The 105,371-nt window shown below is 42.8% G+C and carries 87 protein-coding genes; 35 read left to right on the plus strand and 52 right to left on the minus strand.

What is annotated here, in order from left to right:
* Positions 1-495: 495 nt before the first annotated feature.
* On the plus strand, positions 496-1,770 hold the full coding sequence (locus GW828_RS15065; protein ID WP_273058617.1) for a CinA family nicotinamide mononucleotide deamidase-related protein: 1,275 nt from the start codon (positions 496-498) through the stop codon (positions 1,768-1,770).
* Positions 1,771-1,820: 50 nt separating this feature from the next.
* On the opposite strand, the gene GW828_RS15070 is transcribed toward GW828_RS15065, so the two are convergent.
* The 4 genes from GW828_RS15070 to argE form a co-directional block, all read right to left on the minus strand.
* Positions 1,821-4,880, minus strand: a complete 3,060-nt coding sequence (locus GW828_RS15070) for a DUF2339 domain-containing protein (RefSeq protein ID WP_273058619.1) — start codon at positions 4,878-4,880, stop codon at positions 1,821-1,823.
* A 185-nt stretch (positions 4,881-5,065) separates the two neighbouring features.
* Complete coding sequence (locus tag GW828_RS15075; protein ID WP_124018199.1) at positions 5,066-5,605, minus strand: YceB family lipoprotein; 540 nt, start codon at positions 5,603-5,605, stop codon at positions 5,066-5,068.
* Positions 5,602-8,250 (minus strand): phosphoenolpyruvate carboxylase, encoded by a 2,649-nt coding sequence (gene ppc / locus GW828_RS15080; protein WP_124018200.1) that lies wholly within the window; start codon positions 8,248-8,250, stop codon positions 5,602-5,604. Before ppc ends, GW828_RS15075 begins: the two co-directional genes overlap by 4 nt.
* A 151-nt stretch (positions 8,251-8,401) precedes the next feature.
* Positions 8,402-9,553, minus strand: coding sequence for an acetylornithine deacetylase (gene argE / locus GW828_RS15085; protein WP_273058621.1), 1,152 nt, complete (start codon positions 9,551-9,553; stop codon positions 8,402-8,404).
* Between the two features lie 261 nt (positions 9,554-9,814).
* On the opposite strand from argE, the gene argC reads away from it, so the two are divergent.
* The 7 genes from argC (at position 9,815) to GW828_RS15120 (ending at position 18,006) form a co-directional block, all read left to right on the plus strand.
* The gene (gene argC / locus GW828_RS15090; protein WP_182722983.1) at positions 9,815-10,795 is read left to right on the plus strand and encodes an N-acetyl-gamma-glutamyl-phosphate reductase; all 981 of its coding nucleotides are present in this window, start codon (positions 9,815-9,817) and stop codon (positions 10,793-10,795) included.
* A gap of 18 nt (positions 10,796-10,813) precedes the next feature.
* Positions 10,814-11,596: an acetylglutamate kinase gene (gene argB / locus GW828_RS15095; protein ID WP_124018203.1), complete on the plus strand. Its 783-nt coding sequence runs from the start codon at positions 10,814-10,816 to the stop codon at positions 11,594-11,596.
* A gap of 14 nt (positions 11,597-11,610) precedes the next feature.
* On the plus strand, positions 11,611-12,516 hold the full coding sequence (locus tag GW828_RS15100; RefSeq protein ID WP_124018204.1) for an ornithine carbamoyltransferase: 906 nt from the start codon (positions 11,611-11,613) through the stop codon (positions 12,514-12,516).
* Between the two features lie 93 nt (positions 12,517-12,609).
* Entirely contained in the window at positions 12,610-13,833 is a 1,224-nt protein-coding gene (locus GW828_RS15105; RefSeq protein ID WP_124018205.1) for an argininosuccinate synthase, read from the plus strand.
* Between the two features lie 155 nt (positions 13,834-13,988).
* The gene (argH, locus tag GW828_RS15110) at positions 13,989-15,353 is read left to right on the plus strand and encodes an argininosuccinate lyase (protein WP_273058720.1); all 1,365 of its coding nucleotides are present in this window, start codon (positions 13,989-13,991) and stop codon (positions 15,351-15,353) included.
* A 541-nt stretch (positions 15,354-15,894) separates the two neighbouring features.
* On the plus strand, positions 15,895-16,944 hold the full coding sequence (locus GW828_RS15115; protein WP_182722984.1) for a hypothetical protein: 1,050 nt from the start codon (positions 15,895-15,897) through the stop codon (positions 16,942-16,944).
* A 6-nt stretch (positions 16,945-16,950) separates the two neighbouring features.
* Positions 16,951-18,006, plus strand: a complete 1,056-nt coding sequence (locus tag GW828_RS15120; RefSeq protein WP_273058625.1) for a hypothetical protein — start codon at positions 16,951-16,953, stop codon at positions 18,004-18,006.
* 279 nt (positions 18,007-18,285) lie between these two features.
* Here GW828_RS15120 and GW828_RS15125 read toward each other — a convergent pair whose 3' ends face one another.
* From GW828_RS15125 to GW828_RS15135, 3 genes are read right to left on the minus strand one after another with little or no spacing between them, the layout of a single operon-like run.
* Entirely contained in the window at positions 18,286-20,589 is a 2,304-nt protein-coding gene (locus GW828_RS15125) for a xanthine dehydrogenase family protein molybdopterin-binding subunit (protein WP_182697648.1), read from the minus strand.
* A complete protein-coding gene (locus GW828_RS15130) occupies positions 20,573-21,052 on the minus strand; it encodes a (2Fe-2S)-binding protein (protein ID WP_101084828.1) in 480 nt (159 codons plus the stop codon). The genes GW828_RS15125 and GW828_RS15130 overlap by 17 nt, the downstream gene beginning before the upstream one ends.
* A gap of 18 nt (positions 21,053-21,070) precedes the next feature.
* A complete protein-coding gene (locus GW828_RS15135; RefSeq protein ID WP_124018212.1) occupies positions 21,071-22,369 on the minus strand; it encodes a cytochrome c in 1,299 nt (432 codons plus the stop codon).
* A 677-nt stretch (positions 22,370-23,046) separates the two neighbouring features.
* On the opposite strand from GW828_RS15135, the gene GW828_RS15140 reads away from it, so the two are divergent.
* Genes GW828_RS15140 through GW828_RS15150 form a run of 3 tightly spaced genes read left to right on the plus strand, consistent with a single transcriptional unit; the run spans position 23,047 to position 25,229 of the window.
* Positions 23,047-23,364: a hypothetical protein gene (locus tag GW828_RS15140; protein WP_124018213.1), complete on the plus strand. Its 318-nt coding sequence runs from the start codon at positions 23,047-23,049 to the stop codon at positions 23,362-23,364.
* A gap of 2 nt (positions 23,365-23,366) precedes the next feature.
* Complete coding sequence (locus tag GW828_RS15145) at positions 23,367-23,624, plus strand: hypothetical protein (protein ID WP_273058630.1); 258 nt, start codon at positions 23,367-23,369, stop codon at positions 23,622-23,624.
* Between the two features lie 15 nt (positions 23,625-23,639).
* Positions 23,640-25,229: a PepSY-associated TM helix domain-containing protein gene (locus GW828_RS15150; protein WP_273058632.1), complete on the plus strand. Its 1,590-nt coding sequence runs from the start codon at positions 23,640-23,642 to the stop codon at positions 25,227-25,229.
* A 68-nt stretch (positions 25,230-25,297) separates the two neighbouring features.
* Here the strand turns inward: GW828_RS15150 and GW828_RS15155 are convergent, their stop codons facing one another.
* Both GW828_RS15155 and GW828_RS15160 read right to left on the minus strand, forming a co-directional pair.
* Positions 25,298-25,993 (minus strand): pirin family protein, encoded by a 696-nt coding sequence (locus GW828_RS15155; protein WP_273058634.1) that lies wholly within the window; start codon positions 25,991-25,993, stop codon positions 25,298-25,300.
* A 45-nt stretch (positions 25,994-26,038) separates the two neighbouring features.
* The gene (locus tag GW828_RS15160) at positions 26,039-26,485 is read right to left on the minus strand and encodes a DoxX family protein (RefSeq protein ID WP_273058636.1); all 447 of its coding nucleotides are present in this window, start codon (positions 26,483-26,485) and stop codon (positions 26,039-26,041) included.
* Positions 26,486-26,634: 149 nt separating this feature from the next.
* Between GW828_RS15160 and GW828_RS15165 the strand changes: the two genes are divergently transcribed.
* The gene (locus GW828_RS15165; protein ID WP_273058638.1) at positions 26,635-27,528 is read left to right on the plus strand and encodes a LysR family transcriptional regulator; all 894 of its coding nucleotides are present in this window, start codon (positions 26,635-26,637) and stop codon (positions 27,526-27,528) included.
* Between the two features lie 153 nt (positions 27,529-27,681).
* Here the strand turns inward: GW828_RS15165 and GW828_RS15170 are convergent, their stop codons facing one another.
* Positions 27,682-28,884: an MFS transporter gene (locus GW828_RS15170; protein WP_273058640.1), complete on the minus strand. Its 1,203-nt coding sequence runs from the start codon at positions 28,882-28,884 to the stop codon at positions 27,682-27,684.
* A 179-nt stretch (positions 28,885-29,063) separates the two neighbouring features.
* On the opposite strand from GW828_RS15170, the gene GW828_RS15175 reads away from it, so the two are divergent.
* The 3 genes from GW828_RS15175 to GW828_RS15185 all read left to right on the plus strand — a co-directional run bounded on the left by GW828_RS15175 (position 29,064) and on the right by GW828_RS15185 (position 31,051).
* A complete protein-coding gene (locus GW828_RS15175) occupies positions 29,064-29,945 on the plus strand; it encodes a LysR family transcriptional regulator (RefSeq protein WP_273058642.1) in 882 nt (293 codons plus the stop codon).
* A gap of 89 nt (positions 29,946-30,034) precedes the next feature.
* The gene (locus GW828_RS15180) at positions 30,035-30,547 is read left to right on the plus strand and encodes a DUF2937 family protein (RefSeq protein WP_182741576.1); all 513 of its coding nucleotides are present in this window, start codon (positions 30,035-30,037) and stop codon (positions 30,545-30,547) included.
* 30 nt (positions 30,548-30,577) lie between these two features.
* Entirely contained in the window at positions 30,578-31,051 is a 474-nt protein-coding gene (locus GW828_RS15185; protein ID WP_124018220.1) for a peroxiredoxin, read from the plus strand.
* 81 nt (positions 31,052-31,132) lie between these two features.
* Here GW828_RS15185 and GW828_RS15190 read toward each other — a convergent pair whose 3' ends face one another.
* The 6 genes from GW828_RS15190 to GW828_RS15215 all read right to left on the minus strand — a co-directional run bounded on the left by GW828_RS15190 (position 31,133) and on the right by GW828_RS15215 (position 39,815).
* The gene (locus GW828_RS15190) at positions 31,133-33,088 is read right to left on the minus strand and encodes a methyl-accepting chemotaxis protein (protein ID WP_273058645.1); all 1,956 of its coding nucleotides are present in this window, start codon (positions 33,086-33,088) and stop codon (positions 31,133-31,135) included.
* Positions 33,089-33,212: 124 nt separating this feature from the next.
* Positions 33,213-34,544 carry a two-component system sensor histidine kinase EnvZ gene (envZ, locus tag GW828_RS15195; RefSeq protein ID WP_124018222.1) on the minus strand — a complete coding sequence of 444 codons (1,332 nt, stop codon included), beginning with the start codon at positions 34,542-34,544 and terminating at the stop codon, positions 33,213-33,215.
* 3 nt (positions 34,545-34,547) lie between these two features.
* Positions 34,548-35,273, minus strand: a complete 726-nt coding sequence (gene ompR, locus GW828_RS15200; protein WP_182697654.1) for an osmolarity response regulator transcription factor OmpR — start codon at positions 35,271-35,273, stop codon at positions 34,548-34,550.
* Positions 35,274-35,478: 205 nt separating this feature from the next.
* Entirely contained in the window at positions 35,479-37,854 is a 2,376-nt protein-coding gene (locus GW828_RS15205) for an ADOP family protein (protein ID WP_273058649.1), read from the minus strand.
* Positions 37,844-38,551 carry an ABC transporter ATP-binding protein gene (locus GW828_RS15210; protein WP_273058651.1) on the minus strand — a complete coding sequence of 236 codons (708 nt, stop codon included), beginning with the start codon at positions 38,549-38,551 and terminating at the stop codon, positions 37,844-37,846. Before GW828_RS15210 ends, GW828_RS15205 begins: the two co-directional genes overlap by 11 nt.
* Positions 38,544-39,815, minus strand: coding sequence for an efflux RND transporter periplasmic adaptor subunit (locus GW828_RS15215; protein ID WP_273058653.1), 1,272 nt, complete (start codon positions 39,813-39,815; stop codon positions 38,544-38,546). Before GW828_RS15215 ends, GW828_RS15210 begins: the two co-directional genes overlap by 8 nt.
* Before the next feature lie 259 nt (positions 39,816-40,074).
* Between GW828_RS15215 and GW828_RS15220 the strand changes: the two genes are divergently transcribed.
* Entirely contained in the window at positions 40,075-40,560 is a 486-nt protein-coding gene (locus GW828_RS15220; RefSeq protein WP_273058655.1) for a hypothetical protein, read from the plus strand.
* Between the two features lie 60 nt (positions 40,561-40,620).
* Here GW828_RS15220 and GW828_RS15225 read toward each other — a convergent pair whose 3' ends face one another.
* The 7 genes from GW828_RS15225 to GW828_RS15255 all read right to left on the minus strand — a co-directional run bounded on the left by GW828_RS15225 (position 40,621) and on the right by GW828_RS15255 (position 47,098).
* On the minus strand, positions 40,621-41,430 hold the full coding sequence (locus GW828_RS15225; protein WP_273058657.1) for a hypothetical protein: 810 nt from the start codon (positions 41,428-41,430) through the stop codon (positions 40,621-40,623).
* 239 nt (positions 41,431-41,669) lie between these two features.
* Positions 41,670-42,602 carry a heme o synthase gene (cyoE, locus tag GW828_RS15230; RefSeq protein WP_273058659.1) on the minus strand — a complete coding sequence of 311 codons (933 nt, stop codon included), beginning with the start codon at positions 42,600-42,602 and terminating at the stop codon, positions 41,670-41,672.
* 13 nt (positions 42,603-42,615) lie between these two features.
* Positions 42,616-42,945, minus strand: coding sequence for a cytochrome o ubiquinol oxidase subunit IV (cyoD, locus tag GW828_RS15235; protein WP_182697660.1), 330 nt, complete (start codon positions 42,943-42,945; stop codon positions 42,616-42,618).
* Positions 42,945-43,568 carry a cytochrome o ubiquinol oxidase subunit III gene (cyoC, locus tag GW828_RS15240; protein ID WP_124018231.1) on the minus strand — a complete coding sequence of 208 codons (624 nt, stop codon included), beginning with the start codon at positions 43,566-43,568 and terminating at the stop codon, positions 42,945-42,947. The genes cyoD and cyoC overlap by 1 nt, the downstream gene beginning before the upstream one ends.
* Positions 43,568-45,550 (minus strand): cytochrome o ubiquinol oxidase subunit I, encoded by a 1,983-nt coding sequence (gene cyoB / locus GW828_RS15245; RefSeq protein WP_124018232.1) that lies wholly within the window; start codon positions 45,548-45,550, stop codon positions 43,568-43,570. Before cyoB ends, cyoC begins: the two co-directional genes overlap by 1 nt.
* A gap of 2 nt (positions 45,551-45,552) precedes the next feature.
* Positions 45,553-46,590 carry a ubiquinol oxidase subunit II gene (cyoA, locus tag GW828_RS15250; RefSeq protein WP_124018233.1) on the minus strand — a complete coding sequence of 346 codons (1,038 nt, stop codon included), beginning with the start codon at positions 46,588-46,590 and terminating at the stop codon, positions 45,553-45,555.
* 175 nt (positions 46,591-46,765) lie between these two features.
* Positions 46,766-47,098: a hypothetical protein gene (locus GW828_RS15255; RefSeq protein ID WP_243640999.1), complete on the minus strand. Its 333-nt coding sequence runs from the start codon at positions 47,096-47,098 to the stop codon at positions 46,766-46,768.
* An 800-nt stretch (positions 47,099-47,898) separates the two neighbouring features.
* On the opposite strand from GW828_RS15255, the gene GW828_RS15260 reads away from it, so the two are divergent.
* Together GW828_RS15260 and GW828_RS15265 are read left to right on the plus strand one after the other, a co-directional pair.
* Positions 47,899-48,714 carry a RecX family transcriptional regulator gene (locus GW828_RS15260; protein ID WP_273058665.1) on the plus strand — a complete coding sequence of 272 codons (816 nt, stop codon included), beginning with the start codon at positions 47,899-47,901 and terminating at the stop codon, positions 48,712-48,714.
* 167 nt (positions 48,715-48,881) lie between these two features.
* Entirely contained in the window at positions 48,882-50,408 is a 1,527-nt protein-coding gene (locus GW828_RS15265) for an EAL domain-containing protein (protein WP_273058667.1), read from the plus strand.
* Between the two features lie 162 nt (positions 50,409-50,570).
* Here GW828_RS15265 and GW828_RS15270 read toward each other — a convergent pair whose 3' ends face one another.
* On the minus strand, positions 50,571-51,947 hold the full coding sequence (locus GW828_RS15270; RefSeq protein WP_273058669.1) for a lyase family protein: 1,377 nt from the start codon (positions 51,945-51,947) through the stop codon (positions 50,571-50,573).
* A 92-nt stretch (positions 51,948-52,039) separates the two neighbouring features.
* Between GW828_RS15270 and acnA the strand changes: the two genes are divergently transcribed.
* Positions 52,040-54,775, plus strand: coding sequence for an aconitate hydratase AcnA (gene acnA / locus GW828_RS15275; protein ID WP_273058671.1), 2,736 nt, complete (start codon positions 52,040-52,042; stop codon positions 54,773-54,775).
* A 199-nt stretch (positions 54,776-54,974) separates the two neighbouring features.
* On the opposite strand, the gene GW828_RS15280 is transcribed toward acnA, so the two are convergent.
* Positions 54,975-56,519 carry a methyl-accepting chemotaxis protein gene (locus GW828_RS15280; RefSeq protein WP_182697665.1) on the minus strand — a complete coding sequence of 515 codons (1,545 nt, stop codon included), beginning with the start codon at positions 56,517-56,519 and terminating at the stop codon, positions 54,975-54,977.
* Positions 56,520-56,805: 286 nt separating this feature from the next.
* Positions 56,806-57,702, minus strand: coding sequence for a LysR family transcriptional regulator (locus GW828_RS15285; protein ID WP_124018240.1), 897 nt, complete (start codon positions 57,700-57,702; stop codon positions 56,806-56,808).
* Between the two features lie 97 nt (positions 57,703-57,799).
* On the opposite strand from GW828_RS15285, the gene GW828_RS15290 reads away from it, so the two are divergent.
* Together GW828_RS15290 and GW828_RS15295 are read left to right on the plus strand one after the other, a co-directional pair.
* Positions 57,800-59,392: an NADH-quinone oxidoreductase subunit L gene (locus tag GW828_RS15290; protein WP_220492549.1), complete on the plus strand. Its 1,593-nt coding sequence runs from the start codon at positions 57,800-57,802 to the stop codon at positions 59,390-59,392.
* Between the two features lie 2 nt (positions 59,393-59,394).
* Positions 59,395-61,815, plus strand: a complete 2,421-nt coding sequence (locus GW828_RS15295) for a YbcC family protein (protein ID WP_273058674.1) — start codon at positions 59,395-59,397, stop codon at positions 61,813-61,815.
* 121 nt (positions 61,816-61,936) lie between these two features.
* On the opposite strand, the gene GW828_RS15300 is transcribed toward GW828_RS15295, so the two are convergent.
* The 7 genes from GW828_RS15300 to GW828_RS15330 form a co-directional block, all read right to left on the minus strand.
* On the minus strand, positions 61,937-62,476 hold the full coding sequence (locus tag GW828_RS15300) for a hypothetical protein (protein WP_273058675.1): 540 nt from the start codon (positions 62,474-62,476) through the stop codon (positions 61,937-61,939).
* Positions 62,477-62,684: 208 nt separating this feature from the next.
* Complete coding sequence (locus GW828_RS15305; protein WP_273058677.1) at positions 62,685-62,966, minus strand: YceK/YidQ family lipoprotein; 282 nt, start codon at positions 62,964-62,966, stop codon at positions 62,685-62,687.
* 389 nt (positions 62,967-63,355) lie between these two features.
* On the minus strand, positions 63,356-63,778 hold the full coding sequence (locus GW828_RS15310; protein ID WP_273058679.1) for a copper resistance protein CopC: 423 nt from the start codon (positions 63,776-63,778) through the stop codon (positions 63,356-63,358).
* A 99-nt stretch (positions 63,779-63,877) separates the two neighbouring features.
* The gene (locus GW828_RS15315) at positions 63,878-64,183 is read right to left on the minus strand and encodes a DUF3240 family protein (RefSeq protein WP_182723011.1); all 306 of its coding nucleotides are present in this window, start codon (positions 64,181-64,183) and stop codon (positions 63,878-63,880) included.
* Complete coding sequence (locus GW828_RS15320) at positions 64,180-67,233, minus strand: efflux RND transporter permease subunit (RefSeq protein ID WP_273058681.1); 3,054 nt, start codon at positions 67,231-67,233, stop codon at positions 64,180-64,182. The genes GW828_RS15315 and GW828_RS15320 overlap by 4 nt, the downstream gene beginning before the upstream one ends.
* Position 67,234: 1 nt before the next feature.
* Positions 67,235-68,266, minus strand: coding sequence for an efflux RND transporter periplasmic adaptor subunit (locus GW828_RS15325; protein ID WP_273058683.1), 1,032 nt, complete (start codon positions 68,264-68,266; stop codon positions 67,235-67,237).
* The gene (locus tag GW828_RS15330) at positions 68,263-69,507 is read right to left on the minus strand and encodes a TolC family protein (RefSeq protein ID WP_273058685.1); all 1,245 of its coding nucleotides are present in this window, start codon (positions 69,505-69,507) and stop codon (positions 68,263-68,265) included. The genes GW828_RS15325 and GW828_RS15330 overlap by 4 nt, the downstream gene beginning before the upstream one ends.
* A gap of 192 nt (positions 69,508-69,699) precedes the next feature.
* Between GW828_RS15330 and GW828_RS15335 the strand changes: the two genes are divergently transcribed.
* On the plus strand, positions 69,700-70,197 hold the full coding sequence (locus GW828_RS15335; protein ID WP_124018249.1) for a helix-turn-helix transcriptional regulator: 498 nt from the start codon (positions 69,700-69,702) through the stop codon (positions 70,195-70,197).
* A gap of 124 nt (positions 70,198-70,321) precedes the next feature.
* On the opposite strand, the gene GW828_RS15340 is transcribed toward GW828_RS15335, so the two are convergent.
* Both GW828_RS15340 and greB read right to left on the minus strand, forming a co-directional pair.
* Entirely contained in the window at positions 70,322-71,125 is an 804-nt protein-coding gene (locus GW828_RS15340; RefSeq protein WP_182697675.1) for a sulfite exporter TauE/SafE family protein, read from the minus strand.
* Positions 71,126-71,422: 297 nt separating this feature from the next.
* Positions 71,423-71,902 carry a transcription elongation factor GreB gene (greB, locus tag GW828_RS15345; protein ID WP_124018251.1) on the minus strand — a complete coding sequence of 160 codons (480 nt, stop codon included), beginning with the start codon at positions 71,900-71,902 and terminating at the stop codon, positions 71,423-71,425.
* A 227-nt stretch (positions 71,903-72,129) separates the two neighbouring features.
* Between greB and GW828_RS15350 the strand changes: the two genes are divergently transcribed.
* The 6 genes from GW828_RS15350 (at position 72,130) to GW828_RS15375 (ending at position 81,457) form a co-directional block, all read left to right on the plus strand.
* Positions 72,130-74,502: a Tex family protein gene (locus tag GW828_RS15350; protein ID WP_273058687.1), complete on the plus strand. Its 2,373-nt coding sequence runs from the start codon at positions 72,130-72,132 to the stop codon at positions 74,500-74,502.
* A gap of 206 nt (positions 74,503-74,708) precedes the next feature.
* Positions 74,709-76,379 (plus strand): phosphoethanolamine transferase, encoded by a 1,671-nt coding sequence (locus GW828_RS15355; protein WP_273058689.1) that lies wholly within the window; start codon positions 74,709-74,711, stop codon positions 76,377-76,379.
* A gap of 13 nt (positions 76,380-76,392) precedes the next feature.
* Entirely contained in the window at positions 76,393-76,818 is a 426-nt protein-coding gene (locus GW828_RS15360; RefSeq protein ID WP_420542436.1) for a diacylglycerol kinase, read from the plus strand.
* 134 nt (positions 76,819-76,952) lie between these two features.
* Positions 76,953-77,630: a response regulator transcription factor gene (locus GW828_RS15365; protein ID WP_124018253.1), complete on the plus strand. Its 678-nt coding sequence runs from the start codon at positions 76,953-76,955 to the stop codon at positions 77,628-77,630.
* Positions 77,627-79,072: a sensor histidine kinase gene (locus GW828_RS15370; protein WP_273058691.1), complete on the plus strand. Its 1,446-nt coding sequence runs from the start codon at positions 77,627-77,629 to the stop codon at positions 79,070-79,072. The genes GW828_RS15365 and GW828_RS15370 overlap by 4 nt, the downstream gene beginning before the upstream one ends.
* Before the next feature lie 447 nt (positions 79,073-79,519).
* Positions 79,520-81,457, plus strand: a complete 1,938-nt coding sequence (locus GW828_RS15375; protein WP_243641000.1) for an LTA synthase family protein — start codon at positions 79,520-79,522, stop codon at positions 81,455-81,457.
* Here the strand turns inward: GW828_RS15375 and GW828_RS15380 are convergent.
* Together GW828_RS15380 and bioH are read right to left on the minus strand one after the other, a co-directional pair.
* On the minus strand, positions 81,449-81,952 hold the full coding sequence (locus GW828_RS15380; RefSeq protein ID WP_182697678.1) for a hypothetical protein: 504 nt from the start codon (positions 81,950-81,952) through the stop codon (positions 81,449-81,451). The genes GW828_RS15375 and GW828_RS15380 overlap by 9 nt on opposite strands.
* Before the next feature lie 71 nt (positions 81,953-82,023).
* The gene (gene bioH, locus GW828_RS15385; protein WP_273058694.1) at positions 82,024-82,818 is read right to left on the minus strand and encodes a pimeloyl-ACP methyl ester esterase BioH; all 795 of its coding nucleotides are present in this window, start codon (positions 82,816-82,818) and stop codon (positions 82,024-82,026) included.
* 43 nt (positions 82,819-82,861) lie between these two features.
* On the opposite strand from bioH, the gene GW828_RS15390 reads away from it, so the two are divergent.
* Both GW828_RS15390 and nfuA read left to right on the plus strand, forming a co-directional pair.
* Positions 82,862-83,668, plus strand: coding sequence for a ComF family protein (locus tag GW828_RS15390; protein WP_182755997.1), 807 nt, complete (start codon positions 82,862-82,864; stop codon positions 83,666-83,668).
* Positions 83,669-83,918: 250 nt separating this feature from the next.
* A complete protein-coding gene (gene nfuA / locus GW828_RS15395; RefSeq protein ID WP_124018258.1) occupies positions 83,919-84,497 on the plus strand; it encodes a Fe-S biogenesis protein NfuA in 579 nt (192 codons plus the stop codon).
* Between the two features lie 79 nt (positions 84,498-84,576).
* On the opposite strand, the gene GW828_RS15400 is transcribed toward nfuA, so the two are convergent.
* The 3 genes from GW828_RS15400 to dinF all read right to left on the minus strand — a co-directional run bounded on the left by GW828_RS15400 (position 84,577) and on the right by dinF (position 88,307).
* The gene (locus tag GW828_RS15400) at positions 84,577-84,906 is read right to left on the minus strand and encodes an FKBP-type peptidyl-prolyl cis-trans isomerase (protein ID WP_124018259.1); all 330 of its coding nucleotides are present in this window, start codon (positions 84,904-84,906) and stop codon (positions 84,577-84,579) included.
* Positions 84,907-84,955: 49 nt separating this feature from the next.
* Positions 84,956-86,893, minus strand: coding sequence for an alpha/beta hydrolase family protein (locus GW828_RS15405; protein ID WP_273058699.1), 1,938 nt, complete (start codon positions 86,891-86,893; stop codon positions 84,956-84,958).
* A gap of 70 nt (positions 86,894-86,963) precedes the next feature.
* Positions 86,964-88,307, minus strand: coding sequence for an MATE family efflux transporter DinF (dinF, locus tag GW828_RS15410; RefSeq protein ID WP_182697682.1), 1,344 nt, complete (start codon positions 88,305-88,307; stop codon positions 86,964-86,966).
* A 14-nt stretch (positions 88,308-88,321) separates the two neighbouring features.
* Between dinF and GW828_RS15415 the strand changes: the two genes are divergently transcribed.
* Positions 88,322-89,380, plus strand: coding sequence for a polysaccharide deacetylase family protein (locus tag GW828_RS15415; RefSeq protein WP_273058701.1), 1,059 nt, complete (start codon positions 88,322-88,324; stop codon positions 89,378-89,380).
* 41 nt (positions 89,381-89,421) lie between these two features.
* Here the strand turns inward: GW828_RS15415 and GW828_RS15420 are convergent, their stop codons facing one another.
* From GW828_RS15420 to GW828_RS15440, 5 genes are read right to left on the minus strand one after another with little or no spacing between them, the layout of a single operon-like run.
* On the minus strand, positions 89,422-90,048 hold the full coding sequence (locus GW828_RS15420) for an SCO family protein (RefSeq protein WP_273058724.1): 627 nt from the start codon (positions 90,046-90,048) through the stop codon (positions 89,422-89,424).
* A 15-nt stretch (positions 90,049-90,063) separates the two neighbouring features.
* Complete coding sequence (cyoE, locus tag GW828_RS15425; protein WP_124018264.1) at positions 90,064-90,975, minus strand: heme o synthase; 912 nt, start codon at positions 90,973-90,975, stop codon at positions 90,064-90,066.
* A gap of 13 nt (positions 90,976-90,988) precedes the next feature.
* Complete coding sequence (locus tag GW828_RS15430) at positions 90,989-91,969, minus strand: COX15/CtaA family protein (RefSeq protein WP_124018265.1); 981 nt, start codon at positions 91,967-91,969, stop codon at positions 90,989-90,991.
* A complete protein-coding gene (locus GW828_RS15435; RefSeq protein ID WP_124018266.1) occupies positions 91,969-92,520 on the minus strand; it encodes a hypothetical protein in 552 nt (183 codons plus the stop codon). The genes GW828_RS15430 and GW828_RS15435 overlap by 1 nt, the downstream gene beginning before the upstream one ends.
* Positions 92,521-92,577: 57 nt before the next feature.
* Positions 92,578-93,321: an SURF1 family protein gene (locus GW828_RS15440; protein WP_235781657.1), complete on the minus strand. Its 744-nt coding sequence runs from the start codon at positions 93,319-93,321 to the stop codon at positions 92,578-92,580.
* Positions 93,322-93,346: 25 nt separating this feature from the next.
* Here GW828_RS15440 and GW828_RS15445 point away from each other — a divergent pair, with 25 nt between their 5' ends.
* Positions 93,347-93,565, plus strand: a complete 219-nt coding sequence (locus GW828_RS15445) for a DUF2909 family protein (RefSeq protein WP_124018268.1) — start codon at positions 93,347-93,349, stop codon at positions 93,563-93,565.
* A 7-nt stretch (positions 93,566-93,572) separates the two neighbouring features.
* Here GW828_RS15445 and GW828_RS15450 read toward each other — a convergent pair whose 3' ends face one another.
* The 6 genes from GW828_RS15450 to lexA form a co-directional block, all read right to left on the minus strand.
* Positions 93,573-94,448 (minus strand): cytochrome c oxidase subunit 3, encoded by an 876-nt coding sequence (locus GW828_RS15450; RefSeq protein WP_124018269.1) that lies wholly within the window; start codon positions 94,446-94,448, stop codon positions 93,573-93,575.
* The gene (locus GW828_RS15455) at positions 94,445-95,008 is read right to left on the minus strand and encodes a cytochrome c oxidase assembly protein (protein WP_124018270.1); all 564 of its coding nucleotides are present in this window, start codon (positions 95,006-95,008) and stop codon (positions 94,445-94,447) included. Before GW828_RS15455 ends, GW828_RS15450 begins: the two co-directional genes overlap by 4 nt.
* 1 nt (position 95,009) lies before the next feature.
* A complete protein-coding gene (gene ctaD, locus GW828_RS15460; protein ID WP_124018271.1) occupies positions 95,010-96,605 on the minus strand; it encodes a cytochrome c oxidase subunit I in 1,596 nt (531 codons plus the stop codon).
* A 9-nt stretch (positions 96,606-96,614) separates the two neighbouring features.
* Positions 96,615-98,204, minus strand: a complete 1,590-nt coding sequence (gene coxB / locus GW828_RS15465) for a cytochrome c oxidase subunit II (protein WP_273058707.1) — start codon at positions 98,202-98,204, stop codon at positions 96,615-96,617.
* Between the two features lie 396 nt (positions 98,205-98,600).
* Complete coding sequence (locus tag GW828_RS15470; RefSeq protein ID WP_124018273.1) at positions 98,601-99,107, minus strand: cell division inhibitor SulA; 507 nt, start codon at positions 99,105-99,107, stop codon at positions 98,601-98,603.
* Positions 99,104-99,718: a transcriptional repressor LexA gene (lexA, locus tag GW828_RS15475; RefSeq protein WP_124018274.1), complete on the minus strand. Its 615-nt coding sequence runs from the start codon at positions 99,716-99,718 to the stop codon at positions 99,104-99,106. The genes GW828_RS15470 and lexA overlap by 4 nt, the downstream gene beginning before the upstream one ends.
* Positions 99,719-99,982: 264 nt before the next feature.
* Here lexA and plsB point away from each other — a divergent pair, with 264 nt between their 5' ends.
* The 3 genes from plsB to GW828_RS15490 all read left to right on the plus strand — a co-directional run bounded on the left by plsB (position 99,983) and on the right by GW828_RS15490 (position 104,205).
* The gene (gene plsB, locus GW828_RS15480; RefSeq protein WP_273058711.1) at positions 99,983-102,406 is read left to right on the plus strand and encodes a glycerol-3-phosphate 1-O-acyltransferase PlsB; all 2,424 of its coding nucleotides are present in this window, start codon (positions 99,983-99,985) and stop codon (positions 102,404-102,406) included.
* On the plus strand, positions 102,406-103,662 hold the full coding sequence (gene mtr / locus GW828_RS15485; RefSeq protein WP_273058713.1) for a tryptophan permease: 1,257 nt from the start codon (positions 102,406-102,408) through the stop codon (positions 103,660-103,662). The genes plsB and mtr overlap by 1 nt, the downstream gene beginning before the upstream one ends.
* Before the next feature lie 270 nt (positions 103,663-103,932).
* A complete protein-coding gene (locus GW828_RS15490) occupies positions 103,933-104,205 on the plus strand; it encodes a hypothetical protein (protein ID WP_273058715.1) in 273 nt (90 codons plus the stop codon).
* 832 nt (positions 104,206-105,037) lie between these two features.
* Here GW828_RS15490 and GW828_RS15495 read toward each other — a convergent pair.
* Positions 105,038-105,370: a cytosolic protein gene (locus GW828_RS15495; RefSeq protein ID WP_273086167.1), complete on the minus strand. Its 333-nt coding sequence runs from the start codon at positions 105,368-105,370 to the stop codon at positions 105,038-105,040.
* Position 105,371: the final 1 nt, after the last annotated feature.

A 105,371-nucleotide genomic window follows, 5' to 3' on the forward strand; every position in this document is an offset into this window, starting at 1 on the left:
GTTAGAATACCGGCCTGTCACGCCGGGGGTCGCGGGTTCGAGTCCCGTCCGCTCCGCCAACTTAAGATGAAAGCCCTAGCAGAAATGCTAGGGCCTTTTTCGTTGGGCGATAAAAAGAGAACAACATAAAATCCCGCGGCGGTTCGTTGAAGTGACAAGGTTGCGAGATTGTAGTACTTGACCCATCCATGGCTTGTTAGCCTCTTTATGAACAGACAGCGGCTTGTCTTTGTCGCAAAGACTCACGGATTAAGCTCCCGTTCGCTCCGGCAACGTAAGCGGAAGGCTGTTGCTGTAACCTACTTTGGCAACATAGTGCCAACCTCATTGGTATTGTCTGTTTATCTCCTTTAATTGTTTTGAGCTATTTCTGTTGATTTGTTGTAATCCATTCATCTACTTATGATTTAATTTTCTCTTATTTCGATCTATTTTCTTGCCATTCAGATGTTGGACGCCTAAGTTAGTGCCAATGAAAGGGTATAGGAAATAATGATGAAGCTAGAAATGATTTGCACGGGTGAAGAAGTATTATCTGGTCAGATAGTCGATACTAATGCTGCTTGGGTTGCTAATACTATGATGGAAATAGGTATTGAGATGCAGCATAGGGTAACCGTTGGCGATCGAATGGAAGATCTCATTGCCGTATTCCAAGAACGTAGTAAGCATGCAGATGTGATTATTGTGAATGGTGGTTTAGGGCCTACTAGTGACGATATGTCGGCATTAGCGATGGCTAAAGCTAAAGGCGAAGAGCTTGTCGAAAATGTGCAGTGGCGTGAGCATTTAGAAGACTGGTTTACGCGTAATAACCGGGTGATGGCGAAGAGTAACTTAAAACAAGCTTGGTTACCTGCCTCGGCTATTATGATCGATAATCCTGTCGGTACAGCTTGTGGCTTTCGTGTGAAGTTGAATAATGCATGGCTATTTTTTACTCCTGGTGTGCCATTTGAATTAAAGCACATGATCACCGAACAGTTTATTCCATTTATTATCGAAGAGTTTGGTGCTCAACAAAAGTCAGCTTTAGAAAAGTTACTCACAATTGGTCATGGCGAGTCATCTTTAGCGGACACCTTATCTGAGCTGAATTTACCTGAAGGTATCGAGTTAGGTTATCGTTCATCAATGCCACACATTGAAATTAAAATTTTTGCTCGTGGTGAAAAAGCTATCCGTCAGCTATCCAAAGTAACAAAGCAGGTTAAAGCCTTGTTAGGGTATGCAGTTGTCGCTGAGAATCGACCAACATTAGCAGCTGAAATTCATCATCGCTTATATCAGTCAGGCCTGAGTTTAAGTGTCGCAGAGTCTTGTACTGGTGGAATGATTACCAGTCAGTTAATCGACTTTGCTGGCAGTTCATCATACTTACACCATGGATTGGTGACCTATAGCAATGAATCTAAAGTGAGAGTTTTAGGTGTTAACCCACAAATATTGGACGATCATGGTGCTGTCTCTATTGCTACTGTTGAGGCGATGGCACAAGGCGTACGCGCTATTCTTGATAGTGATTACGCATTAGCCACTAGCGGTATTGCTGGCCCAGATGGTGGATCTGATGATAAGCCCGTTGGGACTGTGGCGATAGCATTAGCAACTAAACATGGCGTATACAGTCAAATGGTGAAATTACCAAAGCGTTCACGCCAGCTTGTAAGAAGTATGAGTACCGCAATTGCTTACGATATGCTTCGTCGTGCATTGCTTGAAGAAGCTGTTATTGTCGATTACCCGTCAATTCCACGGTTTGCCAAGTAAGTTTATGTCGAGCTTGCTTACCTCTGGTGTAAGCAAGCTCGATGTAATGACTAGGCTGTAAGGTCATCAGGCAATTGATTGTTTTTCGCCTTTTGATAAAAGTAAGCAACCGTCAGCAAAATAACGCCAATCAAAATAAAGGCGACGATTTTTTGAATTAATTCAAATGACGCCATATCAACAAAAATCACCTTGATACAAGCCAGAGCAAATAGCAGTGCAGCTAGCCTAACCAGGTTCGCTTGCTGAGGCCGTAGGCTTATAAACATCACCACACAGGCATGCACAACTAACAGTATTGCACTCATTGGTGCTGCAATACTCTGGTCGAATTGATAGCTCCACAGCAAGTAACTTATTACTAATAATGCATGCCAAGCCCACTTAAGCGCGTCATAAGAGATAATTTTTCTGTGTGCTCTAATGCCTAATCTTGCCGTTAACAAATAACGACCTAATAACATCAGCACTCCAAGCTCTGCTAAATTAATCAGCACATTATCAGTATTAAAGGTGAGCTGTGTTTCGCTGTGAAATAGGATAGGTAAAATCGCACAAGTAAAAATCATACAATATGCCAAGCTATAGCTTGGTGCTAAAGCCTGCTTAAAATGTTGACCGATACGTGTGTTTCTTTCGCCAATAACACTAAAATATCCACAGATAATTAACGCTGTAATTGCCCATGATGGATGGAACAAGTTGGTGATGGTTTGGCTTAACACGGCTATCACTAAGGCAATATAGTATGGCGCAATGTGCCATTGTAGCGTGGTAATGTGTTGCCATTTTTTGGGTAGTTGTTCATAACGTAAGCTAATAAATCCGAGAAATAGCAAGCCTAGGACCAATGCTGCAAGTCCTTGCCACTGTTCTGCTAGACACATTGCTGCGGTGATCATGGTTGCTAGGATCGTGAGTATTTGCGTCTCATAGTGAAGACTTTTGTGCTTAACAAAGTAAGCCAAACCTAGACTCATCAAACTGCTCAGCCACAATGAGATAGCAATGTAGTCAGGATAGCTACGTATGATTTTGGGCAATATTAGTAACGGTAGCACTAGGTAACAAATTAACTGAACATAGTAAGCAAAGCGGATTAACTTGGCATCAGCATAGTATTTTTTGTACCAATAATACGCCAGTAATAATCCACCAAAGAGCTCAACTCGGGCTAATTTAGCGTTGATTGCTTGGTCGGCAAAGCTAAGGCTATCAGCGTCTACCATGCCAAAAATAACTAACCCTAATAACGGCAGTTGCAATAACCAGGCTAATACTTCGCTAAAGCGTAAGGTGTGTTTAGCGCTCATGTACAGCAGCAATAAGCTGATGAATGGCAATGTATTAAGCCAATATTGCTCGGTGATGAAAAAGCTCACCAGCAATAAGGTGATTGTATAAAGCACCCCAAGTAACTCGCGGATAAATCGCACAGCTAAGTGTTCTAATTTCATTAAGTCAGCTAGATGGCGGCTAAGCAGCTTTTGCGCCGCAAAAGTCATCGCGCAGGTTAGTGCCATCGATATACTCAATAATGCTTGATATCCTAATAGACCATCATTGTCATAGTTCGACTGTGTTAGTACATCAAAGACGTTAGCAAAGCTGCTGATTATGCCTAGTATAAGTAAGACATAGGCTTCAGCTCTAATAGGGCTAAATAGCTGTTTACAGCCAATCCACAGTAACAGCAAACCTTCTAACAGCAGCACTAGTCCTAGCAGTTCTACGCTAAGTAAAAACAGTGCAGCAAAACCAGCAAAGCTTCCTGCAAAAGCCAAAGCTAGGGCTGCAATATCTTTATCGCGTTTAATCACCCAATATAACAAGCCACACAGTAATGCATTAAGTGCAAAAATCTCTCCAGCAAAAACGTTCCATTGCGTCAGGGCGTAAAGGATAAAGGCCATTAGTGCGATTGGAACCGCTAGCAGTCTTGGTGTTAAAGCTGATTTTATGACAAATAATAAACTGGCAATACTGTAGAGGTAGAACAACCCATTGATCATCAGTAATGCTAAGCCGCTTTGCCAATCGATAACAGGTAAAGGCAATTGAATAGCTAAGCTCAATATCTGTACGCAAGCAATGTGGAGTAATGCGGTGACTTCGATAAGTATCGGCCAAGCTAATTTGTGGCTTTGGACCATCGAGCAGATGCCGATAAGCATCAAATAGGGTAGGTATAATAAAGGTGTTTGACCGCCGTCAAGTAACATCAATGGCGCAAGTGAGCCGCCAATTAAGGCGATAATTGCCACTACTTTGGTGTCGAGTTTACTTGAAAGGCCATAACCTAATATCGTATTGAGAAATAGCAAACCAAAGCAGGCAACATCGGCAATAAGATTAAAATATGGTCCTAGGAAATACAAACACAAGTAGTTAAGAATGAGCCCAAGACCGACGAGTCCGGAACCAAAATCTTGCATCCCCGGGCGTTTTTGCCGAATAAACACTCCGCCGACAATAATGCTATTTGCGACCCCGATTCCTAGTAAGGCTTTACCCAACTCTGAAAACCAGTTGTTGATTGAAAACTGCAGTAAATAACCAAAGCCTAGTGTCAGAGTAATGATGCCCGCCACTGTCATCAAAAATACTGGGCCTAAGCCTTTAGCTTGGTAATGCTGATAAAAGCCTTTTGCTTGTTCGGCTAACACAGACAAAGGTGCAAGTGCAGATGCACTGAACTCACCAATAGCTTCAGCTAACTGGGTGATCATGGCACTAAGGGCGCTTTGTCTGGCTGGTGACTTTGTGACTACCGAAGTTTGTTGTGCCGATATCGATGCTGCTGACACCGAATGACTTGTGTCTGAAGGTTGGCGCTCCCAAGCGGAAGATGAGTATTGAGGCTTATCGGCAACAATATTGCTGCTCGAATCGTTTGCTCGACTCTCATGCACAGGAATATGTAAGTTTTCTGCAGACAAGCTAAGCGGTTGTTGATTATTACTTTGCGCCTGTACTTGCTGGGCTAAAGCATCAAGTTGCTGAGCGAACCGAGCCAATTGTTGATTTACATCGGCCTGTTGTGCACCTTGCTGTGAGACTAGCTCCGCCAGTTGTGCTTTTAATTTGGCTACGTCATCCATTAACGGCATCATTCATCCCATGATTATTATGCACTCCAATATTGCCAAGTTATTGTACGTGGTTATGATTGAATAGGAAATGCTCAGTTTTTTGATATTTGAGAGGTTGAGCCTTTATTGATTATGTGGATGTACAGAGATTTGAAGCAATAAAAAAGCACCCGCAGGTGCTTTTTATTACGATGATGATAGTGCTAAAACTTAACCACCAGTTTGCCCTGTTGTACGGCAATCTCTTTGGTCATTTTCGCCATTAGCGCTTGATTGCTGTCGCGAGTGTCTAAGGTATACACTGGCTGATTTTCAAGATAACTACGTAAAAAGCCCATTAATTGTGGCGTAGCTTGGCTGATGTAACGCTCAATATCAGCGGGTTCAGACTCAACTTTGACTAAGTTTAACTGTCGTAGATACACGCTCTTAGTGTCAGTATCGTACCAAGGCACTGCTTCAAATGTCGTTTTTAATTTAGCGTGAATGGGCAGTAATGGGTTATTAACAGTGATCATAGTTGCTGCTGTTACTGCCATAGTATTTGGCTTAGCGCCTAATACTACCTGCATATCATTTAGCTTAAGCGACACTCCAATTAACTTATTGCCCTGCTTGACCTCAAAATGCATGTCTTTATTAAGGTATTGTTCTATTTCAGACTCAGTGATGCTGTACTGACTGGCACAGCCAGTCAGTAACAATAACAATCCAAGTCCAAGGGTTTTAACCAAGGTTATCATCCAGTATTTCTCATTCCTGCAGCAACGCCGGCAATAGTCAGCATCAATGCTAACTGAACATGCGCCGATGGCTCTACCTCTCTACGTGTACGCGCTAATAGCTCGGTTTGTAAAAAGTTAAGTGGGTCGATATAAGGATTGCGCAGTTTAACAGATTCACGGCTCCAAGGAGTATGTGCCATTAACTCTGTTGCTTGGGTTAATGACAATACAGCATCAATACCCAGTTGCAGACGTTGACGCAACTTTTCGCCTAAATGATGCAGTTCTGGTTTAACTAAACATAGCTCGTAATACTTAGCTAAGTTAGGTTCTGCTTTGGTGTAAACCATCTCTAGCATTGAAATACGAGTTTCAAAGAAAGGCCATTGGTCTTCCATCTCGCGTAATAGTTCAAGCTCGCCGCGATCCGCAGCATCTTGTAATGCTTCACCAGCCCCCAACCAAGCCGGTAACATTAAGCGGTTTTGTGACCAAGCAAAAATCCACGGAATAGCACGGAGACTTTCAATGCCACCATCGACTTTTCGTTTCGCTGGGCGGCTGCCTAATGGCAGTTTACCGAGTTCAACTTCTGGCGTAGCGGATCTAAAGTACGCAACAAAGTCTGGTTCTTCACGAACAATACCGCGGTAATGCGCTACTGACTCTGCAGCGATGCGCTGCATACAATCACGCCATGCCTTTTTAGGCTCGGGTGGCGGCAGTAGTGTCGCTTCCATTACGGCCGAAGTGTACAGCGCTAAACTTTGCACTGCTAATTTGGGTAACCCAAATTTAAAGCGGATCATTTCGCCTTGCTCTGTCACACGAATGCGACCATCTACCGAACCTGGTGGTTGCGATAAAATGGCTTTGTGAGCTGGTCCACCCCCACGGCCAATTGAGCCACCACGACCATGGAACAGCATCAACTTAACGTCAGCCTTTTTACAGACAGCAACGAGTTGCTCTTGAGCACGATATTGTGCCCAAGCGGCTGCCATAACCCCAGCATCTTTTGCAGAGTCAGAATAACCAATCATGACTTCTTGCATGCCTTTAGTGTAACCACGATACCAATCAATGTTGAGCAGCGCTGTCATACAATCAGCTGCACTTTCAAGGTCTGCTAATGTTTCAAATAACGGTACCACTCGCATTGGGTTAGTGCAGCCAGCTTCTTTTAGCAGTAACAACACTGTGAGTACATCAGATGGCTTACTGGCCATAGAGATCACATACGACCCTAATGCATTAACGGGTTGTTGGGCGACTAAGTTGCAGGTTCTTACAACTTCTGCCACATCATCACTTGGTTGCCAATTTGCAGGGATCAGCGGGCGTTTACTGGTGAGTTCACGCAGTAAAAAGGCTTGTTTTTCATTTTCGTCCCAGTGGTTGTAATCGCCCATACCTAAATAACGGGTCAGTTCGGCGATTACGTCGCTGTGGCGTGATGCATCTTGACGGATATCGAGGCGCAGCATGTGAATACCAAAGCAGGCTAAACGACGCAAGATGTCGAGTAACAGGCCGTTGGCAATTAACTTCATGCCGCAATCGGTCAAGCTTTTATAAAGTAACTGAAGCGGTTCAAGTAAATCTGTTTTATGCCAAATAAGCTCGCGAGTATCGACGTCAGGTTTTTTACCTTCAAGGCGAGCGTTAAGGTAATCGATAGTGTTACGTAACTGACAGCGCAACTTGCGTAACACATCACGGTACGGTTCTTTACTGTTATCGGTTAACGCTGATAATTCAGCATTAGCGTGTTCCATCGACAATTCGCCGAGTAAGGTCACAATATCTTTTAGATACAGTCTGGCTGCCGCGTGACGATTACGGTCAAGCACTTCTTGAGTCACGGTAGAGGTCACAAATGGATTGCCGTCGCGGTCACCACCCATCCAGCTCGAAAATCGCACAGGAGATACATCAATAGGTAACTGCTGGCCGGTTTTATGCTCAACTTGATCATTTAATTGACGTAAAAAGTCAGGGATCGCTTGCCACAATGAAGTTTCAATCGTGCTCAAGCCCCAGCGTGCTTCATCAACAGGTGTTGGGCGTTCGCTGCGGATTTCGTTGGTATGCCAAATTTGAGCAATCAGCTGACGAAGACGCAGTGTGCTTTGTTCACGTTCGCGATCGGTAAGCTGAGAATTTTCTTGCTCGGTTAAGCAATCTACAACGGCGGCGTATTTTTGGATTAAGGTGCGACGAGATATTTCTGTTGGATGTGCCGTTAATACTAAATCAATGTCTAAGTTTTTTAAGCACTTTATGACATCTTTTTTATCTAAATCAGTGTCTAGCATTCGCCCGAGCAGTTGCTCCACAGGGTCCGGAACACACACTAGCTCGTCGCAATTGCGGCTAATGGTATGGAATTGTTCTGCGATATTGGCTAAGTTTAAAAATTGGTTGAAGGCTTTCGCGAAAGGCACTAGCTCTTCGTCTGGTAACGCGGTTAATAATGCTAGCATTTGCTCACGAGAGGCTTCGTCACCCTGGCGAGATTTTTTGGCTAAAATACGAATTTGTTCTACTTTTTCTAAGAATGCATCACCTAAGTGGGTTTGCATTGTTTCGCCTAATATCTGGCCTAGATGCCCCACATTTGATCGAAGTGATGCATACATATCTGCCGTTTGCTCTGTCATACTTACTCCCGAAAAATGAACGATTTTTCCAATATCTCTTACATCACAATACCCAGCGTATCAATATCGGTCAATACACGGGCAGTGTGTTTCGTAATTTTATTTCGTAAAAATGTTACATTTATATCGTTAAAAAACCTAACTGCGCCGATTACTTGATACAAGCGTGATAAATCATTTTTTTGATCAATTCAACCGTAGGTGTGAGGTATTCTAAGCCAATAAATTCGTCTGGCTGGTGGGCTTGGTTAATACTTCCTGGGCCCAATACTAAGGTTTGGCAACCGAGTTTATTGATGTATGGTGCCTCAGTAGAATAGTTGACCACTTCAGCTTCATTACCTGATAATTGTGCCACTAATTTGGTCCACGGGTTATCTGCTTTTCCTGCAAATGATTCAGCCCCTGGATACAAAGTACTGACGCTAATACTGCCAGGATACTCTTTACTGATGTCAGATAAGTAGTTTAATACCATTAATTCCAGATCAGCTAGCTCCATACCCGGTAATGGGCGAATATCTAAATGCAAGTCGCAGCAACCACAAATGCGGTTAGCAGCATCACCACCATGAATATGGCCAAAGTTCATCGTAGGATAAGGCACGGTAAACGCATCTTCGCGGTAATTTTCACTTAAATGCTGTTTGAGTAGCATTAGTTTGCTAATGACTTTGTGCATCACTTCAATGGCATTGAGGCCGCGTGCTGGATCAGATGAATGGCCACTGCGACCAATGACGCGGATCCCTTGGGCTAAATGCCCCTTATGCATGTAGACAGGTTTCAAGCTGGTGGGCTCACCGATAATCGCATAATCTGGCGCGATAACAGCAGAGTCAGCAAATGCCTTGGCGCCACTCATAGTGGTTTCTTCGTCAGCGCTGGCAAAAATAGTTAAAGGTCGCTTAAATTGATCGAGTGGCATGTCTTTTAATGCTTCAAGTACTAGCGCAAAAAAGCCTTTCATGTCGCAAGTACCTAAGCCGTACCAACGATTATTTTTTTCAACCATCTCAAATGGGCTTTGGCTCCAGCGGCCTTCATCAAATGGCACGGTATCGGTATGGCCTGCTAATAATAGTCCGCCGCTACCTGAACCTATTCGAGCAATAAGATTTTGCTTATTACGCGAATCTTCTACTGTAGGGGTTTCACATTCAAAACCAAGCTCGCCAAACCAGTTTTGCAACAAGTTGATAACTGCATGGTTACTCATATCATGTTCAGCTTCGAGTGCACTGACTGATGGCGCTGCAATCAGCTGTGTAAAACAACTTTTTAGATTTGGGAGTGTGCTCATGGGTTATCCTAAAAATAACATGTAAAATACTTATTCACATATATTGCATAATTAATGTTGTGTGGTAGTCTAGCAAACAGCATTAACCGACACCATAAATTGAACATTAGAAATGAAAATAAATATGTGCATTCTCGCTGCTAAATCCACTATATCAATAATCATCGCTAACTTCCTGCGACGATAGTTCTAAATTAGGCGGCTCCCGTCTAAATAGGCTATGCTGACACTTTCTCTCATTATCAAAAAGAAACCAAACTTATGAAAAGCATCGCAATTATTGGCGCCAGTGGCTACACAGGTGCACAAATCACCTCGTTAATTAATGCAGACACTAATCTAAGCGTTCAAGGTTTGTATGTATCAGAAAATAGTTTAGATAAAGGTCGTAAATTAGCTGATCTATACCCGGTATATAGCCACATGGCTTATACACTATCGCCATTATCTGATGATGCTAAAAAACGAATTGTAGCCGAAGCTGATGCAGTAGTATTAGCGACTGAGCATTCAGTGAGCCTAGAGCTTGCGGCATGGTTTTACCAGCAGGGTTTGGCTGTATTCGATTTAAGTGGTGCTTATCGTTTTGCTGATGTGGCGCAGTACCCTAAATGGTATGGCTTTGAGCATACTCATCCTGATGTGTTAGCTCAGGCAGTGTATGGCTTAGCTGAGTGGAATAGCGAACAAATTAAACAAACCAGAATGATTGCGGTACCTGGTTGTTATCCTACGGCATCACTTACTGCACTAAAACCGCTTAAACCATTTTTAACTGAAATGTACCCAGTGATTAATGCGGTTAGTGGTGTCACGGGAGCGGGACGTAAAGCGCAACTGCATACTAATTTTTGTGAAGTCAGCTTAACCCCATACGGTGTGTTAGGCCACAGACATCAGCCTGAAATTGCCACACACTTGGGTCAAGAAGTGATCTTCACGCCGCATTTAGGTAACTTTAAGCGCGGCATTTTAGCGACGATAACCGTACAGCTAAAGCCGGGCACTACCGAAGCGGATGTGATCAAGGCTTACAGCGTCTACGATAACGCCCCAATCGTAACGGTTAAGCACAACCAGTTTCCTAAAGTCGATGATGTAGTCAATACAGCCAATTGTCATTTAGGTTGGAAATATGATGCTAAAAGTGGTTATTTAGTGGTCGCCAGTGCGATTGATAATTTAATGAAAGGCGCTGCCAGCCAAGGGCTTCAGTGTATTAAAATCCATTTCGATGTGTAAGCGGATTAAGGAATAATAATAATGACTACAAAATCAGTGTTAGTGCTTAAAGTCGGTGGTGCTTTACTACAATGCGAAATGGGTATGGCGCGCTTAATGGATGCCGCTGCTGAAATGATTGCCGCGGGTCAACAAGTGATATTGGTACACGGTGGTGGGTGTTTAGTTGATGAGCAACTGACTGCAAATGGTAAAGAAACTATTAAATTAGACGGTTTACGCGTTACGCCTGCCGATCAAATTGCAATCGTGGTAGGTGCACTCGCTGGCTCGTCGAATAAAATTCTACAAGCCGCAGCCGCTAAAGCTGGCATTGTCAGTATCGGCATGAGCCTAGGAGACGGCAATGTCGTTACGGCTAAAATTAAAGATGAACGTTTAGGGCTGGTGGGCGAAGTTGAGCCAAAAGATGCTACCTATTTAAACTTTATTTTAAGCCAAGGTTGGATGCCAATTTGCAGTTCTATTGCCATTTCTAGCCAAGGCGAGATGTTAAATGTGAATGCTGACCAAGCCGCAACGGCACTTGCTAAATTAGTAAATGGCACCCTAGTGCTATTGTCAGATGTATCGGGTGTATTAGACGGTAAAGGGCAATTAATTCATAGTTTAAATAAAAGCGAAATTGAACACTTAGTCGCCCAAGGGGTGATTGAAAAAGGCATGAAAGTGAAAGTGGAAGCGGCACTAGAAGTTGCTCAGTGGATGGGGAAACCTGTGCAAGTGGCTTCGTGGCGCGACGCGGAACAATTAAAAACCTTAGTCAAAGGTGGGTCCGTCGGGACTCAAATACAACCTTAATGGAGTAGTCGTATATGCAGCACCTATTGTCGATAAAAGAGTTAACTCAATCTCAGCTATTAGCCATCATTGAATTGGCTAAAAAAATTAAGCACAACCCAGCTGAGTACCGTCGTGCCTTAGATGGAAAAAGTGTGGTGATGTTATTTGAAAAGCCATCACTGCGCACCCGAGTCAGCTTTGACATTGGCATTAATAAATTAGGTGGTCACTGCTTATACTTAGACCAACAAAATGGCGCCTTAGGTCAACGTGAAACCGTGGCAGACTTTGCAACTAATATTTCATGTTGGGCTGATGCCATTGTCGCGAGAACTTACTCGCATACGACTATCGAACAGCTCGCGCTGCATGGCACAGTACCAGTGATTAATGCATTGTCTGACTTATATCATCCTTGCCAGGCTCTGGCCGATTTTTTAACCTTATCCGAGCAGTTTGATGATGTAAGCCAAGCAAAATTAGCTTATGTTGGCGATGGTAATAACGTCACCCACTCACTCATTTATGGTGCGGCGATTTTAGGTATGACCATGACAGTGATATGCCCTGAAGGTGCATTCCCTGATGCATTAGTGGTCACCGAAGCACAAGCGTTAGCGCAAAAAAATGGTGGTAAGTTAACGTTGAGTGCTGACATTAATGCTATAGAAGGTCATGATGCTGTTTATACCGATACGTGGATTTCTATGGGCGATGACACTCCGCTTGCTGACATAAAAGCCCGTTTTGCACCGTACCAAGTTAACAGTGAGCTAATGGCTCAAGCTGGTGCTAAATTCTTTATGCATTGCTTACCAGCACATCGTGGCGTAGAAGTAACCGACGAGGTAATGGATGGTCAAGGCTCGTTGATTTTACATCAAGCAGAAAATCGCATGCATGCGCAAAATGCAGTTTTAGTGACTTTATTAAGTTAGACACCTTATTTAAGTTATTCAAAAAATTAAGACAATAATGCCTCTGGCGTTATTTAAATTGAACATATACGTAATCGATTCTAGGAATTAAACATGTCTAGTGCAGTGAAAAAAACCGGCGTTAAAAAAGTGGTATTGGCATATTCAGGTGGTTTAGATACTTCAGCCATTATCCCGTGGTTAAAAGAAACCTATGATAACTGCGAAATCATCGCATTCTGTGCCGATGTAGGCCAAGGCGAAGAAGAGCTCGTTGGCTTAACCGAAAAGGCATTAGCCTCTGGTGCTTCTGAGTGCCATATTGTTGATCTAAAAGAAGAGTTTGTTGCCGATTATATTTACCCAACTATCGCCACGGGCGCTATTTACGAAGGCACTTACTTATTAGGCACTTCGATGGCGCGGCCGATTATTGCTAAAGCGCAAGTTGAAGTGGCCCGTAAAGTCGGCGCCGATGCGGTATGTCACGGCTGCACAGGTAAAGGTAACGACCAAGTGCGTTTTGAAGGTTGTTTTGCCGCATTAGCCCCAGACTTAAAAGTCATCGCGCCATGGCGTGAGTGGGAAATGCGTAGCCGTGAAGACTTGTTGGCTTACCTTGCTGAGCGCGGCATTAAAACCAGCGCCTCAGCGACTAAAATTTATAGCCGTGATGCCAACGCATGGCATATTTCACATGAAGGCGGTGAGTTAGAAGATCCGTGGAACGAGCCATCAAAAGGTGTATGGACGCTAACAGTCGCGCCAGAAGATGCACCAAATGAAGCAGAATATGTGTCGTTAGCGATTAAAAATGGTCGTGTTACCCATGTCAATGACGAGGCATTATCACCATATGCAGCATTAATGACGTTAAATGATATTGCTGCTAAGCACGGTGTTGGTCGTATCGACATTACTGAAAACCGTTTAGTGGGCATGAAGTCACGTGGTTGTTATGAAACCCCTGGTGGCACAGTGATGTTTGCTGGTTTACGTGCCATTGAAGAATTGGTATTAGATAAAACCAGCCGTACCTGGCGCGAGCAGATTGCAGCCCAAATGTCGCACCTAGTGTACGACGGTCGTTGGTTTACGCCTTTATGTAAGTCACTTATCGCAGCATCTGAATCATTAGCGGAGTCAGTTAACGGTGATGTAGTGATTAAGCTGTATAAAGGCCAAGCAACAGCAGTTAAAAAGCGTTCACCAAACAGCTTGTATTCAGAAGCTTTCGCTACCTTTGGTGAAGATGACGTATACGATCAAAAACACGCTGAAGGCTTTATCCGTTTGTATTCTTTAGCTAGCCGTATTCGCGCACTCAATACTAAATAACCAATACGGCAACCATATAAAGGCGCTGCAAAGCGCCTTTCTTATAATGACTTTTGGGCTAATGGCAGAGTCATTACAAGAAAGAGAATATGATTTACAGCTATATTATTGAACACCCAGTTCTTAACACAGTTTTTAATACAGAGGATACCGACATGGCGTTATGGGGCGGAAGATTTCAAGGTGAAACCAGTGCACTTTTCAAGTTATTTAATGACTCACTGCCGGTTGATTATCGCTTATTTGAACAAGACGTTGTTGGATCAATCGCATGGGCTGATGCTATTGCCAGCGTAGGCATTATTACTGCTCAAGAATGTACTGATTTAAAAGCGGCCCTCAATGAATTGCTGGTGGAAGTGGGTAATGATCCCCAAGCTATCATCAGCAATGGCGCAGAAGATATTCACAGTTTTGTTGAACAAAAGCTGATTGCTAAAGTCGGTGATTTGGGTAAAAAACTCCATACAGGCCGTTCACGTAACGACCAAGTCGCTACCGATTTAAAACTGTGGTGTAAAAAAGAAGGTGCAGCGCTGCTAGCGCGTTTAGGCACATTACACGCAGAATTAATTGCCCTTGCAGAGCGTGAAGTCGATGCAGTAATGCCTGGTTATACTCATTTACAGCGCGCACAACCAGTCACTTTTGGTCACTGGGCGTTAGCCTATGTCGAAATGTTCGAGCGTGATATTAGCCGTCTGCAAGATGCATTGGGGCGTGCCGATTCATGTCCATTAGGTTCAGGCGCACTTGCTGGTACCGCGTATCCTATTGACCGTCACGCACTCGCAGCAGCATTGAACTTTGCCCGCCCGACATTAAACAGTTTAGACAGTGTGTCAGATCGCGATCACGTGGTTGAATTATGTAGCACAGCGTCTATCAGTATGATGCATTTAAGCCGGATGGCCGAAGACTTAATTTTCTTCAATTCTGGTGAAGCTAATTTTATCTCGTTAAGCGATCAAGTTACCTCTGGCTCATCATTAATGCCACAAAAGAAAAACCCAGATGCATTAGAGCTTATTCGTGGTAAAACCGGCCGTGTTTATGGCAGTTTAGTGGGGATTCTCACTACCATGAAAGCCTTACCTTTGGCTTACAACAAAGACATGCAAGAAGACAAAGAAGGCTTGTTTGATGTGGTCGACAGCTGGGCTATTTGCTTAGACATGGCTGCATTAGTGTTGTCGGGCTTAACCGTTAACCGCCCGCAAGCTTTGGTCGCGGCGCAGCAAGGTTACGCTAATGCCACTGAACTAGCCGACTACCTTGTGGCTAAAGGCATGCCATTTCGTGAAGCACATCATGTCGTCGGTGAGGTGGTGGTATTTGCCATTGGTGAGCAAAAGCCGATTGAAGACTTAAGCGTGGCTGAGTTGCAACAATTTGCTAAAGTGATCAGCGATGATGTGTATCCAAACCTTACGATTGAAGCGTGTTTAGAAAAGCGTGATGTATTAGGCGGCACCGCCATTAATCAAGTACAAGCCGCCATAGCGGCTAAAAAAGCGTAACCAATCTCATAAGATGAAGTGAGCAAAATAATCTGGCGGTTTGTCTTTGGCAGACAGTCTGTAAAGCCCTATGGATGCAAGTCTATAGGGCTTTTTTATGTCTAACACTGCTTATAGATAACCAGCATTCGGGATAAGAGTGCAGCTTATCTATTATGTTTTGATCTGAGTCAGCGTAAATATCAGTAAATTTTTTGCACATACTTTGATTCTTGAGCATCTCAAACAGGTGAACTAAGTTTTTATCTAATATTGGAGTAAAAGCTTAAAACATATGTGTTAGTGCTTACTGCCATTGTTAAATCCTTGTTATCGCCTATTGGTAAGATCTGCTCTCGATATCGACCACTTATCGATTGTTTTGATTCAAACACTCGGGTGTTTTTGGTGTAAAAATCTTGATTTTTAAGAGTTGCATTGTTTTATTTCTGCTCTATGTTGATGTTGGTGCTGGAGTGAAATGCATCAATTCGGTAACAAAAATATAAAAAAACACGCACACGGCGCAGGCTGATGTAGCGGAAAATATAAGGATATTGCGATGAAAAAATCTCTATTTTTATTATTAGCGGGTTTATTAACTGGTGCAGCACAAGCATCTGTGGGGGGATACCCTGTGGTGTTAGTGCACGGCTTTCAGCCCGATAACTTACAAAGCAAACCGACTGGGGAGAAGGTAAGCGAAAATGGTGGCCAATATTGGGCACAGTATTGGCGTGATCGCGCAGACGAACGTATTGATTGGCCTTCGCAAGAGCGCATTGCCAATAAAATTACCAGCCAATATGTATGGCCTAAACTACAGCAATTATCGCGTTCAGGGACATGTGACAGTGGTTGTGTATTTGTCACCCATTCTACTGGTGATTTAGTGATGCGCTATATTATTGATAACCAAGCGTTATGGTTACAAAATGCCGGTTTAAAACCGCTTAATATCGTCGCCACATTTGATTTTTCTGGTGCCGGCGGTGGTGTTGAGCTGGCAGATTTAGCCGCGAATGTTGCCAGTGGCTCAGGTTTACTGGATAGCACATTAAAACTGGCAGTATCACTATGGTTAGGTGAGCTGCCGTCGTCATCCAATATTGGGGTATTGAATGACTTACGTGTAAATACTGCACGTCAATTGGCCGCGTTTCCTGACAGTCGAGTTCCACGTTTGCGTTTTGCTGGTGCAGGTTCTGACTTTCTCGGTGTCACGGGGGCATTTTTACCCGGCGAAGATGATGGTGTTGTTGCCAGTCACTCGAGTTGCGGTGCTGCATCAGTTGGCAGTTACAACAGTTGCTCACGCAGCGTGGCATTTGATGGCAAGCTCACTTCAACAAATGGCCCAAGTGGATTTATGCCTTATCACTATCCTATGTTAATGAGTAAAGGGTATAGCCATGGCGATACTATTTTAAATAGCGCTAAAGATGAAGTGACTTCTGCTAATAGTCGTGCCAATTATCTCAATGGCGATAACTTACAATTCAGCACCTATGATGAAAAACGTGGCTGGTGGATATTTAGTTCGCGTTATAGATTGGTGAGTAATTCGAATAAAACCAGTATGTCAGCACTGGTATATCAAGCAGCTAACTAAGCGTATATGAAATATAAAAAACTCGCTATAACCATTACCCTACTTGTTGTAGCGGTAGGGTATGGGATATACCGCTATACCGCAGAGCCGACACTTAAGCCGTCTCTGGCGGTTGCTGTAGCGCCGGTTGATCTTGTGTCTGTTCAGTCCAAGGTGCCCTCGATGAAGCCAAAGCAGATAACCGTAGTTGAAAAGCTGCCTCTATCGATCAGCGACAGCTTTCAGCTTATGGCTCAGGCTTATGCTAGTGACCTGACTTTGCCCGCTTATTCGATACCACTGTCAGCTAATGACAGTACCTTGCTTAACCCTAATGCTTATATCCCACAAGCGGTTTTGTTACAAGATGGCGCCAGCGCCAGTATCGTGTTACCACAATACCGCTTTAGTTTTCCAGAACCTGTGGTGGTAAAGCTTGAAGTAAAGGGATTAGCGGTTAATGGTGCAAGTGTATCGTTACGTAGCGAGCTTGCAGGTGGAACAGAGGTATTAGTGGCTAAAACCATGCTAGGGAGTGATGGAGAATGGGCGATAACTCTCGATGCCGAAGAGGATTGGGATGGCCCAATAGAGATCAGTGTAACCTTTAGTGCTAAGGGCAAAAAGCAAACGCTAAAAACCGGTATAGAATATAGTCATCCTACTGCAACCATAACTGGAGTCGGGGATATTCGTGCAGAAGGCAGTGATATGTTGATCCCGGTTAAAGTGGATGTCGAGCTAGCGGGCTATTATCGTTTACGTGCCAATTTATATACAGCAGATAAGCAGCCGATTGCCTTGCTAACTGGCTCAGACAAGCTGACACAAGGCTCAGTGGTGTTGGATCTTAAAGCCTATAAAGAAGTGTTAGCACAATATAAAGGCCCTTATGTTCTAAGCACATTTGTATTGGAGCGTCGTCCAGCTGTGCCCGGTGAATTAACTCAGTACGGCCATAGTGAGGAACCTGCCTATGAGCTAGGTGACTTTGCCGTTGAGTCGTTATCTGATGAGCCATGGCAACCCGATGAGCAAGAAATGCAGCGACTTGAGTTTTTGCAACAAATGGCAGGAGACTAAGGTTTAGCCATTGTTACTTACATTATCTAAAAAACCGCATTAGTAAATAGTGCGTTTTTTTTGTGTATAAATAACGTCAAATTAGCCATGTATGCAGCATGAAATTGTGCAGGTAATCCGATTAGTTTTTTCGTTTTTTAAGCGTTTCAAGGTATTTTTTAATCAGTTCTATACTGAAATTGGCTTCACTGTCTATTCAAGCAATGGCAATGATGAGGTTAAGTGGGTATAAAAAAGCCCAGTCATTATGATAAAGACTGGGCTATTAGTGCAGATAAATTATGCTTTAGTTAACGCGCTTTTCACGTCGCTAGGTTTCATCGGAATTTTACGTAAACGCACACCAACTGCTTGGTAGATTGCATTGGCAATCGCTGGCGCAACAGGAGTTACCGCCGGTTCACCTAATCCAGAGGGTGGCATTTTGCTCGGGATAAACTCGATTTTAACGTCTGGAGTTTGACCTAAACGCAGCGGGGTATAAGTATCGAAGTTTGAGTCTTTATACTGACCATTAAGCAGTTCAGTACCTTCATACAAGGCCATCGATAATCCCCATAATGCCGCACCCTGACACTGCGCTTCAGCACCATTAGGGTCAACAATAATACCAGCATCGATAGCGATATACAGTTTCTGAACATTGACAATACCGTTGCTTTTGTCGACATGAACTTGTACTGCACACGATACCCATGTTGGCATGTCACGCTCTTGGCCAAAGGTTGATGCAATTCCAAGCGCTGTATCTTTGGCTTGTGGAGTACCCCAACCAATCATCTCAGCAGCTTTCTTAAGTACTGCGGCTTGGCGAGCCGCGCCACCTTCAGCAACGGGTGTGCTACCAGCATTTCGGCCTTCGGCAATGAGCATGTCTAGGCGGAACTGCAATGGATCTTTACCCGCGTGATGTGCCGCTTCATCCATAAAGCTTTCAACAGCCCAACCTGTCCAACCTGGTCCAACTGAACGTAACCAACCTGGTCTGAAGGTCGCAATCGCAAGATCATTGGATACCGCACGTACTTTTTGAGCTCCAACAGTGTACCAATGGTCTGCGCCGGCAATCGAGAACGGATCATACGGTTCACCATTGGTGCCTTTAGGCATAAATCCTGGGGCTAATACTTGAGTTGGCCAACCTGCTGTGGCGTGATGTTCCATTGCGGTAACCGCTTTTTTGTCATCAAATGCCATTTTTAGCTGTTGAACTGATGCAGAACGTGCGCTATCAAATAACATGTCTTGTGGACGCATCATCACCATTTTAACCGGTTTACCGCCTAATGCTTTAGAGGTCAATGCCGCTGGAATGGTGTAGTCGCCGTTAAGTCTGCGGCCAAAGCCGCCGCCTAACATGTAGCTACGAATAACAATGTTAGCTTCTTCTTCACCTAATGCTGTTGCTAATACGGGTAGGGTAAGTGATTGCCACTGACAACCTGAATGCACTTCCCATATACCGTCTTGGTTTTTAAATACCAAGGCATTAAGCGGTTCCATTTGCGCATGTAATACCGTACTGGTGATGTATTCTTCTGCAATGGTGCTTTTGGCACTGGCAAATGCTGGCTCAGTGTCAGCATTGCCCGTGTCTAAAATACTGCCTTTGGTTTGATCGCCAAGTAATTTTTGACCATGAGCAATTATGTCTGCTTCAGACACGTTGGCCGTTTTACCCGCATCCCATGTAACCTTTACCAGCTTCGAGGCTTTTTGGGCGGCATTGAAGCTGCTGGCGATAACCATTAACCATCCTGGCACACTGCCACTGGCATCATCTAGTACGATAGTTTGTTGATAGCCCTTTACTGCTTTTGCTGCAGAGTCATCAAACTTAACGACTTTAGAGCCATAACGTGTAGGAGGCAGAATAGGGTTGGCGTACACCATGCCATCAACTTTCGCATCGATACCAAATATGGTTTTACCATTGGTTTTGTTGGCGATATCAAGAGACGTTACCTGTTGACCAACAAGTTTAAGATCGGCATTAGGTTTCAGCGGCAGGGTTTTCAGTTCTTCTTCAGTAAACTGACGTGTTAAGCCCATGGTGACTAATTCACCGTAAGATAGCTCGCCTTTAGTTGAGATAATTTTACCGTTACTGGCTTTACAGTCTTTTGCAGCGATGCCCCATTTTTTAGCCGCAGCTTCAATTAACGCTGTACGACCAGCAGCACCTGCTTGACGGTACACAGGCCAACTTTGCGAAATAGACCAGCTGCCACCCGTAACCATGTAACCCCAGCGTGGATCACTGTCGACATGGATAATTTCAATATCATCCCATGACGCTTCTAGTTCATCAGCAAGAATACGAGCAATAGCAGTACCGACATGTTGGCCCATTTCTGAGCGCATAATGTTGACTTTAATTTTGCCGGCGGTATCGATTGAGTACCATAAAGACGGTTCGTAAATGTCGCCTTCACTTGGTAATACTTTACCGTCAGGGCTAGCCGGATCCATTGCCGCCATTAAATGGCGAGGAAAACCAAAGCTGACACCTACCGCTGTCATGGCAATTAAAAAACCGCGGCGGGTTATCCCAGCCGATCCACGTTTAGGCAGTCTGCTCATCGTTGCTCTCCTTGATTGCGTTTGCTGCTTCATGAATGGCGCTACGAATACGAACGTAGGTCATACAACGACATAAGTTTCCGCCCATCACAGCGTCAATGTCTTTGTCTGAAGGCTCTGGAATGTCTTTTAGTAGTGCTGCAGCTTGCATAATTTGGCCCGACTGGCAGTAACCACACTGTGGTACTTGCAGTTTTTGCCAAGAAATTTGCAATGGATGATCGCCCTTTTCAGAAAGTCCTTCAATCGTGGTGATTTCAGCTCCTTCAACTGACGATATCGGGGTTATACACGAACGTGTAGCTCGGCCGCCAACATGGACTGTACAGGCACCACAGGTACCAATACCACAGCCAAATTTGGTGCCTGTCATATCCAGTTCATCACGAATAACCCACAGTAGAGGAGTATCACTCTCTACGTCGGCAGTCATCGGTTTGCCGTTTAAAATAAATTTTGCCATTGTCACTTCTCCAGTGAATTAGTGCTCAAATCGGGGTTGATTGCGGATCTCGCCCACTTTTTGTTGTAGTTTCGGCCAGGTGTTTTCCCCAGCTGCTTGACGCAAATAGGCTGCTATAGCGGTAATATCATCATCGTTAAGTGCATCGCGGAATCCTGGCATTACAACGCCGCTAATCCCTTGGTCGCTGCGTACGCCATCCAGTATTACGTTAATCAGGTTGCTTGGATCATTAAGATGTGTTGCTGAGCCAATAGTAATCAATGGTCGCCCTTTCACTAATTGGTCGCTGTTGTAGTGGCATGCTTGGCAAGCCGTCGCATATAAACGTGCACCTTGATCAATCCGCTGATCCGGTTGTTGATCTTGTGCCGCTATTGCTGCCTGTAAGGTGCTACTTGAGTCAGGCTCGTCGGTATTATTGGTACCGGCAATCTCAGCAAAGTATCCACTAATGGCTTCTATGTCACTGTCAGGTAGAGCTGACAGACCTTTGTGCATAACCGGCGCCATTGGGCCTGCCGCACTACCATGGTAAGGCGAGTTACCAGTAGTAAGATATTCGTAAAAGTCTTGCGCGCGCCATGGCAGAGGTGAAGTACTCGTTGATGTTAATGATGGTGCTATCCAACCATCAATGGCAGCCCCTTGATACATTTGTGCATATTTTTCGCCGCCCAACGCATTACGTGGTGTATGACATGCACCACAGTGAGCAATACCTTCAGCTAAGTAAGCCCCACGGTTCCATTCTGCAGATTGCTGGCTGTTGATCTCAAAAGGTTGGGTGTCAGCAAACAGCAGTTTCCAACCCGCTTGAAACCAGCGGATGTTGAGTGGAAATGGAATACCGTTGTCTTTTTTGGCTTGGTTAACTGCCGGAACTGACGTCATGATGTACGCGTAAATCGCGTTTATGTCATCGTCGGTCATTTTATTAAAGTGTTCATAAGGGAACGCAGGCAATAAATGATGTCCATCGCGGCTCACACCAGTGCGCATGGCTCGAGCAAAAGCGGCTTGCGACCAGCTACCAATGCCTGTTTCGACATCAGGAGTGATGTTACTTGAATAAATGGTGCCAAAGTCAGTATGCATTTCATAGTTACCAGCATAGGCGGTGCCACCCGGTGGTGTATGACAAGTACTGCAATAGCCTGCTGCGGCTAAGACTTTACCTTGTTCTATAACGTGTGGAGAGTAATCTGTTTGAGTAGGTTCGACGGGATCAATTGCTGGGTGCCAAGCATATATACTGAATATACCTAATCCAACAATAGCTGCGCCACATACGCCGTAAACGATGCGCTTTAGCATATAACATTGCCTTATTTTAAATAAAAAATGATATTAGAGAAGGGAATATCTCATTTAACATTCCCTGTTCGACTTTGTATTATTATTGTGATTGGTCAAATATTAATCCTAAGCAAGGGATAGCCCTTTGTCCAGCATTGATAATGACGGATCTTGTATTGCATTAGAATAAAATAATACAGCACTGTGCTTACAAGTAACATTGAGTACGGTAAAAAAAATATTATAGTTAATTTTATGTTAGTTAACCGTTTTTTAGGTTTACTCTATGTTGCGTTAATCATAGCGTTCTATGACAAATGTGACAGGTACAACAAGATTGATGAGCGAGTGGACGTGCGGTCTTAACCCCCCCCTATTTTCTGACTGACTCCTTTATATATTAAGTGGCCTTCATTTGCCTATGACTGACTTGTTCCATGATTATATAAGGTCGTAACCATGTGATTACCTCTAAGGTGGCTTGTTTCAAGGCGGTAATTCTCTTAGCAACTCTGCCTTTCACCTGGAGATACCATTGTGGCAGTGGTATCGCTAAGTGGATAAAGCGCTTTTAGATTGCCGATCCAGAGTTATTGTTAAGCCTGATTGACATTCTACTTGTAATAACCGAGTACATTTAGGATAATTAATGCAAATCATTATCATTTGCGTTAATCGGCTTGGGATTGTATCAAATGGAACTTGTCAGTGTATCTTCTTTATGGCTTGGTTGTTTGTTTGCCTATTTGGCATCTGACAAACAGCAGCTCATTAGTTTGCCTTTCCCTAAATTATTAGCTTGGAGCTTGTGCTGTTTAGCGGTGTTATTTTCTGTGTGGGGATTTAGTCATACATACAGTGTATTAGTTGCCAGTTTAGTGGTGCTGATTTGCATGATGACCATGTGGATATTGCTGGTGCTGGTGGCCTCGCACTATAAAGGTCGAAGCATCTGGGTCAGTTCGCTAGGCTTTGCATTGTTTGTCAGTATCCTCCTTATTGGGGTTAAATAACCATGTGGCCTAAATCTGTTGCTGCATTTTTATGGGGATTAGTACTGGCCATCAGTTTAATGCTCATCGTCTTTCGGATATTGCCGGCTGCTGTTGATGTAAAACTATTTGTGGGGCTAATGCTGGGTTTTTGTGTGTGGGTTGGGATGATGACATTTTGTTATAGCCGCAATAGTGCAAAGGCGGCCAGTGTCGTATGTGTAAAATGGCTTATGGCCAGTAGCCTTATCAATGCGTTGTTATTTTTTTCTCAAACTTAAGTCATGAATACCTCAATGAAGTCTGATTATCCCGTTAAGCACAAGGTCATTAAAAATCTTATCGAAGCCCATAGCTGGCTTGGACTAATTATTTCACCGTTATTATTTTTGGTTTTTTGGGCTGGAGCCGTAACCTTATTTCACGATGAGATCACTCAATGGGCCGTCACCCCGCATCATCCAATTGATCCTACTCAAGTCGATATTCCTTTAGCAAAACTTGTCGAGCAAAAAAGGGCTGAATACCCAATGGATCAAACTGGCCGTTTTCGGATTAATATGCCGACCCAGCTAGTACCTTATTATATTTTTTACTTTGACAAAGTGAGAGACGATCCACAATCAGCATCTCAGTCAATGGCGATACTGGTTGATCCTAAAAGCGGTGAAACTGTGGCTGATAAGGATGACTTTTATTTATCACAATTTATTTACCGCCTGCATTACAACCTTGATCTGCCTGGCGGCAGTTATTTAATTGGTGTGGTGACGCTGATTTTTCTATTTGCGTTAGTCTCGGGTATTTTTATCCATGCGCGTAAATTACTGAAACATTTCTTTTTGTATCGTGTCGATAAACAACGCCGGGATAAATTACTTGATCTTCATACTGTTGTTGGGGTGATGACACTACCTTTTACTTTGATGTATGCGTTGAGTGGCTTGATCCTTAACTTGGCCATAGTGTTTCAGCTGGCTTTTGTGGTGTTTATTTATCAGGGCGATCGACAAGCTTTGTTTAATGATGCCGGTTTTAACCGTAGCAGCGAACCTCGCAGTGAAATGCCACTGAATATGAGCAATGCGTTTACCTTAATTGAACACACTACACAGCAAGCGAATTTTGAATTACGGAATATTATTTTCCACCATTACGGCGCCGATAATGCTCTGGTACAAGTACGTGGAACCGACACGGTTAATTTTGCCCAACGAGATGAAGTGACCTATCGGGTTCAGGACGGCACTGTGATGGATAAGGTTAATGCCGATAATTACAATGTGTTTCGTCAAGGTAGAGATGTATTAGTGACATTGCATTTTAGTAACTTTGCAGGCTTAGATATCCGTATTTTGTACTTTATTTTGGCGCTAGCTATCAGTGCCATGATTGTGACAGGCAATATGCTATGGATTAATAAACGCAGTGCTCAGCGCCAGTCTTCTGCGCGCAGTATTGCTCTCGTAACTGCCATGACGATTGGCGGCTGTGGTGGCATTATTGTGGCGACAGCAGTTGGTTTTTTGTGTGAACGACTATTACCCACAGCCTTAATAGGGCGAGGAGAATGGCTGGTGGGTTGTTTTGTAACGTCACTGTTGGCCGTCATGTTGTACAGTCTAAAAGTGAGTGATATTAAGCGTCATATCAGTCAGTTGCTGTTACTCACCAGTGGCATATTAGTCATCACTGTTGTGGCAGATTGGTTGTTGTTTTCTGAGCAAATATTAGCATTATGGCAAGGTGGTTATCATGGCGTCATCGGCATCCAAGTCGGCATGATACTGATAACAGTAGTGTGTTTATGGACTGCTAGTCAGTTAAGAGCATCACCTTGTTCGCTGCCAACAATGGCTAAAAATATCACAGCTGCCAATGGATAATGGATTGATATAAATTGATTAAACCTGTGAACAACACTATCACAGGCTTAATCATTAACCAGGCTGATCTAGGGCAAATCAAAAATCAGTGCTGTTGACTGAGTGTCCGCTGGATTAACCAAGGTCACTGTGGTGATGTCGGTGAGTTTAGCACCGTCTCCTGCACTCAGATTTTGCTCATCAATACTTAGCTCTCCAGCCACCTGATGCACGTATACTTTGCGTCCAACAGCGACCTGATAGGTTATTTCAGAGTTAGGCGCCAGAATCAGTTGTGACAATGTCGCATTTTGCTTGATTTGCAAGGTACCTTTATCACCCGTTGGCGTAGCTATCGTCGTTAGTCCTACTGCTTGACCAAAGTTTTTTTGTTGGTATCCAGGCGTGTTACCTAAGGTATTTGGCTGGATCCAAATTTGCAAAAACTTCAGTGATTCAGTTTTTGATGCATTGTATTCACTGTGACTAATACCGCTACCGGCTGACATCAATTGAAATTCCCCAGCGGGCAATACTTCAACATTGCCTTCGCTGTCTTTATGGGCGATAGAGCCTTCAAGTACGTAACTGATAATTTCCATGTCACGGTGGCCATGAGTAGCAAATCCTGCACCTGGAGTGACGCTGTCATCATTGATGACGCGTAGCGCTGAAAAGCCCATGTGCTCTGGATCGTAATAGCTACCAAATGAAAAGCTGTGCTTACTGTCTAACCAGCCAAAATTAGCTTTACCGCGTTCACTTGCAAGTCGTAATGTAATCATAATGTGCTCCTAAAGCGTGATCTAAATACAGAATATAAGCTTGGCTTACTTAGCTAATTTCGCGGCAATGGCGTTATCTATCCCAACTCTGCCTGAACCCGATATTGCCAGTGACACTGTGATAGCCAACAGTGCTAACGCAAATTCATAACCGTTATTTGCCATAAATAAACCGTTACTGATGTGTACGCTAGCAATGGCGATGACCATAGTGAACGCTAACACCACCGCAGCTGGACGAGTCAGTAAGCCTAATAGAATGAACAAGCCACCGAAAAGCTCTGCACTGCCAGCCATAAACGCCATTAATACGCCTGGTTCCATGCCTATCGATGTCATCCATTGTCCTGTGCCTTCTAAACCATAACCGCCAAACCAACCAAACAATTTTTGTGCACCGTGAGCCATAAAAATAATCCCAACTGGTACACGTAATGCCAAGGTACTGAAACCAGCGGTAGAGCGAGTGATATTTTTGATTAGTGCTTTCATGATAGTTATCCTCAATAAATTTAAACATAATATAAATACTGTTGTGAGTAGTTCTCACCGATTGATAATGAGTATATTGAGACTTGATTGAATAAAAAATCGGAATAAACTGAGCTCATAGTTCAAAATAATTGAATATGGAGTTAGCCATGCACCATGCCATTACGATTGATGCATTACGGGCGCTAGATGCCATAGAGCGTAAAGGCAGTTTTGCTGCTGCGGCCGCGTCACTGTATCGGGTTCCGTCAGCATTGACCTATACCATCAAAAAACTTGAAGATGATATGGGCACGGCATTATTTGACCGAACAAAACAAAAAGCCCAGCTGACGCCGGCAGGCAAAATTGTGCTGGAACAAGGACGGCAAATCTTACTCGCCACTAATCGGCTGATTGATTCAGTGCAGCAGTTAGAGTCAGGTTGGGAAACCGAAATTCGGCTGTCGCGCGATACTGTCATTCCTCAAGCGCCACTGTTCCAGTTGATTGAGCAATTTAACCAATTAGATCATTCAGTCGACATTAGTATCGATGTCGAAGCCGTCGGCGGAGGCTGGGATGCATTACACAGTCGCCGTGCCGATATTGTCATTGGTGCATCTGGCGAGTTACCTCGAGGCGTATTTCAAACCCATAAAATCGGTGAAATTGAATTTGTATTTGCAGTAGCACCGCATCATCCATTGGCGTTTGTTGATGGCGTGTTAGAAGCTGACAAGCTCACTGAATACGCTTCAGTGGTGGTTGCTGATACCGCACAAGTTTTGCCGACACGCAGCAGTGGCCTGTTTAAAAGTAAGCAGGTGATTAAAGTGAACACCATGGAAACCAAGATAGCTGCCCAATTGCAAGGGCTCGGGATTGGCTTTTTACCTAAGCATATGGTGCAATGCTACTTTGACAGTGGTGAATTAATTGAAAAAAAATGTTCAATTCCAAGGCCAAATCAGAGTTTGTATCTTGCCTGGCATAAAGATCATCAAGGTCGCGCTTTTGACTGGTTTGTGGAGCATTTACCTAACGCCGACTGGGGTTTGTAGCATCTGATGAGAACACAGTAACGACCAATGCGAGGTCGCAGATACGAGCTCACATTGGCGTTAATCAATCTAATCAGCATAATTGTGATATTGAATATCGACGTTGATGTCGTTGCTAAACAACTCGCTTAACTATTCCTAATTCCTATTCCTTTAACTAGTCGCTTGAACACTCATTTGAACATTCTTGCTAACGTTAGTTTTCTTGTCCAGAAAGCCACTGAAACGTGTTAATCCTAGCGCTATAACCACAATCACAGCACCAACCCAAGGGGTATGCATTAGTCCTGCCTTAGCAACAATTAGCCCACCTCCCCAAGATCCAAGAGCAATTCCGACATTAAAAGCGGCAATATTTAATCCTGAAGCCACATCAACAGCATCGGGGGTGTACTTCTGCGCAAGTGACACCACGTAAACTTGTAGCCCGGGTACATTACCAAATGCAAAAGCGCCCCAGATTAAAATAGTGATCACAGCAGCAATAGGGTTAACCGCAGTAAAGTTAAATACCACTAATATGGTCGCAAGACCGCTGAAAATAATGCTTAACGCTTTAATTGGGCCCATTTTATCGGCCATTTTTCCGCCCCAAATATTACCAATGGCAACCGATATCCCGTATACCAACATGATTAGGCCAATAGATTGAGCTTCAAAACCAGACACTTGCTCTAAAATGGGGGCTAAAAAAGTAAAGGCCGTGAATGTGCCGCCATAACCTAGCGTAGTAATGGCATAGACCAGTAATAACCTTGGTTGAGTCAGTACTTTTAATTGCGATGATAATTTTGCCGCTGGTGGCTGGCTTAAATTACTCGGTACCAGCAAGCTGCTGCCAATCAAGGCCACAAACCCAAGGATTGCGACAGTTAAGAAAGTAGCTTGCCAGCCAAAGGTTTGGCCAATGTAAGTGCCCAAAGGAACTCCTGTCACCAAGGCGACGGTTAATCCGGTAAACATAATGGCAATTGCACTGGCGGCTTTCTCTTTTGGCACTAACCCTGTGGCAATAGTTGAGCCAATAGAGAAAAACACTCCGTGGGCTAGCCCTGTGATAATACGTGCGGCGATTAAGGTTTCGTAACCGGGCGCTTGCCAAGCTAGTAGGTTACCAGCCACAAACAGTACCATTACTGACAGCAATACATGTTTGCGATTCCATTTTCCTGTTAATGCCGTTAGTACCGGTGCACCTATCGCAACACCAAGAGCATATAAGCTAACGAGTAACCCGGCGGAGGGTAAAGACACGTTAAGGTCTTGCGCCATCGTGGGTAGCAATCCCACAATGACAAATTCTGTTGTTCCTATGGCAAAGGCGCTAAGCGTCAGTGCAAGTAAAGCTAACGGCATGGTGTAGTCCTCTTTGAGTCATCAGTTAAATTGCTTGTCTGTTAATAGCGGCTATTATTGATTAGATTTTTGTTGCCAAAAACAGTATTTTTAGCAAATGACTTTTGTAATAAATAACAGTAATTGATACTAATAACCTCCAATCGGGATAACCCTTGAGGTTAATGAATGGGGTAGCCATGTTGACGCGATCTGATGACTTAGATATTTTATTAACTGTGGTCGACAGTGGCGGGTTTTCTGCTGCGGCAGACTCACTCAATATTCAAGTTGCGCGGGTGTCTCGTGCAGTGAGTAAAATTGAGCAACAACTTGGGGTGACCATATTAAATCGCACCACGCGGCGGATTGAATTAACCGATGAAGGGCGGCAATTTGTTGAGTCTGTTCGTTGCGGTTTATTGCAGTTGCAGCAAGCTGAGGATGATTTGGTTCGCCGTGGTGAACTACCGCAAGGGCGTTTGCGCGTCGATGCTGCCAGCCCATTTGTGTTCCATCAGTTAGTGCCGTTAGTACAAAATTTTCGCGCAACCTATCCAGATATCGAACTTGTGCTGACCTCTAATGAAGGTTATGTCGATTTATTAGAAAAACGCACCGATGTGGCAATTCGTATTGGAAAATTAGCAGATTCAAGCTTGTACGCGCGGCCATTAGGTCACAGCGCGTTACATATCGTTGCCTCGGCAGACTATTTAGCACGTCGTGGAGTACCGCAAAAGGTAGCCGATTTAGCCAATCATGATTTGCTTGGTTTTACCGAACCTAAAGTGCTGAATCAATGGCCACTAAAGGGCTGCGATGCGATTACTCCAACGATCAGCACCAGCAATGGCGAAACCCTGCGCCAACTGGTATTAGCGGGTAATGGTATCGCATGTTTATCGGGATTTATGATCAAAAATGACCTCGCCGCAGGGCGATTAGTGCCAATGCTCATGAATGAAAAAATCATCGCAACAGAACGTGAACAAATTAATGCTGTGTATTATAAGTCGTCAATAGTGGCTAGGCGGATCTCGGCATTTATTGAGTTTATTCAGCCAAGGTTAACCTTGTAAATTAACATCCCTTTATACAAGATGCTTAGTTAACTGAGAGGTGATATTGTGGTGTTTGTGAATTTATTTTTATCGTAACCGATGACATCATGATAAAACATTTAATGGACTACCTTCGTTTAGTGCTGTTTGTTTGTGGAGTATTGATTGGCATTCAAGTTCCCGGCTTTGTTGACCAATACGGCCAACGCCTAGAAGCGCATCAGTTAGAGGCAAAGCAGAGTTTGGGTGAGTTTCAGCATGACGCCAACCGTTTTTTTGGTGGTGATATCAATAAACTGATCCGTCATTATCGACAAAATAACGACCCAGTGTTCAGTGCTGGTGGTGAGAGTATTGAGTCTATCTACCAGCGTTATGTACTACTAACTGATGCATTAACTCGTTTTCGTCAACATAGTTATAGTCCTTACCAGCAAGTGTTTCTCGCACCACAAACAGACATTCAGGCTGAAGTATGGCAAAACTATTCGCATGTTATTTTGTTAAAACCAGAAGCCATTGCGGTAGGTATGTTGTTAGGACTATTGATCTCGATTCTATGTGAATCAGTATTATCTATTCTATATTTGGGCTGCCGTAAAGTATTGGCGCCAAGATAACCCTTCTTATTTAACTGTTAAGGAAATATTATGATCGCGAAAGGACAATCTCTACCAAAAGCTACCCTAAGCCAACTGACTAAAGACGGTATGGTTAACCATGATGTAACTGAATTATTTGCCGGTAAAAAAGTGGTCTTATTTGCCGTGCCGGGTGCATTTACCCCAACGTGTTCAGAAGCGCATTTGCCTGGTTTTGTTGTATTAGCTGACGAGTTCAAAGCTAAAGGTGTTGATCTTATTGCTTGTGTTGCTGTAAATGATGCATTCGTTATGAAAGCGTGGGGCGAAGCGCAAAATGCATCTGAATTGATGATGCTTGCAGATGGTGATGCCAGCTTTACTAAAGCATTAGGCTTAGAAATGGATACCGCAGGTTTTGGTGGCATTCGTTCACAACGTTATGCAATGGTCATTGACAATGGCGTGGTGACTTTACTGAACGTTGAAGAAGGTAAGTCATTTGAAGTCAGCACTGCAGAAGCGGTAATGGCTGCACTATAATCTGTTCATAACAGCTTGATGATATGACAAAAGGGTGCCGAATGTGGCACCCTTTTTACATTTGAAAAGCCTGTTAGAGATTTAAACCTTACTCGCACCAATCCCCAAGTTTTGTTCGATATTATCGACACTGTTGCTCACTTCTAATGCAATGGTCTCACTTTGTTCAAAGGCATGCTTTGCCCGCTGGAGTAAATTGTCCATGGCTGCTACAAACTCATCAAGATGATGCACTTGTTGGTTAGCGTGTTCACTGCCTTGGCTGGCACTCTTTGCCATAGTACTGGCTTGTTGCTGTACTTGCTTAGCCACTGTTAACAAGCTTTGCGCGCGTATTTTTTGTTGTTCAGATGCTTGGCTAATGTCATTAACGCTGCTACTGAGCGCAGCATTAGAGGCCGTTAATTGGGTCAATATCGCCATAATATCTTTAAGCGATAACTGGGTTCGATGAGATAAGTTACGCACCTCATCGGCTACGACCGCAAATCCACGGCCTTGTTCGCCTGCTCTTGCGGCTTCAATAGCAGCATTGAGTGCTAACAAGTTAGTTTGATCGGCAATATTACCAATCACATCAACAATTTTAGCGGCATCAGTGACAGAGGTACTTAGCTGGGTTAGTGAACGGTTACATTGGTTGACTGTCGTCAGAGTATTTTCGGTTGCCGTCAACACACCTTGCGCCTCTTGCTGGCTGGCTAGCATGTCATTCATGGTCTGTTGGGCGCTGTCCGTTAACTCGCTAGACGACCGGTTTACTAATTCTGCTAGCGCAATTAAATCAGCGGTTTGCCCTTGTGCTTGCTGCACCACGGTTTGCGTTTGCTGGGTGCTATTTGATAATGAGCCTATTCTGGCAACTAATTCGCTTAATGAGTGCGACACTTGAGTCATATTGTGTTTTTGCTGCTCATCCTCTTGCTCAAATCGTTGCAGTAGTCGATTAAAATGCGCCGCAATTTGGCCTGTCTCACATTGGCTTGTTACGGGGAGCGGTTCACGTTGGTTAGACTCACTTAACATAGAAAAAGCACGATTTAAGCGTTTTAACGGCGCCACAACTCTGCGCTGTTGTAAGATTAAATAAATCACCGAAAACAGTGCCAGCAAGGTCACCATGCCATACAGCAACCATTGTAAGTTGCGCTTTAATTGTTGGTCAGTTGCTGTCTGTATATCGGCCAGAGACACTAATTGCTGCTCGACTTGGCTAGTCGCATTCATTAGCGCCTTTTGTACCGCTTGAATATCGGTTTGCATTTGCTTGGTATTGGCAACCTCTTTACTGTAGCGCTGGGTTAAGCTGAGTAATTCTGAGCGAGGCGTTTCGCCAATTTCAACTCGCTTGGGCTCATCATCACCTAAGGCAAACTCATCGACTTCCTCAGTGCGGTAAATGCCTAATAATGGCAGTTTTTGCAAATCATCATGCCAAGTATTAAGCGCACTTATAGAGAAGTTAACACTGTTGATTACGCCCGTATCTTGGTCTATTAGTAAGGTTTGGGTTAGCTGTGATAATTGATAAACCAAGCTGGGTAATTCCAGCGTAAGCGCTAAATATTGCTGAGCATCGCTGTTGTCTTGTGGGGCCGATTGAGCATAGCGGGTTAGGCTGCGAGCGTAGTTGAGCATTTCTGATTCAGCAAATGCTAACAATTGACGTGGATTACCTGCTAGTTTGCCGGCAGCACGATATTTAGTGTCTAAGTCGCTGATCAGCTGGGTCATTAACTCAGTTAACGAGGTGCTATCTAGCTGCGGATGTGCCTGATGTAATTGGTTAATGCTGTTGGTGATACCTATAATATCGGTACGCGCTTGTTCGAGGTAGTTGCTTTGCCCAGTTTGCAGGTAGTTACTTATATTATTGCGTACATCGAACTGAAAGGTGTGTTGGATTTGCTGTAAATTTTGATTGAGCTGTTCGCTCACTTGTCGTTGCTGGTTACTCCATAGCACTGTTGCCGCTAATAAGGCTGCAAGTATTAGTAATAATGCCGATGCACCGAGGGATAAAGTTGATATTTTCATGCTATCCAAACTTAACAGAAAGACCATTATGTGTATTTTATGGCGCTAATGTTACAGTTTGTGTTGCGCAGTGAAGGTTGTTTAAGATAGGCCGAAAATAGGTCATAACATCAGTTTAGTGATATTAGTTTTTATCGATTATCGGCAGTGATACGAGTGCTTTCAGGCCGCCTTGGGGGCGATTAGACAACTGAATATTGCCATGATGACGATCAACAATGCGCTTAATAATGGCTAAACCTAAGCCTGAGCCCACACTGCCACGAGCTGAGTCGCCTTGGGTAAAGGGTTGAAACAGTGACTCGACTTTAGTTTCATCAATGCCGGGGCCATTATCTTCAACACTAAAACATACTGTATTACCTTGATGATAAGAGCTTATTTTTATCCAGCCATTGCCATAACGGAAAGCATTTTCAACCAAATTACTCAGCACCCGTTTGATCGCTACACTATTAATGGCGATGTCAGGACAATCGGCTAATGATAATTCGAGGGTTTCTTCACGATGTGACTCTTGTTGGCTAATTTCTTGGATTAAGCGGTTTATTTGGTCAGGCTCACGAACGCCTTCTTGGTCGTTACGAATGTATGCAATAAATTGGTTAATAATCGCATCCATGTCTTCAATATCGGTGACTATGCCTTCTTTTAGATACTGATCATCTTCTACCATCATTTCAGATGCTAAGCGAATGCGGGTTAACGGAGTGCGTAAATCGTGAGAAATTCCAGCCATCAGTAAGGCACGGTCTTGCTCAAGTTGCTTCATGCTGTTGGCCATTTGGTTAAATGCATGAGTTACTTCAACAATCTCGGTAGAGCCGCTTAATGGTAACGTTGGCGGAAAATCACCTTTAGATACCGCGACGGCAGCTTTTTGCAGTCGTTTTAACGGTCTGTTTTGTCGCCGTGCAAACAACCAGCCTCCGGCGACACTGAGCCCACCAATAACTAATAAATACAGCGTTAATGGCGATAAATCTGACTCGTTAATACTGCTCAGCGGCACTTTAATCCATAACGTCGGTGCTTGTGGTGGCTTAATCCACACATTGAGTTTTTCACCTTGCGAAAAACGCACTTCAGCTTCACCGCCCAGATATACCGACATTTGCTCAGATAAAAAGCTGTAATAAGTGGCTTGGTTCAGTCCCGCTTCTTGAGCTTGTTTAAGATTATAAACCGTCATACCATCGTCACGCACTTTGGCATTTAAGGCATCAACCATGGTGAGATGTTCACGGCCAACATCAACACCATCGACAAATAAAATATTGATTTGGCGTGCGATCAGTTGGTTAATTTGTTCATAACTGGGTTTGATAAAGTAAACGGCGACAGACCAATAAGACACCAATTGATTGATCAGCAGTAAACTGCCAATCAACAATACGGTCTGGCTAAAAGCGCTGCGGGGTAAAAAGCGTTGCCACCATTTTAACTTAAGTTCCATGACTTATTTACGTGTGGTGCCGTCGGGGACAAATACATAACCTAAGCCCCAAACCGTTTGGATATAGCGTGGGTTAGCAGCATCTTTCTCAATTAAACGGCGTAGGCGTGAAACCTGCACATCAATAGAACGTTCAAGTGCCGAATAATCACGCCCTCGAGCAAGGTTCATCAGCTTGTCACGCGATAATGGCTCTCTAGGGTGGTTAACCAGTACTTTAAGTACTGCAAATTCACCGCTGGTTAGGGCAATGCTTTCATCACCATGAAACATTTCACGGGTGGCAAGATTTAGTGAAAACTCACCAAATTCAATCATTTCTTCTTGTTGAGCTGGTGCTCCAGGGACTTCGATTATTTGACGACGCATTACCGCTTTAATGCGCGCTAACAATTCACGCGGGTTAAAGGGTTTTGGTAAGTAGTCATCTGCGCCCAGTTCTAGGCCGATAATTCGGTCTACTTCATCGCCTTTGGCGGTTAACATCACAATCGGAATAGGGTTTTCTTGTTGGCGCAAGCGGCGACAAATCGATAAACCATCTTCACCGGGTAGCATCAGATCAAGTACTAAAAGGTGAAAGTTTTCGCGCTCAAGTAATCTATCCATTTGTTCCGCATTCGCAGCACTACGAACTTGGAAGCCTTGCTCTATCAAGTAACGTTCTAATAATGAACGTAATCTCATGTCGTCATCGACAACGAGAATCTTCGAGGTTTCTTGGCCCATGACATATCCTTTAAACACTAAATTGATACCAGCAATGACTCAGTATGAAGTGTAATCGCTTAAATTTGAATAGCTGATTGTGGCAGAAATTGTAACTAAATAGCTGTAAATGTTTGTTTATCGCATAAATAGTACTGGATAGTTACATAAGTTGTCTTTCATTAAACTATTTAGGGTTAATGAGGTGATGGATAACGACTTATCATTATCCTTGTAATAACCGACTAATACTGTGGCGTAAGATGCGTTTAGCGGCCAAAAATGTAATTGCAATAATCAGTAAAGTGCAAAACACAATCCCATATAGCCATAACATAGGTTGCCACATTGATACCCCTAATAGGCTTATGCTGTAGTCATCTATTGCGAGCATCAGTATGCCTGCACACAGAGCTGCAATCGCCATTAGACTGACGTTGAGCCGAATGATGTGCAACATAAGTGTATTTTTTTGTCCACCGACAGCCAGTAAAATTGCCAACTTGAGTTGCTGTACTTTAACGGCAAAATGAAAACGATAGTACAAGGTGAAAACAACCAGAAGACATATCATTATCGCCATTGCAAACGAGGTCATAAATAATAATTTGCCTGCAGGATCGGTATTGATAATTTGTTGTGCCAAAGTGCCATTGGATATATAGCTTAAATGAGTCGATTGTAAAGAGGCCCATTCATTTATACGCGACCCAACGAGTTCAGGGTTGGCTGTACGACTATAAAAAACTGGCGCAATGCGATGAGCGAACAGCGGGTTTTGCGCACTTAAATGTAAATACATGACAGGTGATGGACTTTGATTAAGGCCAAAATGAAGTTGATCTTCAACAATGGCTGTAATGGTGAATTGTTTTTGGTAATAAAACCCCGTCACATTGAGTGTTATCCCTTGTATGTCTTGCCAATGATTTAAGTTTAATTCGTCGGCTAGCTGGCTTGCCATCGTTCGATTTACTGTCACGCTATTAGTCGTTAGTGTTGCCGGGATAAGATATTTTATGCCCAGCAAGTCAAAAAAATTACTTGAGACATAAAGGCCATTTATTGGCTTGCTGATCCCTGAATTATTCGACGTATTATATTGTAATCCTTGATCACCTAAGGCGGTGAACCTCGCCGAGGACAAAGCCACTGCTTTGCCTGCAACTTGCCATTGCCCCTCTAATTGCTGCGCAGTAAGTGCTAACGATAATGGACTGGTTACCTTGGGCTCGTAACTGTATAGATCGGGTAAAAAGCTGACTTTCTGATATTTCTGCCATTCAGAAAAAGACAGCACCAAGGATAAGATGATAACGCTTACTATCACAGTGAGTTGAGCCACTAAGGTTAACTGGCTCATACGCTGTTGTGCTTTGGTCATTTGTCCGCGTTGGCCTCGGCTAAACTGCGTGGTCATAATACCCAGCATCGGAATTTGTGCACAAAGCCAATATAAACTAACCGATATCGTTACTGCCGCGACCCATAAACCGAGATTAAATGATAAACCAGTAACGAAATAGCTTCGGTAAACAGGAATATGACTGACATATTGCAAAATGCCATAACCTAATATTGGCGCAATAATAATCAGAGAAGCGAATGCGGGAATATTTTCTTTAAACAACTGACTTATTAGTTGTTTTTTATCGCCACCTAATGCCAACTTTAACTGCATTTCAGATTGACGCACTATCCCTTGCTGCATGTAGGCCGACACTATGCTGCTAAAAATAATAAACCCAAAACAGACTAATAAAACCATTAATATCCAAGCCTGTTTATGCAACATGTCACGTTCAATTGGCTTAAGCTCTACACCGTCAATTAACCATGATGTAAATTGACTATCAATAAACCCACCTTGCGGACGCGGCGTTTGTTGTCTTAGGGTTGAATATGCTTGCTGTAACTGAGTAATAGGAATCGCTTTATTCAATAAAGCGAAACCATATCTATTCCCCTTACTATTGATATAAAGCGCTGGATTATCAGTAAACATTTGTGGCACATCTAACAGTAAATAGCTGTCTGGTAACCATAGGTCAATTTGAATATTACCCAATTTATCCATTGATGCAGGCGCCACACCCGCAATAGGTAATACTTGGTTTTGATAATACAGTGACAGCTGCGATAGTGCTTTGGCATTGGTATGTTTGTGCCAAAACTGCGACGAGAGTATAGCCTTTTTGGCTTCAAATCCTTGTTGCGAAAAAGGCTCTGGTAAGCCAAGTAACGGCAATAAGGTGTCGGTGTAAAAGCCAATCCGTAAACCAGGTATTTCTTTTATCCCGACAGTGACCACTGCTGTTTGTACCGCCACGCTAGCGACAGTTTGTACTGCTGATAATTGCTGCAATAAGGCAATATCATATTCAGATGTTGGTTGAAGGTTGCCATTAAAATCTTGATTCGCCACGGTTATCAAGGGTGAAGTTTGGTTTACCCATTGCGGTCTATCACTACTTAATAACCACAGTAGGTTAGTCACAAAACCAATTAAACTGCAAAAAAAGCATAGGCTGATGATTAATACTGCCCATATACCACGCTGGCCACGCCATTTTCGCCAGCCATATTTGACATCAAACAACACGTCTATACTCCTCATCTTCAAGAGGAGAAAGCTCACCATCATGCATTTTATAAGCTTTTTGACAGCATGCAGCGACAGTGTTGTCGTGGGTTATAATCAATACTGTTTTGCCTTCTTTATGCAGATTTCCTAATAAAGTCATAATTTTTGCGGCGTTGTTTGAATCCAAATTACCTGTAGGTTCGTCGCATAATAAAATATCAGGTTGGCAGATCAGTGCCCTAGCAATGGCAACACGCTGTTGTTGTCCACCAGAGAGCTGATCAGGATAAAACGAGGCTCGATCACTTAAACCGACTTTGGCCAGAACATCATTTATTCGTTCAGAGTATTGAGTTGCTTTGATGGCGGGGTTAAAACGTAACGGTACTGCGAGATTTTCAGCGACTGTCATATCGGCAATCAGATTGAAATTTTGAAATACCCAGCCAATATGTTGATTTCGTAATTGGCTTAATTGATATGCTGATAATGCACTTACGTCTTGATTGCACAGTTGGTAACTCCCCGTATCAGCTACATCGAGTAATCCAAGAATAGACAGTAAGGTAGATTTTCCACTGCCAGAAGCCCCCAGAATCGCAATCATTTCACCGGTTTTTATCTGTAAGCTAATTTGCTTTAATACCGAGTTGTCACCTGAATGATGCTGAAACGACTTATTCAATCCAGTTAGGCTAATCACGGTGTTAGTCATATAGTTCTCCTTCACTAAACTGAATTCTATCTTGTAGGCGCCCTGGTACTTGCAATAAAAGACGTTCGCCTTGATGAAGTCCTGTGGTGACTTGTGCTTGCTCCCCAGCAATATCACCTATGCTGATGTCACGCCTTTCAAATTGTTCAAGTTCATCATTTAGGACAAAGAAAGAATATTGACGATGCCCACGAATAACCCCAACAGGGCGTTTAATCACTAAAGTATTTTGGTGGTTTGCTATTTCAATGATGGCATTGACATCAATATTGGGTCTCACAGAGGAAGGTAAGTTGCCGTTAAAGCTAATGTCTATTTCAACGCTGCCATTATTAACTGTAGGTTCTACTCGGGTAACATTTCCGACAATATCAATGCCTTTTATGGCTACTTTTGCAGGTAAACCAGGGATTACAAATTCAGCATCATTAGCGGTAATGTTGATCCGAGCATAGTATTGCGACAAGTCGGCAATCATACCCACAATCTGACCTTCTTCTAAATGCCTGCCAATGTCTAGATCGCTGGCCAGTTCGGTTAGCATGCCATCCATACTGGCTCTAATCGACAGTTGTTCGACTTCCGACACTAGTAGTTCTCGCTGTTTTTGTGCTTTTTCTAAGCGGTATTGTGCTGAGTTATTGATGGCTTTACGAGTTTGCTGCAGCGTGTCTAATCGGCTTGTTTCCATTTGTAAAATAGCATTGTCTTGCTCCCAAGCGACTTGTGCCTTATGAAGATCCAGTACTGAAATCACTTGGCTTTGTTTTAATTTTTCATGGGCACTAAGTTCTGCTTGAGCCAAGGCCAAGCGCACTTTAGCTAAACGCATTTTTCCTTGTTGGTCATCTAATGCTTGGCGCGATTCGGCCATAATCTGTATAAGGTTAGACTGCTGCTCAAGTAAAGCTAATTCACTGGTTTCCATTGTGCGTTGTAGTTTAGGATTATTCAGCTGAATGATCACATCGCCTTTATTAACCACATTTCCAGGTTGCTGTAACACTTCAATAATGTGGCCGCTACTCATGGTATTGATGCCGCGTTGGGTTTTAGGGACTAACTTGCCATAACCTGAAACTGTGACGAGCATAGGCCCTTGATTGACTTCAGTGAGTGAACCAGGTGAATTTGATGATGAACTTGAAAGGGCATTTTTACCGAAAAACAATGCAATAAAACTGAGTGAAATGCATGTGATAATAATAATCGAGATCGTTTTTATATGCGCAAAACGGTTTTTGTCCTTGGGGATTTCAAACATTCTATAATTCCATTTATATTGTTTTTATTCGTTAACGATAACGCAGGTAGGCGAATAAAGCACTTAATTTCATGCTTAAAAACTAAGCTAATTCTTGGTTGACAGAAAAAAAATAGCCTATAAGCTCTAACAGCGAGAAGGTTTATTTATTATATACTTACAAAAGGATTTGCTATGTTGACCCAACTTTCATCGATTAGTATTTCACCTCATAGTCCTCTAGATTTGATTGGCCCTCGCCATGCTTGGAGGCACGATCATGCATAATAAAGGTATCGCTTTTTTACTGTTCGGTGTTGTAGCCATAACCAGTGGTCTGGCGACTGCAGCAGACATAACGCCTTTAGGTAGTCACTTAAAGGGGGCTCTTTATTCTGAGGTGTCTAGCCAAACGGCTAAGCCGCAGTTTCCTGCGCTATATCTCTATGATGTAAAGACGCAGCAGTTTCTGAGTAAACAAGACGCAGAATCTTACCTCAGCAGATTAAACGATCAACCGCTATGGATTGAGGTGATGCAGCAATGGGTTAAAGATAGCAGTCACTTTAACACGACAAATAAAGCGTTTAAGCAAGCTGTTCCACTGCTAGATTTTACGCAGGAGTACATCATTTTTTTCGATAACTTACCGGAACCCATGTTAGAGCAGTTTGCTGCAATGGATCCTAATTTGGTGGCGAGAGACAGTTTAGTTAAATCGGTTTTGGCTCAATTAGATAATGCAAATAGCTACACTACCTATTAAACGTTAACGTGGTTTACCTGTTATTAACCGCGTTTTATGCAATTTCATATTCGGTTTGAGCTAACGTCGATATCGTTGATTAATCCCGATGTCATCAGGATTGGCCTCCATCATAAAAGATAACGTCAATTGCTGTTTGCTAGGCTGATAAACAATGCTCGAAATGGCGCTTAATAAGCTTGATGTTTGTTGTGGATGGCTATTAAACATGGGCTCAATGATCAGCTGCTTTTGTTGCAGTACAAATCGCCCCCATTGTAGATGGGTGAAGTGCTCATTAGCTTGTGGGTCTTGGTGTAGGTTAATCTTCACCATGGCGTAATAGCCATTATCGAACAGCACCAAGCTACTCAGTGCCGGGCTCGACAACTGATGCCAGACACCATAGACAGATTGGCTTGGAGTGATGTCATAGTGATGTTGTTCATCGGCAACGCTGTCACCATTAGTGTCGATACTAAAGACTAACCGGGCTGACTCGACAGTAAGTGCTATGTGCAATTTAGGATGAGCTATTTGATAGGCAACTAGACCCTGTTGTTGATTACTACTGTAGCTTGGGAAAAAGTGAACATCTGCTTGCTGGATATCTATTCGACCCCATTCAGCAACGCTGTTTTGTGGCTCAATTAAGTTTAATTGTATGTATAAGTAACTCTGGTCACGAGTTAACTGTAACAGCGTGATTTGTTCTGGGCTATCAATGATCCAGTTACCAAAAATAGTCGCTGTAGGCGGCGATTGTGGGGCCGCATAAAGTGATTTGACCGTGATCAAAGCGCACACTAGCAACAACAATCGCGGAACGATATTTTTGACTCTATTAAGTGCAAGCGCTGGATGCTGACTTGGGCGTGACATGATAAACATAAGATCCCTTTATGTTTGCCTTTACAGTTCGGTGTGATTCTTATTGAACCGTGAGAGGTCTAGCTAGTGTATTTTAGCCCCAAATCTTAGCGAGTACTAAGCTTAGGCCTTAGTGTTAAATCCTATTTGATGGCTTAATTTTTAGAGTTTAAGCCTAGTAAAATATTCTGATTAATCAAATAAAAAAGCCCATTGCGTTATGCAATGGGCTTAAGAATGGTTAATTTTTGCTGAGGGACTTAAGGCGCTAATGTTAGCAGTGCAGGTTGGGCTACAACTTGAAAGTCCAATGCCATGGTCACGCTTAATGCGGTAATGGTAATAATGGAAAATCCAAATACTTGCCTAGCCCAAGACTGTAAGTTGATGTCGCGACGATAACCTTTTAACGCCATGGCTAACCACCATAAACTGGTGGCAAAGGTCACGGCCATAAAGGCAATACCTGTATAACCCGCCAGCGGTAATAGTGCGCTAACCAATGCAAACACGGCAATGTAGAGCACTATATGCAGTTTTGCTTTGGCCATACCTTCAGCAACAGGTAACACCGGAATGTTGGCTGCGGCATAGTCATCAAAGCGAAATATTGCAATCGCATACGAGTGTGGCATTTGCCATAAACTGAACATCAGTAGCAAAATGATTGCACCTGTGTCCATTTGTCCACTGACCGCACAATAGCCTACAACTGGTGGCACAGCACCTGAGAAACTACCCACTAAGGTGCCGTAAACCGAGTTGCGCTTCATGTATAGACTGTACACGCCGACATAAACCACATAACCGATAGCGGCAAATAATACCGCTAAATTGTTAGTGAACATGGCTAGCATGGTAAAGCCAATAATCCCCAGACCAATGCCAAAGCTCAATACAGCTTGTACCGATATTTCACCGGTAACGGTAACTCGGTTACGAGTACGCTGCATTTTGGCGTCGATATCGCGATCAATACAATTATTGACAGCGCAACCAGACGCCACCACTAAAGAGAGCCCTATCATGGTTGCAAACATCAAGGTCCAATCTACGTTACCTTGTGCGGCGAGTAAAAACCCGCCGGCGACGGAAATTAAATTGCCCATGATGATGCCAGGCTTAGTTACCTGAACATATCCTCGTAAGCGTGATGTTAATTGTGCTGACATAGATTGACCTTGATTATTCATGATAGCTGTCTAATTACATCATCAATTCGTTAGCTGCGTAGATAATCCACACAGATAAACCCACTACCATGACAATAATCAGTGCAGTGAATAAGAAAGAGAATGTATTGATCCTGCCTTCTTTAGAAAAATCTAAATGAAGGAAGTACTTTAAGTGCACCACGATTTGTACTATTGCCGCAGCAACCACAATCCATAAGGTGGTTGTATGGTCAAAGCTGTGAGTCATTACCGACCAAAATGGAATACCGGTTAAGATCACCGATAACACAAAGCCGACTAAATATGACTTAACACTGGCGCCAAAGTCGCCCTCGCCGTGGCTTGAATGTGCATTGCTCATCACAAGACTCCTAACAAATAAACAACGGTAAACACACACACCCACACGATGTCTAAGAAATGCCAGAACAAACTTAAGCAACTTAGGCGAGTGATACTACGATTATTTAAACCGCACTTGATAACTTCGACCATCATGATCAGCATCCAAATTAAGCCCGCGGTAACATGCAAACCATGCATGCCGACTAAGGCAAAAAATGCTGATAAAAAGGCGCTGCGATCTGGGCCATTGCCGTGTTCAATCAGATGATGGAACTCGTACACTTCCATCGTGATAAACACACAACCTAACGCGAAGGTGATTAACAACCACGCTAATGTCGCCGCTTTCTTTTGGTGTCTAGCGCAAATCATGGCAAAGCCATAAGTAATACTACTGACTAGTAAGGCGGCGGTTTCGATAAGCACGAAGTCTAATTCGAAAATATCTTTGCCCGACACCCCACCATCAGTGTTCATGAATAACACTGCATAAGTCGCAAAAACGGATGCGAACAAAATACAGTCGGTCATTAGATAAATCCAAAAACCGAATAAGGTGTTACCACTGGTATCGTGGTGTTCATCATGGTGCTCAGCAGAATGAGCGTCGTGTAAATCTGCTTTAATAGCAATACTCATTATCTGCCCCTTGCTACGTTATCTATATGTGCATTTTCAATACGCGCGATTTCGTCTGGTTGCACGTAGTAGTCAACATCATTGTCGTAAGCACGCATTAAGAACAATACAAACGCACCTGCAAATCCAACAATGGCTAACCACCAAATATGCCAAATTGCGGCAAATCCCATTGCGGTAATCGCAGCGGCCATAAATATCCCACTGGCGGTATTTTTAGGCATATGAATCGGCTGGTATGTTTCACGACGTTGATAGGCAGTGCCTTTTTCTTTCATGTCGGTGAACGCATCAATGTCTGTTACTGGATCTAACTGGGCATAGTTATAGAACTGTGGTGGTGAAGAGGTTGACCACTCAAGCGTATGGCCATTCCATGGATCACCAGTAGTATCTAAGTTTTGCTCACGATCACGGAAGCTGACATACAATTGTACAAACTGTAAAATAATACCCACAAGGATGATAAACGCGCCGACCACGGCAAAGTAAAGCCAGAAGTTCCACGCTGGGTTATCTGTGTGGTTAATACGACGAGTCATGCCCATAAAACCAAGCACATATAACGGCATAAAGGCGATATAGAAGCCAATCTGCCAACACCAAAATGATGCCTTACCTAAACGTTCGTTAAGGTGGAAGCCCATTGCTTTAGGGAACCAGTAGGCAAAACCAGCCATGTAACCAAATACCGCACCACCAATAATGGTGTTATGGAAATGGGCGATTAAAAACAAGCTGTTATGTAGTACATAATCTGCGCCAGGTAATGCTAACAATACTCCGGTCATGCCGCCGATGGTGAAGGTCACCATAAAGCCTAAAGACCACAATACTGGCACGGTGAAACGTAAACGGCCGCGATAAATGGTAAATAACCAGTTAAACAGTTTTACCCCAGTCGGCACCGCAATCACCATGGTCATCACCCCGAAGAAGGCGTTAACGTTAGCGCTCGACCCCATGGTAAAGAAATGGTGTAACCACACAATAAAGCCAAGTACAGAAATCGCACCCGTTGCCCACACCATTGAGGTGTAACCAAATAAGCGCTTAGAAGTAAAGGTTGAAAACACTTCAGAGAAAATACCGAAAGCCGGTAATACCAAAATGTATACTTCAGGATGACCCCAAGCCCAAAACAGGTTGATGTACATCATGGCGTTCCCGCCACCGTCATTGGTAAAGAAATGGAAATCTAAATAACGGTCTAAGGTTAATAAACCTAACACAGCGGTTAAAATTGGGAACGATGCAACGATTAACACGTTTGCCCAAGTACAGGCCCAAGTGAAAATTGGCATTTGCATTAGCTTCATGCCCGGAGCGCGCATTTTTAACACAGTGGCGATAAAGTTCACCCCGGTTAAGGTTGTCCCGATGCCGGATATTTGCAAGGCCCAGATGTAATAATCAACCCCCACCCCCGGACTGTATGCGAGTTCTGACAATGGCGGATAAGCCACCCAACCCGTTTTGGCAAATTCACCTAATCCAAGTGATATATTGATTAATATCGCCCCAGAGGTCGTTAGCCAAAAGCTTAAATTGTTTAAGAACGGGAACGCGACATCACGAGCACCAATTTGCAATGGTACGACCAAGTTCATCAGACCAATCATAAATGGCATTGCCATAAAGATAATCATGATCACGCCATGGGCAGTGAAGATTTGGTCGTAATGTTCAGGTGGTAAATACCCCGCAGCGCCATTGGTGGCAAGTGCTTGCTGAGTTCGCATCATAATCGCGTCAGAGAAACCGCGGATCAGCATTACCATTGCTAACACGATATACATAATACCGAGTTTTTTATGGTCAACCGAGGTTAACCAGTCATGCCAGAGCACGCCCCATTTTTGATACTTAGTCATTAATGCCGCGATAATGAATCCAATAATGGCAACCGCAGCAAGGGTCACCATAATAATCGGTTCATGATACGGAATTGACTCGAGAGTTAATTTTCCTAGAAATGGCATGATTATTTCGCCTCCCCAGATGCAGTCGAAGAATGCTCTGTGGTTGAATGTGAAGGTGATGAAAGCCCAGAATGTTCCGCGTCCTTGTCGACCATGTGCTCCATGTTTTGCATATGCTTGGTATGATCCATACCAGACATTGATTCCATGTTGCTCATGTCGTGCATACCTTCCATGCTGTCCATTGGTTTCATATTCGAGTCTGGATGCATGTATTGCATGACAATGTAGTTAAACATGCCTTTTTGTACTGACCCGTAGTATTGCACCGGATTGTTTTCGCTCTTTTCAGCCAGTTGCTTATATTGCTCAACATCCAAGGTATTACCTTGCTGTTTTACCTTGGCAACCCAAGCATCAAAATCGTCAGCGTTTGCAGTTGCAATCGCATTAAACTTCATACCAGCAAATCCAGCACCACTGTAGTTAGCTGAAATACCTTCAAAAGTGCCTGGCTCGTTTGCGATAAGGTGTAACTTAGTCGCCATGCCAGCCATTGAGTAGATTTGGCTACCTAACTGCGGAATGAAAAATGAATTCATTGCTGTGTCAGAGGTGATTTTAAAGTTAACCGGAACATTGGCTGGGAAGGCCAATTCGTTAACCGATGCGATGCCATATTCAGGATAAATGAACAACCATTTCCAATCTAATGACACCACTTCAACCTTCACCGGTTTAGCGTCATGCACTAGCGGTTTGTAGGGATCTAAATCGTGAGTCGATTTCCAAGTGATAACACCAAGAATGATCACGATAATAATCGGTACGACCCACACCACGATTTCAATGGCGGTTGAGTGTGCCCATTTAGGTGCATAAATTTCTTCATCGCGACCGTCGCGGAATTTCCATGCAAAATACAAAGTCATGAAAATTACTGGAATAACCACAATCAACATCAGCAAGGTTGCCACAATAATGAGATGCTTCTCATCGATGCCGATTTGACCTTTGGGATCCAGCACGCCGCCTTCACAACCGGCTAGCATAAATGCTAATGCAGCCAGTATAGGTTTACTTAAATTTCGAATTAACAAAGGAAGATTCCTCTAACCTTAAAGCTTACTACGCTACCAACAGGGGGATTGGCAGTTGCACAATAATCATCAAACGCGATCAGTGGAAAAAGATAAACTAAATCAACAGTATGTGATTTTGGATTCGTTTCCCAAAAAAGATATATCTCGCGAATGGCGTATTAAAATAAAAAAGTTAAGCTTGTAAAGGCGGGGCGCGACAACCATGTGCCGTATATTCTAGCGATTGAGGAATAACAGGAGATAGAGCACTTAGCGCATCGCTCAGTTCGAGCAAGTTGCTAAATTTAGAATTAAGATTGAATAAACGCCAAAAGTGCTGGATAACTAAGGGATTAATTAGCAATAAACTGATTAAACCCGCACCCAAAAATTCAGCTAATATACCGTCAGCAATAGCGATAAACTCGCCAATATCAATAAAATGTCCGATTGAAATAGACAAGGCATCAGCTAAAGGTTGCAGCAACAGTAACCCGAAACACAGTGTTAAATGTGCTTTACTCAACTTGGATAACCTTGTGATGCGATTAAGCGATTTAACAAGGTATTGGCAAAGGGTTAGTTTCAAGAAACGTTTCCAACCGAGCTCAAAGGAGTGGGTAGTTGAATCAATAGATCCAGCTGACGATTTTCATTTGCAGGAGAATAACAAGAAGGCGCTATTGATTGAAAGTAAATCAGAGTAGTAAAACAGCGGAATTATTAAATAAACTTGAATTTGAACAATATTTATACTGTTTATTTACATTGTTAACTGTTTTGTTACTTATCAATAGCTCAAAAGTCACAAATCTGTGATCCCTAGCACCTAATATAAATGGGTGGATGTGATCAGATATAAGCGCCTTAATTCAACAATCCTAACACGTATTGATACGCCCTTGGGGGGTTATGAGGATCATATTTTTTGCGAACTAAAATATTTTCTGGCTTCTTTATTGTTACAAATCGATACCGCAATAAACGCTTGCGGGCAGCAGATTATCTATTGAAGTTATTAGTGGCAGTCTGCGCCGGTTCAGCAGCGTTAAATAATCAAGTAATAATCACTTATGACTCGAGTATAAAGAGCCCTTATCCACTGATGTTCCGTTGCGCATAATGCAGCTAAGTTAATAATGATGCGGCTTTAGCACAACAAGTCTCCACCGATAAATTACACTATAATTTTTTAAAGCGCTGCAGTTAACTCACCATAAACAGCTGGTTTTTAAATGATTTAAACAATGAAATATCTAGATCTTTCTCAATAACCGACTGAGCTGCTACACTCATTTTGATTATATTAAGGTAAGATTAATTTTTATGCAGCGCCCACAACTACGCCAAGCTAAAACCATAGATAACGTTTTTAATAGTGCTTACTGGCACCTTAGTCAGCAAGACTTTACTATTGGCGAAATTCGTACCAAGCTTGAGCGTAAAACCGAGAACCAGCAATGGATTGATACCGTATTAGCCAAGCTAATCGACAGTGGTTATTTAAAAAATGACTTTGATTTTGCCGTGCGTTATTGCGAACTCGCCTTTAGCAATGAAGTGGGGACTGGTGCCATAAGGCGTAAGTTACAACTTCGCGGTGTGAGTGCAACAGAGATTGATGCCGCGCTAGAACAGGTTATGCACGAGCAAAAAATAGATACTTTTAAGCTCGCTACATCAAGGCTACTAGGCCGATTTGAGAATTTTTACGGCACCAGCAGAGAAAAAGTCTATGCTCAAATGACCGCAAAAGGATTTTCTCGATCTGAAATTGATCATGCATTATCGTTACATCCACAAGGCGCAACACTGCGCAGTAAATTGGCGATAAAAGCAGAAAAAGTCGATTTAACAACTGAAATAATTAAGCTGTTTAATAAAGGTAAAGGTAAAACACTCATTTTACAGGAACTCAAACAGCGATTGATTGATGTGAGTGATTTTGAAGAAACCTTGTATCAATTAACCTTAACAGAAGATGTCGATTTTTATCAAAGCTGTAGAAATGAGCTGGCTAAAAAACGCTATAACTTATCTGATTATAAAGAAAAGTCTAAAGCGTATGCGTTTCTATCTCGTAAAGGTTTTGCCAGTGATGAAATAAAAGAGGCCATGAGCCTAGATAATGATGCATCATAAAAATAGCTTCTAGATAAGTGCTAAACATTTTAATAATAAGCTGTGAATAAATTTTATCGATCATTAACATTTAAAATAAATATTATACTTACGTCATCATAGTCGTTATATCGCGGTAATGTGGTTGGCTACTATTCATGTGTTATTACTATTTGGGGCGGCAAATTATGTCGTTTAAACATAAGTTAGTGTCATTTATCGTTAGTTTGTCTCTGGGCACTTTGTTTTTTCTATTTTTATTCTTATGGATAGAAAAACAGATTGTCGTTGAGCAAGAGCAAGCTGCAACAACCCATTTAGCCTTAATGAGTACTATTAGCAAAGACATTCAACACACTCTTGAGCGATTAGATAGGCTTGATGATCCAGTGTGTAGTAGTGAAATGTTGCTGCATATGCGCCGTGAGAATTTCCTGTCTATCTTTATCAAAGATATAGGCTATTCAGATGAAAATGGTAAATTGTTGTGTACCGCAGGTTTAGGGATAATTGTTACAAAGAGTATGGAATCTGAGCCCGACTACATTAATAACTACGGTGCAAAAGTGTGGGTAAATAAAGCGTTAGAGCTTTTTGATAGGTTACATACCGCGGTTGTCATCAAGCATAACGCTTTCAATGTAGTGATTGAGCCTGCGGAGATCAATAAATTCAGTTCTATGGGGTTCGATTGGGAAATTGTATTCAATAGAGCAAATCATTATAAACATGTGTCAGGCAGCAATAATCTATATGTCAAAGGTATCGTTGGCAGAGTGAACTTAACCCATGCCTATCAATTTCAACAATGTGATCCTGAATCATCTTACTGCGTCGCACTGAGCCTTAGTGCTGGCGAGTTTTATGAAAAAAACCGCCTGTTGATTGCTATCATTATTACGTCATCATTTTTTCTGACATTATTTTTATATTATTTTATATCATTTAAAATCAATGGTTTTATGTCAATAAGCGCTCGAGTTAAACGAGGCGTTAAATCAAACAAGTTTTTTCCTTTATTTCAACCGATAGTCAATATTCAAACCGGTAAGATCGTCGGCTGTGAAGTGCTGGCGCGATTTGAAGATAACGAAGGTAAAATATTTCCAGATGAATTTATTCCCAAAATTAGACAGCTGGGCCTGTCATGGGAGTTTACTGAGCAACTTGTTGAAAAATCGCTGCTGCGCCTAAGTGAAAGCGGTATTGATTTGAAGGGTTTTAAAGTCAATATTAATATTTTTCCTTCTGATGTTTCTAGCGGAAAAGTGTTAAAGATAATTGATCTGCCGTATGTGAATGATCATCCCATTAAGATTGTTCTTGAGATTGTAGAAGATGAACAGTTGACCGGTAAAGAGTTTGCAAACCACTTAGAGATCCTGGTGCAACATGGTTTTCTGATTGCAATCGATGATTTTGGCACTGGATATTCAAATTTAAACCAAGTGTCAAAATTGTCGTGTCATATTTTGAAAATCGATAGAAGCTTTATTAATGCCATGGAAGGAGGGTCCATCCGTTCATCATTAATACCTTATATTGTCCAAATGGCTAACGAACTTCATATAGACGTTGTTGCCGAAGGTGTTGAAAACATCATGCAACATCAAGCACTTAAAAATTTAGGTATATTAAACGGACAAGGATGGCTATACGGTAAGCCAATGAGTGCCGATGATCTTTGCCCAATAATTAAACATTTTAAGATTTAATGTTTAAGGTTTAGTTTTATTCTATTGGCCCAACCTTGGGTTGGAGATGAGTTCAGCAAGGCAAGTTAGCGAGATTTTACCTATTCACATAAATAGGTTTTACTCTCGCCAACTCTGTTTGGCGTTAGTCTTTTGTACTCTTAGCGCTGGCTGTTGGTGGCGTTATTGATGAGGCTTCGCGAGATGCAAGGGATCGAGTATCGCAGTGAGTTCATCTTCGCTCAGCTCGGTTTCTTCCAGTGCAATGTCTAATACCGATTTATGTTCTTTATGTGCACGTTTGGCGATTTTCGCGGCCATATCGTAACCCACCACTGAATTGAGTGCGGTGGCAAGAATAGGATTTTTCTTCAACACTTGAGTCAAGTTGTCGCTATTGGGCGCAAAATCCGCAAATACCTTATCCGTCATGGATTGGCTGGCATGGGTTAATAGTTCGATGCTGGAGAGTAACTTGTCAGCAATCAGTGGCAGCATGACATTTAATTGAAAATTACCCGATTGCGCCGCGATGGTGATGGTCGTTTCATTACCGATCACTTCAGCGGCAATCATGGCAACCGCCTCCGGAATAACCGGATTAACCTTACCGGGCATTATCGATGAACCAGGTTGCAGCGCGGTTATACTAATTTCTTGTAGTCCGGCGATAGGGCCTGAGTTCATCCAGCGTAAATCATTGGCAATTTTCATTAAGGTGATCGCCAATCCTTTGAGCGCCGAAGCCACGGCAAGAGTGTGATCTTGGCTACTCATGTATAAGGCCGGAACAGGTGCCGCCTGCCAAGGATGCTGGTCTTGCTGCTGTAAATAATCACAAGCGAGTTTGGCAAAACGCGGATCACAATTAACCCCAGTGCCAACCGCAGTGCCGCCCAAAGGTAAATGATGTAAGTTGAGCTCTGCTTGTTGGAGCTTCGCTTGAGCAGCATTGAGCTGTAGTCGCCAACATTGTAGTTCTTGCCCTAAGGTAATGGGCATAGCGTCCATTAAATGGGTGCGTCCAGTTTTGACCAAATTTGCATGCTCATCGGCCAAAAACGCTAATTTGTCACTTAAGCTATTAATGGCCGGATACAGTAGAGCCTTTAAATGCCGCACTGTACTAATGTGAATACCGGCAGGCACCACATCATTGCTGCTTTGGCCCATATTGACATGATCATTGGGGTGAACTTTACCCTGCAAAATGTCGCTGGCTAAGCTGGCAATCACTTCGTTAACATTCATATTGGAACTGGTGCCTGAACCGGTTTGGAACAGATCCAGTGGGAAATGGGTTGAAAAGTCGAGCTGTTTACTGGCGGTAATCGCTTGTTGGATCGCCGCCGCCATGGCGTTATCCAGCAAACCTAACTGACTATTAGCGTGTGCTGCCGCTGATTTAATGTCGAGTAGGGCAACGATTGCCGGTGTAGGAAAACACCGCTCTGAAAATTGAAAATTATCCTGTGCTCGCTGGGTTTGTGCCTGATAATAAACATCATTTGGCACTTCAACTTTACCCATGCTGTCATATTCTATACGTATCTTACTCATAATATTTCCGACTCGATTTTTGATTGGGATATGTTAGTGTGTTCACTAAGCTTAGCAGGAAGTACTCATAAACGTTTATAGGGAGATCATTAATGAAAGACTCTATGCAATTATTGAAACAACTTGAGAGTAATGGAAAAAATTTCCGATATTACAGCTTTGACCGATTAGCCGAACACTTCGATTTATCCCGCTTACCCTTTGCGGCAAAAATATTATTAGAAAATCTACTGCGCTATGAAAATTCGGAGTTTGTCCAGCCAAAGGATATTGAAACCTTGGCCCGCTGGGATTTAGATGACTGGTCTGAAACCGAAATTGCCTTTGTCCCATCCCGGGTCATTTTACAAGATTTTACCGGTGTACCTTCAGTCGTCGATTTAGCCGCCATGCGTGATGCCATTATAACGCTAGGTGGTAATGCCGCCGCGATTAATCCGCTGAACCCGGTAGAGCTGGTTATTGACCACTCTGTGATGGTCGATGTATTTGCCGAAACAGGGGCGTTGCAACAAAATACTGCCATTGAAATCCAACGAAATCGCGAACGATATCAGTTTTTGCGTTGGGGTCAGCAAGCCTTCGATAACTTTAAAGTCGTGCCGCCAGGGCGCGGTATCGTGCATCAAATCAATCTAGAATATCTGGCAAGAGTGGTTTTTGTTAAAGAAGATGAAGATAACTTATTGTATCCAGATACCTTAGTCGGAACCGATTCCCATACCACCATGATCAACGGCTTGGGTGTGTTGGGGTGGGGCGTGGGCGGCATTGAGGCTGAGGCTGCGATGTTAGGCCAACCAGTGACTATGTTGTTACCTGAGATAGTTGGTTTTGAATTTGTCGGCAAATTGCCTCCAGGGGTTACCGCTACCGATCTGGTGTTAACCGTAACTGAACAACTGCGCTCATTTGGCGTGGTCGGCAAGTTCGTCGAGTTTTTTGGTGCCGGGGTTGATCAATTAACCTTGGCCGATAGGGCGACCATTGCCAATATGGCGCCAGAATACGGTGCCACCTGTGGCATTTTCCCGATCGACCAACAAACGCTAGATTACCTAAAGCTTACTGGTCGTGATCCAGAGCATATCGAGCTGATCAAGACATATCTTAAAAAGATGGGCATGTGGGCCAGTGCATCCGACAACAAAGCCTGTTATCACGCCAGCTTACAACTGGATTTAGGCAGTATTGTGCCTTCTATCGCAGGTCCCAAAAGGCCACAGGACAGAATTGCTCTTGAGCAAGCTGGAGTCAGTTTCCGTCAGTGGTTAGACAGTCAAATCCCTGTTAGCCAAATAGACGCTGAAGGTAAAGATGAGCTGGCAAGCGAGGGTGGCCCATCGGTGCAAGTCCCCGTCGTCGATGGTAGCGCAGGTGTTCCGTGTCGTTATCGAGATAAAGACTTTGTGCTCGAAGCCGGCGCTGTGGTGATAGCTGCGATAACCAGCTGTACTAATACCTCTAATCCATCAGTGTTAATCGCCGCTGGACTATTGGCCAGAAATGCCCGTGAAAAAGGTTTACAGGTTAAACCTTGGGTGAAAACCAGTTTTGCACCTGGCTCGCAGGTAGTGACGGATTATTTAATAAAATCAGGTCTTAATGTCGATTTAGATGCTCTAGGTTTTCAGTTGGTTGGCTACGGTTGCACTACCTGTATTGGTAATTCAGGCCCATTGCCTCAGCCCGTAAGTGAAGCGATACAACAGGGCAGGCTGAAGGTGTGTTCGGTGTTATCGGGCAATCGTAACTTTGATGGTCGCATCCATCCAGAAGTACAAGCCAATTACTTAGCATCGCCGCCGCTGGTGGTGGCATATGCATTGGCCGGTAATATGAAAGCCGATATGGTTACTGAACCACTGGGTGAGGATGCCAATGGCAAAGCCGTCTATTTAAAAGATATCTGGCCAGACAATCAGGAAATCCAACAGGTTATGGCCAGCGCGGTGCAAAGCGAGATGTTTGTTTCCCGTTATGCCGATGTATACAGCGGTGATGTAGACTGGCAAGGACTTGAGGTAGTGCAGAGCCAAAAATATAACTGGCCTGATTCCACTTATGTTAAACAACCGCCATTCTTTGATGGGATCAGTGCAGAGGTTCCCCAAATTATGAGTATCGACAATGCCCGTTGTTTACTTAAATTGGGTGATTCGGTCACCACCGACCATATTTCACCCGCGGGCTCTATTGCACCAGACAGCCCTGCCGGAGATTATTTACAGCAAGCAGGGGTCGCCATTAAGGACTTTAACTCTTACGGTTCACGCCGCGGCAACCATGAAGTCATGATGCGCGGCACCTTTGCCAATGTAAGGCTAAGAAATTTGCTGGCGCCAGGGACCGAAGGTTGCTGGACTCGCTTGATGCCGACAGGTGAGTCGATGACAGTATTTGATGCTGCCATGTATTATCAGCAACATAACACAGCGTGTATTGTGCTTGCGGGTAAGGAGTACGGTACTGGCAGCTCACGCGATTGGGCGGCGAAAGGGCCTGCACTTTTGGGAGTAAAAGCGGTTATCGCACAAAGTTATGAACGTATTCACCGTTCTAATTTGGTTGGCATGGGTATTTTGCCGTTGCAGTTTATGCCTGATGACAGTGCGGAGTCGCTAAATCTCACCGGTGAAGAGCAATTCAGTATTCCTGCTGTCAGCGCCGATCAGAAAACCGTCAATGTGTCAGTGATCGACAAAGCGGGTAAGCAACGTTTGTTTGAAGCTAAAATCCGTATTGATACGCCTAATGAGTTCAGTTATTACCGACATGGCGGTATTTTGCATTATGTATTACGCAATTTGGCTAAGTCGTCTAGCTAAGTCATTGAGGTGTATTTCAGTTGAACAGGGCGTTAAATAGCCTGTAAATTGGCCCAAGTTACATGACTTGGGCCTCTTTTTTGGAATCGAGATGAGCTGTTACAGCGATGGCTGGGGAGGCGTTATTTACTTGTATTGAGTTTGGATATCGCCGCTGGCTATATTCCCCAAACGATTGCGACCGAAATAATGCAGGGTATTAATTTTCTGCCTTGTAGCCAATTCTAAATCCGCCCCAATGTTTACCGTTAACATAAATTGGGGCAGAGAGATCATGCATCACTTCGCCGGTATCGCGTTTATATGTTTGCAATAAGAAACTTTCAACGTTACTGCCGCAGCGTTTACCTGTTGGATCATCAAAAATACGCTTGGTGCGATTACCGGCAAGATCGCGTTCGCGATTTCCGGTTAACGCTTGGGTAAATTTGCGGTTATGAGTGGGGAAATATCCTCTAACATCCACCGCACCAGCATAAATAATATCGGCATTATTATCTAAAATAGCTTCTTGAATACTCGGTAAATTTGAGTCGGTAAAACGATCAAAACCTGTGGTGAACTTTTGTGGGTTGGTATTAGGAATGGGTTGGTAATTTGAATCAAATAATTGCGCTTGTGTAAGCGAACCTTTAGTTAAGGCTTGTTCAAAAATAGCGCCGACATTGGCCGCAGCATTCAAAGCTACTTTGGCGATGACGGCATGTTTATCGGATAATTCAAAATGTTGTAGATGACGGAATATCTGTTCTGCAAAGCCACTGAGCACAAGCACCCTATCTGAAGCTTCAATTAAATCAGTATCGACTTTAAGAATAGAAGCGCCAATGCCTTCAATATTTGCCCCAATACCATTGGTATTATCAACGGTAAAATTCACGGTTTGATCCATTTGCAGCATTTCGCTCGCGGCACTGGCCATGCTTTCTTGACTGGCTTTGGTGAGTATATAAATTTCATTCATCCGACTAGACAGTTTGCCGCCCATATCACTGACTTGTTGCATGGCTTGTACTGATTGAATACTGTTTTGACCAATTTCGGATAGCAATGACTCAATACCTTGGGTTGCTTCGGCCGTTTTATGGGCCAAATTGCGCACTTCATCGGCAACGACTGCAAACCCTCTGCCTTGCTCTCCAGCTCTGGCGGCCTCAATGGCAGCATTGAGTGCCAGCATATTAGTTTGATCAGACAGTTTATTAATCGTATCTGTGATGCTGCTGATCGCGCTGGCTTTATTTTTTAGTTCGATGAGTAATACTGCGGTGGATTCAATTTCAGTCGACAATTTTTGTTGTTGTTCATCCACTTGCTTTATTTCTTCGGCGTAGCTAGACGCTTGTGTACTGGCTTCTTCAACTAGCGCTCGTACATTGGCTGATTGGCCTAATAGTTGTTGAGCACCTTGTTCTAAATTGCTGGCGCGTTGTGAGATTTCTTGAACATGCTTAACTTGTAAACCCATTGCGTGTGCGAGTTTTTCAATAAAAAATGATACTTCTGCTCCGCCAATGGCTATTCGAGTGGCGGCTTTACTTATGCCATTGGCAACGTGTTCATCTTGTTGAGATGAGTCCGTGCTATCTGCAGCTATAGGTTTTTTTTGGGTAAGCAGTAAGGTGATAACAGAGGCAACCGCGACTAAAAATGCATATAGCCATGAAGGTAGAGATAAAAAACTCAGCAGCATTGCTAAGGTAAATATCACTAAACCATTAATCAACATTATTTTAGTTAGCATGAAGACTCCAATCCATTTTTATTCAGATTAGCACTCTATATGTCATTGTAGGCTATCGACTTTGGTCTAAGCTTAAATAATCTACTCAATATATTCAGTGTGTCGTTAAGTGATATTTACCAATGTTTTAAGCTAACTAATTTCCCTCGCATAGGCCAAAACGCATTCACCGCAAGGGATCTGAAATGAACAGCCACGGATTAGGCTTTATGCTCGACAATTAAGCGTCGACATAGTCATTTCAGCGGGCTTAGCGACATCATTGGCGAACAAATATGGATAGACATTAATCACTAAATGCAGGATCAAGCTGCTGCTTCAATAGTGCCAATAACACCTCAGGTACAAATTTTCGTTGGGTGGTAATGGCATAGAAATTTTCATAAACATTGGGTAAGTGCTGATACACATTTAAAATCCCCTGTTCAATTTCGTCTTTAACAACCACTGGAGGTAACACAACCAGTGCGCCACTGTCGCGGGCTAAAAGACGCAGCATGGCCATGTCATCGGCTTCTGCTTGCACATCGGGTTGATATTGCCAGGTCGCGCAAAAGGAATTGAATGCTGCCCTAATTTCAGTATTTTTACCCGGTAGAACCCAGCGCATGTCTTGATAACCTTCCGGGAAACTGGCGTTTATCCGGTTAGCTTTGGGGCCCACAATCGCCAAAGGTTGCCTGGAAACCAACTGGGTTTGCCATAATGGATCTTTTTTATCGACACTGATAGGTCGATTAGTCAGTACTAAATCCAGTTCGTGATCCGCCAGACCGTTTAATAGATCGCTCATGCCTCTGGCCGATAAAGAAAAGCTCACATTAGGATTGGCCAGCAACGGGCTGATAAAATTCTCCACAAAGTTACGCGATAATGTGGTTAATACCCCAATAGATAAATGCTGCTTTTCACTCATACTGCCTTTGCGTAAAAAAGACTCCAACTCTTCGCCTTTACTGAATATATCATCGGCATAAGCCAATACACGATGACCATGGACCGTTAGGTTGAGGCGTCGTGCTCTGCGCTCAAACAACTCAACATTCATGTTGTGTTCAAATTGCTTAATTTGTGCCGACAATGCTGATTGAGAAATATGCAGGTCTTTAGCGACTTGCGTCAGGTTGCCTACAACCGCGACACGCCAAAAATAATAAAGGTGATGATAATTAAGACGACTCATTATAGTTAACCAAAACAGAACGTTTTATTAGTTTATATATATTTTTATTAAATATACAGCTCTGACATACTCTGTTGACTAAAAGAAGAGGCAGTTTATGAATATCGCGTTATCGTCCGTTTTTTTATTATGTATTCCCATTACGTTACTTTTGGCTAGCGCCCTGAGTGGGCGTTTGAGTGACCGTGCGAGGTTTAATAATAAATCTACATGGTTAATTAAGCTCAGCGGTCTTATTGTTGTGCTCTATATTACCGCCTTGGTGGTAAGTATTGCGTTACCGAGTCTTCACGCTGATGCGCAATATATTAGCCAATCACGACTCAGCCTCTTGATGATGGGGCTAGTGGTCTTTATGAGTGTTATTTTAATCGCATTTTCGCGTAATTATATGGCGGGCGAACCTCGTAGCGGCACTTATTGGCACTGGCTACTGAATATTCTCGCGGCAGTGTCTGTGGTAGTGATTAGTAACCATTTATTATTATTCTGGCTCGGTTGGGTATCAATTAGCTTAGCCTTGCATAAGCTTTTAACCTTCTATCCTGAACGCCCTCGCGCGGCACTGGCTGCACATAAAAAATTCCTCTTAGCACGCACCGCAGAAACCTCGTTATTGGCTGCAATTATATTGTTGTATCAGCAGCACGGCAGCTTATTGATAAGTGATTTACTTAGCCACTTTAATGCGGTGGCCACAAACGACAACTTACAACTAACGACCGTCGATCATATTGCTGCAGTGCTAATTGCACTCACGGCCTTAATTAAATGTGCGCAATTACCGGTACACGGCTGGTTGATACAGGTTGTAGAAGCGCCGACACCGGTAAGTGCTTTACTGCATGCAGGGGTCATTAACCTCGGTGGTTTCTTGCTGATTTTATTTGCGCCCTTGTTTATTCAATCTACTGTCGCGCAGTGGCTAGTGCTAATAGTTGCAGGATTAACCACTGTGATGGCGGCATTAATCATGACCACTCGAATTAGCATTAAAGTGCGTTTAGCTTGGTCTACCAGCGCGCAAATGGGCTTGATGTTAGTTGAATGTGCATTAGGGTTGTTTGAATTAGCCTTACTGCATTTATTAACGCACTCAGTTTACAAAGCCTATGCATTTTTGAATTCAAGCAGTGCGGTTTATGAAGACATGCAAAGGCGTCTTGCGCCAGCGGCCAATCCTAAGATGATAGATTGGATAGTGGCAGGGGTATTTTCAAGCATTATCGTCTCGATGGCAGTGATGGTTATAGACTATCAAGGAGTATGGAGTGTTTGGTTGTTATTGGTATTAGCGCTCACCATGTTATTGGCTCAGCGCCACAGTGAGCGACTGCGTAGCAGCATGATGCCCGTTTTCCTCTTAAGCATATTATTAGTGATCAGTTACAGCGGGTTTAAGTGGTTGTTTGGGGCCATTATTCCCGCCACGTCAGCCATGCATGTTGAGGCGTTAAGTGCGGTCGATATTGTCGCAATACTGTTATTTGTCAGTTTGTTTGTGCTCAATTGGATGTTGCGTTATCAGCCACATAGACCCTCAATACATCATTTACATATCGCCTTATTCGCCGGTTTATATTTAGATGAATGGCTCACTCGATTGACGTTACAAGTGTGGCCAGTGCAGTTGCCAGCACCCAGCAATAATAAAGTATTAGATAAAGCCACCGAAGTTGAGGAAGTATGACCATGAGTATCGCAGTTAAATCACCTTTGATAGCGCAACTGACTGATAGCCAGCAGGCAAAATTAACTTCCGCGGGTAACAACATTGCCCCGACATGGCCGCTCGATAAAATGATTGCTGTTAATCCATTTTGGCAAATGCGTGAGCAACCGATTGAACAAGTGTCGGCGCGAGTATCGGCACTCGATCGTATTCAGTGTTTAATGCCCAAAGGCTATTATCAGCATTTATATGCACAAGGCGACATTAGCCAGCATGCGTTGTTATTAGCGGCGGAGCAACAAGAGGTTGCAATGTCAGTGGATCAGCTTGAAGCCTTTCTTGATCAAGCCGATGATCTGACTCACTTTCACAATATTGCCGATTTATTAGATAATCAACGCGACCGATACAAAATGGCATGGCGGGATGAAATCATTCATCAAATCAGTCAATTTTGTGCAGCATATTATCAACAGTTGCGGCCCATTTTGCCTTGTCGTGATAGTTCAGCACAGCCAGATCTATACTGTCATTGGCTCGAGGTTACCGGTCGGGATCGCGGCCTGAGTATTATTATGGATGAGCCAGGCTTGCTGCACTATTTCAAACAATTACCGCAAGATGCACCGACCTTGCTCGCAGAAGCTGTTGATGAGTTGGGGATTGATGACACTGTAATCGAGTCTTATGCCCATGCATTGTTACTTGATATCAATGGCTGGGCTTCTTGGGTCGCCTATTTGCGCTGGCAAGGCGACTTGCAGGCAACGCCGAGCGATGAAATGCTGCAATTACTGGCAATTCGTATGGCTTGGGAGTTAGTGATTTGGCGTTACTTAAAAGCACAACAAGCGGACAGTTTTATTCACTTAGCCGCGCTTTGGATGCGTGAAAAAGATCAACTGCCGCATTTACTCGCGCAGCATGAGCAAGCACAACAGCCCCTTTGGGTGTGGGCAAAGGCAGCTGAACTGAGTTATCAACACAAGCTGAACACTCAGTTAGTGGATGCTCAAAAGCACCCTATAACAGCGCCAAAGTTACAGGCCGCATTTTGTATCGACGTTCGTTCAGAGGTCATACGCCGGGCGTTAGAAAATCAGAGTGATGATATCCAAACCATGGGGTTTGCGGGCTTTTTCGGATTACCTATCGAGTATCAACCGCACGACAGTGAATTGTCTCGCCCTCAGTTACCGGGATTGTTACAGCCGATCATACGAGTGTCTGAATGGCGTGATACACAGGCTCAAACCGATACGCTAAATAGCAAGGCTCGCTGGCAAACCTGGTCACAAGCTGCGCCGTCAGCATTTTCTATGGTGGAATCCATGGGCTGGCTCTATGCTTTTAAAATGCTCAAAAAATCATTTTTTGCCAAACAAACCCACAATCCTGTTAATGCACTGACTCATCAAAAAAGCTGGATCTTACGTAAAAATGATCAGCTACTGTCGTTAACCGATAAAGCTGAACTGGCTAAAGGTATCCTAAATGCCATGGGATTAAGCCAATTTTCACCTACGGTATTATTGGTCGGGCATGGAAGCCACACCACCAATAATTTACATGCTGCGGGCTTGGATTGTGGTGCCTGTGGCGGTCAAACTGGTGAAGTAAACGTGCGGGTTTTAGCCCAATTATTAAATGAGCAAGATGTACGTAAAGCATTGTTAGATCTCGAGGTTGTAATTCCTAGCACGACCCATTTTGTGGCCGCATTGCATAACACCACCACAGATCATATTGATTGCTTTGATACAGATATCGATCCCGTCCTAGTCTCATGGCTAACAGCTGCTACAGAAACGGCGCAGCGAGAGCGTTTGGTTCACATCTCCCCAGAGTTAGCTGGTAGCAGTGCAGCTGAATTAGATCGATTTTATATTCAGCGCAGTAATGATTGGTCTCAAGTGCGTCCAGAATGGGGTTTGGTAAACAATGCCGCTTTTATTGTGGCGCCTCGATCTTGGACCAGAAATGTCAATCTGCAAGGTCGAAGCTTTTTACATGATTACCAATGGCAAAATGATGCTGACTTTGGCGTTTTAGAATTGATCATGACCGCGCCTATGGTGGTAACCAATTGGATTAATATGCAATATAACGCATCGGTGAGCGATAATGTTAAATACGGCAGTGGTAATAAGTTACTGCATAACGCTGTCGCGGGTCATATTGGTGTGTTTGAAGGTAACGGTGGTGATTTACGTATTGGCCTGTCGATGCAAACGTTGCATGATGGCCAAAAATGGATGCATCAACCGCAACGTTTAGCTGTGTATCTCGCTGCACCAAGAGAGCCCATTGAGCAGATCACGGCTAAACATGACAATGTGCGCTGGCTTGTCGATAACCAATGGTTGTATTTACTGCGCTGGTCAGATGAAGGTGTAATTGAACGTTACTATCAGGGGCAGTGGTTACCACAAGCGGCTTAACATTTGTCGCCCTGTAACGTTAGTGCAGGTGGTAACAATTATAATGAGTCGCGATTATTTTTATCAGTCGTCCGTTGGCGTATGAACCTCGCGTAGAGGTCAATACGCCTTGGAAATAGGTTTACCGAGTCATACTTGGCCTAATAAGGACTTCATTTAAGCTTATGATATCTTCGATGGTTTTCCTGTCATAAGTTGTCATGGTTATTTTTACACAGCAATTACCATATTTTACTATTTCACCATTCATTATGTGCTCATATGACCTTAGCGTGATAGGTTCCATCAGTAAGTTATTTTTTTGGTAAAGTTCAACGTTTACCAAGCCACTTCCTAGTGCACCTAAATCGTAACTGGTTAACACTAAGGTGCTATTTTTATTGACTTCATATATAGATTTGTATTTTTCGCCGTATTTTAAAAATGTTGATACATGATAAGAAGCTAATACAAAGCCTGCTATGATTAATAATAGTTTCACTTTGAGTTCAGCCAATAAAGAACCGCATAGCAGTATTGAAAACAGCAGTAAATTTAATGTTGCATCAAATATTTTATAGTTCTCAAAGCTGTAGAAATATAAATGGTAATCAAAATATGTGGACAGTAATTTATATAAAATAACTGAGCTAATTAATGCTATTCCTGACAGTCTTTTCATGGCTGTTATTCTTCGCTTTCTTGTCTGGTGTTCGGTCTGTTTTATGGTTAATTCAGGCTTATCTTGTTCACACAGTCAATTGATCGGAACTTTCATTCTACAATGGCACAACCATAGTGATTGATCCTTATAGCCATTAATGACCTGCTAAAAATTATCATCGATAAACCATCCGATTTGCCTAGATTTATGCTAAAGAATAGGCAGGTTAATTAACCTTAAGTGAGCCTTTGTCAGCTTGCATTTTTATGGTGTAGGGTAAAACGACGGTATCAGAAACCACAGAAAACACCGTATCAAAAACAATAAGAGGGACCTTGTTAACTGAGCCACCTAAATTGACCGTTTTACTTGGCTCACCATATAAAAGGCAGAAGTTATACGAAACACCGCTATAGACTCTTGGTATCTCTTCACAATAACTTTTTTTGCCATTCTGTGAGATATTAAGATGATTTTGTGGGGGGATCAATGGTTTTAATGGTTGCACATGAAAATGTACATAGCGCGACTAAAATGAGTGTGAATCCTTTCATAAACAAGTATTCCTTTCAATGATAATGACAGTGTTCGAATACTGATTATGCCCATTCAGCTTGAGTATCAGTATCAATACACACAACTAATTGATAACAATTGAACTTAGCAGAATACTCGCCACAATACCATTTTGCTTATTGCTATCGTTTTTTATTCTATGTTGAGTGCTTACTGTCCGACTTTTCACAAGCCACATAATGGATGCTGTTGGCGTATTTGATATGTTAAATCGCTTTAACCCCGCGGATCATCTCGAACTGTATTGGTGATGATCTGCGAATAAGTAAATGCTTTAGTCGCTAATTAGCAATCTTGTGAGCCAAACTATCGGCAAATTATTTAATGATGTAATTTGTTATGCAGGATAGCGTGCTTATGTTTTTTGGTTGATGGTCGAGGGTAGCTATCGTCATCTTCAATGGTTAGCTTAAGCGTTCCCTTTTTAGCGACGTTATCATGATTATGGACCTGCCATAAAACAACATAATCAGTCGGCATAAGTGAGGGCATCTCAACAGAAAAGACTTTGCTTTCACCTTTCGGCACTTGAATGTTTAAATTGAGCCCGTAGCCGTCCATGTCGTTAAGCGTTAGTGAATCTAACGTCACTATTTCATCAAATGACAGCTTTATTTTACTCGCAGGCGCCATAATAAACTCAACCGCCACAGCGCTATTATTGGACGTTAATTCGTTGGCCACAACACTATTTGTGACCAACACAGTAGATAAGAATAATCCTAAACCGTGGTAGATTTTCATCTCAACGCCTTACCATTTTACTCAATAGCGACCGCAAACCGGTGTAAGTTTATCGCTTGTTTGACACAAGATGCTTTAGTCCGATTGCTATTATTTCGGCTAACATAAGGTGCCGGTATGCACGATTGGCGTGATCCAGTAACGACACGGATTATGTTTGCACACTAGCGCAAGGGTGCTCAATAATGCCTGCTGCTGATCAACTGGATGCATAATTTCAAATTTACAAAATTCTCGGTAACCTTCAACCTGTTCCTTAATATTAAAGTGGCTATGTTCGCGACTAAAACCACAAATATCACCTAGGCTAAAACCTGATAAGAAATCCAGCTCGATTAAAGTATCGACGATATCATCCTTGATATCATTTTGAGCGATCAGCACTAACAATTGCTCAGTGATCATTTACGTTTCTCCAGCCAGTAATAAAGAATTGGTAATAAATAAAGTGTTGTAATGGTTGATGTTAACAAACCACCAATCACAACAATGGCTAACGGTTTTTGGATTTCAGCCCCAGGACCAGAAGCAAATACCAACGGCATTAAGCCAAACATTGCTGTCGTGGCAGTCATCAAGATGGGTCGTAAGCGCCTCGCGGCACCCTGTTCTACTCGTGATAATAAACCACTGAATAGATGCTTGGTTTGCTCGTAATAACTCACCATCACGACACCATTAAGTACCGCTACGCCAAGCAGGGCGATAAACCCAACCGATGCCGGTACCGACAAATATTCGCCAGACAAATATAAGCTCACAATACCGCCCATCATGGCAAATGGCACGTTGGCGAGGATTAAACCAGCTTTCGCTAATGATCCAAAGGTAGTGAACAAAATCAGCGTGATTAACGCAATTGCAATGGGGATAACCAAGAGTAAATTATTAGTCGCACGTTGTTGGTTTTCAAACTCGCCACCAAAGCTGACACTGTATCCGCTAGGGAACTTAATATCGGCCGTGATTTTCGCGTTGAGCTCTTCAACAAAGCTGACGATATCGCGCCCTTGAACGTTAGTGGTGATCACCGAGAAACGGTCGCCTTGCTCACGTTCAATTAAGATAGGCCCTTCTTTATAGCTTAACTTAGCCACATCGGTTAAACGCTTTAAGGAATGATCTGGCATCACCAATAACTGATTTTTCAGTTCATGAATGCTGCTTAAGCCACCTTGATTATTGGCTATCAGAACTGGAGTACGCTTTTTACCCTGTAGCACTTCGGTAACGATTACCCCTTCAAGCTGACTCTTTAAATAGCGAGCAAACTCCATGGTGCTCATACCAAACCCACGCGCCATTTCATTGTCTAAGGTTAAATTGATAAAAGGACTGCCTTCAATCATCGACATTTTGACATCGATACTGCCAGCTGTTGCACTAACAAGCTGTTCTATTTGCGCGGTTAATTGCCCTAGAGTATCGATATCGGTACCAAATACCTTAATCGCTACATCACCAATACTGCCGGTGAGCATTTCCGAAACGCGCATTTGGATCGGCTGGGTAAAGTTAAAATTAACTCCAGGATACTTAAGCAACTCGCTGCGAATCGCCTCAATTAATTGCTCTTTAGAATCAAATCGCCACTCATCGCGTGGGGCCAGTTCTAAAAACACATCGGTTTCATTGAGGCCCATTGGATCTAAACCCATTTCATCAGCTCCGGTACGAGCAACCATCTGCTTAATTTCAGGAACCGCAGCAAGCAAGGTCTGCTGAATTTGCTTATCTATCGCAATAGAGGCAGCAAGCGAGATAGAAGGCGACTTTTCTAACTGTAAAATAATGTCACCTTCATCTAGGGTCGGCATAAAGGTTTTACCCACTAAGCTAAACAAGCCTAAACTGACAATGAGTAAGGCAAACGCGATGATCATAAAAGGCTTTTTATGGTTAAAAGTACTTTTAAGGCTGCGAAGATACGCGGCTTTTAATTTCTCGATAGCCTTAGGTTCTTGGGCAGACTTTTCATTCACCAGATAAGACGCCACCACAGGAATAACGGTGAGTGATAACACCAATGCAGACAACATGGCGAACACAATCGTCACGGCGACTGGAGTAAACAGTTTGCCCTCCAGCCCTGTAAGTGTCAGTAATGGCGAAAACACTATCATTACAATGACAGTGCCCGATACCACCGGAATCGCGACATCTTTCGTGGCGCGATAAATAAGGTGTAAACGGGGTAACCGTTGCTTAGTCGCAATCAGGTTGACCATGTTTTCAACCACCACCACGGAAGAGTCGACTAACATACCTATGGCGATCACTAATCCACCTAAGCTCATAAGGTTGGCGGAAAGATCAAATAGGTCCATCATTAAAAAGGTCGTTAATGCCGCGAGAGGCAAAGACAGCGACACCACCAAAGCGGCGCGGACGTTGCCTAGAAACAGTGCTAGTAGCACAATAACTAACAGTACAGCCTCAAACAATGCACTCGAAATGGTATCGATGGCGGTATTAATTAGGTTTGCGCGATCATAGAAGGTATTAATCACACTGCCTTCAGGTAATGTGGTGCTGATTTGATCAAGCTTTTCTTTAATACTACTGACCACTTTGGCCGTGTTAGCATTTTTAAGAGCAATAATTAACGCTTCAGCAGCTTCTTCACCGTCTTTGGTCACTGCGCCATAACGAGCTAAATGACCAATCTGAATATCTGCTAAGTCTCTAAGGCGGTATACCTTGGCATCATCAACCTTAATAACCAGTTGCTTTAGCTCATCAATATTATCAATTCGGCCTTCAGCACGGACAATAATAGTATCAGTGCCGATAGTGAGTTTTCCGGCACCTTCATTGTGGTTATTATCAATAATGGCTTGTTGAAGTGAGGCAAAACTCACCCCAGCAGCGGCCATCGCAGACGGATTAGGATTAATGCTAAAACTCTTAGCATAACCGCCTAAAATATTAACATCGGCCACTCCAGCAACGGTGCGCAGGAGTGGACGAACCTCCCACTCCAGCAGCTGTCTGCGTTCCATTAGAGATAAATTAGGGTTTTCCAGAGTGAACATAAAAATCTCACTCAATGGTGTACTCATAGGTGCAACACCACCCGATACCCCTTGCGGAAAACTGTCCCACACAGCGGCAAGTCGCTCGCTCACTTGCTGTCTGGCCCAATAGATATCAGTCCCTTCAGTAAAGTCTAGGGTAATGTCGCTGATGGCATATTTGGTGGTTGAACGTAAAATAGCCTGATTAGGTATCCCCAATAATTCAGTTTCGATAGGCACGGTAATTTGTGCTTCGATTTCTTCAGGGGTCATGCCTGGCGCTTTTAAAATGATCTTAACCTGAGTCGGTGAGATATCAGGAAAAGCATCTAGCGGAATAGCAAACCAAGCGCGAGCACCAGCGAGCATTAATATCAGCGCGACAATCAGAACAAATATGCGCTGAGTCAGCGAAAAACGGATGACGGAAGCGAGCATATTATTCGCCTCCTAAGCCAAGTAATATCCCTTTAACAGCCGCAACAGATTGAGATAATACTTGAATTTGGCTTAGGTCTTGATCGCTCGCAACAATATATTCATCAGAGGTCGAACCTAAAATATCGATACTGAGCGCCGATAATGTTTGCGCTGTTTGGATAAAGATTTGGCTCTCTTGTTGCCAGCTAAATACGCTATTTTTAGGTAACATATACACGGCTTTTTGATACTCGGGTATCACAGTGATTTGTTGGCCTAACAGTAAGTTACACTCTTGAGGTACCGGCTTTGACCATGCCGTTAAAAACACACCATCAGCAATAGCCGATACTTCATCTATCGAAATATGACACTGATTAATATTTACTGCAGATAATGACGTTGATTGGCTCATGGGCACATTGACTTTAACCCTTATGCTGTCCGCAGGTACTAGCGAAAATAGCTGGGCTCCTGCGGTGTAAGGACTATTGAGATGATTCAGATTGACAATGCCTGCAACAGGGGCAATCACCACTAATGATTCTGTTTTGGCATCGATACTTTGCACCATCTCCATAAAATGCTGCATATGTTCGTATTCAAGATGAGTGCTGAAATAATCTTGGCTGATCTCACGCCACTTTTCCGTGCTAATACTGCCACTTTCTAATAATGGTTTATTACGGTCGTAACGCTGCTTGGCTAGTTGATAAAGACTTTTAGCAGCCTCTATTTGAGCCAGAAAATGAAACACTTCAGGACCCGTCAACCTCACAATCGCTTGACCTTTGGTAACAATTTGCCCCTGACCGACTAAGAAAGTCACTTGTTGGATATTCTCAGGGGTCATAACCCAATAATCATTACCGGGTAAACGCTCAATTTGTGCTGGCAGTGAACTACCTTCATAACTGGCTACTTTTCGAGGCTGGATATAGCTCAATTCTAAGTTACCCAAATCTTCAAGCGATATCGACTCCGCGGACGCGATACTGGCTAATAAATAAAAAGGTACGCATAAAAGGCTAACGCCAAATTTGGCCATCATAATGAAATTCCTAAGGCTTGCAGTTGCTGAGAATGAAGTTGTTGCTGAGTGACTTGGTTAAGCGCTAATTGCGATTCAGTATCAAGCGCGTCCATATAGCGACGCAGCCAGATTTCATAGCCAATTTGATTGTGATCTTTCACTTTGGCCAAATGTTCGGTGATGGTTCTGCTTAAAGACAGTCCGCGCTGCAGTAACGCCTGTTGTTGGCGAAGACTTTGCTGTTGCATAGCCAGTTTTTCTGTTTGGGTCTTTAATTCAAGATAGATGCGTTCACTGTTTAGGCTTTGTTCTTGATAATCTTTTTGCCAAATAGACAGATCACTTTGTGATAGTGCCGAGCCAAAACTCAGCGGTACGCTGATCCCTAGGCCTAAATGTTGGTCATTAAATTGATCGCCAGCGGTTTCTTTTGCCGTTAATGACACAGTCCAAGGATCTTGCTCTCCCGCTTGCTGACTTTTGATCATTAACAACTGTTGCTGCTGTTGCAGTGATTGTAAGCGCCACAATGGATGCTGCATTAAGGCCGTGTTAACCGCATCAGGGTTACCAGAGTCAGGAACAGACACAGGGTGCAGTTGTTCTTCTATTTGCTCAGGCATTTCATTTCGGCCTGTTAACGAGCGAAAAAGCGATAGTGCATCTGCTTGTTGCTGCTTAAGATCAATTTGGGCTAGATCAATGTCAACGCGCTCACGTTCTAACAATAATAAATTCACTAAAGGTAACTCTCCAGCATCGGAAAGTTGTTTTTGTTGAGTGTGTAATTTTTCGAGTAAGGTGGCTTTGCGATTGAGCTGGCTAAGTTTGACCGATGCGATGCGATGCTCCCACATGCTTTGCCTGAGCAAACCAGATAAGTACAGTCTTTGTAATGCGACCTGCTGACCTTGTAAGTCTTGGGTCAATTGTCTCAGCTGTTTATCACTAGAGTGCAAACTGAATGATTTGATAGGTAGGTTAAGCGATACTTCTTGCTCATAAATGTTACTATTATCAAGGTCGCTAAGGTAACTTAAGTTAATACTGGGTAAGCCGGACAACCAAGTTGAACTGCTTAATTCCACCCCGCGGACATCATTGGTTGACATCTTGTTAGCTTGTGTCGCTTTTAACCTATCTTGGCTGATTTGCAACAGCTGTGGCAGTTGGTTATTAGGCGTTGCATAGCTGTAAGTACCACAACTTATAAACGCGATGAGAAGACATATCTTGATACTAAACTTAACAGCAGACATAAGTGATTTCTGTAACCCAAAATGTATAATCATAATATTCATGTTGGTGTTACATCGCATGGGTAGCATGTATCATAAACCCCCTTATGGTACATATGTACCACAGCGTAAGATTTTGATTTAATTTATTAAATTATCTTGTGTTATTTTTGGGGTTATTTTTTATTATTGCTTTGCGTCAGGATTGTTACCATGAAAAAAGATGTTTTTATTATTATATTATTGCTGTTGATAACGTTATTTAAACTTTTTGACATCTTTGCTGACTTGCAACTCAACCTCCCAACTTGGCATATTGCACAAGAGGGGATCTTAGTATTGCTTACCATATTGGGCAGTATTTATTTAGGTTTCGATCTGATACGCAGCTCTCGCCAGGTAAAAGCCCTCAGGAGCAAACTCGTAAAAGCAGATAAGCAGATTAATAATATGTCGAGCCAAATGCATGCTGCCAGACAAGAATACAGCCTAACAATTGCAGCACAATTTACTGCTTGGGGATTTACCAAAAGTGAACAACAAGTGGCACTTTTACTGTTAAAAGGCCTCAGTTTCAAAGAAATTGCCGAAGTACGTTTAACCAAAGAAAAAACCGTTCGCCAACAAGCATCAACCATTTATAGTAAAGCACAAGTTGATGGACGCCATACTTTGTGCGCATGGTTTATGGAAGATTTTATTCAGGAATAAAGTCGCAATAAAACGCTAGTGACAATTATTAGCAACTATTTTTAGAGTATGGATTACAGCTCAAAACCCGTTATGGGATTTAAGGCTGTATTGATAATCGTTGATAACGTATTTCAGTTTAATATCATATTATTGAAATCAACATCTTAATGCTCAATATAATCAGCAGAACCGCAAATACTTTCTTTAACAGTGACACGGGTAACTTGTGGGCCAGTAGTGCACCATAGGGTGCGGTTATAAAACTGGTTACTGAAATTAATACCACCGCAGGCAGATATACATAACCTAAGATATAGTCATTTACTGACGAAAAACTCCAACCATTAATCAAATACCCAATAGTACCTGTAATAGAAATGGGGAGCCCGATAGCTGCAGATGTACCAATGGCCTTCTTAATGTCAATGTTCTGCCATGTTAGGTAGGGGACGGTTAGAGAGCCACCACCAATCGAGACTAATGCTGATATAGATCCTATACCTAAACCCGCTGAAAATAAGCCTGCAGGCCCTGATAACTGCCTTGACGGTTTTGGTTTTTTATTTAAAAACATCTGCGTCGATACAAATGCCATAAATAATGCAAAAAAGATCCCCAGATATAATGAACTTAAATATGAGGCTAAAAATGTTGCAGTAAATGTACCTAAAATAATGCCTAAAACCATACCTTTAACAGCCAACCATACAACCGCACCTTTTGCATTATGAGATCGGAAACTGGAAAAAGAAGTGATCACCATGCAAGCCATTGAAGTTCCCAACGCCAAATGCACTACATGATCGATAGCGATACCGTGCAATAGGAATATAGAGGTTAATGTCGGGACTAAAATCCCACCACCACCGATACCTAATAACCCAGCCATAAAACCGACAAAGGAGCCTAATAATAAAAATAGTAAAATCCACTCAGGTTGTAACATCTTCACTCCATATTCAATATTCAATATTTTTATAAAATCATCGATATAGTCTTAGTATATTGATCAGTTTGTGTGGCGAAAATGACCTTTGGGCTTTGGCGCTTTAATGCGTGGTGAGCAAGGTACTCTGCATATAATCTAGAACAAAACGATGGCGTTTATCGCTGGCAATTCAAAAGGTTATTTCAGTTGTGCAGCGTGGTAGTTGTGGTTAGGTGATTCATCATTAAATTCATAATTGAGTTGTCATTGCTTATGATAAACACCACGAAGTAGGTTGCAGTTAGGCACACTAGGCTATGGTTTGGCATAGGTAATTTTATTGATGTACCAGATTTTGTCGCCTTGGGGAGTGCTGACCACGGCTTCATCGTCGACTTGTTTTTTGAGTAAGGCGCGCGCCATTGGTGAGTCGATGGAGATGTAATCTTTGCGTTCGTCATAAATTTCTTCTGGACCGACAATTTTAAACGTTTTGATATCACCGGCATCGTTTTCGATTTCGACAATGGCGCCAAAAAACACTTTGCCTTCTTGCTCTGGGGCGTAATAGACGATTTTGAGCTCTGGCAGCAGCTTACGTAAATAGCGCACTCTACGGTCAATTTGCCTTAATAAACGCTTATTGAAAGTGTAATCTGCGTTCTCTGAGCGATCGCCAAGACTTGCCGCCCAGGTGACAATTTTGGTCACTTCAGGACGTTGTTCTTTCCACAAGTAGTCGTGCTCAATTCTGAGTTTGTTATAGCCTTCTAAAGTGATTAGCTTTGTTTTCACGCTGGGTACTCTTCTATGTGGTCGATTAACTGTGCCATGTTGTCTGTTGTTAAAAAATTTACAACTAAGAAGCCGCAATATTTATCTGTGTGTTTTAGCACTTCAGGCCTGATGATGCATTCTTTTTATTGATTATCTTAAAAGCCTTTCGTACTAGCAGCGAACTGATGGTCTTTATGGTATCTTTGGCATAATTTTATTTTAAACCATGTCGAATTCGATTGATTATGCATAATATTGCCCAGATTATCGCTCAAGAACTTAATGTCCGTGAACAACAGGTCACAGCGACCATTGCGCTATTAGATGATGGTGCAACAGTGCCGTTTGTGGCGCGTTATCGTAAAGAAGCAACCGGTGGTTTAGATGACACCCAGTTGCGTAACTTGTTTTCTCGCTTAGGGTATTTACGTGAGTTACACGATCGCCGTGAAGTGATTTTGTCGAGTATTGGCGCCCAAGGGAAATTAACTCCAGCGTTAACTCAAGCGATTAATGACGCCGACAGTAAAACCCGTCTTGAAGATTTATACCTACCATTCAAGCCAAAGCGGCGCACCAAGGGCCAAATTGCTATCGAAGCAGGTATTGAGCCGCTGGTCGATGCTGTGTTGGCTGATCGCCAATTAGATCTAGATAGCAAAGCCAGTGAATTTATTAATCCTGCAGCCGGTTTTGCCGACATTAAAGCTGTGCTGGATGGTGCACGGTTTATTTTAATGGAACGCTTTGCCGAAGATGCAGAATTACTGCGTAAAGTTCGCCAGCATTTAAGTCAGCAAGCCGTTCTTGAAAGCCGCATGGTAAAAGGCAAAGAAAAAGAAGGCGCTAAATTCCGCGACTACTTCGAGCACAATGAGTTGATGAGCAAAATCCCATCACATCGTGCTTTAGCCATGTTACGCGGTCGTAATGAAGGCATGTTAAGCCTATCGATGAACGCCGATCCTGATACCCAAGCTGCTGAAGGCAGTTATTGTGAAGTGATTATTAGCGATCACTTTGGATTGCGTCTCAGCAACAGTAGTGTTGATGAATGGCTGAAAACAGTAGTGACCTCGACATGGCGGATTAAAGTTGCTCTGCAAATGGAAACTGAGTTTATTGCCAAGATGCGTGAGAGCGCAGAAGAAGAAGCTATTAAAGTGTTTGCCCGTAATCTGGGTGATTTATTGATGGCAGCACCTGCAGGTGCTAAAGCGACCATGGGGCTTGATCCTGGGATTCGTACGGGTGTGAAAGTAGCGATTGTAGACAACACAGGTAAGCTGGTGGCCCACACGACTATTTTCCCCCATGCACCACAAAACTTGTGGGACAAGTCGATTCGCACCCTAAGTAACTTAGTCGCAATGCACAAAGTGAGCATTATCGCGATTGGTAACGGTACTGGCTCACGTGAAACCGACAAGCTTACCGGCGAGTTAATTGCGGCCATGAAAGAGACGCATCCAACGCTGACTAAAGTGATTGTCAGTGAAGCGGGGGCATCTGTGTATTCGGCTTCTGAATTTGCTGCCAATGAATTTCCTAATCTTGATGTATCTATTCGTGGCGCTGTCTCTATTGCACGTCGCTTACAAGATCCGTTGGCCGAGCTGGTAAAAATTGAACCAAAAGCCATTGGCGTAGGGCAATATCAGCATGATGTTAGCCAAAGTCAGTTATCGCAGTCGCTGGACGCTGTGGTCGAAGATTGTGTGAATGCCGTGGGTGTTGATTTAAACATGGCATCGGCACCATTATTGGCTCAAGTGGCTGGATTAACCAAAGCTTTAGCCAAAAACGTGGTTGATTTTCGTGATGCGAATGGCCAATTTACTAACCGTAAGCAACTATTGAGTGTGGCCCGTTTAGGGCCTAAAGCTTATGAGCAAGCGGCAGGTTTTTTACGTATTCGTAATGGCGATAATCCTCTGGATTCTTCATCTGTTCACCCCGAAGCCTACAGCTTGGTTGAGTCGATTGCTAACGCTAAGCAATTGCTGTTAACAGAACTGATCGGTAATAGTGATTTGTTAAAACAGATTAACGCTGCCGATTTTGTCACTGACGCATTTGGTATACCTACCATTAATGATATTTTGGCCGAACTAGACAAGCCTGGTCGCGATCCCCGCGGCGAGTTTAAAACCGCGACGTTTAAAGACGGTATCGAAGAGTTAAAGCATCTTAAAGTTGAGATGATTTTGGAAGGCGTGGTCACTAACGTGACTAATTTTGGTGCTTTTGTCGATGTGGGCGTACATCAAGATGGTTTAGTGCATATTTCATCGTTAACCGACAAATTTGTTAGTGATCCGCACACCATAGTCAAAGCGGGTGATGTGGTGAAAGTCAAAGTCATGGAAGTTGATATTGAGCGTCGTCGCATTGCATTAAGTATGCGTCTTGACGAAAAAATCGATACTGAAAAAGCGACCAGACAGTCACAACCTAAGCCACAAAATAGTCACCATAAAAAGTCAGCCGCGGCTAAGTCTTCAACGAATACCCAAGCTGCGGGGCATAATAAACCTACTAATAAGCCAGTCAAAGTGCAGCAAAATGCTGCTATGGGTAATGCGTTTGCTGACGCTTTTGCTAAACTTAAAAAATAGCCTATTAACGTCCAGACTCCACACTCTATATTAATAGAATGTTAATTATTAAAACCCTTTCATCTTAGATGTTAGGGTTTTTTGCTTATTAGGCCATATTATTGAAACTGAATTAACAAAACAGCAATAATTCAGTTTATATTAAGTGAATCTTAAGTTTCAGAGTGGAATATCGCCACCAATCAAGTTAATAGTGAGTGGCAACATTGAAATTACTAACGCAAACACTATCTCGTATTACCCCAAAAAGTTTCAGTTATGAGGCAATGATCTTCATCATTGCTATTTATTTTGGGTTTGTGCTGAATATTCCGCTAATACGTAAAATCTATGAGTTATCCACAGAGGGGCATGTACTTTTTTCTCTGTCGCCAGCCATTTTACTGACTGGCTGTTTTATGCTGATATTCAGCTTCTTTGCGTATAGATTTGTGTTTAAACCCGTGATGATTGTATTACTACTGACGTCGTCTGCGGCAATGTACGCCATGCTAAAATATAACGTCATGTTTGATTACGGCATGATTGAAAATATTTTCGAGACCAATTCAGGCGAAGCATGGTCATATGTCAGTCTCCCTTCCGTTGGCTATGTGTTGCTGCTAGGTATTTTGCCATCTATTTTGCTTTATCGCGCTAAATTAACCAGTGGCCCATCATTCGTTAAAGCCATCTTGCAGCGTGTTGGATTTACGCTAGTGAGCTTGGCAATAATCGGAGTTATGGTGCTGTTTTTCTACAAAGATTACGCATCGGTAGGGCGTAATAATAAATATCTTAATAAGATGATTATTCCGGCACATATTTTTAATACAGTTAAGTATTTAAATAACCGTTATTTTACTGAAAAATTAACCTTTAATCCTATTGGTCAAGATGCACACTTGCTGGCTAACAGTAATAACAAACCGACGTTGATGGTCTTAGTTGTTGGTGAAACAGCCCGCGCGCAAAATATGGCTTATAACGGTTATCAACGTGATACCAATCCTTACACCCAAAATTTAGGGATTATTGCGCTGCAAAATGCGTTTTCTTGCGGGACTGCAACTGCCTACTCTTTACCTTGTATGTTTTCACGGTTGACTCACGATAATTACAACCGTGAAGCTGCTGATGCGCAAAATAATGTCCTAGATGTGATAAAGAATGCCGGTGTTGAAGTCACTTGGTTTGATAGTGATGGCGGTGATAAAGAAGTCGCAGCCCGCTTGACCAAGATTGATATTGCGCCTAACGATGATCCTTTATTATGCGATGGTTCAAGTTGTTATGACCAAGTGTTAGTCAATAAGCTTAGTGCTAAGTTGAAGCAAGATGTTGAAAACCAAACTTCTTCAGGCAAAAACAGCTTAAATAATCAGATGATTGCTTTGCATACTATGGGGAGCCACGGCCCGACCTATTGGAAGCGATATCCTGAAAATATGCAGCGATTTTCACCAGCATGCAGTCGCAGTGATATTGAAAACTGTACTGATGAGGAGATCGTCAATGTCTATGACAATACCCTAGCGTATACCGACTATATATTAGCCGAAACCATTAAAGTACTGCAGCAATACCAAGATAAATATAATGTCAGCTTAGTGTATCTTTCTGATCATGGAGAGTCTCTGGGTGAAAACGGCATGTATTTACATGGCACACCTTATGCCTTTGCACCTAAGGAGCAAACTCATATTCCTTGGTTTATGTGGTTGCCACAAGACTACACTCAAGCGAAAGGAATGGATCGTCAATGTTTGGTTAATTTAGCTCAAACAGGGACTTTTTCCCATGACAATTTATTCCACACATTACTAGGGCTTTATGGCGTTGCAACTTCGGTACATGATCCAAAGTTAGACATCACCACAGCGTGTAAAACTAATTAAAGTGGCCGGATAAATGACCTCATCAATTTCAAATTCATCTTCTAGCCAGCGCAATGACGAGAGTATCAACATGGAAACAATAGTGGTTAAACGTACCGGTATAATGCGTTTACTTTATACCTGTAAAAATACCTTTAATGGCTTAAAGTGGATGTGTCGCAATGAAGCAGCATTCCAACAAGAGTTACTGCTGTTTATCCCATTAACGATATTTGCTTGTATGGCCAATATTAGCGCACCACAATCGGCTATATTAGTGTTGGCATTACTGTTTGTGTTGTTTGCAGAGCTGGTTAACACCGCCATAGAGGTAGTGGTTGATCGTATTGGCTTAGAGTTTCATACCTTGTCCGGTTTAGCCAAAGATATTGCCTCGGCCTTTGTGTTTATTAGTATGTTAATGGCTGTCATTGTGTGGTGGGTTATTTTGTCGGCATAGCTGACTTAACCCTAGTTGCTAGCTTGTTATGCAAAATAGTTGCAATAAAGACTCATAATCGTTTTAGGTAATGGTTCTTTTTGCAACATTAATCGCGATGTGGATAAAGGCGTAATTATGATAAAGGACACTCAATGAAAGTGCTGTTAATTGAAGACTCAGAAGCCTTGCGTCGCGGCATTAGAGTTGGCTTAGATCATTTAGGCTATACCGTTGATGAAACCGGTGATGGTTCTGAGGGATTAAGCATGGCGCTGACTAACCAGTACGACTTTATTATTTTAGATTTAATGTTACCTAACGTCGATGGCATCAGTTTACTCAAAAGCATCCGTAAACTGGGTAATCAGGCTAAAGTCATTATTTTATCAGCTAAATCTCAAGCTGAAGATCGAGTCAATGGACTATTATCGGGGGCCGATGATTACCTGACTAAACCTTTTTCGTTTGACGAATTACAAGCCAGATTAATCACTCTTGGGCGACGGGGTGTACTTAATCAGCAAGTTAAATCGATTTGCATTGCTGACTTTGTTCTCGATACCAGTAATAAGTCTCTGCATGTAAACGGTCACTATATCGACCTGACTAAAAATGAATTTAAAATCGTTGAGTATTTATTTAACAACCCTAAGCAAGTGCTTAATCCTGAACAAATTAGCGAAGCCGTCGTAGGCTCTTTTAACCATTTGTCGAAAAATACTATTGAAGCGCATTTGTCGTCGGTGCGTAAAAAGGTCAAAGCCGTTGGATCAACGCTACCCATTAAAAATAAGCGCGGTTTTGGTTATTTTGTGGGTGAGCACGAATGAAATCGTTAACCACAAATTTAGCCAACACCATGACCTATGTGGTATCGGCTATTTTAATTTTAGTTTTTTTTGCTATTGATATCAGCATAGATAATTGGGTTGATGCTGAATTTGATAATGCGTTAACCGACAAGTCTAATTACCTAAAGACCTTAGTTAAAGTCACTCCAAAAGGTACTGAATTTGATTTTTCTGGCGAATTTATGCCTGAATTTGGCTCATCAACCAAAGCGAGTTTCTTTCAATTATGGCAAGGCTCGAACGTATTCGAGCGCTCTGAATCGTTAACTCAATACAGAGATGCAAATTTACTCAAAAAAGACATACCACTTAACAGTGCGGTTTTTGCTGATGTCGTGTTGCCCGATGGGCGAGACGGTCGAGCAATGGTGTCCTACTTTGAGCCGCAAATTCCCAAAGCAAACCGCGCAATGATAAGCAAAGTCGAACCCATGTGGTTAACGATAGCCATTACAACGGAAGACTTAAGTCAAATTTCAGTGATTATTGATTCCACCTTAGGCATTGGTTTATTGCTGGTTATTGTGCTGATACGCTGGGCCGTCATTAAGGTTATTTATCGTGGTTTAACACCGCTGAACGAATTAAATATGTCTTTAAAAACGGTCAATGTTAATGAAAAACATATTCCGCTGTCTTCCGACTCTGAGCGCTATCTTGAGATTGAACCCATACGCACAGAGCTCAATAAGTTTGTCAAAATTAGCCAACAATACTTACAAACTGAAAAGCGTATTACTGCTGATATTGCCCATGAGCTGAAAACACCGATCAGTGAATTGATCAGTTTGAGTGAAATTTACATTCGTTATCCAGACGATGAGCGCATTGGGGGAAGTTACAAACAAGATGTACTTAGTATTAGCTTACGGATGAAAACGATAGTTAATAATTTATTATTATTGCAACAAGCCTCATCTGAAAGCATTAATCTGCACTGCCAACCTATCAATATTAATGATCTGATGAGCCGCGTTATCGATGAGCTGGCCTTTAAGTATTCAGCCATTCATGCTCGTTTAATCATTGATAATCGTGCTGCGGATAAAAATTATCTTATTGATGAGTTTTCTTTACATCTTATTTTAACCAATCTGTTTGATAATGCGCTGTACTACAGTCCAGCAAAATCAATGATTCCAATACGATTAACGTCAGATAGCCAAGGGTTAGTGATTAGTATTGAAAACCAATTACTCACTTGTATTAATGCCAATGATTTAGAACGACTCACGTTACCTTTATTTCAAGCGGAACAATCACGTTCAAATAGCGATCGCCATGGGTTAGGTTTAGCCATTGTGGAAAATGTCGCCAAATTGAACGGGTTTACATTTAGCTTCGAGTTAGTGTCGACAGATAAGATTATGTTTACTTTACATATTCCAGTAAAAGCTGACCGTGAGACAGGATTATGTTAAGTCAGATCACATTGAAGAGATAAACGATTGAGCTGAATCGTTAATAAAAGGTTAGTATAGCCGCCCTTATCAGTGAACTTTGATAATGAATCAGAGTCTTAGACTAAGATAGTTTTAGATCCAATGATCCCTGTCTTTATGATTTTTCATTAATATATTGATAAGTAAAAGAATAAAATATTTAATTTGATTGAATAGATCAAATTATTAAGGCCTTATTCATCAGCATAATACGGGTAAAAATACCAACATTAGTCTGTTGTAAATAACAATCATGTTACGTTTGGCTCGTCTTGTTGCATCTAAATTGCGCATGTAGCAAAAAATAACAAAATATCGGAGCAATAAATGGCTGTAAATTCCTTTAGGTATAACGCACGTTCTGCGCTGCCTTCTTCATCACAACATTCACGAAGCTTACTCCAAGCCATTATTATATTCAGTGTTATGTCACTTATTATCTTGAGCTTGAGTCGCCTAGGTTTGTCTTTGTGGCAGGCCGATCGCGTCAGTGATGCGCAAGGTTGGGGTTATATCTTTATTCAAGGTTTACGAGTTGATTTTGCTTCTATGTGTTGGTTATGGGGCATTGCAGCCTTAGGCACAGTCGTATTTTCGGGTGAGCATTTAGTTGGCCGAGTTTGGGTCACAATATTACGAGTGTGGCTAACGCTGGGCTTGTGGGTGATCATTTTCCTTGAAGCATCATCGCCGTCATTTATTGCCGAATATGGTTTTAGACCTAATCGTTTGTATGTTGAATATCTGGTGTATCCAAAAGAAGTATTATCGATGTTATGGGCAGGGCGTAAAGCCGAGCTTATTTTGTCGGCAGTGATAACCATTGCGACCTTATGGGGTGGCTGGTGGTTTACTGGTAAGCTTACGCAGAATATTCGTTATCCTAAATGGTACTGGCGTCCTGTGCTTGCTGTGATTGTGATTGCTGTGACTATATTAGGTGCGCGTTCATCGTTAGGTCATAGACCACTTAATCCTTCATTAGTGGCTTTTTCTGACGATCCTTTAGTTAATTCTCTGGTACTTAATTCCTCTTTTTCATTAGTTTTTGCGATTAAACAAATGGGTAACGAAGAAGATGCATCGAAAGTGTATGGCAAGCTAGCTGACCAAAAAGTGATTGATATTGTGCGCCGTGAAAGTGGCAGACCACTGAGTGCATTTACGTCATCCGCTATTCCAACCTTGTCGTTCAATCAAGCTAGTTATACTGGCAAACCAAAGAATCTAGTGATCATTTTACAAGAAAGTCTTGGTGCGCGTTTTGTCGGCAGTTTAGGTGGTTTACCGCTAACACCTAATATTGATGAGTTATCTCAACAAGGGTGGTTTTTTGAAAACCTATACGCTACAGGCACACGCTCGGTAAGAGGTATTGAGGCGGTGACAACTGGCTTTACGCCTACGCCAGCTCGTGCAGTGGTTAAGCTGGGTAAGAGTCAAACTGGCTTTTTTACCATTGCTGATTTATTAAAACAACATGGCTATACCACACAGTTTATTTATGGTGGAGAAAGCCATTTTGATAATATGCGCAGCTTCTTTTTAGGTAATGGTTTTACCGATATTGTTGATCAAGGTGATTATAAAGATCCTGCATTTGTCGCATCTTGGGGCGTGTCTGATGAGGACTTATTGTTCCGTGCTGATGAAGAGTTTTCGCGCATGCATAAAGAGGGCAAACCATTCTTCAGTTTAGTGTTTAGCTCAAGTAATCATGATCCTTATGAGTTCCCTGATGACCGTATTGAGCTGTATGAGCAACCACAATACACCATGCATAACGCGGTAAAATATGCCGACTATGCCGTGGGTGAGTTTTTCAAGAAAGCCAAAAAATCAGAATATTGGAAAGACACCATATTTTTGATTGTGGCCGATCATGACAGTCGTGTTGGCGGTGCTGCACTAATACCTGTCTCTCGTTTCCGTATCCCAGGGCTTATTTTAGGTGACGGAATTGCGGTGAAGCACGATCCACGGGTGGTGAGCCAAATTGATATGTCGCCGACGTTAGTTTCGTTACTGGGTATTTCGGATAGCTATCCAATGCTAGGCCGTGATTTAACCAAAGAACCTGATTCTTGGCCTGGCCGCGCGATGATGCAATATGATAAAAACTTTGGCTTATTAGAAGGGAATAAAATGACTATTTTACAACCTGAATTACCGCCTGAAAGTGTGACTTATGATTTTGCGACTGAAAAGCTAACGCCAACCAAATTAGATGATGCACAAGCAGAAGCGGCATTAGGTTGGGCATTGTGGGGCAGTCTAGCCTATAACAAAATGTTGTATCGCTCGGAAAATACACAAGCAAAGCCGACGATCACTGATCTGGCTACTCCCGCAGTATCACGCTAAGATTTTTAACTGAGATTCAATATTTGGAGCGGATTGTTGTTGATAGAATTGACCAATCCGCTGACCAAATTGTTGGTATGCCGCACTTGATAAGCCAGAGTCTATAAACTGGCGTTGTTTGGGTTCTGCTGCTGCTTTAGGGTTATTTGGTTGGGTCTTTAACTGAATATCTTTACGTTGCAGCGCTGGAGTCTGACTAGCAATAATTCTGATGGTCTGAGGCCGAGCCATAGGTGAAGCGGGTATTTTAGACTCAACTGACTGTTGAGCGACATTTTGTTGTTGACGTTTAGTTTGTTCTTGCTGTTTTTTCTCTGCAACAATATACGCGTTAGCACGCTCATTTTGCGGATTTAATTGGCGTTCTTCATGGCCTTTGGTGGGTTCTTGTGGTGGAATAACCGGCGGTTTTTGTTGATTGTCCACACGAGCAAGATCCGTCGCAACATTTGAAGTTGCTAGCGGTATCTGCGGATAATGAGTGGTAATAATCATCTAGACCTTGTCCATAAGATGTGCTGGCTAAATTATAGTCAATATTTCACTAAGGCTAAAGTGTTATTAGGTTATTTTTGGCTGTATTTTATGATCCAGGGTAATAAATGGCTTAAAAATAGCTCTGGATGTGAAATAAAGGGCGCATGGGATGCTTTATGTAGTACGACGTCTTCAATGCTGTCACTTTGCGGTAATGCGCTGATGATCTTTCTCGGTACCAAACTGTCTAACTTACCCCAAATTCGTAACCACGGCTGTTGTATTTGAGCCATCCTAGTACGTAAATCTACTTGCGCTAACATATCCAATCCTTGGGATAATCCTTGTTGTGTCGGCAATGGTTTGCTTAACACTAAGCTTTTTATTTGTTGGATATCCGCTTTGGGATTATCACTTCCCATGGCTTGAATCGCCAAAAATCGTTCAACGGTACGAGTTAAGTCACGGCTTAATTGGCTTGAAAATTGTGCCAATACATCTGGCTGGATACCAGGCCAAGTTGGATTAAGCTCATTTGCTTCCCGGCTCATAAAGCAGGGCGATGAGGCAATCGTCACTAATGCTGCTACAGACTCTGGATAATCAATGGCAATTTGACTCGCAATTAAGCCGCCTAATGACCAGCCAATCCAAATTGCCTGCTGTGGAAGTTGCGCTGCAAGTGTTTGTGACCATTGCGTTATGTCACCATCAATGTTGCCACTGAGGCCAAATCCCGGCAAATCCACATAATGCACTCTATACTGGTGCAAGGCGCTTTTTAACGGACTAAAGACTTGGTTATTCACGCCCCACCCGTGTAATAGCACTATGTCTTGGCCTTGTGAGCCTAGGGTATCAATATGCAATGCAGGAAAACTCACGGTTAACACCTCTTTTGAGTCTATTTAATGGAATGAATAGCCAATGCCGTCAATCAATAATTCAATCAACATTACCCACATATTACGTTTATGCGTCAAGCGCATTCAGCGTGCTAGGGTTATTTTACTAGGCAGTTTACCCAACCGTTGCTTGCTGTGCCAGCAAAGGATAGATCAAATGGATTATGAACAATTGTTTGCTAATCAAGTGCTCACTGGTGTATGCCAGGTGTGTTTAGCGGCAAGTTTGTACCAACATGAAGTGTGTTTAGGTTGTGGCCGTGAAATCGCACTGTTGCAAGCATATTGTGGTAAATGCCTTAAACATACGCCCAATGTTGTGGTGGCACCTTGCAGTTATCATCAAGGACTAGGCCCTCTGATTGCCGCGATAAAATACCAACAGCAATGTGCACCGCTTAACGCGATAACTCAGCAATTAGCTTGTCGAATTGCCTTACTGATTAAACATGGCATCATTAGGCGACCACAGGTGTTGATCCCTGTGCCTTTGCATCCAAATCGTTTACGACAGCGAGGCTTTAACCAAGCTTGGTTAATTGCGAAACAACTTAGCCGATTAACGGGTATTCCGCTAGACGACAGTTGCTTAACTCGGGTGGTTGATACTGCGCCGCAAACAGGCTTAGCGGGTAAACAGCGGCGCAAGAACTGCCATGGGGCATTCCAGTTACAAGCGGAGATTCCTTATCAGCGTGTTGCGTTAATTGATGATGTGGTGACAACCGGTACAACCGTAGATGAAATAAGTCGATTATTTAGTGCACAATTTGTTCATGTACAAACATGGTGCCTTGCGCGGGCTGAGGCACCGGGATTATTAGATTAGCTCGATTGTAGGTTAGATTAATTCGACTTGAGTAATAACAATATTTTTTATAAATAAAAACAATTGGCTAATACCTGCTGCAAGCCCTGTTACAGTGCGTTTTGCATTTTTTGTAAGCTTAAAAAACGTTGAACTAGATCATTTTTTTACGATCAAATCTCATGGACACTACAAAGCTAATGCAACACAGAGTATCATAGGTCTAATTCTTACTAATTTACTCAGGTACTCCCTGACGGAGCAGGTTTTTATGATCACCATTTCCGATACAGCTCAGGCCCATTTCGTCAAACTATTGGCCGATCAACCTGAAGGCACTCACATTCGTGTGTTTGTTATCAGTCCTGGTACTGCACAAGCAGAGTGTGGTGTGTCTTATTGTCCACCCGATGCTGCTGAAGCTGATGATGTTGAACTGCCTTTTAATGGCTTTAGCGCCATGGTTGATGAAAAAAGCGCGCCATTTTTAGATGATGCTAGCATTGATTTCGTAACTGATCAGCTTGGTTCGCAGTTAACCTTAAAAGCACCTAACGCTAAAATGCGTAAAGTGTCTGGCGATGCACCTCTTGTTGAACGTATTGAATACGTTATTCAGTCAGAAATTAATCCACAACTTGCCAGCCATGGCGGTAACATCATGCTGGTAGAAATTACCGACGCGGGTGTTGCAGTATTGCAGTTTGGTGGTGGGTGTAACGGTTGTTCTCAAGTTGATATCACTTTAAAAGATGGTATCGAGAAGCAGTTACTAGACATGTTCCCTACAGAATTGACTGGGGTGCGTGACGTGACAGAACACCAACACGGTGATCATTCTTACGCGTAAGCATAACGAATTGCACACTACAAAAAACGCGACCTCACCGGTCGCGTTTTCGTTTGTTACACTGCTATATTTATGTCAATTAGTCGTCTCGAGTGAGCACTTCAAGTAATTCTATATCAAAGAATAAATCAGAGTTTGCTGGAATACGATCACCCATTTGACGCTCACCATAGGCTAAATGTGCCGGTACTGATAGTTGTCTTTTACCGCCAACATTCATACCGATAATACCTTGGTCCCAACCTTTAATCACTCTGCCTGTGCCAATAACACATTGAAATGCATCTGACGCATCAAACTGAGTGCCATCGGCTAAACGTCCACTGTAGCGAGTGGTAATTAATGCCCCTTTTACTGCCGCTTTACCCTTGCCGATCTCAAGGTCAGTAATAATCAATTGTTCGGTCATGCTGTTCTCATTGTGACTAATTAGATAATAGTTAAACACTAAATTGGCTTTATTGTACTCCAAGATTAGCTGCTAAAAAGCGTTCTATTTCAATAAATGTAGTAAGACGGTGTTGGTTATTACTTAAGTAATGATCGCCATTTTCTAATTCGATATACTTTACTGGCTTCTGTAAATCCTTAAGCGCATCATACATTTTTTCACTTTGCTCTACGCGCACCACACGATCTTTCGTACCGTGGATTAATAACACTGGTACCTTAATACTGGCCACTTTGCTAATCGGTGATCGCTGATATAAATCGTCGTAATCATCACCAATTTGTTTTTTAACAATTTTACTATTGTCGTATCCACGCGATGATTTAACTAATTTTTCAAGGTCTGTCACGCCCGCAACACTAATGGCACATTGATACAGATCAGGTGTGATAGCCACACCCATTAATGCGGCATAACCGCCGTAACTCGCACCAACAATACACATGCGTTTAGGATCGCTAATACCTTGGCCTATCAGCCAGTGAGCACCATCCTCAATGTCGGTTTGCATCTCTAGGCCCCAGTTTTTAAGACCCGAGCTCATAAAGTTGAAGCCATAACCTGCCGAGCCCCGAAAGTTCATTTGCAGTACCGCATATCCGCGGTTAGCTAAAAACTGCGCCCAATAATCAAAGGTGGTTGAGTCATAGCTAATTGGCCCGCCATGAGGAAAGATAATAGTCGGTAAGTTTTTGGCGATAGCGTCTTTTGGGGTGGTTAAAAAGGCTTCAATGGCTAAACCATCGCGAGCCTGGTAATTAACCGTTTTAGGTGTTGATAATAGCTCTGGTGGCAATTGGCTGTATCGATAAGCCACAGGGTAAAGTGCATTTTGATCTCTATTGCCAAAGTAATACGCCCCAGATTCAATTGGGCCAGTTGCATAAACGATGTAACGACGTTCATCATCACTGAACTGGGTGATGGCATTGTGTGACTCGGGTAATGCTGCCGTTAGACCATTATTCAACTTGATATAGTCTTGATCCCAGAACAGATATTCACCTTCAATGTCGGTGCTTAAACCAATCACTTTTTGCTTTAGTTCAGAATAAACTAACCAGCCTTCAACATCGTAATTTTCATTGTGAAACACCAGCTCTTTAGTCAATGTTGGGTCAGTTAAGTTGACTTTAAAGATGGCTTTTAGACCTTGATGATAGGCGCTGATATACAAGATATTAGGATCATGGTCGAAACCGATAGGCCAGATGACATCTTCTGCTAGCGCTTCGAACTCCCATAATATACGCAGATCTTCACCCGCTGCTTTTTGCTCGTAAATACGGTAGCTTGTGTCATCGCGATAAATACCAATACGCACGTTGTGCTGCCTATCGGTTAACCAGTCTCCAATATGCATACGTGCCGGTTGTAATGTCTTGATAGCGCCGGTTTTTAAACTGACTTTAATGACGCTTTCATATTGTGGTTTAGAACCTAAGCCTTGAATTTGCATTAGGATATGACCGGGATCATTGTCAAGGTAGTCAATAACCGATGCTTGTAATTGCGGTAATCCATACCCGTAAAAGCGCGATAGCGAGTGATTAGAAAAGACACTTGTGGTTTTGTTGTCGCTCAGTGTGTATTTCATTAAGCGGGTTTCGGTTGTGGGTATGCCTCGACGAATAGAAGGATATTTAGATTCGATTAAGATGACATCATCATTTGCCCAGGTTAACGATAAGATGACAAATTTTTGGTTGTCAGTCTGTAATGGGAAAATATCTTTATTGGTTTTAATGTCGCGAATAGAGAGTACTTGACCTTCAAGCTCATTAGTACTGACTCGAATGAGTGATGCTATTTTTTTTCCGTCAGGTGATAAGCTAACAAAGCGGACATCTGGGATGCTGGCGAAGGCTTCTACAGGCAGGGGCTTGGCAAAAGAGCTATGCGAAAATAGACATAAACTAACAACAAGCCATAAAATCCGTTTCATTAAAGATCCGTTTGAAGAGCGATAACATGTTGTTAGGATGTTACATTTTTATAGCGAGGTCTTCAATATATTATACGCTCACCAGTTGATACCTGAGTTTATAATAATAGTGCCAGCCGAGTGTTACACTTCGACATAGCATGAATATCGACATTGCAGCCCAAAGGCTGTGGTTGCCCCAAGCTTGCAACAGGTACCAACTCGGAAAGTAAACTGCAAAGGTCGCGATTATCATACTATTTCGCATGGTTTGTCCTTGTGCCGCGCCAATATATACCCCATCAAATAAATAGCAGCCAAACGCCAATATAGGCATAAAAATTAGCCAGATTAAGTAATTATTGGCAGTATCTTGCACCGCTTCTATATTGGTTAATAGCTGAATTATCCACGGCCCTGCCAACCAAAATAGTAGGCTAAATAATCCTGCCACTATTGCCGACCAACAAAAAGCTAACACTACGCTGTCATGGAGTAAGGTTGGATTTTTTTGACCAAATGCGCGGCCCACTTCTGCTTCGGCGTAATAAGCTATGCCGTCTAATGCATAAGAGATCAGCATCAGTAAATTAAGCAGCACGGCATTAGCGGCAATAATATTGTCACCTAAGCCGGCACCATAAAAAGTCATAAAGCTAAACGCGGCTTGTAAGCATAAACTGCGAATAAAAATATCACGATTTAAGGTGAGTAAACGAGCATAACCGCGCCAAGATAAATGCGCGATAACCTGGCTAAATTTGAGTCCACCCATATCAATAAGTTGGCGTTTAACCATGACTAATGCCACTGAAAAAGCACAGATGTCAGCAATAACCGATGCCAATGCCGCGCCTTGCACATTCCATTTAAATACCATGACAAATACAATATCGAGAATAATATTGACGCTGTTGGCGATAATCAGCTGCCACATAGCCGCTTTGGGCTTTTGGCGCCCAAGCAACCAACCCAGTAGCACTAAATTGGTTAGGGCAAAAGGCAAGGACCAGATTCGAATCGACACATACTGGCGACAATAGAGCATGACTTGCTCACTGGCATCACTGAGACTGAGCGCTAAATTGAGCAGAGGAGATTGCAGCATGACGCCAACGAAACCTAAGGTTAATGCTAAGCTGCAACCTTGTATCAGTAATTGTTGCTGAGTTGAGGTATCATTAGCCCCGAAGGCTTGTGCGACAAGTCCGGTGGTGGACATACGTAAAAAACCAAGCAACCATATCATCAAGGTGATGATGGTACTTCCTAAGGCTACGCCACCAAGATAATAAGCGTGTCCTAGATGCCCAATCACAGCTGTATCAACTAATCCTAAGAGCGGAATAGTAATATTAGACAGGATCATGGGTGTTGCTAATGCCAATAATTGACGATTTTTTTGGCGATTTAACAGTAGTGTACTAACTGACATAGGTATGAATAATCATGGTTAAGAAAATAGCGTTATGGTTGGCATTGCTCAGTTTGAGTGTATTGCATTTAGATGCCAATGCAGTGGTTATTTTACAGTATCATCATGTGTCTGAAAACACGCCTAAAAGTACCAGTGTGACCCCGAGTCAGTTTGCTGAGCAAATGCAGTATTTAGCTGATAATGATTTTACGGTTATTTCTTTAAGCGATGCTGTTGATAGTATTAAGCATAACACGACCTTAAATCATAAAAGTATTGTGATTACCTTTGATGATGGCTATGACAGCATTATTCAAAATGCGGCACCTATTTTAGTCACACACAAGTTTCCCTATACGGTATTTATTTCTGTTGCTCCGATTGAAGCAGGTTACCAAGGGATGATGAGCTGGCAAGATATTAACACTTTGTCAGAGCAAGGGGTGACAATAGCGAATCACAGTTGGGGGCATGAACATTTAATTCGTCGCCAAGGTAAAGAAACCCAAGACCAATGGCAAGCACGAGTTGAAGACAATATTCTCGCAACGGAAGCCGAGATCTTAAAACGCACCGGCCAAAGCGTAAAAATGTTTGCTTATCCATACGGCGAATACACTAGCAAGTTAGAAGCTATTTTGACTAAACACGGCTTTGTTGGTTTTGGTCAGCAATCGGGGGCCGCTGGAGAGTATGCTTCATTAACGGCGTTACCGCGTTTCCCTGTGGCCAATGCTTACGCTGATTTGGCGAGTTTGAAGGTCAAATTTTCCAGTTTACCTATGCCTGTAACTAAGCAAAATATAAGCGACCCTCTACTTGTATCCGGCCAATGGCGACCTAAGTTGATATTAACCCTCGATACTGAAGATATTTATCCACATCAGGTGATGTGTTTTATTCAAGGGCAAGGCCCTAAAAAGCCCATTTGGTTAAGTAAAAATCGCTTATCGATTCAGGCATCATCAGATTTAGCCCCAGGACGTTCGCGTTATAATTGTACGGCACCGAGCAAAACAAAAACCGGTTATTATTGGTTTTCACAAGCGTGGATCCGCCCACAAGATAATGGGCAGTGGCTCGAAGAATAATGTTATCTCAGTTAGTTACCGTTGTGGTTAATGAGTCTGCGCTATTGCCAGGATTTTACTATTTTCTCAAAGTCAGCAATCAGTTCTGCATTAAGAATTTGCGCTAATTGGCCGGGTTGAGGTTTTGGTTTAAATACCGCAATCTTTTCTACTCGGGGCGAAACTAATACATAAGATGCGCTATGGTCTACCTGATAATCGCTACCGTCTCCAACCATAGCGTATACAAAGCCTAAGTCACGACTGAAGGGAAACAAATCAGCGTGTTGTGCAGTGACCGCTATAAAGTCCTGATTAAAAAAATTGATGTAATCCAAACGTTTCGCTTGAGTGTCGCGTTTAGGATCTGCCGACACAAACACCACTTGTATATTCTTGGCTATTTTTTGTAGCTGTGGATAAGCCGCGGCGAGTTTATTCAAGGTAGTAGGGCATACATCAGGGCAAGCAGTGTAACCAATAAAAAATAAGCTCCATTTACCTTGTAATGATTGGTTATTGAAGGTGTTGCCGTACTGGTCTGCTAATGTAAATGGTGCTAATGCCCGCTGTTGTTCAAATACATAACTGGTTGCCAGTACCATAGGTTCTGTTTGCATCTTTTGGTAAGCAACACCTCCGCTTATGGCTAATAATATCAGCCCTAATGCTATGATTATTTTCAATATATTTCCTTTTCTAGGTTAAGTGTTTACCCAAAAATAATGGTCTACTAATAGGACAATGAATAACACCATTAAATGATAAATTGAGAATTTAAACACCTGCATCGACAGTTCTGGATAATCATGAAACTTTAACTGCCACGCTTTATAGATAAAGCCACAACTGAGTAGGGTAGAGCCGACCAAATAGATTGGACCACACATACCGACTAAAACAGGCAGTAAACAGGCAATGGCGAGTAAAATAGTGTAAAGCAAAATACAGGTTTTGGTAAATTCTACCCCGTGCGTTACGGGGAGCATTGGAATATCAACTTTGGCATATTCTTTACGGCGGTGAATCGCTAACGCCCAAAAATGCGGTGGGGTCCAAGTGAAGATAATAATCACAAGTAATAGGGCGTAACCATGCATTTCATTGGTTATCGCGGTCCAGCCAAGTAATGGTGGCATAGCGCCTGCTAATCCGCCGATAACGATATTTTGTGAAGTTGCTCGTTTAAGGTAAGCGGTATACACCAAGGCGTAGCCGATTAAACTGGCAAACGTCAGCCAAGCGGTTAGGGGATTGACTAAGGCATACAGTACCACAAAGCCTAAGGCTCCGAGAGACACCGCAAATGCAGCCGCTTTGGTTGTCGAGATTTTACCTTTGGGTAACGGTCGGTTATAAGTGCGGGCCATCAAGCCATCAATTTTGCGATCGATTAAATGATTAAATGCTGCCGCTGCCCCCGCCATCATTGCAATGCCTGCCATACCAGCAACTAAAGGTTGCAGCGGCACTATGCCCGGTACCGATAAACACATGCCAACCAATACGGTCAGTAGCATAAGTGCAACTACTTTTGGTTTGGTCATTTCAAAATAAGCGCGCCATTGTAGGGTTAATTTAGGTTGAACCTGACTAATAGTAAGAGGTTTTGTCATGGTCGATCCTCGTTTATGCTTTACGCCACAGGGCGTAATTAATAAAGACTAAGGTAAGCAGCAATAAGGCTGCACCTGCATTGTGTGATACCGCGATGCCCAAAGGTAAATTCATCACCACATTACTAATACCCAGTCCGACTTGGGTGATTACCAATAACAGTAATAAGTAACCACTGTTTCGCATTACATGTGATTGTGCATAACGTAATTTTAGCGCTAGTAGGATCAATGTTATGGCAGTAACAACGGCCCAAACTCTATGACTGACATGAATGGTCATTCGAGTTGCATAGTCTAATACTCCAAATTCAAAACTTGGATGATCGCCTTGGAACGGTGAAAAAGCATCGGCAATACGTAAGTTATCGACCCAGTTACCTTCGCAAATGGGTAACGAAGTACAGGCGAGAGCCGCGTAATTTGATGAGGTCCAGCCGCCGAGTACAATTTGAATGACTAATACTCCTAGACTGACTAAAGCTAACGGAACCAGTTTGCGGGCATAAGTATCACCTCCTGGGATCCGTAATGGCTTAAGCCTAAGGTACAGCAGTAGTAACAAGGCAAATAGACTAAAACCGCCAATAAGATGTGCCATTACCACAATAGGCATTAGTTTCATTGTGACAGTCCACATGCCAAGCGCTGCTTGAAATACAATTAAGACGGCTATAAAACTGGGGAGTTTTTTCGGTGCATGAGGTTGTTTAAGGCACAATACAAGGATAGCTAATACCATTAATCCTAATGCACCGGCGATGTAGCGATGGATCATTTCAAGCCATGCTTTTTCTGGCTCTATGGTCATTTGTGGAAAATGCGTTTCAATTTTTGCTAAGTCATGGCTTGCACTGGGTACCGCTAAATGGCCATAACATCCAGGCCAATCAGGGCAACCCAGTCCGGCATCAGATAAGCGTGTGTAAGCCCCCATTAAAATGACCGCTAAGGTAAATACCAAGGTAAATTTTATCAGCCGATTAATGGTCATTAGCCCACCCTCGATAATTTAAGCATTTTGCGTAAATCAGCAATCATGGCTTTACCTTGGGCAATATTGGCGTCGTGGCCAATCACATTGTCATATTGCATCACCAGGCTGCCAAGAGGATCGACAATGATCAGCTGTTGTTCAGTCAACAATGTTGCAAGTGCATCATTGGCATTGACTTGATCAAAGCCGATATTCAATTGTTTGAGTATCTTGGTGTCGCTATGATTATTCACCACTATGATCGGGATAACGCGATCTCTATCTTTGCCTAGTGCGATATAGCTCTGGTGTAAAATATACAGACGTTCTTGACACTGCTCGTTACACTGCTCGGGGAGAAAAAAAAGTACCTGCCAAATATGTGGTTTAGGGTTTTCCATGGCTAAGTTGGCATAACTCACTTCGGGAGTGATCAGTGCCCCCTTGTTCGTCGCCGCACCATTATAGAGTTCTAGGCTTAGCACTAACTTGGCTATTGCAACCGGTAAAATAAACACCAGCAGTAATACGATTAGCGCTTTATTGCTCTTTTTCGGTAGGGAGTTCATTCCATCTCCTCTTTATCATATTGATATTATTGTTAAGTTATTTATTCACGACGAGAGTTAACGTCGATATTGTCGATATGCTATCCAGCTCATTAATCCTAAAAATACTCCTGCCATAGTGAACCATTGCAAGGCATAACCTTGATGCTTCTGCGCCGATAATGGGATCGGCACCCAAGGTTGCGGTAAGTTGTAGCGCGGGACATTTTCTGGTTGTAGCACTACAGGTATTAGCGAATGTTCTAACATGTCAGCTAATGCTGCAGTGTTGATGTTTTGAAAACGTATTGGCGCATCGGCGCGTTGTTCAGCATCTAACTGATCACTAAATGGATTGGTTTGTTTTTGATATACCCGTCCATAGAGGGTGTAGTAGCGTATTTCTAGTGGTTCAAGTTGAGGCAATATTCGACGGTCTTTGTTGGCTGCAACAAAACCTAGTTCAACGAGTATCCAAGGCTGCTCTGGGGTTATTTCAAACACTTGGTAAGCTAAATATCCCACTTGCCCCTGATACACCTGATTGTCTAACAGCATTATTGTGTTATTAACGGGTTTTGCCAAAATCGATAAGCGGTAACCTGTGAGCAATGCCGCCTCTGACTCAGACCCAGTGGGTAACTTTGATAAATTAACCAGTGCTAACATTGCCTCATAATTGAGTGCATGCTGCTGTTGGCGCACAAGTAATGTGCTTTGCCACTCTTGTTTAAACGCTGCCCGTGATAATTGCCACAATCCTAACTTGACCAATAAGCCAAACACGACCAAAGTAATCATTACAAATAACACCCGAGACACACCCACACTCCTAAAAGGATTGCCTGTGACAACACCTTTCATTGTTAAGTTAGTTTTAGTCTCGTTGCTTGTATTCATATTATTTAACTTAGCTAGAGCCTTATTTATTATGGTTAAAGGGCAGCATCAACAATCAATGAGCCATTATCTTGGTCGTAGAGTATTATTTTCTGTTGTCGTGATTGTGGTGCTGCTGGTGGCCTTAGGGCTAGGTTACATTCAACCTAACCCCAGACCTTATTAGTGCTGATTTACAGCACATAAACAAAAATGAATAAGCATAACCAAACCACATCAACGAAGTGCCAATACCAACTACCCGCTTGAAATGCGAAATGTTTGTCGGGGGTAAAGTGACCCTTGATAATTCTGAGTAATAAAATAATCAAGAACAGGGTACCAATCGTCACGTGCATGCCGTGAAAACCAGTTAATAAAAAGAAGGTGTTACCGTACACTCCTGAAGATAGGGTTAGGCCCATTTCTTGATAGGCATGGCTGTATTCTTCGACCTGTAAACTGAGAAACGCAATCCCCAACATCACCGTTAACGCTAACCAGATGATCAATGGCTTACGATTGGCTTTTTCGAGATTGATGTGGGAAAAGTGCAAGGTAACCGATGAGGTTAACAGGATGATGGTGTTGATTAATGGCAAACCCGTCCATGGCATCGCCTCGGTTGCGCTACCATCAGGTGTTTTCACCAAAGGCCAAATTGCTTCAAAGGCAGGCCACAGTACCTCATGAGTCATGGCATTGTTCGATGCGCCACCAAGCCAAGGTACTGAAATCATACGTGCATAAAATAATGCGCCAAAAAAAGCCCCAAAAAACATAATCTCTGAAAAAATAAACCAGCTCATTCCTTGCCTAAATGAACGATCCATTTGTGGTGAGTAAAGTCCTGCCATTGATTCATCAATAACGGTTTTAAACCAACCAAAAATCATAAAGATAATCACGGCAAAACCAGTGATTAATATGTAACTTCCTGAGGTTTTTTCAGTGGCTAATTGTTGTACATAAGTGCCTGCGCCAAATGCAATTAAAAATAAGCCTATAGCACCGATTATCGGCCAAGCACTCTGGTTTGGCACATAATAAGTTTGATACTTTGTGGTCATTTTGCTGCTCCTTGCTCTACGACGATCGTCTGTTTATCGGTGATGTCATAGAGGGTATAAGAGAGAGTCAATGTATTAATAGACGCGGGTAAATCCGGGTCCACGTAGAAAATCAATGGTAATTCTGCAGTTGCTGATGCGGCCAATGGTTGTTGGTTAAAGCAAAAACATTCCGTTTTATTGAAGTACGCCGCTCCTTGTCCAGGTGATACTGAAGGGATTGCTTGGCCTACTGTGTCGTGTGCAGACAGGTTTTTAACCAAAAATTGTGCGTGAGTGAGCTCACCAGGATGCACGCTTATTTGGTTCACTTTAGGGCTAAATTCCCATGGCATATCTGACTGAACTTGGGTCACAAATTCAATGGTAACGGTACGGCTTTTATCAACCACTACCGCTTCATAGCTACTGGCGCTATTTTGGGTTTTGCCATTAATACCCAATGTATCGCAGAGCACGTCATAAAGCGGTACCAATGCAAAACCAAACCCAAACATACCAATTGATCCAGCAATCAGCATGATTAATAACTTACGATTTGATTTTGTTGGCTGTGTCATCTCATTTTATCTCCGGCGGAGTGGTAAACGAGTGATATGGCGCTGGACTGGCAATGGTCCATTCTAAACCTTCTGCAGCTTCCCAAGGGTTATCGCCAGCCGGTTTGCCACCTTTGATACATTTGAGCACCACAGCGAGAAAAATAAACTGCGATAAACCAAATGCGAATCCACCAATCGAAACAATTTGATTCACATCGGCAAACTGTACTGCGTAATCTGGGATTCGACGAGGCATACCCGCCAAGCCTAAAAAGTGCATTGGGAAAAACAATACGTTGACAGAGATCACTGAGCACCAAAAATGCCACTTGCCTAAGGTTTCGTTGTACATATTACCGGTCCATTTTGGCAGCCAATAATATGCCGCCGCCATAATGGAAAATATCGCCCCAGTCACCAGTACATAATGAAAATGCGCCACTACAAAGTAAGTGTCGTGATACTGAAAGTCCGCAGGGGTGATTGCCAGCATCAAACCGGAAAAGCCACCAATGGTAAACAGAATGATAAACGCCACCGCAAATAGCATTGGTGTTTCAAATGTCATCGAACCGCGCCACATGGTAGCAACCCAATTAAACACCTTAACCCCAGTAGGAACCGCAATTAGCATGGTGCAATACATGAAAAACAACTCGGCGAATACTGGCATGCCTGTGGTAAACATATGATGTGCCCATACTAAGAACGACAGCACAGCAATACTGGCAGTAGCGTAAACCATAGAGGAATAGCCAAACAATTTCTTGCGGCTAAAGGTCGGTATAATGGCGGAGATAATGCCGAATGAGGGTAAAATCATGATGTAAACTTCTGGGTGACCGAAGAACCAGAAAATATGCTGGAACATCACTGGGTCACCGCCACCTGCAGCATCGAAAAAGCTGGTACCGAAAAACTTGTCGGTTAACACCATAGTCACTGCGCCTGCGAGCACTGGCATCACCGCAATTAATAAAAAGGCAGTAATTAACCAAGTCCACACAAACAAAGGCAGTTTCATCCATGTCATGCCAGGAGCGCGCAAGTTAACAATGGTTACGATAACGTTAATCGCGCCCATTATCGAGCTGATACCCATGATATGGATGGCGAATACAAATAGAGCGGTGCTATCAGGGCTATAAGTGGTTGATAGCGGTGCGTAGAATGTCCAACCAAAGTTAGGACCACCGCCTTCCATGAATAACGAACTGAGTAATATGGTAAACGCGAACGGTAAAATCCAAAAGCTCCAATTATTCATCCGCGGTAAAGCCATGTCTGGTGCACCGATCATCATCGGAATTAACCAGTTAGCTAATCCGGTAAAAGCTGGCATCACTGCGCCAAATACCATGATAAGACCATGAACCGTGGTCATTTGATTAAAAAAGTTAGGTTCTACTAGCTGTAATCCAGGCTGAAATAACTCTGCCCGAATGACCATTGCCATGGCGCCACCAGTGAGAAACATAATAAAACTAAACCATAAGTACAGCGAACCGATATCTTTATGATTAGTTGTGAGTAGCCAGCGCATGAGCCCTTTCGGCGCTCCGTGATGATGATCATCATGAGCGGTAGCTAGTGTATCGTGCGTTGTTGTGCTCATTGTCTTCCCCTACTGTCCATGGCTAGCGACATCGGCAGGTTGCACCGCCTCGCCAGAATTATTGCCCCACGCATTGCGCTCATAAGTAATCACCGCGGCCATCTTTTGTGGGCTAAGTTGACTACTAAATGCCTGCATCGCGGTGCCTGGTTTACCGTGCATAACGATATCGATATGTCCGCTAACCGGTCCGGTAACCACAGGGCTGCCAATAAGTGAAGGGAAAGCGCCTGGCAAACCAGCACCAGTGGCTTGATGACATGCGGCGCAAGTGGTGGCATAAACCTGCTCACCTTCTGTGATTAATTGCTCCAAGGTTAAGGTGGGCAGATCTTCAATGGCAACAACCTCTGGTGTTACAGCCTTAGCGACGGTTTCAAGAGCCTGAGTCGCTTTTTCTGTCGCAGTATTGGTGTTCTCAGTTGCTGTTGCGGCCATTGTGCTTTCAGTCTTATTTGCTTCAGTACTTGCTTCATTGCCGCCAGAGAAATTACTCACATCAGCAGCTTGAACAACATCACCGGTATTATTGCCCCAAGCATTACGCTCAAAGGTAATCACTGCGGCAATCTCTTGGGCGGTAAGTTGCTTGGCAAAGGCTTGCATTGCGGTTCCTGGTTTACCGTTTAAGACGATGTTGAGGTGACCTGCAATAGGGCCTTTTATGATAGGACTGCCAATTAGTGATGGGAATACACCTGGAAGGCCCGCACCATTAGGTTGGTGACAAGCGGCGCAACGAGCAAGATAGATCTGTTCGCCTTGGGTGGTTAACTCTTCAAGAGATAAGGTTTGTGACAGTGACGCTGCTGCCGCAGCAGCGGCATTACTGGCCAGTTGTTTTTGCTCTACTAACCAGTTATCAAAATCTGTCTCTGATAATGCTTGCACCACAATTGGCATAAATCCATGGTCTTTACCGCACAATTCGGCACATTGGCCACGATAAATTCCGGGCTTATCAATGCGGGTCCATGCTTCATTAATAAAGCCTGGATTGGCATCTTTTTTAACCGCAAAAGCTGGAACCCACCATGAGTGGATCACATCATCTGATGTCATTAAAAAACGCACTTTTTGGTTAATGGGCAGTACGAGTGGTTTATCGACTTCAAGAAGATAATGCTCTCCTTTAGCCTCTATGCCATCGATTTGATCTCTTGGGGTCGATAATGTGCTGTAAAATTCGATGTCTTTATCAAAATAGCTGTAATGCCATTTCCACTGCGACCCAGTAATTTTGATGGTGAGATCCGCATTGCTGGGGTCTTCCATGGCAATTAAGGTTTTAGTGGCTGGAATGGCCATGGCGATTAAGATGATGAAAGGAATGACGGTCCAAGCTATTTCCACTTTAGTACTTTCGTGAAAATTTGCCGCAACAGCGCCTTTTGATTTGCGATGGTAAATCATTGAATAAATCATGATCCCAAACACCACTAACCCAATGGCACAACAGATATAAAGTATCGTCATGTGGAGGCCATAAACCTTACCACTGATATCTGTCACGCCTTGAGTCATGTTGAGGGACATTTCTGATGCCCCAAGCGGAAGTGCTATAAACACCACCAGTAAACAATACCACCATTGCTTCACAAGACTGCTCCTCTGTTCATTGCAAATAGCAATTACAAAGAAAAGTCACACAGTAATTCTCTGCTCTATGCAAACTTTTCGGTTCCCGAAAAAAGTTTGATGACCTCAAAGTACCTTGGTGGCAGTAAACAGATTGTTTACGGTTTTATTATTAGCGGTGCACCACGCTTGTACCTACTACTGAACTTATCAATATTGAGTTGGCTCATTTGTCTGAAAGTAATCTTAATCACTGTCATTCACGTCCAATTAAAGATGAATAATATTTCATCCTTGGGAACAACATTAGCTGTAGATTAAACATTGATCAAGATCACTTTGTTGGCTAATTGACTGAAAAAAGATGAAAAAAAAGCCCTGAATTCAATACAGGGCTTGGTAAGTAAGGGTTAATGCTTAGTGAAATGAGCAAAAATTACTTGTTCCATTTATTAATGTAGGGCTAACAAGTTGATGTTTGTGAGGTAAGTGAGCATTCACATCCTCAATTACCACACCTAAAGCCCGTGCACTTTTAGCTACAATTTCTAATCGACGACTATCACGAGCGTCAAGTGAGCTTGTCCAAGTGACGACAGCACTTGATGTTCCACTGGTAAGCGCTTTTTCCATCGCCCATAAGGTTTCGACTTCGTCTTTAGTGTGCACCAGTAAAATACGGTCCATTCTCACGCCAGCATTTGCCAGCATATGTTTATAGCCAATGTGTGGTGGGCTAATTAACACAATCCATCGACCTTGTTGGCTCAATGTGGCGAGTTGACTACACAACTGGCTCAACTCAGCTTCACCTTGGGTGACTGTTTGTAATGTGCGAATGGTTTGGTTGCCATGCAATTCTGTTTCAGCTAAATCTACCCATAAGCCTGGGTGACGTGGCGCGATGCCCATTAGTTTGTTCATAACCAATCTCCATTACGGATAACGCCAACGGCAAGCCCTTCGATGGTTAGGCTTTGGCAACTTAAATCAACTTTAATCGGGGTGTAATCGTCATTTTCTGCGTGCAGATAAATCACATTACCTTTTTGTTCAAATCGTTTTACGGTGACGTCATCATCAACACGCGCCACCACAACTTGGCCATTACGTGCTTGTTGCATTTTATGAACCGCGAGTAAATCGCCTTCTAAAATACCGATGTTCTTCATGCTGTCACCACGAACGCGCAACAGAAAGTCTGCGGCAGGTTTAAACATGCTCGGATCGACTTGATAATACTGTTCAACGTGCTCTTGAGCCAAAATAGGCTCACCAGCTGCAACTTGTCCAATCAGAGGCAAACCGGTTTCAATCTGTTCTTCATGAGGTAAGCGAATACCTCGAGAGGTTCCAGGCATGATCTCGATAAAGCCTTTTTTGGCTAATGCTTTTAAATGCTCTTCGGCAGCATTAGCACTTTTAAAGCCAAGACGTTTCGCAATTTCAGCACGAGTGGGTGGCATACCTGTTTCGGCGATATTGTTTTTAATTAAGTCTAATATTTCTGCTTGGCGCGGCGTTAACGGTCTCATGATGATTCCTGTCTTTTTATACAGTGACTGTCATTATATACAGTGTTTGTGTTCGTGCAAGTATTAACCAACTATTTTTTGTGTTTTATTGGTTTTTTGTAACTTAAATTAATGTTTTTATTAGTTATTATATATTTTTTATCTTGCACTATGTCTTAAAGTGAGAGCTTACACGTAAAGATAAGTCGGCCAGATAGTGTAAGCAGGGTGGTTTCTGGTATCCTATACGACAATATTACAATGGCTTATGTTGCGAAAATAACCATGTCAAAACCAGATTCAATATTTTTACAAGCATTAAAATGGGTTCAGAAATGGATGGTACAGACCATTGTGGTGCCCCATGATCCGTTTGATGACCTCAATATAGATCCGACCAAGCCCTTGGTTTATTTGATGAAAACGGAATCTATTAGTGATATTGCCGCCTTGAGCGAAATCACTGAAGGATTTGGTATGCCAAGTCCTTATGAGCCGTTGCAGCTTGATGGTTTAAGAGTACCTCGAGTGGTGTGTTTAGAAGGGCGTAAACCTCTATTTGGTAAACGTGAAAGTGGTGAGAAGTTCCTTAATTATTTTACCCGTTTATTATCGCTTCATAGTGAGAATGCTGACCTTGATATTCAATTAGTGCCAGTTTGTCTTTATTGGGGACGTACTCCTGGTAAGGAAGAAGACAGCATGACAGCGGCTGTTTTTGAAAGAGAAAACCCAACTTGGTTACGTAAGTGGCTGATGATTTTATTTTTAGGGCGACATAATTTTGTGCAGTTTTCTAATGCGTTATCGCTGCGCCATATGGCTGATGAGCACGGTACAGATAAAAGAATTGCGCATAAATTAACCCGTGTCGCGCGAGTGCATTTCCGTCGCCAACGTAAAGTTATGACAGGGCCACAATTACCTAATCGTCAAATGCTATTTGCCTCTTTATTGAAGTCAGATTCAATTAAAAAGGCTATTGAAGAAGAAGCAGTCAACAAAAAAGTATCTCCTGAAAAAGCTCGTGAAACTGCGATTGAATACCTTGATGAAATTGCCGCAGACTATTCAGATAGTTTAGTGCGCATTGCCGAGCGTTTTCTCACTTGGTTATGGAATAAATTATATAGCGGTATCAATATCAAAGGTGCTGAACAGGTAAGACAGCTTCACCATGATGGCCATGAAATTGTCTACGTACCTTGTCATCGCAGCCATATGGATTACTTGTTGCTGTCATACATTTTGTATTATCAGGGTATGGTTCCGCCGCATATTGCGGCCGGTATTAACCTGAACTTTTGGCCAGCAGGGCCAATGTTCCGCCGTGGTGGAGCATTCTTCATCCGCCGCAGCTTTAATGGTAATAAACTGTATACCGCAGTATTTCGTGAGTATTTAGATCAGTTATTTGCTAAAGGTTATTCGGTTGAGTATTTCACCGAAGGTGGGCGTTCGCGTACAGGGCGTTTACTTGCGCCTAAAACCGGCATGTTGGCAATGACCATAAACAGTGTGCTTCGCGGCATAGAGCGCCCAGTGACGTTAGTACCAGTGTATTTAGGTTATGATCATGTGATGGAAGTGGCCACTTACCACAAAGAATTAAGCGGCAAGAAAAAGAAAAAAGAATCTGTTTGGCAGTTATTTGGTGCGCTGCGTAAACTCGGCAACTTTGGCCAAGGTTATGTTAATTTTGGTGAGCCGATTAACTTACAGCACTTCTTAAATCAACAAGCGCCAGAATGGCGTAGCGAACTGGCGAAAGAGCCTGATCAAAAACCATCGTGGTTTACTCCATCGGTTAATTTACTCGCTAACCGCGTGATGACCAATATTAACGGTGCTGCCGCCGCGAGCTCGGTAACATTAACCAGTTTAGTGTTATTAGCCTCAGAGCAAAATGCATTAGAAAGAAGTCAGTTAGAACGCCAACTTGATCTGTATTTAGCCTTATTGAAAACCGTACCTTATACCGATTACGCATCGGTCGCCGAGGGTGATGGTAAGTCGATTGTTGATCATTGTTTGTCGTTAAATAAGTTTGTTAGTACCAAAGATTCTATTGGTGAGATTATTTCTGTTGATGAAAAAATTGCCATCACCATGAGTTATTATCGTAATAATATTATTCATTTAATGGCGATACCTTCATTAATTGCCAGTTGTTTATTGCGCTATGATGACTGCGATCGCGCGCGCATTCATGCTATCGTGATGGATTTTTATCCATTGTTGAAAGCAGAGTTATTTATGGGCATTGATGATGTGCATAAATATGTTGATGGCGTTTTAGACTTTATGCTTGAGCAAGGTTTGTTGAGCGACAATGATAACTTTGTCATCACGCCTCGTCATATTACCCAAGTATTACTTCTGGCTGAAACGATCAGTGAGACCTTGCAGCGTTATGCCATTATCTTTAATTTACTGGCGATAAAGCCTGAGCTTGAACGTTCTGCTCTTGAAACCGACAGTCACTTGTTGGCCCAACGACTAGGCGCACTTCACGGGATTACCGCTCCAGAGTTTTATGACAAAAAACTGTATAACACCTTGAGTGTTAAGTTAAAAGAACTAGGTTACTTATGCAGTGTTGAACATCGTGACGAAGTGATCAGAATTCGAGATCATGCCAACAAGTTGCTGAGTTCGTCAGTAAAACAAACCATAGTAGACAGTGTGGATGCGGAGCACGGACAATAATGGCAAACCATATGAATGCGGCCAAGCATCGCACTAGTGGTAAGTCAGTATTGGGTGGGGCGATGATCATTGCTGGCACTACAGTGGGTGCGGGAATGTTTTCCTTGCCAGTTGTTGGTGCAGGGATGTGGTTTGGCTACTCAATAGCAATGTTGCTCGGCGTCTGGTTTTGCATGCTAATGTCGGGTTTGCTGTTATTAGAAGCTAACTTGCATTTTGAACCCGGTGACAGTTTCGATACCTTAACTCGAGTAACCCTTGGGCAGTTTTGGCGAGTCATTAACGGTGTATCTATAGCCTTTGTGTTGTACATTTTAACTTATGCTTATATCAGTGGTGGCGGATCGATTGTTAATCACAGTTTATCGGCATTGGGGGTCAGTCTACCTCAGAGTGTGGCAGGGTTAGTGTTTGCCGTGGTGCTGGCGCTAGTGGTATTTGTCAGTACTAAAGCGGTTGATCGCATTACCACCATCATGCTTGGTGGCATGGTCATTACCTTCTTCTTAGCCATTGGTAATTTATTGATCGATATCGATACCGTGAAACTGGTATCACCCGATGGTGAGTCGCGTTACTTACCTTATCTGCTCGCTGCGATTCCTTTTGGCTTAGCCAGTTTTGGTTATCACGGTAACGTACCCAGTTTAGTTAAATATTACGGTAAAGATGCTAAAACCATTGTTAAGGCAATCATTAGCGGAACCACAATCGCATTAGTGATTTATGTGTGTTGGTTAGTGGCAACTATGGGTAATATTCAGCGCAGCCAGTTTGCCGATGTTATTGCCCAAGGCGGTAATATTGGGGTGTTAGTTGCAGCGTTGTCGGGTGTTATTGCCAGCCAATGGCTTGATAGCATGTTGACACTGTTTGCCAATCTTGCCGTGGCATCATCATTTTTAGGTGTCACATTAGGTCTGTTTGACTACCTTGCTGATCTATTTGGTTTTGATGATTCGCGCACCGGACGGATTAAAACTGCAGCGGTTACGTTTATCCCGCCAACAATATTGGGCTTGCTGTTTCCGAATGGGTTTATCCTCGCCATTGGTTTTGCTGCACTTGCAGCCACCATATGGGCTGTGATTGTTCCAGCTTTGTTGGCTTATAAAGTGAGGCAGCAGTATCCCAATTATGTCGGCTTTAAGGTGCCAGGCGGAACGCCACTGATTGTGCTTGTGGTGTTGTTTGGGATAGTGACCGCAACATGTCACTTACTGGCAATGGCAGATATCTTACCGGTATTTAAATAACCGCAACTTGTTATAATCGAATTATAATTATTCAGAAAGCCTTCGTTTGAAGGCTTTTTTGTTTGTGACTATTCTGACTGATGTTTAACAACCAATGGTATGTTGGTCAATAAGCTATTTGCTGGCATGATAGCAATAACCATATCCTCAATTGGATGGTTTATGTTGCCGTTGATGACGCTGATACTTCAATTGCAAAGCGCTATTTTGGGCATCATCGTGGTATCTGTAATGGATACTCATTAAGTGTATTTAGGCAAGGATGAGCAAATGACACAGAATAACACCCAAGCTGAGTTGGCTAGAATTCATCGCAGTATGATGATAGTCGCCTTAATTGATTTCCCTGGAGCACTGTTGTTTGGTCTAGGAATTTACGGTTTAGTTGCCGGATTTGACCAAGATTTTTTACCTATACTCGCTAACCAAGCTGTCATTGTTAATATCATGTTGCTTTTTGGTGCTGTGATTATGGCGTGGGGCATGTTTCGCATGGTAATGCTTGCTCGTGAAAAGCAACTCATATTACAACAACGTAAGTGAGATATTGATTAACTTAACTTATTTGGTTCGGTTAAGTTTGATTGATCACATGATTTAATCGCTACTCACTACCTTCTGCAAGTGTGCTACAGGATAGCGAATGTCGCGATTACAAAGATGTCATAGAGCGGCTTAGTGTTGACTTACTTTTGTCCGTTTCTAAGTCAAGAAAACGAACTCGTTGTGCCTAAATTTTGTTGGCCTTCGAATGAAGGTTTGGCATTTTTTATGTTTGGTGAGTCGTGTTTAGCTGAGTGGGTGTTGGTTAAATGAGTTTGAAGCTTTTACCTTCATTGTAGTCAATCACCTGCAGTGGGCTTATGTGCAGATACTGCTTCGGGACGCTTTGCGCCATCCATGGCCGCTTAACGAAAACGTCCCTGTTTTCGATACCCTCAGTCGCATCTTCACTGGGTCATTCTATCTCTTCGATTTAGCTTCATTTGGTACGAATGTTAAGTTAACAGCTAACTTGGTTTTGCCCCCAAAGTTTTAGGCCTGCTAATAAAGGTTTGGCATTTTTTATGTTTGGTTTAGTGGTGTTGAGCTGAGTGGGTGTTGGTTAAATGGGTTTGAAGCTTGTACCTTCAATGTAGTCAATCACCTGCAGTGGGCTTATGTGCAGATACTGTTTCGGGACGCTTTGCGCCATCCATGGCCGCTTAACGAAAACGTCCCTGTTTTCGATACCCTCAGGCGCATCTACACTGGGTCATTCTATCTCTTCGATTTAGCTTCATTTGGTACGAATGTTAAGTTAAAAACTAACCTGGTTTTGCCCCATTCCTTGCTAGGGATGCCAATTCGCCAATTTCAACTTACTGAATAATTTTCAGTCTATTCGGGTAATAAAGGTTTGCTCGTCATCCACAAAAGCGACAAAGCCGCCGTGATAGATAAATACCCGACCACGCCCCTCAACTAAGCAGGCAAGCTGTGGGTCCAAATCTTCTTCGTTACCCTGTCTTTGATATGTGCCGATATCGGTGATTACGCCGCTGAGAGTAGGCAAATATCTATAAGTTCGCTTTGCTTGATCAACCAGGTTCAATTCGCTGGCGGTAGAGAAGCAAGAGGGTATCGTACCGGCTTCTTCGATAAACATAGTTTTCAGTTCTTCAAAAGCTGTGATCACTAGCCAGTCGATGCCGTTAACATGATGGATA

It is taken from the genome of Shewanella vesiculosa (assembly GCF_009994065.1).
Lineage (GTDB): Bacteria > Pseudomonadota > Gammaproteobacteria > Enterobacterales > Shewanellaceae > Shewanella > Shewanella vesiculosa.

Bases quoted from the DNA above. Each gene is read 5' to 3' on its own strand.
- GW828_RS15065 (WP_273058617.1), top strand. From the start codon at position 496: ATGAAGCTAGAAATGATTTGCACGGGTGAAGAAGTATTATCTGGTCAG.
- GW828_RS15070 (WP_273058619.1), bottom strand. From the start codon at position 4,880: ATGCCGTTAATGGATGACGTAGCCAAATTAAAAGCACAACTGGCGGAG.
- GW828_RS15075 (WP_124018199.1), bottom strand. From the start codon at position 5,605: ATGATAACCTTGGTTAAAACCCTTGGACTTGGATTGTTATTGTTACTG.
- ppc (WP_124018200.1), bottom strand. From the start codon at position 8,250: ATGACAGAGCAAACGGCAGATATGTATGCATCACTTCGATCAAATGTG.
- argE (WP_273058621.1), bottom strand. From the start codon at position 9,553: ATGAGCACACTCCCAAATCTAAAAAGTTGTTTTACACAGCTGATTGCA.
- argC (WP_182722983.1), top strand. From the start codon at position 9,815: ATGAAAAGCATCGCAATTATTGGCGCCAGTGGCTACACAGGTGCACAA.
- GW828_RS15100 (WP_124018204.1), top strand. From the start codon at position 11,611: ATGCAGCACCTATTGTCGATAAAAGAGTTAACTCAATCTCAGCTATTA.
- GW828_RS15105 (WP_124018205.1), top strand. From the start codon at position 12,610: ATGTCTAGTGCAGTGAAAAAAACCGGCGTTAAAAAAGTGGTATTGGCA.
- argH (WP_273058720.1), top strand. From the start codon at position 13,989: ATGGCGTTATGGGGCGGAAGATTTCAAGGTGAAACCAGTGCACTTTTC.
- GW828_RS15115 (WP_182722984.1), top strand. From the start codon at position 15,895: ATGAAAAAATCTCTATTTTTATTATTAGCGGGTTTATTAACTGGTGCA.
- GW828_RS15120 (WP_273058625.1), top strand. From the start codon at position 16,951: ATGAAATATAAAAAACTCGCTATAACCATTACCCTACTTGTTGTAGCG.
- GW828_RS15125 (WP_182697648.1), bottom strand. From the start codon at position 20,589: ATGAGCAGACTGCCTAAACGTGGATCGGCTGGGATAACCCGCCGCGGT.
- GW828_RS15130 (WP_101084828.1), bottom strand. From the start codon at position 21,052: ATGGCAAAATTTATTTTAAACGGCAAACCGATGACTGCCGACGTAGAG.
- GW828_RS15135 (WP_124018212.1), bottom strand. From the start codon at position 22,369: ATGCTAAAGCGCATCGTTTACGGCGTATGTGGCGCAGCTATTGTTGGA.
- GW828_RS15140 (WP_124018213.1), top strand. From the start codon at position 23,047: ATGGAACTTGTCAGTGTATCTTCTTTATGGCTTGGTTGTTTGTTTGCC.
- GW828_RS15145 (WP_273058630.1), top strand. From the start codon at position 23,367: ATGTGGCCTAAATCTGTTGCTGCATTTTTATGGGGATTAGTACTGGCC.
- GW828_RS15150 (WP_273058632.1), top strand. From the start codon at position 23,640: ATGAAGTCTGATTATCCCGTTAAGCACAAGGTCATTAAAAATCTTATC.
- GW828_RS15155 (WP_273058634.1), bottom strand. From the start codon at position 25,993: ATGATTACATTACGACTTGCAAGTGAACGCGGTAAAGCTAATTTTGGC.
- GW828_RS15160 (WP_273058636.1), bottom strand. From the start codon at position 26,485: ATGAAAGCACTAATCAAAAATATCACTCGCTCTACCGCTGGTTTCAGT.
- GW828_RS15165 (WP_273058638.1), top strand. From the start codon at position 26,635: ATGCACCATGCCATTACGATTGATGCATTACGGGCGCTAGATGCCATA.
- GW828_RS15170 (WP_273058640.1), bottom strand. From the start codon at position 28,884: ATGCCGTTAGCTTTACTTGCACTGACGCTTAGCGCCTTTGCCATAGGA.
- GW828_RS15175 (WP_273058642.1), top strand. From the start codon at position 29,064: ATGTTGACGCGATCTGATGACTTAGATATTTTATTAACTGTGGTCGAC.
- GW828_RS15180 (WP_182741576.1), top strand. From the start codon at position 30,035: ATGATAAAACATTTAATGGACTACCTTCGTTTAGTGCTGTTTGTTTGT.
- GW828_RS15185 (WP_124018220.1), top strand. From the start codon at position 30,578: ATGATCGCGAAAGGACAATCTCTACCAAAAGCTACCCTAAGCCAACTG.
- GW828_RS15190 (WP_273058645.1), bottom strand. From the start codon at position 33,088: ATGAAAATATCAACTTTATCCCTCGGTGCATCGGCATTATTACTAATA.
- envZ (WP_124018222.1), bottom strand. From the start codon at position 34,544: ATGGAACTTAAGTTAAAATGGTGGCAACGCTTTTTACCCCGCAGCGCT.
- ompR (WP_182697654.1), bottom strand. From the start codon at position 35,273: ATGGGCCAAGAAACCTCGAAGATTCTCGTTGTCGATGACGACATGAGA.
- GW828_RS15210 (WP_273058651.1), bottom strand. From the start codon at position 38,551: ATGACTAACACCGTGATTAGCCTAACTGGATTGAATAAGTCGTTTCAG.
- GW828_RS15215 (WP_273058653.1), bottom strand. From the start codon at position 39,815: ATGTTTGAAATCCCCAAGGACAAAAACCGTTTTGCGCATATAAAAACG.
- GW828_RS15220 (WP_273058655.1), top strand. From the start codon at position 40,075: ATGCATAATAAAGGTATCGCTTTTTTACTGTTCGGTGTTGTAGCCATA.
- GW828_RS15225 (WP_273058657.1), bottom strand. From the start codon at position 41,430: ATGTTTATCATGTCACGCCCAAGTCAGCATCCAGCGCTTGCACTTAAT.
- cyoE (WP_273058659.1), bottom strand. From the start codon at position 42,602: ATGAATAATCAAGGTCAATCTATGTCAGCACAATTAACATCACGCTTA.
- cyoD (WP_182697660.1), bottom strand. From the start codon at position 42,945: ATGAGCAATGCACATTCAAGCCACGGCGAGGGCGACTTTGGCGCCAGT.
- cyoC (WP_124018231.1), bottom strand. From the start codon at position 43,568: ATGAGTATTGCTATTAAAGCAGATTTACACGACGCTCATTCTGCTGAG.
- cyoB (WP_124018232.1), bottom strand. From the start codon at position 45,550: ATGCCATTTCTAGGAAAATTAACTCTCGAGTCAATTCCGTATCATGAA.
- GW828_RS15260 (WP_273058665.1), top strand. From the start codon at position 47,899: ATGCAGCGCCCACAACTACGCCAAGCTAAAACCATAGATAACGTTTTT.
- GW828_RS15265 (WP_273058667.1), top strand. From the start codon at position 48,882: ATGTCGTTTAAACATAAGTTAGTGTCATTTATCGTTAGTTTGTCTCTG.
- GW828_RS15270 (WP_273058669.1), bottom strand. From the start codon at position 51,947: ATGAGTAAGATACGTATAGAATATGACAGCATGGGTAAAGTTGAAGTG.
- acnA (WP_273058671.1), top strand. From the start codon at position 52,040: ATGAAAGACTCTATGCAATTATTGAAACAACTTGAGAGTAATGGAAAA.
- GW828_RS15280 (WP_182697665.1), bottom strand. From the start codon at position 56,519: ATGCTAACTAAAATAATGTTGATTAATGGTTTAGTGATATTTACCTTA.
- GW828_RS15285 (WP_124018240.1), bottom strand. From the start codon at position 57,702: ATGAGTCGTCTTAATTATCATCACCTTTATTATTTTTGGCGTGTCGCG.
- GW828_RS15290 (WP_220492549.1), top strand. From the start codon at position 57,800: ATGAATATCGCGTTATCGTCCGTTTTTTTATTATGTATTCCCATTACG.
- GW828_RS15295 (WP_273058674.1), top strand. From the start codon at position 59,395: ATGAGTATCGCAGTTAAATCACCTTTGATAGCGCAACTGACTGATAGC.
- GW828_RS15300 (WP_273058675.1), bottom strand. From the start codon at position 62,476: ATGAAAAGACTGTCAGGAATAGCATTAATTAGCTCAGTTATTTTATAT.
- GW828_RS15310 (WP_273058679.1), bottom strand. From the start codon at position 63,778: ATGAAAATCTACCACGGTTTAGGATTATTCTTATCTACTGTGTTGGTC.
- GW828_RS15315 (WP_182723011.1), bottom strand. From the start codon at position 64,183: ATGATCACTGAGCAATTGTTAGTGCTGATCGCTCAAAATGATATCAAG.
- GW828_RS15320 (WP_273058681.1), bottom strand. From the start codon at position 67,233: ATGCTCGCTTCCGTCATCCGTTTTTCGCTGACTCAGCGCATATTTGTT.
- GW828_RS15325 (WP_273058683.1), bottom strand. From the start codon at position 68,266: ATGATGGCCAAATTTGGCGTTAGCCTTTTATGCGTACCTTTTTATTTA.
- GW828_RS15330 (WP_273058685.1), bottom strand. From the start codon at position 69,507: ATGTCTGCTGTTAAGTTTAGTATCAAGATATGTCTTCTCATCGCGTTT.
- GW828_RS15335 (WP_124018249.1), top strand. From the start codon at position 69,700: ATGAAAAAAGATGTTTTTATTATTATATTATTGCTGTTGATAACGTTA.
- GW828_RS15340 (WP_182697675.1), bottom strand. From the start codon at position 71,125: ATGTTACAACCTGAGTGGATTTTACTATTTTTATTATTAGGCTCCTTT.
- GW828_RS15350 (WP_273058687.1), top strand. From the start codon at position 72,130: ATGCATAATATTGCCCAGATTATCGCTCAAGAACTTAATGTCCGTGAA.
- GW828_RS15360 (WP_420542436.1), top strand. From the start codon at position 76,393: ATGACCTCATCAATTTCAAATTCATCTTCTAGCCAGCGCAATGACGAG.
- GW828_RS15365 (WP_124018253.1), top strand. From the start codon at position 76,953: ATGAAAGTGCTGTTAATTGAAGACTCAGAAGCCTTGCGTCGCGGCATT.
- GW828_RS15370 (WP_273058691.1), top strand. From the start codon at position 77,627: ATGAAATCGTTAACCACAAATTTAGCCAACACCATGACCTATGTGGTA.
- GW828_RS15375 (WP_243641000.1), top strand. From the start codon at position 79,520: ATGTCACTTATTATCTTGAGCTTGAGTCGCCTAGGTTTGTCTTTGTGG.
- GW828_RS15380 (WP_182697678.1), bottom strand. From the start codon at position 81,952: ATGATTATTACCACTCATTATCCGCAGATACCGCTAGCAACTTCAAAT.
- GW828_RS15390 (WP_182755997.1), top strand. From the start codon at position 82,862: ATGCCGTCAATCAATAATTCAATCAACATTACCCACATATTACGTTTA.
- nfuA (WP_124018258.1), top strand. From the start codon at position 83,919: ATGATCACCATTTCCGATACAGCTCAGGCCCATTTCGTCAAACTATTG.
- GW828_RS15400 (WP_124018259.1), bottom strand. From the start codon at position 84,906: ATGACCGAACAATTGATTATTACTGACCTTGAGATCGGCAAGGGTAAA.
- GW828_RS15405 (WP_273058699.1), bottom strand. From the start codon at position 86,893: ATGAAACGGATTTTATGGCTTGTTGTTAGTTTATGTCTATTTTCGCAT.
- dinF (WP_182697682.1), bottom strand. From the start codon at position 88,307: ATGTCAGTTAGTACACTACTGTTAAATCGCCAAAAAAATCGTCAATTA.
- GW828_RS15415 (WP_273058701.1), top strand. From the start codon at position 88,322: ATGGTTAAGAAAATAGCGTTATGGTTGGCATTGCTCAGTTTGAGTGTA.
- cyoE (WP_124018264.1), bottom strand. From the start codon at position 90,975: ATGACAAAACCTCTTACTATTAGTCAGGTTCAACCTAAATTAACCCTA.
- GW828_RS15430 (WP_124018265.1), bottom strand. From the start codon at position 91,969: ATGACCATTAATCGGCTGATAAAATTTACCTTGGTATTTACCTTAGCG.
- GW828_RS15435 (WP_124018266.1), bottom strand. From the start codon at position 92,520: ATGAACTCCCTACCGAAAAAGAGCAATAAAGCGCTAATCGTATTACTG.
- GW828_RS15450 (WP_124018269.1), bottom strand. From the start codon at position 94,448: ATGACCACAAAGTATCAAACTTATTATGTGCCAAACCAGAGTGCTTGG.
- GW828_RS15455 (WP_124018270.1), bottom strand. From the start codon at position 95,008: ATGACACAGCCAACAAAATCAAATCGTAAGTTATTAATCATGCTGATT.
- ctaD (WP_124018271.1), bottom strand. From the start codon at position 96,605: ATGAGCACAACAACGCACGATACACTAGCTACCGCTCATGATGATCAT.
- GW828_RS15470 (WP_124018273.1), bottom strand. From the start codon at position 99,107: ATGAACAAACTAATGGGCATCGCGCCACGTCACCCAGGCTTATGGGTA.
- lexA (WP_124018274.1), bottom strand. From the start codon at position 99,718: ATGAGACCGTTAACGCCGCGCCAAGCAGAAATATTAGACTTAATTAAA.
- plsB (WP_273058711.1), top strand. From the start codon at position 99,983: ATGTCAAAACCAGATTCAATATTTTTACAAGCATTAAAATGGGTTCAG.
- mtr (WP_273058713.1), top strand. From the start codon at position 102,406: ATGGCAAACCATATGAATGCGGCCAAGCATCGCACTAGTGGTAAGTCA.
- GW828_RS15490 (WP_273058715.1), top strand. From the start codon at position 103,933: ATGACACAGAATAACACCCAAGCTGAGTTGGCTAGAATTCATCGCAGT.